Genomic DNA, 113,699 nt, shown 5'->3' on the forward strand with positions numbered 1-113,699 from the left:
TGAGCTCAAACAGCTAGGCAGGCTCGGTTGGGTGCGCGAAGAGTGCGAGCGGCTGGTAGCCGCCGCCGAAAGCCCGGAAGATTTCAGCCAGGCCTACACCAAGATCAAACTCGCCTGGAAACTCTACCCAGATCAGCTCGCAATACTGCGCGATGTGTGTATTTGGCGTGAAAAAACCGCGCGCGAATTGGATATCCCCCGTAACCGATTAATGAAAGAGGGTGCGGCCTGGGAAGTTGCGCGCAGAAAACCTGGCCACACCAAGCAGCTGGCGGGCATTGATGGCATGGGTAATCGCACCTTGCGCGACCACGCCGAAACCCTGTTGGCGATTGTGCAAAATGCCGAAGCCAACGGCCTGCCCGAGCGCTTGCCAAAGCCCTTTACGCCGCGCCAAGGCGAAGTATTAAAATCGTTGAAAGCCGTGGCAAACGGCGTTTCTGAAACCCAGGCCATAGCACCGGAGGTGCTGACGCGCAAAAAGGATTTAGAGGCGCTCACCCGCTCGGTGCTGGCCGGTAAGCCCGAATTACCTGACACATTAACCGGCTGGCGCTATGCTGTGGTTGGTCAGCAGTTGGCCGCTGAGGCCGAAACTCTGGTGCCTGAATACCAGCAAGAGAACTTCCATGTCTGATGCCATTCAAAACCTGTGCGACATTTATAAAAGCCCCAAAGACCCGGATATGTACCTGTATGTGCGAAAAACCGAAGGTTTGGCGCGCGTGCCCGAGGCCTTATTGGAAAAGTTTGGTAAGCCTTCCCATGTAATGACGTTGTTACTGCGCGATGGCCGTAAGCTTGCCCGGGTAGATGTAGACAAGGTGCGTGCCGCACTCACTGAGCGCGGTTTTTATTTACAGCTGCCGCCGCCAAAAGAAGACTACATGACCCAGATCAACCAGCAAAATTCCAAGTTGGTTTAACCTTGGCCTGGTTTCGGGATTACTGGCGCGAGGTGCCACTGGCGGAGATGACCGACAGCCAGTGGGAAGCCCTGTGCGATGGTTGTGGCAAATGTTGTTTGCAAAAACTGGAAGATGAAGACGACGGCGAAGTCTACTACACGCGCCTTGCCTGTGAGTTGTTGGATCTGGAAAGCTGCCGTTGTACAGACTACCCCAATAGGCTGCAAAAAGTGCCCGACTGCCTGCAGCTTCGGGCCGAAAAAATCACAGAGTTTCACTGGCTGCCGGTGACTTGTGCCTACCGGTTGGTGGCCGAAGGGCAAGATTTACCCGAGTGGCACCCGTTGATTTCAGGCTCACCTGCAACCGTGCACAGCGCCGGTATTTCAGTGCGCGGGCGAGCGAAATCTATGGCCGGAGTACCTGAAGATCAGTGGCAGGAAGACGTAGTGCATTGGGTAGATTTATAACAGCCCTGCTTAAAATTTTGGAGTAAACACATGCAAGACCCGAATATCCCCATTATGTGGTACGCCTACCTGGCTGGCGTGTTGGGCCTGATGATTGCCACCTGGTGGATGTTTCGCCAACGCAGCGAACTTGCACAATTTGCCACTGTTACCGTGGGCGCATGGCTACTGACGCCCGTGGCGCTCACCCCTGAAATCCCGCAATGGGCGCCGGCATTTTTCGTACTGGTGCTCGATGGCCTGTTTACCGATCATTCCATTGAACGGGTGATCTGGCCCATGGCTTTCGTGTGGGTGGCGGCGCTATTGTTGAGTTTGGCTGCGCGCATAGCCTGGCAAAAGTGGCGTGGTAAAGCCGGCGCCCCAAAGGCTGAAGAACACTAGCTGCAAGTGAGTAGCCCGTAAGTTCCAGCCCACCCAAAGGTGTGCCAGCGCAGCACGCCGTGATCTTGTGAAAACCTAGCTGCTAGCCTGCCAGTTATTTTGCGCGTGAAGCGGCAGTTGGCCTGTATGGCGGTCACTGGGCATCGTTTGGAATAATAATTTCGACGCGCCGATTGATTTGCCGCCCGCGGGCTGAATCATTACTGGCGATGGGGGTGCCTTCGCCTTTACCCTTAGCCTGCATGCGGTAGCTGGCAATACCCTGTTTTAACAGGTAAGCCCTTACTGAGTCTGCTCGGTCTTGTGAGAGGGCCAAGTTAGCGGCATCGCTGCCGGTGCTGTCGGTATAACCTTCAATGATCAGTTGACGATCTTGATTCTGGTTGAGAAACCGTGAGAGTTTATCAAGATTCTCAGTGGTGCCGAACTTCAATTCAGATTTTCCAGACTCAAACAGCATATCGCCTAACGTCAAGACCATGCCTCGTGCGCTTTTTTTCGCATTGAGATCCACCAGCTCCTGTTCAAGTTTAGCGTTGCGGGCCATCGTTTCCTGCAATTTATCACGGGCGACATTTGCCTCTGATGTGCGCGCGTTTAAACGCGAGGCTTCACGCTCATCAATCAAGGCTTTACGTTGATCTTCCAGTAATCGGCTTTCTGCAATCGCAATTGCAATTTCAACTTTATGATCGGCCATAAATCTACGGTGCTCTACCACAACCTTTTCACGTTCCGGTTGTTCGGCTATACGGGTAGCCAGTTCCGCTTCCTTGATGGCCAGCTGTGCGCGGCTGGCGAGTTGTTGGTCTGATTGAAGGTTGGTGAGTTTTTCACGTACCTCCACAGCGTTGGCAGGTTTTGTGCTGGTGCCGGAGCAGCCGATGGCGAGCACTAGCGCAGCGGCGGGTGCTGCTAATTTTAGGTGTTTAACCAGGTGTATATTCATTGCGTGTTTCCTTGGTTGCGCTGCATTTCTTGCTTTAGCATCTCTATGCTGCGGATCATGTCTTCATTAACTTGCTTGGCTTTAATTTTATTGGCGCGTGCCAAGGCGAGCCTTGCGCTTACTTCTGATTCGTTCGCTAGCCGAGTGGCCGAGGCCACGTCTTTTTCCTGAGCCGCTGCGCGTGCATCGGTAAGCTTCTTTCGAGCTTGGCTGAGTTCCGGAAGTGCATAATCCGATACCCGTTCCTGATCGGCATTTTCGATAGCGGACTCAGCGCTTTGCAGGGCGCGATAAGGGTGTGGTGCATTCGTTGTGCATGCAGTTAGCGACAACAAGATAGCTATAATCGAAACCCCAAAAAAAACAGCGTGAGAAGGCTGTGGTTTTAGCAGTGGTGATGCACGATTGAACGGCAGTTTATCTATTAGTTTCATGGGCAATGCCTCTTCTGACACCTTCGGAGTGAGTGGCGGTAGGCAATAAATATAACTTAATGGGTTGCGGAGGTCGGTTCTGTAGCGTACAGATGCCTATCGGTGAGCCTATGTAAGCTTAAGCTTTTCTTAAATAATGGAGTGTTCAATGCAAGATATTCTTGTGTTTACATTGTTGTTCATCTGGGCGCTAGGTTTGGTTTTTTCCTATACTGTGGGTGGGTATATCCACCTTCTTTTGCTTGTGGTGATTGTGGTGCTGGCAAAGAAGGCTATTGATAACAGAGGCGTTTAGCAAAGGCTTGAATGGCTGCCACCCTGTGAGATCTCCGTAAGTGTGCCTTGGCGTTTGTGCGTTTGTTGTTAATTTTTCTATTTAACGGCGATTCTTGCAACGAAAGCGTGGAATCCAGGTGTGTGGTTTCAGGAATTGGATAAAAATATAAGCTAATGTAGTTAGCTTTTACCCTAATGCTCATTGCTTGGGGTTGAACTTGGTTTCACTAGTTTTCTCAATATTTATGGCTGTTATTTTATAGCTGCGCATTGAAGTCGGTAAGTCGCCATGTTCAGGGCAGGGTGGCGCATCGATCATCGTCTGTTGGGCAAGTGTCGGTTGAATACTTATTTAAGCTGTGTGAGTGTATGATCTCTGTTATGTTCGCTAGCGTACATAGTGTGAAATAGCTGCTGGTTATAATGCTGGCAGAATTATTGTCGGTGCGGATTTGTCAGTCGATGTCGTCAATCATTCCCTAATTTGACAATCCTTAATTGGCAAAATAATTCTATGATTTCCACCGATACAGCGGCGAAATACTGCCCTACCCAAAATCACCTCGTTGCGGCGCTGCCGTTAGATGTTCGTCGGCGCTTGGAGGAAAATTTGGAGCTAATATATTTGCCGCTAGGCGAGGTACTCTATGAGTCTGGCTATACGTTGCGCTACGCCTATTTCCCTTTAGATTGCATTATTTCCATGTTGTACGTTATGGAGGATGGCGCTTCGGCAGAGATTTCAGTTGTAGGCAATGAAGGTATCTTGGGTACGGCGTTGTTTATGGGCGGCGATAGTACCTCCAGCCGTGCGCTAGTGCAGAGTGCGGGTTATGCCTACCGAATACCTGGGCGACGCTTTAAAGACGAGTTTGACAGGCATTCAGAGATGCTGATGTTGCTCTTGCGATATACCCAGGCGCTTATTACCCAAATGGCTCAAACAGCCGTCTGTAACCGTCATCATTCGGTGGATCAGCAGTTGTGCCGCTGGATGTTATTGTCGCTCGACCGATTGCCTAGCAATAACCTGATTATGACCCAAGAGCTGATAGCCAATATGTTGGGGGTTCGTCGCGAGAGTGTAACGGAGGCCGCGGGAAAATTGCAGAATCTCGGTGTGATTGCCTATCACCGCGGCCATATTAAGGTGCTGGATAGAGATATGCTTGAATCACTCTCGTGTGAGTGTTACGCAGTGGTTAAAAAGGAGACAGACCGATTGCTACCACGATGTCGTCCTAAGAAAAGCGGCGAGTGTCTAATCAGCTAGATGGAGGTGTATTAGGTTTGATACAACGGTTCGCCATCGTACAGATTTTCTTGCCTGGGTAAAACATACTGGACCTACATTTGTCGTGAGAAATCGTTGAATCTTTTTTTGGTTTACGTTTTCTATGTGAAGGTTTTGTATGGAAAAATTATCATATCCCATTGAAAATTTGCTGATTTGTGCGCTTTCTCGCAGGTTGACAGATCACCTGATAGGCCAGTGTCGTCAAGTATGGCTGGCCCGTGGTGACCTGGTCTACGAGCGTAATCGGCCTTATCGATACATCTATTTTCCTTTATCTGGCGTGTATTCTTTTAGAGCGATAGCCGACGACCATAGGTCAATGAGTATCGAAACTATCGGGCGCGAAGGCATGCTTGGCGTAGCCGCATTGCTGGGTAATGGTGATGCAAGATTTCAATGTGTTTCATTGGTGTCTGGCAAGGCATTGCGCATTTCGGTGGGGAATATTAGAAAAATACTGCGTAACAATTCAGGTTTTGATAGATCTGTAGGGCGCTATATTATGCATTTGATGGGCGAGTTGTCGCAATCTATCGTTTGTGTGCAATACCACACTGTTGAGCAAAGGTTGGCTAGGTGGCTGATAGAGGTGAGCGATCAATGCCAAGGGGAGGCGCTGGAATTTACCCATGTCAGCATTGCCAGATTAATGGGGGTAAGGCGTAGTGGCGTTAGTATTGCCGCGCATGGCTTTCTTGCCCAGTCACTTATTTCCTACACCCGTGGCTCACTGCGGATATTAAATCGCACCGGCCTCATGGAAAAATCATGTAATTGTTATATTCCGGTTAAGCATTGATGTACTGTGCTTGCAGATAAACGTTAATCCGATTTTGTGCTGGGTAAAACTTGGCCTGAATAATCAAAGGTTTGGTGCTTTAATGGCCGGGCTATTTTTCGCCGCTGAAAGGCTCCTAGATACCAGGTAGGCAGTCAGATAATTAAAAAATAGAAGAGCAGCCGGTGGGTGTGCGGCAGGCTTTACAGCGGGAGAGAAATAATTTTCTCAGCCTATTTATGGCGGCCGCTGTTGTTAGTGTAAAACCCGTTGCTCTTTGTTTTTTCGGTGTACATGTTTTCATCGGCATGGTTTATTAATTCCATTTGGTTCTTTCCGTCTGTTGGGTAAACGGCCACCCCTATGCTTGCAGGGGCTAGAATGCTGATTCTTCCAATTTTATAAGACACCGCTAGTTTTTCGAGAAGTTTCTTCTTGAGTTCGTTTGCGCCTTCTATGCCATCTACTTCAGGTAGTAGTACTACGAATTCATCGCCGCCATAGCGGTAGGTGGAGTCCTCTGCCCGTACGCAGGCAATCAATCGCCTTGCCATCTGGATGAGCACTTCGTCGCCGATGTTATGGCCGTAGGTATCATTAATAGACTTGAAGCCATTGAGATCCAGTATAAGTAGCCCAACTTGCTTGCCTTGCCGGTTGGCTTGATTGATTGATTGCAGCAATCTGTCTCTTAATAAACCTCTATTGGCGAGGCCTGTGAGTAGATCGTGATTGGCAAAGTGGCGCGCCTCAATGAGATCCTTTTCTAGTTTCATTACTTTATAGTGGAGCGTTTTAATGGTATTGCGTAGGAATGCTTCCTTTCGTCGGCTTGATTGCAGTAAATTGTTTCCCGGTCGCATCGCGCTAAGGTTTTCCATTGGTAGTACCATAGTTTAAACCCCTATTTCGGTTGCTGGGTGCTAGTTTAAGGTGTGAGAGTGATGCTCGGTGCTAAGTAAGTACTCGTGTAAGGTACTTGGATGGTTGCGAATGATTTTTTCGAACTTCCGCTCCATGGGCTTCCAGTTCGCAAGTTTCAGCCAGGCGCGTAAATATTGCAGTTTTCGGCTTGCCGTGTGGTTGGGGCCTCGCGCTAGTTGTATGTCTATCGAAAATACTGGAGTCATTCCAAGTTTGGCTGGGTTGACATGATTGGGCATGCCAATAATTTTAAGGGATTTTTCTTCGGTAAGAACCAACCATGCACAGTTTTCAAAGTTTAAATTGCTGCAGGTTTTTTCCAGGCTTAATCTGAAACAAAAGAAACTGCCAAAATCCTTGAGGATTGATTGCAGTAGCGGGCCGCTGGGTGTGTTGGTAGGAAGTTCCGCTTTGTTGTGCTCTGGCCATTGAGCTGGTGTAAGATTATTTTGGCTATGAGTGTTTTGGTTGGATGTGGCGCTTGTTTTTTTCTGGATGCAGAATTGGTTCTCTGATTTTAGTAGACCTAGTGAGAGTGCCATACTAGAGGCGCAGGTATGTAGCCTTTCGGCAAGCACATTAAGTGCACTAAAAGGCCCGATGTTTTGGAGGTTAGCATTTTTTTGAGCAGATTTCATACTGTGCATACCTGCTTTTTGCATGGTGTGAGTCGCTACAATCTGGTTCTCGCACTATGGCTCTGGGAGTACATATTCTTCATGTAAGCCCGTCAGCGGTCATAGAGAATATGTGATATAGCTGTTTAAAAGGTTAATTCTTCTGGCTTAACCTGTTTTACACCGCGAATGTTCTGAGCCATTTCAATGGCAAGTTCGCGCTCGGCGCCACTGCCCACTTTACCCGTTAGTGTAACCAATCCATCTTCAGTGGTTACCGAAATGTCCGAGCTGTCTACATTACTTGAGTAGATATAGGTGGACTTTATTTTTGTAGTAATCCAGCTATCTGATACTGTGGTGTTTTCGCTTGATTTGGCAATTTTCTTGTTTTCCGGCGCGGGCGTGCCCTCCTGCTTTTTGACGATTAGCTGGTTCTTCACAGACTTCACTCCCCGCGTGTTTTTTGCCAGCTTTCCGGCGAGCTCTTTGGCATCAGCTGTGCCTACGTTACCCGTAAGGGTTACATTGCCGAACTTGGTGATCACATTTGTTGTTAAGCCGTCCGACGTTTTGCCCCACAGGAGCTTTGATTTTACCGCTGTGGTGATGGAGGCGTCGTCTATGTATTGCCCATAGTCGTTCTCTGACTGCTCATCATTTTTGGAATTTTGCTCTGCAGAGACAGTGATTTTGTTGTCTACGGATTTAATGCCATCCACACCCAGCGCAATTTGCTTGGCAAGTTCCTTGTCGGTGTCTTCTGTGACGCCCCCATTGAGCGTGGCCTTGCCGTTGGCCACGGTCACCTGGATGTCATTGGATCTCAGGTAGGGGCTTAGGGCATAGGTTGTCCAGATTTGTGCTTCTTGACGCGCCTCAAGAATATTCTGAGACGTGCAGTCATCTGACCAGGCGCTGCCACTCAAGGCGGCTGCCGAAACCAGCATTGCCAACGGGATTGCTTTACGGTTAAAGTTTTTCATGGTGTTGCTCCGTTAATACTTACGTAGCGTTCAATTCTTGAATGCCTAATGCGTTAGTGTTGTTTGTTGATCCGCTGTGGCGTGCCCAGGTGCGTGAGTTGGCATCTGATTGCCTGGCGCTGGCCATTGCACACTGTGCATTCGGTAGGGCCGCCACGATTAGCAACCTTAGAGAAGCCGCTGATGAGGGTCGGTACGCTATCTCACATAGGGCAATATTTGTGATCGGTGGCGTTCTGGTTAGTGGCGGGGCGTGACAATAATTGGCGTCTTATTATTTTCTCGTTGTTTAATTATGACGCAGGCTTTTGGCATGTTAAATACGATCAACTCGTATGCTGCTGGTTGTTCAAGGCGATTGGGGTTGCACTTGAATCCATACACCCTGAGCTATTTTGTGAATAATAATTTCGGTCGCAGTGGCGAGCGAGCTAAAAATTTTTGGCGATTTGCTGGTAGGTTGCTACAAAGAATTTTTCGGGGTGCTGTGCCAAGTAGTTCAGCAGCGCCTGGTGTGCTTGCGCGCTGATGGCGAGGTGGTCGCCACCTATGCCGTGAAAGGTAATATTTATCAAGCGGCTGTGCGCGGACGCTGTTTTCACCTGGGCAATAAGCGCCTCGCCCGAAACCCCAGAGGGGGACAGCCAGGTGGCGTTTAGGGCCGGCGGCTCTTGGCTCAGAATGGCGGTAAACAGCGGCGCAACCAAGGGCAAGTAGGGTTGGCCGCCGGCGTGGGTATCGCCACAGGGGGGTGTATAGGTGCGCAACTGCTGGCCGTCGATGGCCGTTAAAAAGCTGTTGGCCGCTTGCAACTCTTCGAGCATTTGCCTGGGGCTGCGCTGGTCTAAATCCTGGTGAGGCTGCACCCAGTCGCGCCCGGGCAGCGAAGCCCTGCAGTGGTGAAATACGCTATGGTTGCCCAGCGCGTGCCCCTGGGCTGCCAGCGCCCGCCACTCGTCTAAGCGCTCTTGAATGACGGGGGAGGCGAGCGTCAGGTAAAAGGTCGCCCGCAAGCCCGTGCTGTTCAGTGCCGGCAGGGCGTGATCCAGCTGGCTTGGCAGGGCGTCGTCATAATTCAGGCTGACCGCCGTTCGGCCATCGTCGGGCCAGTGGGGTTGGGCATTTATTAACGGGCTTAGTAGCAATAAGCTTAAACCCCAAAATATACGCGAGCGGGGTGATCCGGGTAGGCTGAACCTGCGTAGTGGGGCCATGAATTGCGCCTGCTGTTTTCATATTTAAGGGGGAGTCTACTGAACTGCAGCCAGTGCTTAAATAAGCAGGCCAGAATTTAACCGCGGCACAGGCTATGAAAATCTACCGGGCTGGCTAAAATGCCGGCACCACTGTGACTACTGGAGATGCGATTGTGCCCGATATCGTTGTGATGTTTTTTCTACTGGGCCTGATTGCCGGCCTGCTCCGATCTGACCTTACCGTACCGAAAGCTGCGTACGAAACCCTAAGCCTGTTGTTGATGCTTACCATCGGCCTGAAGGGCGGTATGGCCTTGTATGGCAACCTTAGCTGGCAGCTGGTGCCCGAGTTGTTAACGGTTATGCTGCTGGGCGGCGCTATTCCCTTGGTGCTGTTTCCGTTACTGCGCAAGCTCGTGGGCTTGAACCTTGAAGACAGCGCCAGCATTGCCGCGCACTATGGTTCTGTGAGTGCGGGCACCTTTGCGGTGGCCTTGGCCTATGTAGAGGCCCGTGAGCTGGTGGTGGCACCGGAGGTGACGCTCTACCTGGTGGCCATGGAGCTGCCCGCCATTGTGGTGGGGCTTTTGATCTACCGGCGCCTGCAGCGCGGCGGGCCGGTGCAACCTACCCTGGGTAAGCTTTGGCACGAGGCGTTCACTAACCAGGGCGTCATCTTGCTGCTGGGCGGTGTGATTATTGGTGTGATGTATGGCCCTATTCAGGGCGCTGCGGTTACCGATTTATACACAGGTGCCTTTAAGGCTGTGCTGGCCTTGTTCCTGCTGGAGATGGGTTTAACGGCGGCCAATACGCTGCGGCCATTCCCCTGGGCGCACTGGCGTCTGTTGAGCTTCGCGCTGATTGCGCCGCCGGTGCTTGCGCTAGTGGGTATTGCTGCAGGTAAGGCGCTGGGTATGAGCGAGGGCACCCAAGTCATTTTGGCCTCGCTCACCGCCAGTGCGTCTTACATTGCCGCACCGGTGGCCATTAAAGGCGCTATTCCCAAAGCCGACATCGGCTTGGCTATGCTCGCATCGCTTGGGCTTACCTTTCCCCTCAACGTGCTGGTGGGTATCGGCTTCTACCACTATTTGATTGCCCTATAACGCGCCTGCGCAATCAGTTCATCAACGCCCGGGCCTCTGCGAGTTCCTCCCGGGTGTTGATGTTAAAAAACGCCGGTTGGCAGCTGCCAAAATCTACCTGAATGCCACCGAGTTCGCGCACCAGCTGTTGCAGCTTGTGTTGGTCTTCACGGTAGGCATGGGTAAGGCGCGGCAACAGGCTTTTATGCCACAGGCCGAACAGCGGGTGCATGCGGCCCTGCTCAGAGGCCACCGCCAAATGTGATTTGACGCCCAGCCCCTTGGCCAGGCGGCGGCCTAAGTCTGCGGGGAAAAAGGGCGTATCGGCCGCCACCGTCAGTAGCCATTGTTGCGGGTGTGATTGCAGCCAGGTGAGGCCTGCAATAATGCCGCTCAAGGGGCCTGCGCTGGGCGGGGTGTCTGGCAGCATGGGAATGGGCGGCAAATCTGCCAAGGCACGGTTGAAGCGATCGAGCGCGCCGTTTACATTCAATGCAACACTTGCCACCTGCGGCGCCAGGCGTTGATGGGTGTAGTGCAGCAAGGGTTTGGCGCCGAGCGTGAGCAGGCATTTATCGGTGCCGCCCATGCGGGTGCCGGCGCCCCCGGCAATAATGAGCCCTGCAATATTGTTGCCGTTGATTTCCATGGCCTGTCGTCTGTTGTGAAGTCTTGGCCGTATAATAGCGGCAATTACCTGCTACGCCGAGTGACGCCATGAGTTTGAATCTGGAAGATTTACGCCGCGACTACCTGATGGGTGGCCTGGATCACAGCGATCTGAATGACGACCCCATCGCCCAGTTTGAGGTGTGGTTGCAGCAAGCCATAGACCTGCAACTAAAAGACCCTACGGCCATGACAGTGGCCACGGTAGATGCCAGCGGCCAGCCGTCGCAACGCATTGTGCTGCTGAAAAAGGTGGATCACGGTTTTGTGTTTTATACCAACTACGGTTCGCGCAAAGCCCAAGAGCTGAGCGCAAACCCTAAAGTGAGTTTGCACTTTCCCTGGCACGACATAGAACGGCAGGTGAAAATCTGTGGCGTGGCTGAAAAAGTCAGCGCGGCAGAATCGGCCAAGTATTTTCTCTCGCGCCCGAAGGAAAGCCAGCTGGCAGCCTGGGCCTCTCACCAAAGTCACCCGGTCGCTACGCGGCAGTTGCTCATGCAGCAGGTGGCGCGCATGAAAGAAAAGTTCGCCGCAGGCCTTGTGCCTGCGCCCGATTTTTGGGGCGGCTACCGGGTAGTGCCCTCTGAAATCGAATTCTGGCAGGGCGGTGCCAACCGGCTGCACGACCGCTTCCAATACACCCGCACCCAGGGCGGCTGGCAACGCAAACGCTTGGCGCCCTAGGCGGCTTTCATTACGTTGGTGTTAGCGAGCATCAACCGCCTGTTGCGCGGGGGCTTGTAGGGCAGGCGCTTGGAGTGCAGGCGCTTGGGGTTTGCCAAGGCCGGTATCATCTTCGGCGTGTGCCTGCACCAGCGCCAGCAGCACCCCTTTTTCTTCCCACAGGCTGATTTGCAAGCCGCGCGCAAAACGCAGCAGTGGGCGCTCGTCTATGTTAATGGCCCCCAGTTTTTCAAAGCTTTCCGCAAACGGCACCTGAAACAGCGAGGCGCCATCGGCCAAACGCAGCACAACGCCGTTTCGACCCTGAATGCTTACATAACGCCCGCCAATTAACCGGCTGTTGAGATCTGGCAGGTGGATGCTATTTACCAGAGTGAAATCCAGCGCCGTAAAGGCTTGATCGAGCGCTGCAATATTGTTGCCTTGATATTCCAGTGGCTGTTGCTGCAGGTGCAGGCTAACCACTTCGCCCGTGATGGATTCCGTCAGCTGTGTTTGCTGATAGGCCTGCCACTGGGTGTGCGCAGCCAAGCCCACGCCCAGAAAAAACAGCAGGCAGGCGATTTTTTGCCAGTGGCTCAGTGGCCGTTTGGGTGGCGTGAAAGCAGGCAGGCTACGGGCTTTAAGCGCGCTTAATTGGGCCTCTGTTAAGGCCGCGCCCGCAATTTCCTTTTTGCACAAGGTTTTTAACGGTTGAGCTTTTTCCCCAGTGGTGGCTTGCTCTTCGATGGCGCTTGTGGCTTGTGGTGCGCTCGCAAGCTCTAAGTGCAGTTGGTGAAACTTTTCCAGCAGGGCTTGGTGCGGCAGCTGCCACTCATCGGCCATTTGCTCAATAGAAAGATCAAGCCAGGCCCAAAGGTAGAGTATGTCGCGCAGGTCGGGCTCGAGTGTGGGCCACTGGTGGCTTAATTGCCCGGGTTGCAACTGCAGTTGTTCCAATGCCTCAAGCGGCGCCTGCAGGCTTTGCTTGGGGTTTTCATGGTCGGGTTTTGCGCGCGCACTGGTTTGGCTGCGCATGCGTTCATGCAGGAGGTTGCGCATCACCTTGCGTAGATAGGCCTCAGGCTGTAGCGCGGTTGTTTGTGATAACCGCATCCAGCGCTCAATCGCTGCGCGCAGTAAATCCAACGCTTGCTGGGTGTCGGCTGTGAGCACCAGGCCAAAGCGAAACAGGTTAGCCCATTGGTCATCGGTCAAATTTAACGGCGTTACCGGCATGGGAATCTCGCTATTTTCTTTGAGAGTTTAATTGAGAGTTACATTGAGAGTTACATTGTGTGAACAGCAACCCGTGCGTTCAAGCTTGTGGGCGGCAGTGCCCGAGCCTGGTATGCAGATGGGCTGCAGCTTTAATTGAGCAAAGGTTACCATTGCCGCAGGCCTCTGGCACATAGCTTTTGGCTTAAGGCCTGTGTTGCTGGGGCAATGTTTCTGTGTACCAGTTGCTATGCCATACTGCGGCCACGTTTAACCTGTAAAACCGCGAGGTGGCTATGCGATTTATAGATTTGCCGCGCTTTGGCGATGCCAGTGTGATGTGTGTAAGCGAAACAGATGCCCCAACGCCCGTGGCAGGCGAAGTGCAAATTCGCGTGCATGCAGCGGGCGTGAACCGGCCCGATGTAGTGCAACGCATGGGCCGTTACCCGGCGCCTGCCGGCCACTCGCCCATACTCGGGCTGGAAGTGGCCGGTGTGATCAGTGCCGTGGGCGAAGGGGTGAGCCAGTGGGCCGTGGGCGATGCCGTGTGTGCCCTGTGCAATGGCGGTGGCTATGCAGAGGTAGTGTGCGTGCCGGCCGGTCTTTGTTTGCCTAAGCCTGCCTCGCTTTCATTTGTAGAAGCGGCAGCCTTGCCGGAAACCTTGTTTACTGTATGGGGCAATGTGTTTGTGCGCGGGCGGTTACAGGCCGGTGAATCCTTGCTGGTACACGGTGGTAGCAGTGGCATTGGCACCATTGCCATTCAGTTGGCCCAGGCCTTGGGCGCGCATGTATATGCCACCGCAGGCAGCGATGAAAAATGCAGGGCTTGCACCCGCTTGGGCGCCAAAGCCGCCATTAATTATCGCCAGCAGGATTTTGTAGCGGAGCTTAAGTCGCTCACCCAGGATGCGGGTATAGACGTGATTCTGGATATGGTGGGTGGCGATTATATCGCCAAAAATATTGATCTGGCGGCAATGGAGGGGCGCATTGTAAACATTGCTTTCTTGCAGGGGCCAAAGGTTGAATTGAATCTGTTGCCGGTGATGCTAAAGCGTTTAACGCTCACAGGCTCTACCTTGCGCGCCCAGGCCAATGAGGCCAAGGCGGCGCTGGCGCGCGGTTTATCAGAACAGGTGTGGCCGCTGATCGAGTCGGGTAAAATAGCGCCCGTTATTCACACTACCTTCGCCCTGGGTGAGGTAGAACAGGCGCACCGGTTAATGGAATCGAGTGCGCACATCGGCAAAATTGTGTTAACCGTTAACGATTGAGGTAACAAGTGGAACGTTTTATTGAACAATTGATGTATCGCTCGCGCTGGTTGCTGGCACCTATTTACCTGGGGCTAAGTGTGGCAGTGCTGGCACTGGGTATTATGTTTTTCAGGGAGCTGTTTCATTTGTTGGTGGAAATTCCCACCATAGCTGAAGCTAATATGATCCTACTGGTGTTGAGCCTGATCGATCTGGCCATGGTGGGCGGCTTGCTGGTAATGGTGATGATGAGCGGCTACGAAAACTTTGTGTCGCAACTGGATATTGATGAAAACGATGAAAAGCTCAACTGGCTGGGCAAGATGGATTCTTCATCACTGAAAGCGAAAATTGCCGCCAGTATTGTGGCTATTTCATCTATTCACCTGTTAAAGGTATTCATGGGCGTTAAAAATTACGATGACATGCAGCTTATGTGGTACGTGATTATTCATATGACCTTTGTAGCCTCGGCGTTTGCCATGGGGTATCTGGATAAAATCACCAAGCATTAACAAGGGGTGCCCATGCACAAGCCGCTGACAGGGATACGCGTTATTGAAATGGGGCAGCTGTTGGCGGGCCCTTTCACCGGGTGCCTGCTGGGCTACTTTGGTGCCGAGGTGATTAAAGTGGAGCCGCCGGAAGGTGGCGACCCGCTGCGCAACTGGCGCAAACTGGACGACACCGGCACCTCCTTTTGGTGGCGCTCATTGGGCCGCAACAAAAAATCCGTTACCCTCGATTTACGTAAGGCCCGTGGCCAGCAATTGGCCGGTGATTTAATTGCGAGCGCCGATGTGCTGGTGGAAAATTTTCGCCCAGGCGTGATGGAAAAGTGGGGCCTGGGGCCAGAGGTCTTCGCCGAGCGCAACCCAAAACTTGTGTATGCCCGTATTTCCGGTTTTGGCCAAACCGGCCCCTACGCCAACCGGCCTGGCTTTGCCTCTGTGTGCGAAGGCATGAGCGGCTTTCGCTATTTGAACGGCTTCCCCGGTGAGGCGCCGGTACGCCCGAACCTCTCTATTGGTGACACCATAGCAGGCATTCACGCGGCCCTCGGCATTGCGCTTGCGCTCTTGGCCCAGCGCAGCGGTGATGGCCGTGAACAGCCGCTCGGCCAAGTGGTGGATGTAAGCCTGGTGGAATCCATGTTCAATTTAATGGAAGCGGTAGTGCCCGAGTATTCTGGCGCAGGTGTGGTGCGCGAGGCCTCGGGTACCACTGTGACCGGCATTGTGCCCACCAACACCTACCGCTGCGCCGATGGCAAATTTGTGGTGATTGGCGGCAATGGCGATTCCATTTTCAAGCGTTTGATGACGGCCATTGGCCGTGCAGACATGGCAATGGACACCCGCATGGCCAATAACGCCGGGCGCGTAGAGCATCAAGTAGCCATTGATAACGCCATCGCCAAGTGGTGCCTGGAGCACCCGAGCGCGCAAGTTATTGCCGTGCTTGAAGCCGAGCGTGTGCCCGTGGGCCCCATTTACAATGTGGCCGATCAAATGGCCGACCCGCATTTTCAGGCACGTAGTTTATTCGAGCGGGTAGAAATCAATGGCAGACCGCTGGATATTCCCGCCATTTTGCCCAAGCTTACCGGCACCCCCGGTACAACCGAATGGCCCGGCGGTGAGGTGGGCAGCCACAACGATGAGGTGCTGCAATCGGTGTTGGGCTTGTCTGCTGAGGCGATACAAGCGCTTGTGGCCGAAGGTGTGATTGCGCGCCGGGGTTAGCCCGCAAAGCTTTGGCGGTTTTTACGGTGTTTCTGGGCGCGGTTGATCTGAAAAAATGCCCCCGGCTTTTACCGGGGGATTCCTGCAATGGGTTTAAAGCCCTTAGTAGTTGGTTGCGAACTTGTTGTTAGATTCGTTGCTCTCGTCTATGGCTTTGTAGTAATCCACTTCAAACATCACGCGATCGCCGCGCGCAAAGTCGCCGGGGGCGAATGTCACATCAATGTATTTTTGCTCGCCGGCACCAAAAACCGTTTTGATATTGGCGGCGCTGCCCCAGCTTTGGCCACCTTTTTTCTGATGGGTGCCCCAAAGCACCATTTCAGCATAGTGGGCGCCGCCCTTGTTTTTTACGGTCACCCGGTAGTTGCCTGGCGCACCCATGGGCTTGGCCGCAACAATGGTGAAATCCGGCTTTGGCGTGGCGGGTGCGCGTACGGCTTCACTTGTGGCGCGGGCCGGTTGCGTGCTTGCACCTGGCTCGCGACTTTTGGCCTGAATGGTCAGTGGTTTGCACTTGCCTATCCCGTTTTCAACAACCCATGTTTGACCCATAGGGCAGCGGTGCTTTTCGGGGTTGCCGGCGGCAAATGTCGCTGTGGCGGCGGCCAGCAGTGCAATGGCAGAGGTAATTTTGATGCTAGATGATTTCATTTTGTAACTCCGGTTTAGCTGTAAGCGATGATTAAATAAAGGTTCACATTTATTCCACAGGTACGTAGCGGAAGCACTTGTACGAGAGGTTTAACTTTGAGTTGTGGCTAGTGCCATCGGATGGCAGGCTCACAATGTCATTTTTAATATTGGTGACATCGGTATCCGGGTTGCAGGTGCGCACGATGGTTTCCGAACGGGCGCAGGTGTATTCGTACCAGGCTTTACCTTCGTGCTTGATCAGCTTTTTACTGACAGGCGTAAAGCCTTGGGCACAGGCTGCAGGTTTTGGAATGGCACCGGCCACTTGAACCTGAAATTTTGGCTTGGCACTGGTTGCATTGAGTGTGGGGTTCGCCAGTGATTGGGCGGTGATGAGTGCGCTGGCAATCAATCCGGCCATGGCGATGGTGTGGTGCAGTTTGCGCTGCTGTTTCATAGTAAGACCCTCCTTGGGCTTTGCGGTTAATGAGCCGTTGGGTTCTGCTGTTTTGCAGTGAACGCCTTGGCCCGTTACTTATGTGTCGCAGACCATTGGCAAACGGTTCATATTTTTTTGCTGATGTTTCGCCTTGTCTCTATGGCCGCTGCAATCTTCCTTTTTGCACTGTCCCGGTTGTGAGTTCTACTTGTGAGTTCTACAGGGGTGCGTTACACAAGTCCCCTAAATCCGGGGTGCCCGTGGGCCAGAATTGGTTTACCTCTGGCGTCTGCATGCCTTCGTAAAGCGCCGTGGCGATGGCGGCGGCCACCAGCGGTGAGGCGAAAGAGGTGCCTGTTTGGTAGCGGCCTTGGCCGCGTTCGTTATACGTCCACACATCTTGCCCGGGCGCGCGCCAGAAAACCCTGTTGCCACCATTGGAAAGTGCCAGCAATCTTAATTGGTTATCGGTGGCACCCACGGCCTGCACTGCCGGGTAGGCCGCCGGATACATAGGGCGTTCAGCGCCACTGTTGCCCGCTGCAGCCACGAAGGTAACTTGTTTGGCGAGTTGGGTAATTGCTTGTGCCAGCAAGTCGCTGTGCTTGCCGCCAAAACTCATGTTGACCACCAAGGGCTTGAAGGCCGCGATTTTATCGAGGCCAATTAATAGCCAATCGGTGCGGGTTTCCATATTGCCGGTGGCGTCTTCGGCGAAAACATTCACGGCAAGCAGTTGCGCCTTGGGCAGCAGGCCCAGATCTTTGCCCACCATCAGCGTTGCCACACCGGTACCGTGCGGGTGGGGATCGGCGTCTTGTGCGGCCACGTGAACGCTTTGCACCCGGCCTTCAAAGACCGGCAACTGCGCGTTTACGGCGCTGTCTAGCAGAGCCAGACGGGGCGATTGGGGGCAGTGTGAGGGCAGCTGTGCGCCCAGTAACCGCTGTGCGTACTGGCGCTGTTCGCTGCGCTGTAACCGGTAGCGCTGATTGTTTTCTACCGGCCACTGGTTGGCAATTTGCGCTTTAACCGCCTCCAGATCCACTGAGTCGGGCACGCGGTAGGTGCTGAGCACCCAGCCAAGAGATGCCAGCGTGCGCCGGCTTTGAATGCGCAAGCCCCACTGGCCCAGGGCCCTTCGTTGTTGCTCGGCAATAGACATGTTTGGTGCCTGCAGTAGCAATTCTCGCAAGGGGGGCAGCCTGTCGTCGGGATTATCTTGCATCGGCTGTGGCCCCTGCGGCAGTGCAGCGCCCAGGAGGCTTGTACTGCGCACAATGGGGGCCGCTTCTCGAGGGCCGCTTTGGCGCGCAGCCGGTGGGCTGGGATGGGGTGCATCTGTTGCTGTGGCCTGTGGATTTGGTTGGCCTGTGGGGGCGCTATCACCCGGCCTTGCTGTCTTAGCAGTGGCGGCTGGTTGTTGATGGGTTGGTGCTGTTCGTTGCGCGGCAGTATTGGCCGCGCTTTCGGGTGTCGTATCGGGTGTCGTATTGGGCGTTGTATGAGATGTTGTATCGGGCTTTGCAGCAGGTGCGGTAGCAGACGCTCTACCCGGTATTGTTCCTGGCGCTGTTTTGGGCGTTGTTGCGGGCGGCGTATCCGGCGCAGTGCCAGTGGCCGTTGGTGGTGAATTTTTTATTGGCGCTCGCTGTGTGTTTTGCGTTGTATTTTCCGCAGTATTTGGCGTTGTACCGGAATTAGAACCGGAAGTAGAACCTGAAGTTGTACCTGAAGCTGCCTCTCGGGTTGGATCGCCCGTTGTAGTTTGTGCAGCATCGTCATTGGCGCCGGGGGCAGTTGCGCGCGTGGCTGTCAGCTGGGTGGCGGGCTTCTGGGGCGCTGTGCCCGGCACCCTTGCCGGGCCCTGTGATGTGCTGGTTGCCTCTGGTCGCGCGCTGGTAGCTGCAGTGCTTGCCGTGGGCATGGCCGTGCCTGTGGAAAAAGTGCTGGGCCTTGTTGTTGAGGTGAGTGTTGTTGTGGGTATTGTTGCGGATGTAGTAGTGGGTGTAGTTGATGTAGGTGTAGTTGATGTAGGTGTAGTTGATGTAGGTGTAGTTGAAGATGATGCTGTGGCTTCCGGTGTGCTTGCCGGGGCACTGGTGCCCGGCTCTGGCGTTTGTGCACTGGTGAGGTTTGCCGCCAAGAGCAGCGGCAAAACAAGCCACAGAGCGGCCATACATTTCATGGCAGCTCTGCCTCAATGGCGGCGTGCACCACGCCGGGCATTTCACCCAGTGCAGATTCAACTTGGCTGCGGTCGGTGTAGCCTGGCTGCGCTTTGGCAATAAAAATCCGCAAGATGCCAATGCTGCTTGGGCCATCAACAATGCGCGCATGGTGTTGTGTGAGCGTGGCGGCCAGATCTTCCCAGCGCAGGTTCGCGTCCAGCTCCAGCTGAATAAGCCAGCCATTGCTGAGTGCACCCGCTTGGCCTGCTGCAAGCAAGGTGAAATCAGGTGCCGGTGCTGGCCGTGCGAGAATAATAAACTGCACACACAGTACCAAGGCCGCGGCACTCGCCATTGCAGGGCGCCACCATTGAGGTTGCGCTTTGGGTGTGTTGAGTTCGCGTTTTAAGCGTGCCCAGCCGAGGTCTGATGCCTGGGCCTGGCCTTGGTGTTTTATTTGCTGTTGGATAGCGCGCAGCGCCGCCAGTTCTGCACGCGCTTGTTCCGATTGTGCAAGCCAGGCATCCACGCGTTGCTTTTCTGCCTCAGTCAAACTGCCGTTCACATACCAGGGCAATAGTTCGGATAAATCTTCAGTGTTCATATTGAACGTCCTTAGGCTAAATTACGTCTCATGCCTTGGTCGGTTTCATACCGCCCGGGGTTCATTGGTTTGCCAAGCAGCGCATCAGCAGATTTTTTGCTTGCATCATTCGCGTTTTTACCGTGCCTGTTGGAATTTGCATGACCTCTGCAATTTCCGTGTAGGGCATCTCTTCAAAAAAGGCGAGCCAAACCACCTCTTTGAGTTTTGCTTTTAATGCATCAACACAGGTGCGCACACTGGCGGCATCTTGCGAAGCGCTGGCGGCAGCAAATAAATCGCAATCGCAACTGAGATCTTCGTGCAGGCTGATGTCTTCCTGATCCTCATGGCGACGCTTGGCGCGCAGCGCATCAATGGCTTTAAAGCGCGCCATGCTAAACAACCAGGTGCGCACACGGGCCTCGCCCTGAAAGCTGGCGCCTTTGTGCCACACCTCTAGCATCACGGTGTTGATCACTTCTGCAATGTCGGCGGGGTTGTGCAGCGTGCGTTGTAGAAACGCCGACAGGGCGCCAGCATGCCGGCGATAGAAACGCTCCATGGCTTGTTGGTCGCCCTTGACGATGGCGGCTAATAGCAGTTCGTCTGAATCCGACACAGCCTTACTCCGGTTGATAGACAAATGCGTAATCGGCGCTGGCTGCGAGCATTTTACCAGCACTGTTGTGGGCGGTAATGCGCCACAGGTAGCGTTGGCCCGGGTTCAGTTTGCTGCGCACCAATTCTGACAGGGGCGATTGGGTTACCGAGTTTGGCAGCACCATACCCACCACAAATTGTGGCTCGCCTGACTGGCCCACCGTTGGCGTGGCACTTGTGATGGGCGCCTGATGATGCAGCGCAAAAATTTGCAATTGATATACGGCGGCGCCAGTGACCGTGGGCCAACGAAAGGGCGTTTGCGCGCTTACCGCTTGTTGGCTGGGCGAGAGCCCGGTCAATGCCAGTAAGCCCTGTTGCGCCTGCACTTGGTAGCCTGCATCTATCACCCACTCCTGCACCGGGCATTGGGGATCTGTGGCAACCTCTTCGGTGATCAGGTTTCTGTTGGTCACGCAAAAACGCAGCAGGTATTTACCGGCCCGCTGTGTGGGCAGCGCTGGGCTTTCCAGCTGAATGCGTTGTGTGCCCGTTACCTGACGCCGCACAAGGGCCAGAGTTTTAAACAGCGGCAGCGCTTCGGTGCTGCCGGGTTCGGCCAGCTGCCAGCGGCCTTCAAGCAAGCCTGAACCGCTGTAGCTGACGGTAAGCTGTGCTGTGAGCGCCTCGTTTTCTTTCACCAGTGCCAGGTCGTTACCTGTATCAAAGGCCAGTTGTAGCCCCCGCACCTGCAACTCACCCGGGGAGCCTGTGCGCGCGGCGTCGAGCGCGCTGCGATTAACCAGCAAGGTCATGTAGGCGCGGGTATTGCCGCCGCCAATGGGGTCGGAGAACACCCGCTCAATCACCAGGCGCGAGCTGTTGCTGGCGAGCAGTGTTTGCATTAAATCGGTGCCGAGCGCGAGCGTTTCGCTAAATAAAAACGGCCCGCTGCCGGGCGCACTTAGCACGCCGCCTAAGTTTGCCACCAGCGCGCCATTGGCGGGGTTTACAATGCGCGCGCTCGTTGAAACTACGCCGTTGGTGTGGCCGCTGCCGGTACTGACTTGCCAGCTGAGTTGTACGGAATTTTCTTGGCTGGCATACACCTGCCGCTGCATGGGTGAAACCCGCGCGGCGGTGAAATTGCCCTGCACGGGAATGATCAACAGGTGCGAGGCCTGTACGTTATCGCCGGTACCACTGTCGGTAAAGGTGCGATCAATACGTACCTGGCTGATATTTTGCGATTGCCAGCTGCGTACCTGGGCGCTGCTGATCATCAAATTTTCAGACAAATTATAGGGTGCCGCACCGGTGCCGTTCAGGGTGCTGCCCAGGGTGCCAAGCACTTGGCCTGTGGCGGGGTTCACCAATTGCCCCGGCGCGCTGGAGACGCCTGCCGTGTAGGTGGGGGTGGCGGTTACCTGCCAGGTGATGGGCAATAAATTGTTATTCACGGCATTGAGTGTGGATTGGGCGGGCGTGACGCCGGCGGCACTGATGCTGCCACGGGCAGGCACGTTAAGTGTCAGCGTGCCCACCACCTGGCGGCCAATGCCGTCTGAAAAAATGCGACGCGCCTCAATTTGGGTAACGCCCGCACTTTGCCAGCTCACCACTTGTGCCGCACTAATGCTCAGGGTTTCAGTGAAATTAAACGGGCCGCTGCCGGCTTGGTTCAAAGTGCCGCCGAAACTTCCGAGCACATTGAGCGTGGTGGCATCCAGCAGTTGCCCGGGGTTGGAATTGGCGCCACTGCTGTGGGATGCATCTGCTGCTACCGTCCAGTTAACAACCAGTGCATTGTTGTTGGCGGTGTTGAGGGTTGCACTGCCGGGCGACACGCTAACGCCCGTGAGCAGGGCAGCGGCGGGCATGGCCCAGGCCACGAGGGCGAAACACAAAATGTGCGAGATACGTTTCATCATGGTTACAAGTCTCCTGCCGACCATGCCAGTTCAATACCTGCATGGGCCGACCATTGTTCCTGGGCCCAGGCAAAGGCGCGGTTGTCTTGCCGCCCGTAGCTGCCACGCAAATACACATTGACGCCGGGCGTGTTGCCCTTGGCTGCCAGTGCCATCCAGGTGAGCTGCCCGTTGCCGAAATGGCTTAAAAAGTCGTCTTCAATAAACGCCGGATTCGCAAGCTCGCTGCGGTCTGCGCCGTAGTTGTAATTCAAACTCAGTACCAGCTTTTCGGGGATCAATTGCAGCAGGGTATCAATACCCAGGTTGCGGTTGTAATAGGTATCCCCGAGGTCTGTTTGGGTTTGTCGGTTGAACTGCGTAAAAAGGTTCACATTGGCGCGGGTTGAGGGCATCCAGCTCATGTTCAGGCCGAGCATGCGGTTTTCCATGTCGGAGCCTGGTTGGTAGATGTCGTAGCCGTTAAGCGATACGGCTTCGGAGCGGTCGTCGAACCGGGTGCTGGCCCACTGCAGGCCCCAGCTCCAGGTTGATTGGCTGAAGTTCACACTGACGCTTTGCTCGTGGGTGAGGTTGTCCAGATCAAAGCCCACGGTCTGTGCGTTGCTGTCTGGTTGGCTGTGTTGGGTTTCGCTAATGTACAGCGTTGCCGAGGGCGCGCCGAGCACCGCCAATGCGCTGCCGGGCTCGAGCATGGGTACATAATTGACGGTGAGCATTTGGCGCGCGAGAGTTTGGGTGGGCAGTGCGGGATCATCGGCCTGGTTATTTTGCTCGCTCGACCACTCGAAATTGAGGTTGATACTCTGGCGCCCCAGCTGCGTGACCAACCTGTTTAACGCCACATCGCCGGGCAGGGTGAGGTTGCCCAGGCTGTAAAATTGCGCCCCCACTTTTTGGTGTTGTAGCGTTGCCGTCCAATAATCCAGCGGGCCAGTGGGCAGTGCGCCAGATTGCAGGCGGGCCAGCAATTGCAGCGCGGAATCTTGCTCGGCATCGGCGCCGAGATCGATGCCATCGCTATCAAAGCGCGACTCGGCGTACTCTGCATGCAGCCAGATAGATTGCTCCATCAAATAGGAATCGAGGCCCAGATTCCAGCTGTCGCCGCCGTAAACAACCGGGTCGCCCGGCGCATATACCCCGGCGCCGCCGAGCTGGGTTTTACCATCCACATACCCGAGCTTTAGCATCAGTGCATCGCCGGCCAAGTGGGTGTTCAGTGTGGCGCCTTGTCCACGCAGTGTTTGGCCTGGCAGCACCAGTGCCTCATCTACGCGCGTGCTCGGTTCGCTATTGACCTTAAACAAGCGCAGCTCGGTGCTCTGGCTGGCATTGCCAATGCGCACTTCGGCGCCGCGCCGCTGAAACATGGAAAACAACAAGTCTTGCTGTTCAATGCGCACATTGCCCACCATGGCACCGGCGCTGAGTGTTGCGCCTTGGTGGCGGGCCTCAATGCGGTAACTGGGTAGCGCCCATTCTGTGCCGGTGTTGTTGCCCAGGTTTTCGCTGGTGCTGTCGTAGAGGGCGTCCAACTCCACTGTGAGGCTCAGGTTGTCTTGCAGTTGTGCCGCGCGCAGTGCCCAGCCGCCTTGGCTCGCCAGATGGCGGGCGGCTTGGTAGTCGTCGGGTTCTGATGCGTCTAGCCGGTAGCTGCTGTCGAGTGACAGCTGGCTGCTCCACTGGCCACTTGGCTCACTGGGGGCGGTAATGGTGAGGACTTGATCCAGCAGGCTTTGGATATCGCCATTGGGCGCGAAGGCCAATACCTGCAGTTCGTAGTCACCGGGTGCCAGCGCCATATCCAGGCGCAGTTGCAGTTGCCCATCAGCGATAGTTGCAAACGGGGTGACGTCGTAACCGCCCAATTCCACCGCCAGGCTGGATTCGGGTGAGGGCAGTTGAGGCAAATTCAAAGCCAGCTGAGTGGTGTTTGCTGCCTGCCCGTTGACGGCTGCCAATGAAAGGCAAAGTGCCAGCAATAGCCGGCGAAAGTGTGAGTGTTTCATGCAATTCCCCTTGCGTGAACGAGTGCTTGAGCACCCGCTCGCCCCTGTAATTCCGTGTTCTAAAACCTTTGGCGTGACTGCCAAGTCAGTGGCTGGGCGTGAATATTATACTGATGTTCCAATTATGCAAGTTGGGCGCTGAGGCCGCGTCGATCCACAGGTTTCTCTTTAAGAGCGCCGGAGCCCTGCACGCCGGTTTGACGGCGGGCAGGGCTGCGTAAAACCTTCAACACTAGAAGGAGCAAACGGCTTCGTTTTGATCGCCGGTGGCTTGGCCGCCCTGGCTTTCACACAAGTACATAAACAAGTTACAGGTTGAGTTTTCGCCGTTGTACGAGCAGCAAACGCCACCGGCACAGTCGGCAATTTCATACTTGGGCATAGACTGGGGCGCCGCTACCTGATTGGCGCCACTGGGCGTAGCCGGTTTTGCACCGGGAATGGGGCGCCCGCTGCGGTGGTGCTGCATGAGCAGGCGGTCGAAGTCCCGTGCTTTCAGTACGCGCTTTGCACTTTGTGGTGCTGCCCGCATGGGCGTTGCGCGTGGTGCCGGGGTTGCCTGTGCCTTTTGAATGGCGGGCAACAGCAAGCCCTTGGCCTGGTTGCACTCGGGTGAAACAACTTTGCTATCTGCGGGTGTCGGGCAGGGTTTGGCGACTTGGCGATCGGTGTTGTCGGCCAGTGCCAAATTGGCGCCGCAGGTAAATAGGGCCGCGATAAAAAGTGAACGCATAAACATGATCTTTATCTCCTTGTGAATGATCGGGTCGCACGGTTCTGTGCGCCGTTGTGAGTAGGTCGCAGGTGCGCCTTCAATGGTTCATTTTTTCTTGTTAATTCACCGATCACGATGCAACTACGGCAACAGCCATCAATATCTATGGGCGTTATTGCTCGAAAAGCCGGTAGCAGCCATTTTAGGGCTTATGGCCTGAGTTGATATGGGCAATAGGAAATAAGCAGGGCTGCACTTATCAGGATTTAAAATTAACCCGAGGTGGTGCGGTGGGCGTACCTGACAAAACTTAAGAAAGTATGAGGGGGCCGTGGCGGCTGTGAGCAGTGCCGGTTTTAAAGGCGATAGTAGGTGGTAGTAGGCGTTAGAAGGCGCCAACACCTTGGGTGTTGGCGCCTGTTTGCGAGCTGCTGGCCGGGCTTTGCCTGATTACTTGAGCACGGTTACGTGGCCGCGGTGCTCGCACTTTTTACCCTTGTGTTCACCGGTGGTTACTTTGCCACCCACGCAGCTGGATTTCTCTATCAGCTTGGGTGTTGCTTTATCGATGGGTTTGGCGATGCTTACGGGCTTGTGTTGGCGCTTACCGGTGGCCAGGCCGCTGGCGGCGTCTCGGCTCGGGCTGCCGATCCAGCGTGCGCGCCCTTGTTTCACTTCAAGTAATTGCCCGTCTTCACGTAAAAAGTAGCCGTTGCCCAAGCGCGATTCCTGGCCGGGTGCGGCATTCAGCGTGGGCCGGGTGGCGGCCAGCCTGTCGAAGCCCTGGTTGGCTTCGGCAACAGCCTTGGCTTCGCCGTCGATGCCATCAAATTTAATATAGGCTGCCGCATCACAAAATTGTGGGAGCAGAATAAACAGCAGTGGAATGATGAATTTCATGGTACGCCTCCTGGCGATGTGTGGGTGTTATGGCTTTGTCGTGGCAAGTGCGGTGGCGGTTCAAAAATATTTTATATTGTTTGGCAAGTATCAGCGTAACGTATCAATGTATTCGGCAATAGCATCTTCATGCTTGCTGATCAGTTGCAGCAGGCCGAAGTCGTCGAGCTGTTGGTATTTCTGTGGCAGGTTTTGAAAGGCCGGCAGCGCGCGTAGGGGTGGCAGGTCGTCGGCGTGGGAAAAAATCACCAGCGAGTGATAGAGCGCAAGGTTGATGATTTCAAGCGCGCTGATGCTTGGCGCCTGCGGCATCGACCAATTGCCGGCGTTGCGAATCATGTCTATATACACCTCATCGAGCTGCCACTTCTTGATCAGAATTAACCCCAGGGACTTACTGTAACTTTTGCAGAGCGCTATGTAGTCCTCTTGGGTGGGCTCCATGGGTTTGTCGTTAAAGGCCGAAAGCACCGCCAGTGTGCCGATTTCACTTAAAAAGCAGCCGGTAACCGGCTGAAATGTGGGTTTGAATTGGGTGGCCTGGGTGAGCAGTATGCAGATGGCGGTTTTTACGGCCTGGCGCTGCCAGCTCAGTATAAACAGCCGCTTGAGGCCTGCGCTTTTCATCACAAACAGGCTTTTGACACTGTGCGACATCACGATTTGGTCGATGATTTCCCGGCCCAGCAGGCGCACGGCGTCGTTTAATGTTTTGGCTTGCGCCACGGTTTTGTAGATGGCCGAGTTGGCGGTTTTCATGATCAGCGCGGCAAGGCTTGGGTCTTGCATGAGCAGGTTTGCCAGCTGGTTGTGGCTGGTGAGCGGGTTGGCAAGGGCCTTGCGGATGCGCAGGGTAATGGCGGGCAGGCTCGGCAGTTGCTCTTCGCCTTTCATCACCTGTTGGATGACATTGCTGTAAATGGCAAATTCGGGGTTGTTAGCCGGCATGGGTGAGAAGCTGTCCCTGGTTGCGTTATGCGCCACGCGTGGGCTGCGTGCACATTGAGCTTAGCAGAAACAACACAGCCGGCAGGGTGCCGGCTGTGAGGGTGTTACGGTGGGTGCTTAGGCTTAGTTGAGGCCGCGGCGCTCCAGCAGTGGCTCGATGTTAGGCTCGGCGCCACGGAAGGTTTTGAATACGCTCATGGCATCTTCACTGCCACCGCGCGACAGCAATGTCTTGCGGAAGTGATCGCCGTTTTCACGCTTCAAACCACCGTTTTCCTTAAACCACTCTACGGTATCGGCATCCAGTACTTCGCTCCAGATGTAGGCGTAGTAGCCGGCGGAGTAGCCGCCCATGATGTGGGAGAAGTAGGTGGAGCGGTAGCGCGGTGGCACGGCATTAACCTTGGCGCCTGCTTTTTCCAGCGCTGCGGCTTCGAAGTCTGTGACTTTTTCGGCGGCAGGCACCTGATCGGCGGTGAGCTGGTGCCAGGCTTGATCAATCAATGAGGCTGCCAGGTATTCGGTAGTGGCGTGGCCCTGATTGAACTTCTCGGTGGCCAGTACTTTATCAAGCAACGCTTTTGGCATGGCTTCGCCGGTTTTGTAGTGCTTGGCATAGTTCGCCAGTACTTCAGGCCAGTTGGCCCACATTTCGTTCACCTGCGAGGGGTACTCTACGAAGTCGCGCGGAACCGAAGTGCCGGCGAAGTAGGGGTACTGCACATCAGAGAACATGCCGTGCAAAGCGTGGCCGAACTCGTGGAACATGGTGTTCACTTCATCGTAAGTGAGCAATGTGGGCTCACCCGCCGGTGGCTTGGGGATGTTCTGGTGGTTGGCAACCACAGGCTGGTGGCCCATGAGGTTGTTTTGGGCAACGTAGGCGTTCATCCAGGCGCCACCACGCTTGGAACTGCGCGCGTAGGGGTCGAACAAAAACAGTGCCAGGGTGCTGCCATCTTCTTCAAAAACTTCGAAAATGCGCACATCCGGGTGGTATACGGGCAGGTCTTTGCGCTCTTTGAAGGTGATGCCGTAGAGCTTGGTGGCGGCAAAGAACACGCCGTTTTGCAATACGTTATCCAGTTCGAAGTAGGGCTTTAGCTGGTCGCCATCGAAGTTGTAGCGTTGGGCGCGCACCTTTTCGGTGTAGAAGGCCCAGTCGCCGGCTGCTACTTTAAACTTGCCGCCTTCGGCATCTACCATCTTTTGCAGATCGGCCTGCTCGCGTTTGGCGTTGGCAACGGCTTTTGGCGTCAGGGTGGCCAGGCGCTTGTTCACGGCTTCAGTGGTTTGCGCGGTTTGGGTTTCCAGGCTGTAGGCCGCGTGGTTGGGGTAGCCCAACAATTTGGCGCGTTCGGCGCGCAGTTTTACCACTTCTGCCAACACGGCGCGGTTGTCGAATTCACCGCCCTTTGAGCCGCGGGCCAAAGAGGCGGCCATAATGCGCTGGCGCACGTCGCGGTTGGTGAGTGAAGACAACGGCGGCTGGCCCGAGGTGTTCTTCAAGGTGATCACATACTTGCCTTCCAGGCCGCGTTCTTTGGCTTCTTCGGCAGCGCCGGCAATGGCGGCCTCAGACAAGCCATCAAGCTCCGCTGCGGTATCTACCACTACGGCCGATGCGTTTACTTCCTTCAGCACGTTTTGGCTGAATTTGGTGGAGAGGCTCGCCAGTTTGCTGTTGTAATCTTTCAGCTTTTCTTTATCGGCGTCAGACAAGTTGGCACCGGCACGTACGAAATCGCGGTAGTAGATTTCTACCAGACGCAGCGACTCTGGGTCGAGGTTTAGTTGGGTGCGCTTGTCGTAGATGGCCTTCACGCGCTTAAACAGGGTGTTGTTCAGCAAGATGGCATCGTTGTGGGCCGAAAGCTTGGGCGCGATGTCTGAGCGGATGGCTTCCAGTGTGTCGTTGGTGTTGGCCGAGGTCATGGCGAAAAACACATTGGCAACGCGCGTGAGGATGGCGCCTGCGCGCTCCATGGCAACCAGGGTGTTTTCGAAAGTGGGCGCCTCTTGGTTGTTGGCAATGGCCTCAATTTCCGCCAGGTGATCTGCCATGCCGCGCTCGAAAGCGGGGGCGTAGTGGCTGTCTTTAATTTGATCGAAAGGCGGCAGCTTGAAGTAGAGCGCGCTTTCTTTAAAAAACGGGTTGCTGGCCTCGGCAGTGGCTGGGGCGGCAGTGGTGCTTTGCGCCTCTGTTGTGGCACTGGCTTGGGTGGCGTCTTCTTTGCCGCAACCGGTGGCCAATACCGCGATGGCCGTAGCCAATAGCAGGGGAGAGCGGGAAATCATCGTTGAATCCTCTTCTGTCTTATTGTGTGGCGTACCCGGTAGATGGCCGGGTACACGGGTGACTATAGGACGGCTGGCAGCCGCAAAGCCCCAATAAATGACGGGGCGTTCATCGTGCTCAAGCCTCACATTGCCTTATTTACGCGGCAACTGTGACTGTAAAAACCGCAACTGATTGCCGCCCATCACTTTTGCAATGGTGCCAGGCGGCAGGTCTTCGGCCATCAGCGCCTGGGTAATGAGCACCAACTGGCTTGTGTCTATGCGGGTGGCAACGGCGCCATCAAAGTCAGACCCAAGGGCCACCGCATCCTCACCCAAAAGTGCCACGGCTGCGGCAATGGCGCGGGCAATACCCGTTGGGGAGTCGTCGCAAATGGCACCCGCCCAATAGCCAATGCCAATCAAGCCACCTTTGTTGGCGATGGCCTGCATGAGTGTATCGGGAATATTGCGGCGGCTATTGCAGTGGCCGTGGGTGCCTGTGTGGCTCACGATCAACGGCGTGCTTGAAAGCGAGAGTGTATCGCGCACCACCGCCGGTGAGGAGTGGGATACGTCAATCATGATGCCGAGCCTGTTCATTTCAAGCACCGCCTGGCGGCCAAAATCCGTAAGGCCTGCATTGCTTGCGCCATGTAGCGAGCCACCCAAGGCGTTATCAAAAAAGTGCTGCAGGCTCATCATGCGAAAACCGGCATCGTAGAGCACCTGAATATTGCCGATTTCACCATCGAGCGCGTGCGAGCCTTCAGTGCCGAGCATGGCGCCCACCACAGGCTCACCGGCTGCACGGCGTTGAAGTAGCTGGACAAGTTCTGCCTGATTGCGCACCAGCATGGCCTGGCCGGGTGCCTGGGCCACAAAGGTGTGCAGCTTTTCTGCCTGGTAGAGTGCGCGCGCTGTAAGGCTTTGCCAGGTGTCTTGCGGCCAGCGCTGGGCCAAGGCCAGCAGGGTGACGTTATCGCGGGCATCGGCGTGATTTTGGTGGTAGTTAAGCCCGGCGGGCGTTTTGGTTACCACGGTAAACATCTGCAGTGCCACATTGCCCGCGTGCAGGCGCGGGAAGTCTACATGGCCACGCCCGGCGTGCTCCGTGAGATCGCGCTGCCAAAGCAGCGAATCTGCGTGTAAATCGGCAATAAATAGCTGCTCGTGTAAGGCCTTGGCTTCATCGCTTAGCATGCTTGCAGTAGCACTTAATGGCAGCACCTTATTCATGCTGCGCTCGGCAAGCCCGGGGCCAATGGAAAGCGCCAGGGCTACCGCGGTAATAAGGATGATGATCAGGCCTGTGAGCGAGTACTTAATGATTGCGCGCCGTGAATGAGCCATGGGGTTCCTGTATTTATTGTTGTGTTGGTGGTAATGGCCACATCTTACCTTATGAAAATAGACACGCCAGTATTGTGGCTTGCAATCTGTTTACCGGCCGGGGGCAACCCTTGCGCCTTGCCCTTCTAAAGTTTGTGGCTGAAGACTATGATTGCTGGCAGTTTCTTCTATTACTATTCCAAGGCAATAACATTGAGAATATTTTTTGGCTGGTTGGCCCTTTGCTTTCCGCTAGTTATCTGGTTTTTTAATGCATTCACAAGCATAACTGCAAGATGGCACTTCGCTGAGCACCATCGCTTTTTTGATTTGCTTGCTGACGTGGGAAGTTTGGTTGTTTTTTCACTGGGCTTGGTGCTTTTACTGAAGCGTGAAGACGTGTTAAAAGCGATTGCACTGGTGGCTGTTATTTTTACCGGAATCCAATTTTGGATATGGCAAAGCACACCAGAAAGGTCGCTGGCAACGCTAGAGCTGCCGTCCGGTGTGGTTGCTGCAATCGCTGTGAATAGAGAAGATTTTACCGTTGAAGGTGCTGTTGATCTGATTTTATATCGCCCCTATTGGGGGGTGTTTATCGAACCTGTGGCAACACTTGCCCGAGTGGACTATGTGTTTGAGTGCCGTTTGACACAGCCCAGGCCAGGAGTAGTGCTGCTGGAGCTTGAATTGCTGGATCACCAACAAAAGCAGTTGTTGGTCAGCATCCCCGATTTGTAGCACCCCCGGCCGATAGGCGGCCACCGCAAATCATTCCACGGTATTACCATTTAAAAGTTGCATACCTCTTGCGCTGCCCTTTATTACCTTCTAAACTTTCAGAAAATATTGAAAGTTTAGAAGGCGATCCTATGACCAAAGCCCAGCTTCACGATTGCGTACTGCATTTTGGCGAGATGGCCAGCCGTTGGGGGTTTAATCGGTCTGTGGGGCAGGTGCTGGCGTTGGTGGTGTTCAGCGAGGCGCCCCTATGCGCGGATGACATCAGCGAAGCGCTGGGAATTTCGCGGGGCAATGTCAGCATGGCAGCCAAAGAGCTGCAAAGTTGGCGGTTAATTCGCGTGGTACGCAGCCCAGGTGATCGCAAGGATTACTACGGCCCCAACGGCAGTTTGTGGGATATGGCGCAACAGGTGCTCAGTGAGCGTCGCAAACGTGAGGTAGACCCAACCTTAAGCCTGTTGCGTGGGCAACTCATGCTGCAAGACGATCAAGCTCCCAGCTACGCAACCCAACGCATGCAGGAAATTCACGATTTACTCGAACTCTTTACCCGCTGGTTGGATGATGTGCAGCGCTTGAAGCCTGCGCAATTGCAGGCGCTGTTAAAGCTTGGTGCAGGCGTGGGCCGGGTGCTGGAGCTAAAAGACAAGGTGTTTCGCTAGCTTGTGGTTCACAAGAGAATAATGTCGCTTCATAAAATTGGTGCAGTCATTTGTGCGCCGGCGGCCGGTTAGGCCTGCATCTCTACCTAACTGGAGGCACCGTGGAATCCGAACTGCTCAATACGCTTACCTTATCGCGCATACAGTTTGCGCTGAATATCAGCTTTCATATTCTTTTTCCCGCCATCACCATTGCCCTTGCCTGGTTGTTGTTTTATTTCAAATTACGCTACCAGCTGAGTGGCCACCCGGTGTGGATGCGCATTTACCGGTTTTGGGTAAAGTTGTTTGCACTGACCTTCGCCTTGGGCGTAGTCACGGGCATTACCATGAGCTTCCAGTTTGGTACCAACTGGCCTGGCTTTATGGAAACCGTGGGCAATATTGCCGGGCCGCTGTTGGGCTATGAAGTGCTCACGGCTTTTTTTCTGGAAGCCACCTTTCTTGGCATTATGCTCTTCGGTATTCATCGAGTGCCGACATGGCTGCATACTTTGGCCACTTTATTGGTAGCCGTGGGTACAAGCCTGTCAGCGTTTTGGATAATTGCGCTCAACTCCTGGATGCAAACGCCTGCAGGCTATGCAATGGAACAGGGAGTGGCTGTGCCCCTTGATTGGTGGGAAATTATTTTTAACCCCTCAATGCCCTATCGGCTCACGCATGTGTTGCTGGCATCAGGCTTAACCGCATGTTTCTTTGTGGCGGGAGTTTCAGCCTATCGGCTGCGCCACGGTGATGTTAAACAGGCGCCCCGCAAAGCCCTGCGCGTGGCATTGGTTGCCGCGGCGTTGCTTGCGCCGTTGCAAATGTTTGTAGGTGATTTACATGGCTTGAATACCCTCGCACATCAGCCGCAAAAAATTGCTGCCATGGAAGGTATTTGGCATACGGAAAAAGGCGCACCGCTGTTGTTATTTGCCTGGCCGGATGAAGCCACACAAACCAATCACTTAAGCTTGGGGGTGCCAAAGCTTGCGAGCCTCATTCTTACGCATAACCCGAACGGTGAATTGAAGGGGCTCAGTAGCTTTAGCGAGCGCCCGCCGGTAAAGCCTGTATTTTTTGGCTTTCGCATTATGGTTGCAGTGGGTGTGCTAATGCTGTTGGTGGCTTGGGCGGGCGTATGGTTCGGGCGGGGGGCGCGCACTTTACCTGGTTGGCTTACGGGCAGCCTGGTGGCGATGACATTCTCAGGTTGGGTGGCCACCTTGGCGGGTTGGTACGTTACCGAAATTGGCCGCCAGCCGTGGCTTGTAAGCGGTGTGTTAAAAACCGCAGATGCTGTAACAACGATTGCGCCTGCCAATGTGAGCCTTTCACTTAGCGTGTATGGGCTGGTGTATGCAGGGCTATTGGTTGCCTATGTGCACACGGTATTTTACATGGCACGTAAAGCGGTGGCCGTTGAAGAATATGAAACTGATGATACAGCAACGCCTGTGCAAATTACGCGGGCAGAAGGAGTGAGCGCATGATTATGGATATCTCAACACTGGCGCTGGTATTTTGGGGGCTCTTGGGTGTGGCGGTATTTATGTATGCACTGCTCGATGGTTACGATTTGGGCGTAGGTATGTTGCTCTCTGGCACAGAGGCTGAGCGCGATCGTATGGTGGCCTCCATTGGCCCATTTTGGGATGCCAATGAAACTTGGCTGGTGTTGGCCGTGGGTATTTTACTTATTGCGTTTCCCAGCGCGCACAGCGTGATTTTGCGCGAGCTGTATTTGCCGGCCTTGGCGTTATTGGTGGGGCTGATACTGCGCGGCGTGTCCTTTGATTTTCGGGCTAAAGCCATCTCGCCGTTACGCCCTTTGTGGGATCACTGTTTTCGCATTGGCTCGGCCCTGGCGGCCCTGGCCCAAGGCTATATGCTTGGCCGCTTTGTGGCCGGATTTGAAAGTGGCTTGTTAGCGCAAGCTTTTGCTATGTTAAGCGCATTGTGTGTGGCTGCTGCGTATCTTTACATTGGCAGTGCCTGGTTAATTATGAAAACTGAAGGCGCCATTTTACAACGGGCTTTGCGCTGGTTGCGGCTTTCGGGCGCGCTAACATTGCTGGGGCTGGTATTTATTAGCGCATTTAATTTGGTGGTGCGCCCAGAGGTGGCTGAGCGTTGGCTGGAGGGCTATGCCATGGTGCTGCTTGTTTTGCTGCCCTTGCTGGGTATGGGGTGCCTTTGGTTTGTTGAATCAGCGTTGGCAGTTCTGCAGATTACACCTGAGTGCCACAAGAGTTCACGCAAGCCGTTTATTGGTGTGGTGGGGCTTTTTTTGCTGGCGTTTATTGCCCTGGGCTACAGCTATTTTCCATATGTTATTCCAGGGAAAATGCTGGCTGTTGATGCCGCAAGCCATGGGGCATCTCTGCAATTTATCTTGTGGGGCGTGGTGATCGTGCTCCCCATGATTATCGTCTACACGGTGTTTTCCTATCGTGTGTTTTGGGGCAAGAGCGAGGACTTACGTTACTATTAACTCGGCTGCCTGTGTGGCAGAGCCAAACCTCTAGCATGGCCTACTGCCACTCTTCCCTAGTTGTTAAATGCCGCTGCACTAGGCCGAGCGAGAAAGGATCGCGCTAGATCAACCAGTTGCTGCACCGTAAAGGTTGCGGCCAAAGTGCACACCATGGCCAAAAGTGTTTGGGTGCTGTTGAGTGTTTTATAACCCACCAGCGCCATGCCCCAGCAAATAAGCGTCCATTGAATGATGTAAAGGCTCGTAACCCGGCGGCTGCAATAGCTCAACAAGCGGGTAAAGGTTGTGGGTTTATTTAGCAGCGTGTGAATGGCCCACAGCAATAGCAAATTGATGCCCAACAAGTAAAACACGCCGCCCGGCCCCAGGTGGAAGAAATCGCCAAAGTGGTAGCTAAAGTTTGTGTAGCACAGTGCGCCGCCAATAATTAGCAGTGGCACAGCAACCCATGGCAGGCGCGCAAGTATGTTGGCGTCTTGGCCTCGTTCACTTATGAGCCTGCCTAAAAACATGCCAAACAATATGAAACTCATCCAGGGGAATGCTGGAAAATACACCTGCCAGCTATCGGAAAACAGCAACCGCAACAGGTAGTCCAGGCCTGTAATACCCAGTTGCATACCTGCAAAAACTTTTGCACATGCAGCCATCATTAAACCCAGCATCACGATGTATCGCTTCTTTGTGAGCAGCGGCTGGGCCAGTGCCAATAGCAATAAGGCAACGCCCGCCAACTGCAAGATATCACCGGTAAAAAGCAGGTACTGGTATTGCGTAAAGGTGAGTGGTGCCTGCCAGCCGTAGGCCTGAATAAATGCATGTGGCATAACACCCATGGCAATGGGCAGTACAAATTTCAGGCTGTTGAGCATAAAGCCCAGTGCAAGTATGAATAGCCCGCGCAGGGCGCGGTAGCTGGCCGACTGGTTGCGCGCGAGCACAAGTGATACGCCCATGCAAATCAAAAATGCAGCGCTGCCCTTGCCGATGATGTGCACCAATGTGCCTAGCCACGATCGGGTTTGGGTGCTGTGATCTGCATACATCCAAAGTGTGTGCACCAGCACCATGAGTAAAACCGCCAGGCCCCGGCCGGAATCTATGGCGTGAATGCGCGCGGGCGTGTGCGTTTGCATTGAGGTTGGCTTGGGCGTGAATATTGATTTTGTAACAGGTGCAGTCGGTGTCATTAAAGGCATCCCTTCGGCGGTATAAACGTTAGGTGACTGGGCATCAAAAGCCTCAGCCGTGGATCAGTGCGATGTAGGCAAGGGCTTTATGCCTTTACAGCGGCATAATCATTTTGTTTAACCCTTTCACTAATGCCCTTGGCCTTTGCAGCAGTTTGATCAAGCGGGCAGCTGGCGCAGGCGTTGACGCTTACCAGAAAATCTTTGCAGCAGGCGCGACGCGTTAATGTACCGGTGAGTAATGGTTTATTTGAGGGCTGCGACCTATGCAGATTTTGTGAAAAATCTGAGCTGGAATCTGGCGCTTGCCAGTAGCTTAAGGGGTTGCCCTTGCGATCAATTAGCCCCGCGCCCAGGCACCAACGGCGGCCGGTTTGGGCTAGCCAATAGTCGCCAAGCCCCTTGGCCTCGGCGAAGGCCTTCAGGCCAAATATAATGGTGTCGGCAACAAGGCCTCGGCTATTGGGTTGGCTAATTTTTGGAAAATTTTGGATCATTATTTCAGGCTTTAAATCTGGCTTAGGGCACGAGGCGTAAGGCCTGATAGTTCTGGCCAGTACTGACTCTGGGTACCCTGCTTGATGATGTTGTGCTTGTTGGTAGTTGTTAAATGCTTGCAGTAACTGCTCAATAAATGGCGCGAAGGACGCGGCAGTAAGCGCCAGTGCGCTGCAATTTGGCCCCATTGAAACTTTGCTCTTTATCGCAGGTGTAGCGCTGCTGGGCGCGCTTGCCAGTATGCAAAGGCGACCGTCCGCCGCGCGTGTTATCGTCAAGTGGCTAATGGGCAGTGCACGGCCCAGCCCGTGCACTGCCGCAATGCAAAGGTACACGGGCTGCCAGATCATTTGCCGCCAAACAGCGGTAGGCCAGTAGTCGGGTCGCGTGTTTGGGGCGTGTGTTTTTACTTGCGCAAACATTGCATCCAGCAGGCAAGCCACTTGCGCTTGCCTACCTTCAACAACATGGCTCAGGCTCAGCTGTTGTGTTGATGGTGCCGGGTTTGCCATCAATTGCAGGCTGCTGTGCATGGCCTGTGCAACACGGTTTAGCTGGCTGTGCCAATACACCTGTGTGGGGCTTGCGTGCTTGTGCAAATGGCAGCTTTGATGCTGGTTCATGGGCGGTCAGGCCGGAACTTTCGCACTGGCTTTCTTCGCGAAATGGTTCGACGCTACGCTTCTGGCATCTCTTTCGTTACTAGGTTGCCTGCGAAATGCACTCAAAGGATTGGCCAGGCGTCCGTGCAGCGTGAGGCTTTCGGCCGGGTTTTCCAGGTTCACCATTTGCAAGTTGTTTTTCAGTTGCAGCCGGTTCAAACACGACAGTGAAAAATCCTTGGCAAACATATCATAGCGTTCAAAGCGCGGTGCCAGTGCCGGGTGATCGTCTTGGTATTGGTATGCGCAATCAGCTACCAGTTGCCAGAAGTCCCCGTGGGTGAGTTCGGTATGCTCGTCTACTGTGGCGGCCAAGAACCGGAAATAGCAATCGAACACGTCGGTAAAGATAGCCAGCAGTTCCATCTCTTCTGGCAGGTCGATGGCAATGCGCGCTACGGCCTCCGGTAAATTCATGTGGCTGTTTTGCAGGCAAATTTCTTCGCCAATATCTTTCATAAACACGCCCACAGGCCTGTGATTTTCCAATACCAGAATGAGGTTTTCGCCGTGTGGCATGAACACCAGTTTGTATTGGTAAAAGCAGTGTAAAAGCGGCGTGAGGTAGACGCGCAGGTAGTCGGCAAGCCAGGCGTGGGTGCTAAAGCCCGAGGCTTTAATGAGTGCAGGCAGCAAGGCTTGATTGTGCTCATCCACGTGCAACAGGGCCGCCATGGTCATCAGGCGCTGGTTTGGTGCAAGCCGCGTGGTGGGGTTTTCCCGCCAGAGGGCTGCCAGCATGCGGCGGTAGGGGTTGTCGCCCACCAACGCACGATCGTAATAGGGCAGCTCATAGCCCACAGAGGCCACTTCGCGCAGTATGTCGAAGCCGAGTGATTGCAGGTAGTGATCGGCATCTACCAGCTCGCGCAGCCACTGATTAATGGCCGGGGTGGCGCGCATGTAGTAGGCAGATAAGCCGCGCATAAAGCCCATGTTCAGTATCGAAAGTGCCGTTTTTACATAGCGTTTATGTGGCTGGCTGGCATTGAAAAAGGTGCGTATGGATTGCTGGGCGAAGTAGGCATCGTCACCGTAACCCAGCATGATTAAATTACCGTTGGCAAGTTCCGGCGCGTAGACGCTGGCAAGTTTGTTAAACCACTGCCAGGGGTGTACGGGCATAAGCCAATAGTCATCGGGGTTGAGGTTTTTTGCGCGCAGCTGGTTGTTGAATTGTTCACGGGTGCTGAGATCCAGTTCCTGCTCAAAAAGTGTGGTGGCATCTAAATCTGGTGTGCAGGCGAAGTGCGTGCGCGATTTGTGCGCTGCCAGCCACAGCAATGTAATGGGGGCGCCCGCTTCCGGTGCGAAGGCGCGGTAGTCTGCGGCATCGAAACCGATACGGCCATTGTTGGCAATAAAGCAGGGGTGGCCCTCGGTCATGGCAGACTCGATGGTTTGAAAATCTGCGAGCGCCAGATCATTTGCGTTCATATGGGGCCTGTGCAGTTTGTAGGCGGCGCTGCACAGGGTGCTGGTAATTTCTTCGAGATAAATGGGAAAGCGTTCTTTGGCAATGTTCAGATAGCCGCGAATCTCCAGAATAAAGGCAACTGCATCCAGCGGCTGGGGTTCATCGTCAATAAAACGGCTGATAGAGGCAGCCTCAATGTGCCAGTGATCCAGTGATAAGCGTCGCGCTTGAAAGCGGTATTGCACCCTGGGTTGTGTATTTGTTGCATCAAGTGGTGCGCTCTTTGGGTGAGCGCTTGTTGAGGTGTTACCCGCTGAACTATTAATTTGCGAGGGCGTAAGCTGGTACCAGTGTAGATGTTCAGGGTGGATTTCTTCTTCGCTGGCGGCTTTTGTGTTGTTAGCAGATATAGGTTCAGGCTTAAGTATGCGTTCGTGTGAAAGCTCCGACAGCGCCTTGCGGATAAGATTGCGGTTTACCACAGCCCAGATTTCCGGCGTCAATGATTCGGCTGCAAGCGCTGGCGTGCCCACCAAGGCCTGCGGCCCATGGGCAGGCGTTGCAGCCTTGTGCGCCAACACCTCGGGTGCTGCAATGCGCTCGGCTACCGTGAGTGAGGCTGCAAACTGTGCGCGGGTGCAGTGGGCGAGGTAGGCGGTTTTCTCGCCCAGTTGAATGCGCTGGCTGTGGAAAAACCCCACGCGTTTGTTGAGCGCGTGTATTTTTTCATTGCGAACATCCGGTTCTACCACCACGCGCTGGATGGCGGCATCGGAAAACAAAAATTCCATCACGCTTTGCATTGCCGCCAGAGAAAACCCGTGTTCAGGTGTGCTGGCCGGTGCCAGTAGCAGGTGCATGCCGATGTCGGAGGCTTCGGGTGTGTAGCAATCGGCAATCGGATCTTGTTCAACGCGGTAGCGCTCCATCAAAAATCGCGTGGTGCCATACTTGCAGTTTTCGTCGCAGCCTAAAAACACGGCGCGGCCAGGTTCTGCCAACATAGCCTGATAACTGGCCTGCACCTGAGCCTCAGAAAAGTGCTGCATGCCCCAGTAGCTGGCATAGGGTTGGCTTACCCAGCTGTGAATCAGTTTACTGTCGGATTCGGGATTAAGCGGGCGAAAACTGAAGCGACGGTGCTGATTGCTGCCGCCCTTGTTTGTGCGGGGCTGGCGGGCATTATTTTGGTTTGGCAAAGGTATAGGATTCATATCGGCCTCCTGCTTGGATTATTCGGGTTCGTTCGCGGTTATAGGGAGCTGGCGTGGGGGCCTGCTTCAGGTAATTGGGGTGATGCCCTGGTGCTCGGGCTTGTAGAGGTTGCGCCCAAGGCTTGTGGGCAGGGCTTAGTGGTTTGAAACTCGCCAGCAAACAGCCCATAAAACAGCAAAAGTGCGATTGCAAAGCCCATGAACGCCGCACCAAAGGTGTACACCAGGCCCAGTGAATCCACGATTAAGCCCACGCTCACGCTCGCGCCAATAACGCCCAGGTTTTGAAAAAAGTGCACCTTGCTGAAGTCGGCTGCGTATTGTTCAGGCTGGCTGCGTTCAAACAGAATCACCTCCAAGCGCACCATGAATTGGTAGAGCCCATAGCCGAACAAGCAGCGGCCAATCACTATCAGGTAGGCCTCGCCGCTGCCCTGTAGCACCAAGCCCACCATGGCCACCAGTGTGCCAAGAAGTATTTTTTGAAAATGTTTGTGCGCGCCTTGGAAAAAATGCCCATAGGCGAGGCAGCCGAGCGCGATCCAGGCGGGAATACTGTAAACCAACGCACTCAGCAGCTTGTGATCGATACCGCTGATGCCTTCCCAGTAGAGCGAGAAGTAGGGGCGCGCCAAAAATGCGCTGAAGTAAAATACTGTAGAAACCAGGCACACCTTGAGCACCCAAGCGTTAAAGCCTAAGCGCTGGTAGATACGGGCAGGTAGATTTTGGGCGCCCGCTGTAGCGCGAGCTTCGGGTAGTGCGCAAGCAGCAGGTTTGCGCCACGATAATTTAAGGCGCGCAATCAACCACAGGCAAATCAGTACCTGCACTGCATCGGCGGCGGCCATCACGTAGTACACCGATTGTGCGGCAAAGTATTGAATTATCCAGCCACCCAGCAAGGCGCCACCAATGGCGCCAAAGTGCACCAGCACTGAAAACAAGCCGGCCACATTCAGGTGTTGATCTTTTTCTTCCAGGCGCAGCACATAGGGGTAGATCAACAAGTAGCTGGCCTTAAACACCAACATCAATTGCGAAGCAATCCAAAAGCCCACAAGTGATTCGGTTTGCGCGCAGTAAAGGCCAAGGCCGCCGGCGGCAATTTGGGTAACTACCCACAGGTGCACTTCATCCACCCGGCGGGCCAGGCGCGCCCACAGGGGAAAGGCCGTCATCACCGTAAAACAGCAGGCAGCGATATAGGCACCCACATGAGCGGCGGATGTTTCGGAAAATGCTTCGGCAAAAAATTGCGGGTAAAAAGGCAGTAGTAGAGTGTCTGCAACAACAGAGATGAGCGTCAGTGCAATGAGTGTGTATTTTAAGGGCATCAGGCGCGCACCTCACAGCCTGGCTGTGCATAGGTAAAACTACGGACACCTTCGGAATTGGCTGCAAACGTTTGAAAGGCGATGCGCTCTTCAATGGGGTAGGGCGCGTAACCCAGGATTTCCCGCAGGATGCAGCTATTACGGTAGCAGGCCATGCCTAAATCCGGCGCGGCAAAGCCGTGGCTGTGCAGCTCGGCGTTTTGCACAAACAGGGTTTTGCGATCGTCAATACTGTAGTGGCGATCTACCGCAAAGCGCCCCGGTGCCTCCCAGTTAATCAGATTTTGAATACCGTGAATAAACTCCGGTAAGCGGTATTTGTAGCCGGTGGCCATCACCACAAACTGGGTGTCTATCTCAAAGGTTTGTTCTTGTTCTTGCTGCAAAAACCTGAGCTTTAACGCACCGGGCAGATCTTGCACCTGTTGCAGTGATGCATTGGTGGTAATGCGTGCATCCAGAGGGCCATTTAATTGTTTGATATACATCAAGTCGTAAATGGCATTGATCAGCTCGCTGTTGATGCCTTTGTAAAGCCCGTGCTGTTGCGTGAGCAGCTTGGCGCGGGTTGGCGCCGGAAGATTGTAGAAGTAATCCACATAGTCGGGCGAGGTCATCTCCAGGGTGATTTTGGTGTACTCCAGGGGGAAGATACGCGGCGAGCGGGTGATCCAATTGAGTTGGTAGCCTTTGCTGTCTATGTCTTGCAGCAGGTCGTAGAAAATTTCAGCCGCGCTTTGGCCGCTGCCCACCAGAGTAATACTGCGCTGCTTTTGCAATTCGTGTTTTTTAAACAGGTAGTCCTGGCTGTGAATAACGCGCTCTCGAGCACGGGCACAGGGGGCGGGCAGGTTGGCCACGGGGCCTGTACCGAATACTAATCTGCGAGCGAAATACACCGTGCTTTTTTGGCTGATGGGATGTTGCGCCTGCACCCGGTAACACTGGTGTTGGTCATCCCAGGTGATTTCCTCTGCCTCTTGGTTGTACACCACGTTGTTCAATTGCGTGGCGGCCCACTGGCAGTATTGATTGAACTCGCGGCGCATCAGGAAAAAGTTTTCCCGTATGTAGAACGCGTACAGGCGGCCTTGTTGCTTGATGTAATTCAGAAAACTCAGCGGGTGGGTTGGGTCTGCCATGGTCACCAAATCAGCCATAAACGGTGTTTGCAGGTGGGCGGCTTCCAGCATCAGGCCTGGGTGCCAACTGAACTCCGGCTTGCGCTCCAAAAACAGGCAGTCCAACTCGGTAAGGGTGGATGACAAACAGGCCAATCCCAAATTAAAGGGCCCGAGCCCAATTCCGATGACGTCATACACGTGTGGCTGCATGTTTTTACCTCCTGTCTGTAACGGCCGTGAGTGACGGCGTTGGCATGATGCTGGTGTGCAGGGCCTGAGATCGTTTTGGGCCTTGGCAAGTTGTTGCGCATGTTAAAGCTAACAATAACCATTCTCAATAAAATAATGTGCAATGGCCTTTAAACTGCTTGGGCCGGGCACCTGCAGGCACCTTTGCAACCAGGCCTGGCGGGCGCTAACGGGTGTTTGGCACGTAAGTGCCAAGGTTGGCGGTGCGCGGGGTGCCAGTGTGTGGCCGCGTTCATCAAAGGTGAGGTTAAGCAGCAGGTGTTCAGCAACAGGCATTAATTGCGCCACGGGAATGGGGTGAACGCTGGAAATTGGCCTTAAGCCAGCAGGCGGGCATGGCTGCTTCACAAATTGGGCGCATGCACTTTGGGGCGCTGTTTGCGGCCAGCACCAGTTTGGGTTTAGGGGCTTTTTGTAAATAGACCCGTGCAAGCAGGCTCCAAAGGGAATCGACGTTGCGCAATAAACCGCGCCCCAGGCGTTGTGCCTGCCATAGTTGCAATGCCTGCTATTAAAAGACGCTGCGTTACTGGTCTCAAATTAAGCCAATGGGGCAGCTGCAGGCCCGTGGGCCCGGCTATCTGTGCAAGTAATTCAGCGGGCGCTTCTAGAGGTTTTTAGAGGGGCAGGTTGCAGCGGCCGCTAAGCGAGGGTAATCAGAGGCGTATGCAAGGTGCCTTTGTCCAATCTCTAGCAACTAGCAACTAGCAACTAGCAACTAGCAACTAGCAACTAGGCTCTATTCCCATTGGCCCAACGCTGGCAGGCGTATTCCTTTTCTTCTTCTTCTTACTTACTGCCCTTGCTAAATCTCCCTACCCGTATTGTGGTAATTAAATTCGTATGTATAATGCGAATCGTTATCATTACCAAAAAGAAATTGGGGAGTTATATGAACCACCGCCTGTTAGTGCTTGCCATACACGCAGCCACCTTTGCCGCATTCCTGCCTGCCAAGGCGTTTGCCAGTGATGAAACACTGGAAACCGTCAGCGTTATTGCCAGCCAGTCGCGCTTTGGCGCCACCAAATCCGATACGCCCATTACCGAATCTGCGCGCTCTATCTCTGTGGAAACGGCGGCCATGCTGGCCGATAAAGGCGCGCTGAACCTTTCTCAGGCTACCACCTACATGGCCGGTGTCACCGGTGAAACTTACGGGTTCGCGACCCGGGGCGATTGGGTGCGCTCGCGCGGGTTGGATGTGCCGCGCTATCGCGATTCCATTCAGGAATTGTTTGGCAGCTATAACAGCACCCGTGCTGAAGTGTTCACTATGGAGCAGGTGGAAGTGCTGAAGGGGCCGGCCTCTGTGCTGTATGGCCAGGGCTCGCCCGGCGGCATTGTGAACTATGTGTCTAAAACGCCGAAAGCACAAAGCGCGGGCGAGTTGAGCGTGAGCTTTGGCAACCATGATCGCAAGCAGCTGCAGGCAGATTTCACAGGTGCGCTCAGTGAATCTGGCCAATGGCTGTACCGCGTGGTGGCGCTGGCCCGTGAGAGTGACTCGCAAGTGGATTATGTAGACGACAACACCCGCGTGCTCATGCCCTCGGTAACCTACGCGCCAACAGACGACAGCAGTTATACGCTGATTGGCATGATGCAAGATACCGACAGCGACACCGCCTCGCAGTTTATTCCCATTCAGGGCACCTTAGAGCCCTTGGCAGACGGCAGCTACCTTGATCAGGATGTGTACGTAGGCGAACCCGGCTTTAACCGCTACAACACCCGCGCCAACCAACTGACCTTTTTGATGAACCAAACCCTTACCGATGCGTTATCCCTTGAAGGCACGCTTTTGTGGCGTGAGGGCGAAGCCGATTACCACCAGGCCTGGGCGGTGTTTACCGGCGCGGGCAACAGCCGTTATTTAAACGATTTGGTGGGTGTGCCCGTGGCCACCAGCACTACTGTAGCGCGCAGTTTTTATCAGGCCGATAACACCTTCAACCAAGCCGCTGCCGATGTGCGTTTGCGTGGCGATTTCAGCACCGGCGAATTAAGCCACGAGCTGATGCTGGGCGTGCAATACCAAGCGGTAACCACCGATGCCAATCGCGCCTATTACTACGGCGGCGGCGCCCTGCAGGGTGACTTCTCTCTGGCGCTGGATTTGGCAAACCCCGTGTATGGCAATGTGCCAGACCAAGCCACAATGGATGCCCTGTATGTGGATCAACCGGAACAACAGGTAAAAGATGCAGGCATTTACTTGAACGATTACATCAGCTGGCACAACTGGCGCATCACTCTGGGTGTGCGTCAGGATGAAGTGAAAAATGATGTAGCTAATAGCACCCAAACCGATCGCGCCACCTCCTTCGGCACGGGCCTGTTGTACGCCTTCGATAATGGCCTCTCGCCCTACGTGAGCTACGCGGAATCCTTCAACCCGGTGATTGGTGTTGATGCAAACGGCGATCAATTAAACCCCGAAGAAAGCCGCCAGTATGAAGCCGGCGTGAAGTACGAACCCGAAGGATTGCCTGCATTAATTACACTGGCTTATTTCGACATTGAGATTTCCAACCTGCCCAACCCCAACAGCCTCCCCGCAACGGCGGGCCAACAGCAGGGCATTTCAACGTTAAAAGGCCTGGAGCTTGAGGCGCGTGCACGGCTGGGCGAGTTTTATGTACAGGCGGCGCTGTCGTCATTGGATGCCAAAGATCCCAACGGCTTTGCCCTGGCCGCCACGCCGGAAAGCCAGGCCGCACTGTGGGTTGATTATCAGCCAGAGCGAATTGCCGGTTTGAAAGTGGGGGCCGGTGTGCGTCATGTAGGGGCCAGTATTTCCGAAAACGACAGCCTGCGCTACAAAACGCCGGCCTACACCTTGTTTGATGCAATGCTCGGGTTTCAGGTGAATCACTGGGCGTTTAGCCTGAATGCGCGCAACCTTAGCGATGAGCAGTACCTCACCAGTTGCCTCACCCGTGGCGACTGCTTCCCGGGCCTGCGCCGCTCTGTGGTGGCCAAGGCCAGTTATAACTTCTGATGCCGAAACCGAGGGCGGCCCGCAGTGAATGCGGGCCGCATGTCTATGGAAAACATTTTTTTGCCAGCAGCGCTGCTACTTACAGTTGCAGGTGTCGGGCTTTTGTATTGGTGTTGGCGGAAGCCCCGAAAATTGCCAGGGGTAGTGGCGATGGCCTGGGTGTTACTGCTGCTAAGCGGTTGGCCTTGGGCGGCGGCGCTGGGTGTTGAGTTCGGCATTATTTTCGCAATCTTTTTAGTGCCCGTGTGTGTGTGGCTGTTGCTCGCGCCACAATGGCGCGCCAATAAAAATACCCATTACCGATTAAAACTTCGCACGCCCAGGCAGGCGGCGATTAATCATGGCGCGGCTAATCAAGCCACTGGCAAACCGGTAGAGCTTCTGAACACGCCAAGCGCGCGAGCCCCACAGGCAAGCAGGGGCTGGCAACTTGTGCTGCGCGCATTGGCTTTGCTGCTGTTTACCGCACTTGCCAGCACGCTGGTGGCAGTGGCGGTGGTGCAACTTTTACCGGTAAGCCACCTCGCGCGCCTGATATGGGCGCTGGCGCTACAAACCTTGTTTTGGGGTGGCCTGGCTATTTGGTTGTGCGGCGCGGCGCGGCTTCGCACGCCGGTTGTGTGGTCTGCCAGTGCGGCTGTGTGCTCGTCGGTTTTCTTGTGGCTGATTGCGCTCTAAATTTGTAGAAAGTGGCTCATTGAATATGTTCAAACAAAAATTATCAGGCTGGGTAAAACCGGCCCTGAAAGCCCACCATTGGTTGGGTATTTTTTTAGGCGCGCTGCTCTACGCCATTTGTTTATCCGGCACCTTGGCGGTATTTTACGAAGAGATCGAACGCTGGGAGCAGCCCTTGGCCGAGCCCTATGAAGCGGTAGATCCGGCGGCTGCCGAGCGCGGCTTTAATCGCTGGTTTGGCGCCATGAGTGAGCCGGAAGATCACCTCTACCTGGTGTTTCCCTCAGACGCTCTGCCCATGATGAAAGTGGCAGACAGCCAGGCCGGTTACTACCTCACCGAAAGTGGCGGGCAGGGCCCCCGCGCCTATGATGACTTCTCCCATTTAATTACCGGCCTGCACATCAATCTGCACCTGCCGCAGCGCGTTGGCATGATTATGGTCAGCGCAGCCGGCGCTTTGCTTGTGGGTTTGATTATTTCGGGCTTTTTGGCGCACCCCAGCATTTTGCGCGATGCGTTTCGGTTGCGCGTAAATAAAAGCTACCAGTTAAGGCAGGTGGATCTGCACAACCGGTTAAGTGTGTGGGGCAGCCCCTTTTATTTGATGATTGCCGTAACCGGTGCCTATTTTGGTGGTGCATTGTTGGTGATGAGTGTGTACGCCCAGGTTTTTTACGGTGGCGATCAGGAAAAGATTATTGAACAGGCCTTTGGTGCCGAACCCCAAATCACACAAACCGTTGCTGCGCCGGAAATTGCCAAGGCCTACACCCAATTGGCAGAGCTTTCGCCCGAGGGTAAACCGCTGTTTATGATTTTGCACGACGCCGGTACCGAAAGCGCCTTCATGGAGTTTTTTGTGCAGCAGCCGGGCCGGTTGATCTATTCAGAAAACTTTTCCTTTGATTTGGCGGGCAATTTTATTCAGCGCGATGGCTTTTCCGATGGGCCGGCCGCCAAGCAAGTGATCTACTCGGTTTATCGCCTGCACTTTGGTCACTTTGGCGGCCTGTGGGTAAAAGTGTTGTACGTGTTGCTGGGGCTGGGGCTCACGGTGGTGTCTGTTTCCGGTATTAACATTTGGCTTGCCAAGCGCGGGCGCGCCGACGCGATGGATCGCTTATGGGCGGGTTTCGTGTGGGGGCTGCCACTGGCCTTGGCATTGAGTGCGCCGGTGCAGGTGCTATTGCACGGGCCAGGCGTGTGGGTATTTGGGCTGAGTTTATTGGCTTTGTGTGTGGCCAGCTGGCACCAGCGCGATGCGCTGACTGTTAAGCGCCGTTATCAGGGGGCTTTGGGTTCGGTATTGGTTGCATTGCTGGGCGGGTATGTCTTGGCCTTTGGTGGTGCGGCGTTTTCCGGTGGGGTGCTGGCTGTTAACCTTGTGCTACTTTTGCTGGCACTGGCGTTACTCAAAACTTCACGCAAACCCCTGCAGGTAGATTCCGCGCCCGCGACAAAGCGCACAGCCCTAGACATTGCCACGTAAATGCGCAGCCATTGCCGGTTAGTGTTGCGCGCGCCATTGGTGCTCGGTGGTGAACGTAATTTGGTGCACGCTAATGGGTATGTTGATGGTGTTTAGTGCACTTATGATGGCTTGTTCAAAGGGTTGTTGGCCTGATTGCGCGAGTTTTGTAACAGAGAATTCGTTTTCGAAAATGCAAACCACGGCCAGGATTTGGGGGAAGTTCCCGTAGTCTACGAGGTGGGTTAGCCACTGAAACCCGTCAACCTTTTTGAGCGCCGATTCGCACACTCCGGTGAGCGCGATGCGAATGGCGTTGTCTATTTTCTTATGGGTTTTTCGCATGGGTTTGCAGCAAGCCTTGTGTTGATTTTGAAATTGGGTGGGCGTTTGAGTTTTAGTCTGCGATTAGCCCAAGCGTGTCAGTAGTGAGTGAGAGCTGGCTTGTAAATATTGCAGGCGGCAGGCGTGCCGTCTGCAATGTGTTTAGATGTTACTGCCTTGTTGTTGGGGCTGCACGGTTTTGAGATCGGCATCAGACATTAAAATGTCTTTGTAGGTGCCACCGGCGGGAATCATGGGGTAGACGTTTTCTTCACGCGCCACAATCACATCCAGCAGGTAAGGCTCATTGGGATTGGCCAGCATCCGCTCGAAGGCGGCGGGCAGGTCTTCTTTGCGCAGCACCCGTTCAGATCTCACCCGGTAGCCTTCGGCAATGGCCAGAAAGTTCGGATAAATATCCATATCGTTATCGGCTTTAACGCGCGTCAGCGGGTCAGAGAGCGAGGAGCCTGCGCGGTTTTTGTTGTAAATCATGTCTTGCCACTGGCGCACCATGCCCAACCACTGGTTGTTGATCACCACCACTTTGACGCCCAGTTTGAAACGGTGGCAGGTGGCCAATTCGTGCACTGTCATGTTGAGCGAGCCATCGCCGTCGATGTCGATTACTGTACGCTCGGGGAAGGCGGCCTTGGCGCCAATGGCCGCGGGCAGGCCGTAACCCATGGTGCCAAAGCCCGAGCTGCTTAAGAACGCGCGCGTACGCGTGCTTTGGTAGTGCTGCATGGCCCACATCTGGTGCTGGCCTACACCCAGGCTCACAATGGCCTCGCCCTTGGTTATTTCTGAAAGCAGGTTGATCGCAAACTGCGGGCTGATTGCGTCGCATTCAGGCTGCGGGTAGGGCCAGGCTGTTTTCCACTGTTGTACTTGTGTCACCCAGGGTCGGTTGGTGACTGACGGGCAATGGGCCAGCAATTGCTCCAGTGCCAGTTTGATGTCGGCGCATACGGGCAGGGTAACGTCTTTGTTTTTGTTGAGTTCGTCGCGGTCTATGTCGATGTGAATGATGCGCCCGTGCTTGATGAACTCGCTCACCTTACCGGTTACGCGGTCATCAAAACGCACGCCGGCGGCGATCACCAGATCTGCTTCATTGATGGCGGTATTGGCGTATTTCGCCCCGTGCATGCCCAGGGTATGCAGTGCCAATGGGTGCGCGGGCGGAAAGCAGCCGTGGCCCATCAACGTGGTGGTAACCGGAATCTGTGCGCGCTCTGCCAGCTGCAGTAATTCACTGTGCGCACCGGCTGCCACTATGCCGCCGCCTGCGTAGATAACCGGGCGCTCGGCTTCACTCAACAAGCGCAGCGCCTGTTCGAGCTGGTTGCCGGTCATGCCTGTGGCGGCGGGCTCCGGTGGTTCAATTACCGCCGGCACTCTGGGGGGCGTGTAGTTGCCCTCGTGATCGCGCGGGTAGTGTTGCTGGATGTCTTTGGGGATATCAATCAACACAGGCCCCGGCCTGCGCCCGCCTGCCAGGGCAAAGCCTTCGCGCACCACTTCGGGGATGTCGGTGACGCGGCTTACCAGGTAATTGCGCTTGGTGATGGGGCGGGTAACCGCCACGATATCCACCTCCTGGAAGGCATTTTTACCCAACAGGTGCGAGGGCACGTTGCCGGTAATGCACACAATGCCAATGGAATCGCTCATGGCATCGGCAATGCCGGTAACAAGATTGGTGGCGCCTGGCCCTGAGGTTGCCAGGCACACGCCCACGCGGCCTGTGGCGCGGGCGTAGCCTTGGGCTGCGTGCACCGCGCCTTGCTCGTGTTCGGTGCGAATGCAGCGGATGCCAAATTCAGCCAGCACGTCGAAGATTTCCAGGTTGGCGCCACCCGGGTAGCCAAACAGCAGGTCTACCCCCTCAGCCTGCATCGCCTTGGCCAGCAACTGTGCGCCGCGCAATGCGCCTTTGCGCTGGCTTTCAATAATGTCGGTAATCGCGCCGCCGGTAACAGTGCCTTTATTGGCGTAGGTAACATTATCAACGGGGTGATTACTCATGGTGTGGCTCCTTGTGGGTGCGATGGTGACATTTGGCCCGGGTGGGGTAGGGAATTGATCTTCTCAAAATTGCGCATAAGGCGATAGCTGCTATAACTAAAGTGACTAACTACTGCCTATGGCACTGAATCATGGGCACAAGTTGGCAATCACAATCAGGGAGAGCGTCATGGCCAACCACATCTTTATACTGGCATTTGTCATGTTGTTCGCAGGGGTATTCGGCGGACTCATCAACTTTTATCAAATGAATCAAAACGACAACGACCCAGCCAGCCTGCCGCGCTGCATTGTGATGGGCGTGGGGGCGGCCTTTTTGGTGCCGGTTATTTTGAATCTGGTGAACAGCGATCTGATCATGGAGATTCAGGGTGATCCATCGCGGCTTTTGATTTACACCGGTTACTGCCTGATTGCGGCGGTGGCCTCGCGCATTGTTATCGTGAACATGGGCGAGCGCATCTTGCGTGAAGCAGCCCAGGCGCGCGCTATTTCAGACAACGTGCATCACGACCTGCGCATGATGCAAGAAGAGCTGATGCCGCTGATTGCCACCGAAACCGAGCAAGACCCAGAGGCCGATGGCAACCAAGGCCCGCTGGAGGCGGAAATCGAGCTGGATGTCACCTCCGCCAAGGTGCTTAAAACCTTGGGGCGCGGGCGCTATATTTTCCGCTCTATGGCAGGCCTGTGTCACGAGGCCAGTGCCGATGAAACCACCATGGCCAAAACCCTGAACGTGCTGGTTGCGCGCAACCTGGCGGGCAAGGTGAGCGGCTCCAAGGGCGTGCGCTGGTATGTCACCGAAAAAGGCCGGCGCGTGATGGACATGATTGTCTGAGGGCGCGCTATGAACAGGTTGTCGGTGATATGGGTGTGGCTGCTGGTGCTGTGTGCACCGGCGGCAATTGCCCAGGTTAGTAGCCCAGCGCCCGATGGGGCGCTGGTAGCCGAACAGGCCGATGTGCGGGTTATCATCGATATCTCTGGCAGCATGAAGCAAAACGACCCGGAAAATCTCCGGCGCCCGGCGTTGGATCTGCTCATTAAAATGATCCCCGAGGGCAGCAAGGCGGGGGTGTGGACCTTCGGCCAATACGTCAACATGCTGGTGCCGCACCGGGAAGTAAACGACCAATGGCGCAAAGACGCGGCGGCCAAGGTGCAGCAGGTGAATTCCGTTGGCCTGTTCACCAACATTGGCGGTGCGCTTGAGCGGGCCAATAAAGATGGCGGCCCGCCAGAGCCCGGCTTTAATACCAATATTATTTTGCTCACCGATGGCATGGTGGATGTCTCCCGCAACCCGGAAGAAAACGCCCGCGAGTGGCGCCGCATTGTGGATGAAGTCTTGCCCTCCCTTAAGGGGCAAAAGGTAAAAATTCACACAGTGGCACTTTCTGATAACGCCGACGGCGAGCTGATGAATGCATTGTCTTTGGGTACCGACGGCGTGGCCGCGGTGGCCAATAATGCCAGCGAACTCACCAAAATTTTCATGCGCGCATTGGCGCAATCGGCACCCGCCGATGAAGTGGCGCTGGATGAAAACAAATTCCTGGTAGATTCCAGCATTGAAGAGTTTACCGCGCTGATTTTTCGCGCCAAACCCGAGCAGCAAACAGAGCTGCTCTCGCCTGATCAAAAGTTTTACAAGGCCAATACAAAAGACCCTTATATCGCCTGGCACCGGGCTTCCGACCACGACCTGATAACCATCAAACAGCCCATTGAGGGTGAGTGGCTGGTGCGTGCCGATTTAGATCCAGACAGCAAAATCACCATAGTTACCAACTTGAAGCTGTTGGTAAAACCCATGGCCAACAATTTGTTTGAAGGCCAAGCCACAGAGCTGCAATTTTTGCTGCAGGATAAAGGCAAAACCATCAGTGATGCGCGGTTTCTACGGTTGTTAAACATCAAGGCTGCGCTGCTTAAGGGCGAGCAATCGCTGTGGGCGGAAACCCTGTCTGATGCGCTACCCCCGGGCGATGGCATTTACCGCCGTACCCTTGATCAATTTGAGGACGAGGGCCGCTACCTTTTGCGCCTGAATGTGGATGGCAAAAGTTTTAGCCGTGAATTCACACACCACCTGGCAGTGCGGCCGCCATTTCAGGTTGAGCGTGAGCGCCAGGGCAACGGAGATCAACTCATTAGCGTGAGCGCCAATGGCCAAACCCTTGATAAGGCGCGCACGGTGGTGGTGGCGAAAGTGCGTGAGCCGAGCGGGCGCTCCAGTATTCAGCCGCTGGTGTTAAGCCCCACTGATCAATGGGAGCTGCGTTTAAGCCCCGCAGAGGAAGGGGAGTACGAAATCGATTTGCGCGTCAGCGCAATAGATTCCGAAGGTGCCAAGTTTGATCATCACCCTGCGCCCATCGCGTTTACCCACCCAGAAGGTGCAGACCCATTTAAAGGAGAGCCAAAGCACGCCGTTGCACCTGCGCCCACACCCGAATCCACGCCCGAACTCCAACAAGAGCCCACACCCGAGCCCACACAGGCGTCTTCCCAGGAGCCCGAAGCCGAGCCCGTAGCTAACCCCGAGCCTGCCGCCGATACCAAAAAATGGGTGCTATACGGCGCACTGGCCGTTGGCAACCTGCTGATTTTGGGCCTTGCCTACTTTGCCTGGCGCATGGTGATGGGCGGCAAAAAATCAGAAGATGATGATCTGGATGAAGCTGGCCTTGAGCAAGAAATGGCGGCCGAAGAGCAAGCGCAGGCCGCTGCATCCGATGAGCCGAAGCTCGACGATTTAACCGAGCTACCCATGGCCGATGACCTAGGCGATGGGGCTGTGGATCTGGAAAGTGAAACCGCAGCCGATGAGCTTGCCGATATTGATGTATCTGACAACGCGCCGGAATTTACCCTGGATGATTTGGCGCCCGCCAAAGATGATGACCCGGATGAAAGCAGCGATGCAGGCGATGACCTGCCAAAACCCTAAGGTTGCAAGCGTGCAGTGATTGCACAAAGCGCCACGCCAATACCGCTATTGGCGTTTGACTTTTGGCTGGGCAAGTTTGTGAGTGGCGCGGTTAGTTGCCAACCGGCACTTTTCGGGCTCGACTATTTGAAACTCGTTTCTAGTTTCTAGTTTCTAGTTTCTAGTTTCTAGTTTCTAGTTTCTAGTTTCTAGTTTCTAGTTTCTAGTTTCTAGTTTCTAGTTTCTAGTTTCTAGTTTCTAGTTTCTAGTTTCTAGTTTCTAGTTTCTACTTTCTCGTTTCTCGTTTCTCGTTTCTAGTTCTTCGCGAGCCCTGCCTTCCTGAACCTCCTCTAGAACCCAGGGGCCCTATCCCCCTATCAACGTCATGCGTAGGGCTATTGCTCTGGGTGAGGTTAAAAAACATACTATATTAGTATTGACTAAATTAAGTATTTCTAATTTAATAGGGCAATCTTATTGGCCATAGGCCGTTTGAACGCACTCAAGGAGCAGATATGAAACTCAAATACTGGATTTTAGGGGCGGGTAGCGCGCTTTTGATGGCAGCGGCAGCCTTGGCTGGCGCCCAAGAGGCTAAGGCTAGCAAAGCCCAGCTGGCCCAAGGTGTAGCGAATTTTCATAGCCATTCGCCAAGCCTGGCAACAGGCGGGCTGGTGAAGCCCGAGGCGCTGGCTGCACTCAAGGCTGCAGGTTTTACCCAAATCATCGATTTACGCACGCAAGAAGAGGGCGTGGCAGGCGAGCAGACGGCAGCAGAAGCCTTGGGCCTTGAGTGGCACCACCTGCCCACTGCGGGCGAGTTGCCCAGTGCCGAGCGTTTGGCCGAGTTTGGCGCTTTGCTGCAAAACGGCAAAACCCTGGTGCACTGCCGCTCGGGCAACCGCGTGGGCATGACCTGGGCGCTCTGGCAAATTTCACAAGGCAAAGATGTTGAAAGCGCACTTGCCGAAGCTCGGGCAATGGGCATGAAAGCGGGCTTTGAATCAGCAATTCGCGCCCAGGTAAAGGCGGCCGCCAGTGAGCACTGAGGCCGAGCTAAGTGCCCTTGCCGAACACGCGGGCGAGGCGGCCAGCCTGCTAAAGCAATTGGCCAATCCGCACAGGCTGATGATTTTGTGCACCCTGATAGAAGGCGAGCTTTCAGTGGGCGAGTTGAACGCGCGGGTGCCCCTTAGCCAATCGGCGTTGTCGCAGCACTTAGGTGGCCTGCGCGAGGCGGGCCTGGTGGCCACGCGCAAAGAGCGGCAATCGGTTTTTTACCGCCTGCAAGGCGATGAGGCCGTACGGGTAATTGAAGTACTTAAACAGCTGTATTGCAGCGAATAACCCACCCAGAGGTGACCAAATGAAACGAATCAGTGCAAAAGAGTTTTCCGAACAATATGCCGCCGCCGGCAACCTTGCCGTGGTGGATGTACGCACGCCGGCAGAATTTAACAGCGTGTTTTTGCCCGGTAGCACCAATGTGCCAGTAAGTGATATTCACCCACAGGCTGTGCACGATGTGGCTGAAACGGGCCCTGTGTATTTAATGTGCCGCACCCAAAAGCGTGCGGAAATGGCCTGTGAAAAACTGGCAGGCCAAGTGAAATGCGAGCTGGTGGTCATTGAAGGGGGCATTGAAAACGTCGATCCGAAACTGCTGCGCCAGGGCGCGCGCAAAACCATTGCGCTGGATCGGCAGATGCGCATTACCGCAGGCCTAATGGTACTTGTGGGCGTTGCGGGAGGCTTCTTCATTCACCCTGTGTGGTTTGGCCTGAGCGGGTTCGTGGGCGCGGGCCTGATGTTCTCTGGTATTACCGATGCCTGCCCCATGCTGATGGTGCTGGCGCGCATGCCCTGGAACAAAGCCTGATGCCCGAAGTGCTTGCCATCGGGGCCGCAGTGGGCCTGGTGCTGGGCTTGACCGGTGCTGGTGGCTCATTGTTTGCGGTGCCGCTACTGATGCTGGGGCTGGGTTTGGCAACGGGCCAGGCCACAGGGTTGGCCCTTGGCGCAGTGGCGGTGAGTGCGGCCTGGGGGGCGGCCGGAGGCTTTGCACGCCGTGAGGTTGTCTGGCTGCCGGCCTTGGTGCTTGCTCTAAGCGGTGCGCTGCTGGCTCCGGTCGGCCGCGCGCTGGCGCTTCAATTGCCGGATATATGGTTGATGGCAGGTTTTGCGGTGCTGGTGATCTGGGTGGCCTTGCGCATGTGGCTGCAGGCCCGGCGCGAGCCCGCTGCCGCTGGCGTCACCCGCGCGAGCCAGGCTCCCAAATTACTTACTGCCGAGCAACCCCTGTGCCGGTTCAGTGCCAGCGGCCAGCTGGAGCTGCGGCCACGGTGTCTGGCGGGGGTTGTGCTGGGCGGCGCCATGGCAGGTGTGTTGTCCGGGCTTTTTGGCGTGGGCGGTGGCTTTGTGATTGTGCCGCTTTTGGTGCTGCTCACGGGCCTTAGCATGCGCGCGGCGGTGGCCACCTCGCTGCTGGTGATTGCCGTAATCAGCACAAGCGGCTTTGCCAGCTACCTGTGGCTTGGCCATGCAGTGAACTACGCGGTGCTGGCCTGGTTATCGCTTGGGGGTGTGCTTGGCATGGTGCTCGGCTCGAAGCTTGCCCATCGCCTGGCCGGGCCGGTTTTGCAGCAAATATTTGTTGTGTTGATGATTCTATTAACTGCCAGCGCCCTTTGGCTGCAGTGGCGGGCAAGTTAGGCGCACCGCGCGCAAGAGAGGTTACCCAATGATTTTTCGTCAATTGTTTGATCACGAAAGCTCCACCTACACTTACCTTGTGGGCGATGCTCCAAGCGGCGAGGCCATACTTATCGACCCGGTGCTGGGTCAGGAAGAGGCCTACTTGCAGCTGCTGGCACAGCTTGGCCTGACACTTAAATACGCCGTGGATACCCACGTACACGCCGATCACGTAACCGCACTCGGCAAATTGCGTGAACGCACCGGCGCACGCACGCTCATGGGTAAGCAAAGCGATGTAGCCTGCGCATCGGACTGGTTTGGCGACGGTGATGTGCTGGCGGTGGGGCAGCTACGCATTCACACCCTGTTTACCCCCGGCCATACAGACGACTCCTATTGTTTTTATTTACCCGGCCAAGACATGCTGTTTACCGGTGATACGCTTTTGATCCGCGGTACCGGACGCACGGATTTCCAAAACGGCGATGCGCGCGCGCAGTATGAAAGCCTGCAACGCCTACTGGCCCTGCCCGGGCATACCCAGGTGTGGCCGGGGCACGATTACAAAGGCTGGACCTCCAGCACGCTTGCAGAAGAACAAGCTCACAATCCCCGCCTGCAGGTGGCCAATAGCGAGGCCTATGCCGCGTTGATGGCAAACCTGAAACTGCCTAACCCCAAAATGATGGATGTGGCCGTGCCCGCCAACAAAGGTTGCGGCATGGGCTGACCCGCTAGTCCCGCTGTGTCGTACACAGCGGGGCGCACCATTGATACACTGGGCGTTTTGAGACGTTAACGCTTGGAGTGAGGCATGGCCTTTAAAGGTACAGATCAATACGTAGCAACTGATGACCTGCGCATGGCGGTAGATGCCGCCGTCACCTTGCAGCGCCCACTGCTGGTTAAGGGTGAGCCGGGTACCGGTAAAACCATGTTGGCCGAACAGGTGGCCCAAAGCCTGGGCTTGAAGCTGATTCAATGGCACATAAAATCTACCACTAAAGCCCAGCAGGGCCTGTACGAGTACGATGCGGTGTCGCGCCTGCGCGATTCACAACTGGGTGACGACCGCGTACACGACATCAAAAACTACATTAAAAAGGGCAAACTCTGGGAGGCCTTTGAGTCTGATGAGCAGCTGGTGTTGTTGATTGATGAAATCGACAAAGCCGATATCGAGTTCCCCAACGACTTGTTGGTTGAAATCGATAAGATGGAATTTTTCGTGTATGAAACCGGCGAAACCATCAAGGCCAAACAGCGCCCCATCGTGATCATTACCAGTAATAATGAAAAAGAGCTGCCCGATGCCTTCTTGCGCCGGTGCTTTTTTCACTACATTACCTTCCCAGATCGCGACACCATGCAAAAAATTATTGATGTGCATTTTCCAGACATCAAACAGGCACTGGTTAAAGATGCGCTGGATATTTTCTTCGATGTGCGCAAGGTGCCGGGCCTGAAGAAAAAGCCATCTACCAGCGAGCTGGTAGATTGGTTAAAGCTCCTGATGGCAGACGATATTCCCGATGAAATTCTCACCAATCGCGATACCACCAAGGCCATCCCGCCGCTGTATGGCGCACTGCTGAAAAACGAGCAGGATGTGCACATGCTCGAGCGTTTGGCGTTTATGAGCCGACGGGAAAACCGCTAATGTTACTCAACTTCTTTAATGGTTTACGCACCCACAAGGTGCCGGTATCCATCAAGGAGCTGTTGGTGCTGCTGGAGGCGCTTGAACAGCGCCTGGCCTTTGGGTCGCTGGATGATTTTTACCTGTTGTCGCGCACCATTTTAATTAAAGATGAAAAGTACTACGACCGGTTTGATCAGGCCTTCGGCGCCTACTTTAAGGGCCTTGAAAGTATTGAAGATATTTTTGAGGCCTTAATTCCAGACGACTGGGTAAGAAGCGAGTTTCTCAAGCAATTAAGCGACGAAGAAAAGGCCAAAATTGAATCTATGGGTGGGCTTGAAAAGCTCATTGAAGAATTCAAAAAGCGCCTGGAAGAGCAGGAAAAGCGTCACCAGGGCGGCAACCGCTGGATTGGCACAGGCGGCACCTCACCCTTTGGCAACAGCGGCTACAACCCTGAGGGTATTCGTGTGGGTGGCCAATCGCGCAATAAAAGCGCGGTAAAAGTGTGGGATAAACGCGAATTTAAAAACCTTGATGACAACGTAGAGCTGGGTACGCGCAACATTAAGATGGCGCTGCGCAAGCTGCGTAAGTTTGCCCGCACGGGCGCGGCCGATGAGCTAGACCTTAACGATACCATCCGCTCCACGGCGCGCAATGCAGGCCTGCTAGACATCAAAATGGTGCCCGAGCGCCACAACGCCGTAAAGGTGCTGTTGTTTTTGGATGTGGGCGGCTCGATGGACCCTTACATCAGCTTGTGCGAGGAGCTGTTTTCGGCCTGTAAAACAGAGTTCAAGCACCTGGAGTATTTTTATTTCCACAATTTTATTTACGAGCGGGTGTGGAAAGACAATTACCGCCGGCATCAGGAAACCACGTCACTGTTTGATGTGTTGCATAAGTACTCAAGCGATTACCGGGTAGTGTTTGTGGGTGATGCCTCTATGGCGCCCTACGAAATCGCCAGCCAGTATGGCAGTGTAGAACACATGAATGACGAGCCAGGTTATAAATGGATGCAGCGCCTAACCGATACCTTTGAAAAGGTAATTTGGTTAAACCCGGTGCCTGAAAAATACTGGGATTACACCCAATCCATTGGCATGACGCGCGAACTCATTGATAACAAAATGTACCCGCTCACTCTCGAAGGGCTGGATCAAGGTATTAAATACCTCGCCAAATAGCGCCTTGTGGCCCTGCCGGTAAATGCCGGCAGGTCATGGCGGGCTACGTGCGGCGTGCCACGTGCGGCGGGCTACGCGTAGCCCGCCGCGCGCCTAGGCATAACCGATACACTTTTCAGCGCAAACCCGCCTTAATAAAAATATTTCTATCAGCCTGCAGTTTGAGGCGCATTCAATATTTAGCCATTGCGCACCCTTGGGCTAGCATTTCATTGCCGTACTCTTAAACCCTGCGCCAAACACTTATCGTGGCCTGTTTCGGTGCCCATGAGTGGCCTTTGGGGCAAAGCGTGACCCGCGGCATGGAGGCACAGACATGGATGCATATCATCAGAAAAAACTGGCCCGGCAGGGCTTCCAAAGGATTTGCCTGGTGCTTGTTAGTGCTTTTTGTTTGGGTTGGGCGGTGGCCGAACCCGAGGCAGACAACGCCGCGCCTTGTGTAAATTTTTTAAGCATTGACTCAGGTGTGCGCGAAGCGCGGCCGGTAAAGGTGCAGGTGATTTGTGTAAAAGGCGAGGACATACGCCAGCACTTAAAAGCCTTGCCACCGCCGGCTGCCGGTGCTTGCCCGCGCAGCAAACCTGCCCGTGATTCAACGGGCAAGGGTGATGCCAGCGCTTGAATTCTTGAGGTTCCGGTGTGTGTGTATGGCTTGCCTGCGCCCGAGCTTGGGTGGGCGCTATCCCCAATAACCGCTAGCACTTATAATTCGGCTTCGTTTAAAAAGTGGCCGTGTGCATGTCTGTTGTTGATTTATCCCCCATTTACGCCGAGCTTGATCAATTAATGATCGATGACGCCCAGGCGCTGCGCAAACGCTTGAAAAGTGTCAAAGGGCGCATTAACCGGCAGCAGCCGGTGGATAAAATTCTGGCGGGTATTAACCAAAGCCTTGTGGCCGCGCAGGCCCGCGTCCACGCTCGCAGGGCCTTGGTGCCCGAAATTGAATTGCCTCAGGCGCTACCCGTAAGCCAGCGCGCCGAAGAAATAGCCGCACTGGTAGCCAAGCATCAGGTGGTGATTCTGGCCGGTGAAACGGGCTCGGGTAAAACCACGCAGCTGCCAAAGATTTGCCTGCAACTTGGGCGCGGTTTGCGCGGGCTCATTGGCCATACTCAACCGCGCAGGCTTGCAGCGCGCACGGTAGCGGCGCGCATCGCCGAAGAACTCAATACAAGCCTGGGTGATCGGGTGGGTTATCAGGTGCGCTTTAATGATCAAAGCGGCGAAAATACCCTGATCAAGCTCATGACCGACGGTATTTTACTGGCGGAAATCCAGCAAGATCCGCTGCTGAGCCGTTACGATACCCTCATTATTGATGAGGCCCACGAACGCTCGTTGAACATCGATTTCCTGCTGGGCTACCTCAAGCAACTGCTGCCCAAGCGCCCGGACCTCAAATTAATTATTACCTCGGCCACCATCGATCTGGCGCGTTTTTCCGAGCACTTCGGGGGCGCGCCCATTATTGAGGTTTCAGGGCGCACCTATCCCGTTGAAGTGCGCTACCGGCCCGCCGCCGAAGCAGAGGGTGAACTTGCCACGCAAATTGCCGAGGCGGTGAACGAGCTGTTGGCTGCAGAAAAGGGCAGTAGCCGGCGCGGCGGCGACATTCTGGTTTTTTTGGCCGGCGAGCGTGAAATTCGCGAAACAGCCCAGGCCTTGCGCAAGGCCAACCTGGCGCACCTAGAGGTGCTGCCACTGTATGCGCGGCTGAGCCTGGCCGAGCAAACCCGCGTGTTTTCGCCCCACAAAGGCCGGCGTATTGTGCTGGCCACCAATGTGGCGGAAACCTCTATCACCGTGCCGGGCATTCGCTACGTGATTGACCCGGGCCTTGCGCGCATTAGCCGCTACTCATACCGCACCAAAATCCAGCGCCTGCCCATCGAGCCTATTTCACAGGCCAGTGCCAATCAGCGTGCGGGCCGCTGTGGGCGGGTGAGCGAAGGTATTTGTATCCGGCTGTACAGCGAGGAAGATTTTCAAAATCGCCCGGCGTTTACCGATGCAGAAATTCTGCGCACCAATTTGGCGGCGGTTATTTTGCAAATGCTTTCAATGCGCATGGGCGATATTGAGCAATTCCCTTTTGTGGATGCACCGGATTCCCGGCTTATTAACGACGGCATGCGATTACTTGAAGAGTTGCAGGCCATTGATGGCAAGCGCAACCTCACCCAGCTCGGGCGCCAGTTGGCCAAGTTGCCCGTAGACCCAACGCTCGGGCGCATGTTGGTGGCCGCGGCTGCGGCCAATGCACTGGACGAGGTGCTGATCATTGTTTCGGGGCTTTCGGTGCAAGACCCCCGCGAGCGGCCAGCAGAAAAGCAACAAGCCGCCGATGAAAAGCACCGGCGCTTTCGCGATGAGCATTCCGATTTTATCAGCTGGGTAAATTTGTGGCGCTATGTGGAAAGTCAGCGCCAGGCGCTGTCTAGCAGCCAATTTGCCAAACTGTGCAGCCGTGAATTTCTTTCATGGCTGCGCATAAAAGAATGGCGCGATATTCACCTGCAATTGCGCCTGGCCCTGAGGGATTTGAAATTCAGCCTCAACCCAACACCTGCAGCCTACGAGGCTGTGCATCAATCGCTGTTGCCGGGGCTGTTAAATAATGTGGCAACCAAGGCCGAAGAGCGCGAATATTTAGGCGCCCGTGCGCGCAAGTTCCAGATTTTCCCGGGCTCGGGGCTTGCCAAAAAATCCCCCAAATGGATTGTGGCTGCAGAGCTTTTGGAAACCTCAAAATTATTTGCCCACACGGTTGCGAAAATTGAACCTGAATGGGTGCTGGCCGCGGCTCGCCATTTGGTAAAACGCGAGCACTTTGAACCCCATTACCATGTAAAAAGCGGGCAGGTAATGGCCTATGAAAAAATCAGCCTGTATGGTTTGGTGCTGATTGAGCGAAAGCGTGTACCCTTCGGTAAAATAGACCCGGCAACCGCCCGTGAAGTGTTTATTCGCAGTGCGCTGGTAGAGGGCAATTACCGGGGCAAGGGCGGATTTTTTAAAGCCAATCAGCGGCTTATTGAAAGCCTGGGCGAGCTTGAGGCCAAATCGCGCCGGCGCGATATTTTGGTTGATGACGAAGCGCTATTTCGTTTTTTTGATGAGCGGGTGGCGCAGGATGTGGTCAACCTTGCAGGCTTTGAACATTGGCGCAATGAGGCAGAGTTAGGCAATGCCAAGCTGTTGTACCTCACCCGCGACTACCTCATGCAGCACGATGCCAGTGCCGTAACCGAAGCCCAGTTTCCAGATCATTTATCCATGAATGGTATGGAGCTGCCGTTGCAATACCACTTTGAGCCCAATCATGCCGATGACGGTGTGAGCATAAAGGTGCCGGTGAGCATTCTGCACCAGATTCCCGAACACCGGTTGGAATGGTTGGTGCCCGGTATCTTAAAAGAAAAGTGTGTGGCGCTGGTGAAAGCCTTGCCCAAGCAGGCGCGCAAGCAGTTTGTGCCGGTGCCCGAATATGTAGATAAGGCGCTGGCGCGCATGACGCCCGCCAACGAACCCTTGGCCCAGGCCCTGGGCGAGCAATTATTTCGCACCTCCGGCAACCGCATTGCGCCAGAGCTTTGGGCGGATGTACAGCTCGATGACTACTACCGGATGAACATCATCGTGTTAGATGAACAGGGCAAGCGGCTCGACAGTGGCCGCCAGTTGCAAGCCCTGCGCGATCGTTACCGCGATCGACTGCAAGCCAGTATCGAATCGGCAGGCCCGGATTTGGAGCGCGAAGGCTTAACGCAATGGCCCGATGCGCCTTTGCCCAAGCAAACCCAATTCAAACGTGGCGGCATTGCTATTCGGGTGTACCCGGCGCTTGTGGATGAGGGCAACAGCGTCGCCCTGCGCATGCACGATAATCTTGAAGAGGCCAGCTGGGTGCATCGCCGGGGCGTTGCGCGCCTGGCGTTGCTAAACCTCGCAGAGCAAACCCGCTACCTGCAAAAAGAGCTGTTGCGCGGTAAAGATATCGGGTTAACCATGGCCTCAATGGGCAGCCGTGAGCAGGTGGCGGGCGAGTTAATGCTATCGGCCGCGCTGCAGTTGATAGACGAGCAACTACCGCAGGCGGATATCCGTGAGGGTGAGGCCTTTGATACCCTGGTTGATACCCTGCGCCCACTGCTGGTGCCTAGAGCCACAGAGCTTGCCGAGTGCTTGTACAAGGCGCTGGTTTTGTTGGTGGAGGTGCGCAAGGTGCTTAAGAGCCATCGCAACGCCCTGATGCTGGCCTTTGCCATTAGCGATGTGAAAGCCCAGCTGGATCAATTATTCGGAAAAGGGGTGTTGGTGCACATGCCGGCCGATACCCTGCGCCAGTACCCGCGCTATTTGAAAGCGGTATTGGTGCGCCTGGAAAAAGCGCCACAAAATGTGCAACGCGATAAGCTCGCCATGGCCGAGTGGGCTGCAGTTGCGGAAAAATGGCAAGCGCTGTGTGAGCAAGCCGGCGAGTTCCGCGCCTGGCAAACACCGGGGTTAATGGCGTTGCGCTGGACCTTGGAAGAGCTGCGTATTTCGCTGTTTGCACAAACAATCAAAACACTGCAACCGGTATCGGCCAAGCGTATCAACAAACAATTGCAGGAGTTCAAAACGCAACTAGGCCTGGTTTAGGTGATTTTTTGTGCAGCCTGTCGCCCAATTGGCTCCACTTGCCGCAGCTGTGAACCCGGCCCGGTAAAAAATCGTGTCTATACTGTAACGTCGGTTGGTGACAGGCCTCTAATCAAGCAGTTGGGCCGCTATTTATCCGCACCACTTGCGGGCCGATAGTTGCCGTCAACCACCTGAAAAGTCACTGATTTAACGGGCGACACCTCGTGGCGTTGCTCACAATAATGAAAAGGGCACGTAAAGGAGAATCCTATGTCCAAGTCTATGAAAACCCCGTTTGCTACCGCCATTGGTGCTGCTGTACTCGCATCTGCTGCCATGTCTACCTCTGCTGTTGCGGCAGAAAATCCGTTCGCATCGCAGGAACTCAGCTCGGGCTACAACCTGGCGGGCAGCCACGCAGAAGGCAAGTGTGGTGAAGGCAAATGCGGCGACCACAAAAAATCCGAGAAAGACGGTAAGTGCGGCGAAGGCAAATGCGGCGACAAAGCCAAGAAAGACGGCAAGTGCGGCGAAGGTAAATGCGGCGATAAAGCCAAGAAAGATGGCAAGTGCGGTGAAGGCAAGTGCGGCGGAGAAAAGGCCAAAAAAGACGGCAAGTGTGGTGAAGGCAAGTGCGGCGGTGCCGCTTAAGCCGGAATTCACCTATGACTCTGCTTGTTAAACCAGCAGTTTCCCAACCGGCGCTTGGCGCCGGTTTGGGTTTACGGCGCAGCGAAATGCAAAGCTTTAAGGCGCTCGGCCGCAGTGATGTGGATTTCATGGAAGTGGCGCCGGAAAACTGGATAGGTGTGGGCGGGCGCTTTGGTCGCCAGCTGCGTGAATATACCGAACGCTTTCCCCTGTTGTGCCACGGGCTATCGCTATCTATTGGTGGGCCTGAACCGCTAGACACAGCCCTGATCGATAACATCAAAACCTTTCTGGATACCCATAAGGTGCGCGCCTATAGCGAGCACTTGAGCTATTGCAGTGACGATGGCCACCTGTACGACTTATTGCCCATCCCCTTTACCGAAGAGGCCGTGCACTATGTAGCCCAGAGGGTGCGCGAAGTGCAAGATCGCCTTGAGCGGCGCATTGCGCTGGAAAACGTGTCTTACTACCTGACGGCTGCGCAGCAACTTACGGAAATCGAATTTATTAATGCGGTGATTGCCGAGGCCGACTGCGACCTGTTGTTGGATGTTAACAACATTTATGTAAACAGCATTAATCATGGCTACGACCCACAGGCCTTTCTGCGGGCCTTGCCCGGTGAGCGCGCAAGCTACATTCATGTGGCCGGTCACTATGATGAAGCCCCGGATTTAAAAGTAGATACCCACGGCGCCGATGTGATTGACCCGGTATGGGCGCTACTGCGCGAGGCCTACGCACTCTATGGCGTAAGGCCCACACTGCTTGAGCGCGATTTTAATATTCCGCCGGTACCGGCGCTATTGGTTGAAGTAAATCACATCAAATCGCTACAGGCCGACGCCCTGGCAAAGGGTGCCCAAGATTTGCGGGCAATGCATTTGGAGCCGGCCCTGTGAGTGAAACCCGCGCCCGCCAGTTCGAGCTTACCCGCCACCTGCGCGACCCGGACCGCGCGCCTGCGCCAGCCGGCGTTGAACCGCGCCGGCTAAAGGTGTACCAGGAGCTTGTGTATAACAACATCGAAGGCTTTTTATCGAGCGGATTTCCGATTTTCAGAAGCCTCATCAGCGACGCCCGCTGGGGTGAGTTGGTGCGGGGCTTTGTGCGTGATTACCGCGCCCAGTCGCCCTATTTTCTGGAAATAGGCCAAGAGTTTTACCACTATGTGAGCAGCGCCCAGTGCTCCCCGCTACCGCCGTTTACCCAAGAGCTGATGCACTATGAGTGGGTTGAGCTTGCGCTGGATGTCGCACCGGATGAGCTGCCGCCGCCGGTAGATGGCCCGGTGAGTGACGCACACATACTTAACCGCTCGCCTCTCGCCTGGCCGCTGGCCTACCAGTGGCCAGTGCACATGATTGGCGAGCAACACCAGCCCGAACACCCGCCCGAAGCCCCCAGTTTTTTTGTGGTTTACAGAAATCGCCAAGACGAAGTGCGCTTTATGGCACTTAACGGCATGAGCTACGCGCTGCTGGCACAGTTTGATCAGCAACCCAACGCCGGTTTTCCCACCTTGGTAGAGGCTTTTTCCGCCCAGCTGCCCGAGCCCCCGGGTGCGCAATTTACCGAACAGCTGCGCGCTACTGTGCAGCAGTTTGTAGACCTCGATGTCCTGCTGATTTGCGAATAGGCCCCCTGCGTCTATGCTTGGCATTTAAGAGCGAATGCTACAGAAATGTGACAGTTAGCGTTGGCGGCCAGCCGCGCTGTGCGTTGCAAGTTGGCAAATTTGGAATTAGCCCACAATTTTTGATTTCAAATAATTATTGCCTCGCTTGGACTGTCATTTTTCTGCAATATTGCGCCGCCAGAATGCAGCGCATCCGGTGAAGCGTTCACCCGATGAACTACATAGCCTATAAAGCCAAGGGGACTAACCATGAATAAACCTATGATGAAGCTGCTGCCATTTGCCATTGCAGCGGTATTGCCTGTTGCCGCCCAAGCCGAAGGCCCGATTGACGGCACTATTTACGGCAAGGTAAACGTAACCGTTGAAAACCAGGATGAAGGCGACGACAGCGTAACCGCGCTGGAAAGCAATGCTTCACGTTTGGGTTTTAAGGGCAAAACTAAGCTCAACGATTCTTTGTTTGCCATTTACCAGCTGGAATACGAAGTGGCGGCCGATGACGGCAGCGATGTGTTCAAGCAGCGCAACATCTACGTTGGCCTGGCTGGCAACTTTGGCGCCGTGATTGCCGGTAAGCACGACACACCCACCAAGCTTTTGCAAAACAAAATTGACCTGTTCAACGATTTGCAAGGCGATATCAAAAACGTCATTACCGCGAGCGACCAGCGCCCTAGCAACACTGTGATGTATGCTACCCCGGAACTGGGCGGCTTCTTTGCCAAGGCGGCGTATATCATGAGTGAAGACGCCGATGTCGACAGTGCTTTCTCGGGCGCGGCTGGCTGGGAAAACGATGTGATCTACGCAGGCCTGGCTTACGATGACGGTGTGCGCGCCGAAGATTCAACCGTGCTCCGCGGTGTGTTACAGGCAACTTTGGGCGACTTCCAGCTGGGCGCGCTGTACGAAACTGATGAAACCAACGATATAGATTCCGATGGCTGGATGTTAAGCGGCCAGTACAAGGTTGGCAGCTGGGCACTGAAAGCGCAGTTCGGCCAGTCAGACATCAAAGCCGAAGGCGGTGAAACCTACTCAGTGGGTGCCGACTACAAGCTGGGCAAGAACACCAAGGTGTTCGGTTTCTACACCGACAACGCAGCAGATAACGATGCGATTGAAGGTAACTACTTAGCCGTGGGTATGGAACACAAGTTCTAAATTTGCTGTTAGATTACCGTTCACAAAAGGGTGCCTTGGCACCCTTTTGCTATTTCTGGAAAGGAGAAAACGATGCGCTGGTGGTTATTGTGGTTGTTGTGTTGGTTGTGTTTACCGGTGTATGCCACCGGGCAGGCAGCGGTTGATGCCGAGGGTAAACCCTGCGAGCCCCTGGTGGATTTATCTGAATCTGGCGATTTCCACCGGTTGCACTTTGAGTGTGACGAAGCACCCCCGGTTGTGAATACCTATGAACCAGCCGATGAACCGAAGCCCGAGCAAACCCGTAAGCAGGCAAAGCCCGGCAATGTTGCCGGCACAGAGGTTTTGCTGCGTGCCCGGGTGCAACCCAATGGCATGACGGAGGCCTTAGCGAGCCTTTATAGCCAGATGGCCGCGCAGTGCCCGAGCGGTTGGGAGAAAGACCGCGAGTGGGCCGAACAGGCACAGGGCCAGCTCTACCTGCACGCGCGCATTACCTGCAGGTGACGTTGCGCGGCTGGGCGCAAGGTGACAGTAGCTGACTTGGCCTAATGAGCGGCGTACAATGGCCGGCGATTTTCACCATAGACACTTAGGGAGATACAGGTGAAGCAGGTTGTACACTACAGGGCGCGTATTGCAGTGCTGGTGTTTTTGCTTTTGGGGTCGGCAGCACTTTGGGCCGATGACAAGGGCTTATTGCCAGAAGATCCATCGGATATTACCGAGGCCACGGCCACGATTCCGGAAGACCCTTGGGAAGGCTTTAACCGCAAGGTGTTTACCTTCAATTTAGTGGTGGATTACTACATGCTGCGCCCGCTCGCCGTTGGTTACCGTGCAGTTACGCCTGACCCTGTGGAAAAGGGCATAGACAACGCCTACCTGAACCTGCGTGACATCACCAATATCTTTAACGATATTTTGCAGTGGAAGTGGGACGCCGCAGCCAACGATACAGCGCGCTTTTTAATTAATTCCACCGTGGGCCTGGCAGGCTTTGTTGATGTTGCCGGCCACTTTGGTTTGCGCCGCAACGACGGTGAAGACTTCGCTCAAACACTCGCCGTTTGGGGGGTACCCGAAGGCCCATACATGGTACTGCCATTGTTGGGCCCCTCTACTGTGACACGCACTTTATCTATTCCCATGGATCTGGATACCCTGCCCATTGCCCAAATCAACGATACGGCAACCCGCAACGGTGTGCTGGGCTTGCGGGTTGTGGCATTGCGGGCGAAGTTTTTGCCGCTGGAAGATTCGATAACGGGCGATACCTATGTATTTTTCCGCTCGGTTTATTTGCAAAACCGTAAATTTCTCATTAACGATGGAGAAGTAGAAGACGACTTTGGCGGTGACACGGGTGAATACGGCGACTATGGTGACGATTACGACTATTGAGCCGTAATGCATCACCACTGAGATTGCGCGCCACTACCGGCGCATTAAAAAGCCCGCAATAGCGGGCTTTTTAATTAAGTAACTCGTCGATTTCGAGCCCCAGCGTGCAAGATTCGTTCGGGCCTGACAGCACTCGCGCCACCCGGGCCTTGGCGCGCAGCATCGGGTTGTGCCCGTGGCTTGAGCTGAGGCTGATGGTCATTTCAGTGCCTACCGGCAGTGCGCGGTCTACCTCAACAGACATGCCGCCACCGCTTAAATCGCAGCACAAGCCGCTCAAGGTTTGATTGTCATCAAGGGTAATGGCAACCGGGGAATCTACCCGCATGCGAATAAAGTTGCGTTTTTCACTGTAGGCGCGGTTTGCAAGACTCATAACGTACTTCCTGTGTGGTTTGTATTGCTCAAACGGTGTTTGGGCATTGTTATTATGGTGGTGGCCAGGCCATAAGGCTCGAAGGCACACCCCAATCAGGTGCGTGTAACGGTTTGTGAGTGTTGGAGGCACGCCGACATCGGCTGTGTTCGTGAGGGCTGTGCCAAGTGCACAATCTGTGCAACTTGGACATAAAAGATACGCCAATTCCCGCCATTTGAGAAGCTTGCAGCATCAACTTTATGGGAGTAGGGTAGGCGGTTTACAGGCTTTGGTTGGCCTGGGCCGAGGTCTCAGGGTGCTAAGGGTGGCAATGCCTAAGGGTAGAAATGCAGAGCGCTGAAAGCCGACGCCGGCTGCTGATCATTGATGATGACACCATCGTGCGCCAGAGTATTGTGGTGTACCTCGCCGACAGCGGGTTTGAAGTGATTGAGGCCGCCAATGGCCAACAAGGGCTAACGCTCTTCTTCCAGGAAACTCCCGATATTGTACTCACCGACCTGCGTATGCCGGGCATCGACGGCTTGCAGGTGTTGCGCCGTATTCATGAAGAATCCCCCAATACCCCGGTGATGGTGATTTCAGGCGCAGGCGTGGTGACTGATGTTGTAGAAGCGCTGCGCCTTGGGGCGAGCGATTACATGATCAAGCCCGTGGTGGATATGGAGATGCTGGTGCACTCCATTGATAAATCCCTAGAGCGCCAGGCCCTGTTGGCCGAAAACCAGCGCTACCGCCAGGAGCTGGAAGAAGCCAACCGCAATTTGCGTGAGCACCTGCGTGTGCTTGAGCGCGACCAAAAGGCTGGCCGCCAGGTACAGCGCCGCTTGCTGCCGCAATACCCTCAAAGCCGGGGTGAGTACCACATTGCCCACCACATTGAGCCTTCGTTGTTTTTAAGTGGCGATTTCATAGATTACGCCTACCTGGGGCACCGCTACCTGGCCTTTTACCTGGCCGATGTCTCAGGCCACGGCGCAAGCTCTGCCTTTGTGACGGTATGGCTAAAGCACCTGGTGACGCGGCTGGTACGTGAAGAAGGGCTGTTTGCCGATGCCAGCTCCTTTGAGCAGGGCACCAGCGAGCTGTTATCGGTCATGAACCGTGAGCTGCTGGATACCGCCTTGGGCCATCACCTCACGCTCTTTACCGGCGTGATAGATACCCAAACCCACGAGTTGCGCTATAGCGTTGCGGGTCACCTGCCGATGCCCGTCATTATAGATAGCCAGGGCGCACGCTTTCTGACCGGGGAAGGCAAGGCGGTCGGGATATTCAAAGATGCCAGCTGGGAGGTGTGGTCTTGCGCCTTGCCGGAACAGTTTAGCCTGCAGGCATTTTCAGACGGTGTGCTAGAGGTGCTGGAGGCCGACAATTTAGCCGATAAAGAGGTTGAATTGCTGTCTAGGCTCGGTAATATGCCGCGCACTGTTTCGGCGGTGTGTGAGGCGCTCAATCTGGACCAGATAGAGGAGGCTCCTGATGACATTGCCGTTTTATCGATTTCACGAGGGTTAGCGGGTGCGTGAAGGGCAGATCCTGGTGGCGGATCACCAGGGTGTTTACGTCATTAAGTTGGTGGGCGACGTCCGTTTGACCCTCTGTATCTCCTTCGATTCCTTTATCGATCGTATGTTCGCAGACGAGCACTTTATATCCGTGGTGTTCGATCTCACAGCCGCCGAAGCCATAGACTCCACCACTCTCGGGCTGATGGCAAAAATCTCACTGCTCGCCCAGGAACGCCATGGGCTGGTGCCTACGCTGGTAAGCAATAATCCGGGCATTGATCGCATCTTGCAAACCATGGGGTTTGCGGAAATTTTCTGCATTGTAAGAGATGCCGACACCGAGGCACCCGATGCCGAGGCGCTGTGTGTAGACTGCGCAGATGAAGGCGACGTGAAGGCGCGGGTGCTAGAGGCGCACCGCATATTGGTGGGGCTCAATGCCGATAACCGCGATGCTTTCAAAGACCTGATTGCCACCCTCGAAAAAGATTGCTAGCTGCCCGCCTTTTCCGCGAGCTTGGCCCGAATAAAATCACTGTGTGATACGTGAATCAGCTCCGCCAGCTTGCGGATGGTGTGCTCTTCGTATTTATCCAGATTGCCGTCGGCATAGGCTACCGCCCACATGGCCTGAACCAGTTCAAATTTCTCTGCCTGGGAAAACTCATCGTTGATGACGCGGGTAAACTCGTACACAGAGGTGGCTTTATCCTGGTGCTCTGTGGCCTGGGTAATCAGGTGTTCAATTTCGGTATTGCCCAATTTGTGGCTCTTGGCCAAGGCGTTTACCAGGGCCTGGCGCTCGGTTTCGTCGAGCTGGCCGTCGGCCATGGCTACCTCAACCAGCAGCGCAATGCCGGCCAGTTGCTGGCAGGGGCGGGTTTCCAGAGTGGGTTCGTCGAACAGGTTTTTCAGTAACTCTACAATCACATTCGGCTCCTGATTTCATCGAGCGCAAGGTCAACAAGCTCGGCGCCGGCACCGGCCTTATGGGCACCTGCGCTGATTACCCGCCTGAACTGCTTGCCGCCCGGCTGGCCGTGAAACAACCCAAGCAAATGCCGGGTGATGTGGTGCAATCGCATGCCGCTCGCCAACTGCCCATCAATATAACCCAGCATGTCATTCATAATGGCTAGCCGGTCTTGCGCAACAGACGCCTCACCGTAAATGGCTGCGTCCACCTCGGTCAGCAACCAGGGGTTGTGATAGGCCTCGCGGCCCACCATCACGCCGTCTACGTGGGCGAGCTGGGCCTGGCACTCGGCCAGGGTTTTCAGGCCACCGTTGATAATGATTTCAAGGTTTGGGTGTTCCTGTTTCAGGCGATGTACGCGCTCGTAATTGAGCGGGGGCACTTCGCGGTTTTCCTTGGGGCTTAAACCCTTTAGCCAGGCCTTGCGGGCGTGCACGATGAAGGTGGCACAGCCGGTTTCGGCAATGGGCGCTACAAATTGCGCCAGGCCTTCATCGTCGTCCATGTCGTCGATGCCAATACGGTGCTTTACTGTAACGGGAATAGATACGGCATCTTGCATGGCTTTTATGCAGTCGGCCACAAGCTTTGGGTGCGCCATCAGGCAGGCGCCAATCATTCCGTTCTGTACGCGATCAGAAGGGCAGCCGCAATTGAGGTTGATCTCGTCGTAACCCCAGCTCTCGGCCATTTTTGCACAGGCGGCAAGCTCCTGTGGGTTGCTGCCGCCCACCTGCAGCGCCACCGGGTGCTCTTCGGGGTTGTAGTTTAAAAACCGCTCCCGGTCGCCGTGAATCAAGGCGCCAGTGGTGACCATTTCGGTATAGAGAAACGCGCGCTTGCTCAGCAGGCGCCAAAAATACCGGCAGTGGCGATCAGACCACTCCATCATGGGCGCCAGGCTAAACCGGCGGGGGCTATAACTGGGTGACAATCTTATTCCTCCTCAAAAGTTCGCCATTTTAGCCGAGCTGGCCACAAAAATCTGAAATAGTCCTTTTGGCGGTTTTTAACTTCATTAGAGACTCGTTAAACTGGTGCATTACCCATGCGTTGTACAAAGCCATGAATCGCACAGCACTTGCCATGCCCAATGTTAACTTGAAGCCCAAGGTCATCAACCACCGTGCCAGTCGTACGGCGGAGCAGTTGTACTTTTTGTTTCAAAACGCCTATCGCCAAGAGGCGCGCTGGCTGGGTGAAGCAGCCAAACGTTATTTTTTGCCAATGCAGCGCGATGCGGCCGCCATTCGCCTGGCCCCCAGCCGCATGCTTGGCTTGGAGAGCCAGGCGGGCGAAGTACAAGCCGTTATCGAGCTTGTTGAGCCCGTGCCCGAACAGCCCTGGTGTGAAATCGTGGGCCTGTGTGTGGCGCCTGCGGCCCAGCGCAAGGGCTTTGCCGCCCGCCTGTTGCAGGTTGCACTCGATACCTATGGCGCCAAAGGCACGGCCTTGCGCGTGAGTGTGGCAGAGGGCAATGCACCCGCCCAAGCCTTGTACGAGCGTTTTCAATTCAAGCCCGTCGGGCGCGAGAAAAAGCACGGTGTTACCTTGCTGTTGCTTGAGCGCAGCGCCTGACTCGCCAGTCGTCACTTGCCTTTTCCCCCTTGATCACATTTGCAAGCAAATGTGGTTTGTTTTGCTATTGAGCCTGCAGCCGCTTTACAGGAGTCTATAGTAAGTCTGGGCAACGCTGCCCGGCGCTGCATCGCCCAAGGCCAGTAAAGATGGTGGGCGTTTGTAGACTAAAAGCGCAAATAACGAATTACCCGCCATTGGTTGGCGTCCAACGAGGAACCCCCATGATTTATTCAGGCAAGGCGATAACTGTTCGCGCGTTGGATCAGGGCATAGCAGAGCTGTGTTTTGACCTGACTGACGATTCTGTTAACAAATTCAACCAGCTGACAATCAACGAGCTGAAAGAGGCAACCCAGGCCATCGTGGCGAACGGCCAGGTGAAAGGCCTGCTGGTTACCAGTGGTAAAGACGGTTTTATCGTGGGTGCAGACATCACCGAATTCGGTGCTAACTTCGGCCGCTCCGAAGAAGAAATTGCCGCCAGTGTTTTTGAAACCAATAAAATTTTTAACGCCGTAGAAGATTTACCCATGCCCACCGTGACTGCCATCAACGGCGTGGCCTTAGGCGGCGGATTGGAAATGGCACTGGCCACCGACTACCGCGTAATGAGCGACGTTGCCAAAATCGGTTTGCCGGAAGTGAAGCTCGGCATCATGCCAGGCTTTGGCGGTACGGTACGTTTGCCGCGCGTGGCCGGTGCCGACAACGCTATTGAGTGGATTGCCTCTGGTAAAGAGCAGCGTGCCGATAAAGCCCTGGCCGATGGCGTAGTGGATGCCGTGGTTAGCCCAGACAAGCTGCGTGAGGCGGGCCTTGATTTGTTGGGCCGCTGCATCAGTGGTGAGCTGGATTACAAAGCCAAGCGCCAGGAAAAGCTTGAGAAGCTAAAAATTAACGATATCGAATCGTTAATGGTATTTGAAACAGCCAAGGGTTTTGTGGCAGGCCAGGCGGGTAAACACTACCCGGCGCCTGTGACAGCGGTTAAATCCATGCAGAAAAACAGCACGCTCGGGCGCGATGAGGCATTGAAGGTTGAAGCTGCGGGTATCGCAAAACTTGCCAAAACGCCGGTAGCTGCCAACCTGGTGAACCTGTTTTTGGGCGATCAAATGCTCATGAAAAAAGGTAAAACCCAAGCTAAAGCTGCAAAAAAAGTTGAGAAGGGCGCCGTGCTGGGTGCCGGTATTATGGGTGGCGGTATCGCCTATCAGTCGGCCTACAAAGGCACGCCCATTTTAATGAAAGATATCGCGCAGGCAGGTCTTGATCTCGGCATGGGTGAGGCAGCCAAGCTGTTGTCCAAGCTTGTGGATCGCAACCGTATGAGCGCTGGTGAAATGGCCAAAACCCTCACCAATATCACGCCTACCTTGTCTTACGATGGTATAGACAGTGCCGATGTCATTGTTGAAGCGGTAGTGGAAAACCCCAAGGTGAAGCACGCGGTATTGAGCGAAGTGGAAGGCAAGATGCGCGCAGACGCCATTCTTACCTCTAATACTTCTACCATTTCAATCGACTACCTGGCAGAACCCCTGAAGCGCCCGGAAAATTTCTGTGGCATGCACTTCTTTAACCCGGTGCACAAAATGCCTTTGGTTGAAGTTATTCGCGGTGCCAAAACCTCCGATACGGCGGTTGCCGCAACTGTGGGCTACGCCCTGGCCATGGGCAAAAAGCCGGTGGTGGTGCGCGATTGCCCGGGCTTTTTGGTAAACCGTATCTTGTCGCCCTACATGGGTTGCTTCATGCAGATGGTGCACGAAGGTGCAGACTTTGCCGCTATCGACAAAGTGATGGAAAAATTCGGTTGGCCTATGGGCCCTGCCTACTTGTGTGATGTTGTGGGTATTGATACCGGGGTGCACGCCGGTGGCGTAATGGCCGAGGGCTTCCCTGACCGCATGGCCTACGATTACAAAACTGCCAGCGAACTGCTCTACGAGGCCAAGCGTCTCGGCCAGAAAAACGGCAAGGGTTACTACGCCTACGAAACCGATCGCAAGGGGCGCTTGCAAAAAGTGGCAGACGATTCCGTTTGGGAATTGTTGAAAGGTCACGTGGGTGAACGCAAAGAATTTTCAGAAGAGGAAATTACCGAGCGTCTAATGGTGGCCTTGTGCCTGGAATCGGTACGCTGCCTGGAAGACAACATAGTAGACAGCGCAACCGAGCTCGACATGGCGCTGATTTATGGCATCGGTTTCCCACCCTTCCACGGTGGTGCTATTCGCTATATGGAAAGCCTGGGCCTGGCCAATTTTGTGGCCATCGCCGATAAATACGCCCACCTTGGCGGCTTGTACAAGGTAACCGATCAACTGCGCGCCAAGGCGGAAGCCGGCCAATCATATTTCGCCTAAGGAGTACTGAACATGAAACTTAATCCAAGAGATGCGGTTATTGTCGATTGCGGCCGAACGGCCATGGGGCGCTCCAAGGGTGGTGTATTTCGCAATACCCGCGCCGAAGATTTGTCAGCCGATTTGGTCAATAGCCTGTTTGCGCGCAACCCGAAGCTCGATGCCGCAGAAGTTGAAGATGTGATTTGGGGCTGTGTAAACCAAACCAAAGAACAGGGCTGGAACATTGCCCGCATGATGAGCCTGATGACTGTTGTGCCCCATTCAGCGGGCGGCCAAACAGTATCGCGTTTGTGTGGTTCATCCATGAGTGCGCTGCACACAGCGGCGCAAGCGATCATGACCAATAACGGCGACATGTTTGTTGTAGGTGGCGTTGAGCACATGGGCCACCTGCCCATGGATCACGGGGTAGACCCAAACCCACGCTTGTCTAAACACGCTGCCAAGGCTGCGGGCATGATGGGCCTGACGGCGGAATTTCTGGCGCTGATGCATGGCATTTCACGCGAGCAGCAAGATGCCTTCGGCGAGCGCTCACACCGCCTGGCACACAAGGCAACAGTAGATGGCAAGTTCGCCCGTGAAATTCTGGCGCGCGAAGGCCACGATGCCAACGGTTTTAAAATTATGGTGAGCCAGGATGAAACCATCCGCCCTGAAACCACCGTTGAAGGTTTATCGCAATTAAAGCCCGCCTTTAACCCCAAGGGCGGTACTGTGACTGCCGGTACGTCTTCACAAATTTCAGACGGCGCCAGTGCCATGATTGTGATGAGCGCCGAGCGTGCTCAAGCGCTTGGCGTTACGCCAATTGCCAAGATTCGCGCCATGGCCGTGGCCGGTGTAGACCCATCTATCATGGGTTATGGCCCGGTACCTTCAACGCAAAAGGCGTTGCAGCGTGCAGGCCTTACCATGAACGACGTTAACTACCTAGAGCTCAATGAAGCCTTCGCCGCGCAGGCATTGCCGGTGCTGAAAGATTTGGGCCTGCTCGACAAAATGGATGAAATGGTAAACCTATACGGCGGCGCCATCGCCTTGGGCCACCCCTTCGGATGTTCGGGCACCCGTATTACCACCACCATGTTGAACGTGATGCAAGATCGCGATTTCAGCATTGGCGTATCCACCATGTGTGTGGGGCTGGGCCAGGGTATTTCTACGGTTATCGAGCGTATTTAGTACACCCGAATATCGCGTTCTAAAAGCAATAGCTAAAAATAAACAAGGCGCCGAAAGGCGCCTTGTGTGTTTCTACGGCACCGGCTGGTGCCAAAAGCCCGCGTCGCTATTTGCGGCGGCGTGCTTGAGCGAGCCCTAACAGGCCAAGGCCCAAGAGCAGCAGTGAACCTGGCTCTGGCACCTTGGTAAAGCTGATGGCTTCAATGTAGCCGCCCGGTGCATCGTTCCAGCCGGTAGCTGCGATGGCGTAGTAGGTGTAACCCATGCTGTTCATTGGCAGGCCGGTGTTGAGGTACTCATTGGCCGTAGGAACCTTTTGTACCAAACCGTTATTGCCCAGTAGTGAGAAATAATTGTCACCATCGGTACTGGCAAACACGTTAAACATCGACTTATTGCCAGATGTGGCGTTCATGCCGGTATTTTCAGTGTGGTTGCCGTTAAACCATACGGTATCCAGAATCACAGACAGGTCGAAATCAAAAAAGATGATCTCATCGCCAACCGCCGCGGTAATCAGGTTGGGTTGCAGGTTGTCGTTATCGGAATTAACGCCACCTGAGGCACCCGTGTAGGCACCCAGGCCACCATGCGATGGGGTAATGTCTTGATAGACAGTGCCACCAGTGGTGATATCGCCTGAGATCGAGAAACTGGCGCCAGCCAGGTTCATGCTGTGAGATACGCCGGCCGCCGTTGAAAACAGGCCATAATCCAGGCTTGTGCCTTTTACATCAGTGCCGTTTGCCGTGCCGCCTGTGCCGAGTACCACGTCGCCAAGTTTGGCTGTGCCACCGTTGTTGCCATCAAAAATAATGGTGGTTGCCTGAGCTGTGCTCGCGGCAAAACCCAGAGCCAGCGCACAGGCCGTGCGTTTAAAAATAGAGGTGTGTTTCATAAGTGCTTCCTTGTCGTTGGTTATTAAGGCCTGGTAATCGGTCCTGCGTTGATTGCCTTTTGTGGCCGCAATCAGTAAAGCAACATATGTACCATTATTAATAGTCTATATATTTCAATAACTTAGGCTTATTCTCTGCGTGAAGTGGTACGGATGTGTAAGTTTGTTCGACAGTTAACTACACCGTGCGCAGGCCTTTGCAAGCGTGTTAACCTTTGCCTCCCAACACGCGTTTGAAACACTATGGCTGAGCGATCCAAAAAAGCAGGCACCCGCCAACACCTGATGCAAACCGCTATTAACCTCTACGCCAGGCATGGGTTAGACGGGGTTTCCCTTCGGCAAATCGGTGCTGCCGCCGGCGCTAAAAACTCGGCTGCCATGCACTATCACTTTACCGATAAGCTCGGGCTGCTGGATGCCTCTGTGGCCTACATTCGCGATCAGCTGGCCCAGGTGGAAGTGGCGCTTGCTCAGCCCCAGCCGAGCAACCTTGAGTTGCTGGTTGAGGCGGAGGTGATGGTTTGGGCTCATATGACCGTGGTGCCTGATTGGGGGCAGTCGGCGGTGAAACTGGTGTCGCGGTTGTTGCTGGAATTTGATACCGATATTCGCCAAATATTGAATCACCACCTGGGGAGCCGGGCAGTTCGCTTCCGCGGCCATCTACAGGAACTTTTCCCGTCGGCGAGTGCCAAGCAGGTGGCCGTGCGCAGCCTGTTGGCGCTAGACAGTATTGTTCATGGTACTGCTGAGGTAGATGTGATCACTGCCGCGCCCTTTCCAGACATTGGCCCTTTAAGCCTGGAAGATACCCGCCCAGAGCTCATTCGCTATGTTGTGCAAGGCCTGCGTTTCTAGCGGCTTTCGCGCTTTTCATCTTTTTCGCCCAGCTCACACTGCACCCCCTGGCGCCTGGGTAGCGGCTGATTCTGTCTATTTCCTATAAAGCGTTGTTCAACGTGGTTGATTGGCGTGGCTTTTGTCGCACTTAGTAAAAAATAAAGCAGTTGCTTTACTTTTGGGGTGGGTTTGTATTACCTTGCTGCTAATGGCGGCGTGAGATCGGTAAGTCGCCTAGGAGGAGAGCGCTGTGAATGTCCAGTTTTTTTGCCCCCTGTGGGGGTTAACAGATACCCCGATAACCGATGCACTGGCCAAAATTAAATCGGCCGGGTTCGTGGGGGTTGAAACCGCCATACCCGACGCACGCAACAGCGGTGAGGTGGTGAGGCATCTGGTGCGGGAGTTTGATCTGCGCTTGATTGCTCAGGCGGTAATGGCTCCGGCCCGTACCTTTGAGGCCTATCGCAAAGAATACCTTGAGGAGTTAACCGCACTGGTTGCACTCAGGCCCGCCCTGATTAACTGCCACACCGGGCGCGACTTTTTTAGCTTTGAGCAAAATGTGCAGTTGCTTAACGAGGCGCAAGCCTTGGCCGACAGCAGCGGCGTCGAAATTGTTCATGAAACCCATCGCGGGCGCTTTAGTTTCAACCCTTGGGAGATACATCGTTACCTGGAGGCCGTGCCCGGCCTTAAGCTCAATGCCGATTTCTCACATTGGTGTGTGGTTACCGAATCGCTCATGGAAGACCAGCAGTCTTTGTTCGAGGCAGTAATTCCCCGTTGTCGCCACATTCACGCGCGCGTGGGTTACGCCCAAGGCCCGCAGGTAAATGATCCCCGCGCCCCGCAATGGCAGGCTGAGTTGGATGCGCACTTACATTGGTGGGACAGCATAATAGCCAGCCAGCGTGATGCCGGAGCAACGCAGCTGACCATTACCCCCGAATTTGGCCCGGCGCCTTATATGCCTACCGATGTTGAAAAAAGTCGGCCACTGGCTGATCAGTGGGAGTTGAACCAGTTTATTCATCAATTGCTAGCCGAGCGTTACGCGCAATAGCGCAAATACGTTGTGGCTTAACATCCAATAAAAACAGTCGAGGAAATTGCGATGAACTCACCAGAGGCCGTGATACGTTGGTATAAATCACCAATAGATAAAGACGCCTACCGGAAACTTCTGGAGAAGAAAGATGCCCCCGGGCTGGTATATTTTCTGGGCGGAATGAGCATGCTCGTGGCCCTTGGCGTCTGGGCGTATTTAGCGCTGGGCAGCCTGTGGAGTTATGTGGCGTTTTTTCTCTACGGTAATATTCTTGTGGTATTTGCCAGTTCTGCTTTGCATGAAACCCATCACCGCACGGCGTTTAAAAGCCGCTGGTTAAATGAAGTGGTACATTGGATCTCGGGTTTCATGATAACCAAAGAGGCCGAGTATGATCGCTGGCGCCATCTACAGCACCACTCTTTCACACTTTATGAAAATAAAGATCCGGAAATCTATGCAGGCCGCCCGCCAGTGCATCCACTGTTAATTGCATTTTTGGGTGTGCTGGTTTACCCCCGTGAAATCATTATTCCGTTTATCCATGCAATCGGCATTCAGCCAGGTTATCTCAAGGGTAAGGTTGCTGAAAACACTTGGAGGAAAATTGTTTGGTCGTCACGCCTGTATGTTGTAGTGGCGCTGGGCATTGTGGCTTGGGCGGTATTGATTGAAAGCTGGCTGCCTATTGTGTACACCTTCTTCGCAGCCTACTACGGCGGTGTGTTGATGATTTTTGTCCAGTCTACGCAGCATGCTGGTCTTGCGATTAATGAACCCGATCATCGGCTGACCACCCGCACTACCTACATGAATCCGTTTATGCGGTTTATTTACTGGGATATGAACTATCACATCGAGCATCACATGTTTGCAGGTGTACCTTTCCACTCGTTGGCCAGGCTACACGAGTTGGTGAAGAGCGATATGCCAGAGCCTGCACCAAGCTTTAGCGCTGCCGTGCGTGAGGCGATGCCTGCCTGGATTAAGGTGCTCAAATCGCCCGACGATTTCATTCGCCCCGAGCTGCCAGCTAGGCAGGCGTGATATAAGCGTTTGAAGTTGCAGGTGTCTGATGGTGTGGAGCCTCACCCGAAACGGTGGGGCTTTCAGTTTTTTGGTGGCAGGCCTCCCGGCCTGGGCGCATCAGGCCTATTGATAACACGCCAGGATTTTGCGGCTTGATTAAAAAAGCCCGAGGCAGTGTAGGCCTCGTTCACCTCCCCACTACTGATGAGCTGCTTGATGCCTGCGTTCAGCGCCTGGCCAATGAGCTGCGCTTGCGGGTGTTGCCGGGTAATTAAAAATACCCGCTCAACGGGAAAGCTTACTTGTATTCCGGGAATGGGTAACAATTGTTGATCATCAAGCACGTGAATGGCCAAGTCTTTACGATGGGAGAAGGGCGCGAGCAGGGCGTCTGCGCGTTTTGCCAGCACCATCTTAACCATGGAGTCCCAGTTGCTGACCTTGGTGATTTTATTGATGCCCATGCTTTTTAAAAGCTCAATGTCAAACAGCCAATTATTGGCCACCACAAAGTGCAAGGTGCGCAAGCCTTGAAGGTGAGTTTGATTGATTGCATGCTGATTGTGGGCACTGGTGTATACGCCCACATTAAATTCGCCACGTTGAATGATGGGCAGGCTGATATCCAGCGACAGCGGCGTTCGCTCGGCATCGTTGGCAAACATAGTGGTGCCAGAAAGTGATATCAGCCCATCATGGATTTGTTGGGTGATACGTAGGTAGCCATCGATGGGTGCCAGCACCAAGGGTGCGTTAATGCCGCCCAAACGCAGTGCGCGTTGCACCAACGCCACCTCAACTACGTCGCGCCGGCTTTTGGGGTGTGTGTAATCTGGCTTATGGTAAAAGGAGTGGTTTTGGCCGAACATGGCGTAGTAATCGGTTAATACGTCTGAGGGCACGCCGATGCTCACAGGAGCCTCAATGGCAGTATTGCCAGCATGGCTTTGCGCCTGCACGCCACCGGGCCACACAAGTAGTGTGCCCACGATGGATGCGGCGGTGAGCAGCCGTTGGGCGAGGTTCGGCATAGGGGCGGTGTTTCGCTATTAAAGGTCTTTTTAGATTGTAGCTTATGGCCGCTTTACTCTGGCACCTTTATTGGGCCAGCAGCGTTGGATAATGAATGGGTAGGGTTGCAATTTAAGGGTAGAGCTTGTGACTGAAATTACATGGCAAGATTTTCAGAAGGTTGCACTGTGTGTGGGTACCATTGTAGGCGCCGAGGTTTTTAAGGAGGCGCGCAAACCCGCCTATAAGCTGCAGGTGGATTTTGGCGGCGACATAGGCATTCGTAAGTCCAGTGCGCAGATTACCGATTTGTATGATTTACAATCTTTGGTAGGAAAGCAGGTGGTGGCCGTGGTGAATTTCCCGCCCAAACAAATAGGGCCTATGATGTCTGAGTGCCTGGTTACCGGCTTTCACCGCGAGGATGGTGCGGTAGTGCTGGCTGTACCTGATGGCAAGGTGCCCAACGGTAGCCGTCTTGCTTAAACTTACGAATCCGGAACAGTTATTGCTTTACCTATATTGAAAGCTACGTGTATCGCAAGATACATGCAGGCCTATGGGCTAAAGTAAGTAGACGGCTCGTAATTGTAAGTGATTAAGGAGGTTAGGATGCAATTGCAACATTCTCATACAATAGATGAGTTATTTCAGCAGCTCGGCTTAGAGCATACTGATGAAGCCATTGAAGCATTTATTGAATCCCACAAGCTCAAACGTGACGATGGCGAGCTTTACGATGCGCCTTTTTGGTCGTCCTCTCAGGCGAAATTTTTGGAAGAGGCAAAAGCGTACGATGCCGACTGGGCTGAACCCGTCGATGAATTGGATGCCCGTTTGCGCAGCTAACTCAGGTAAAAATACCTGCATCTCATCTGTTAGCTGCCAGCACAATAATGCCGGCAAGTTAATGTAAAAGGGCAGCCACCAAGTGGCTGCCCTTTTTATTTGGCGTTTTATTTCCGTTTTAGAACCCGGCCTGACTCAAGGCTATTGCGCGTGTTTTAAAGGGCTTGGGGTGGCTGGCTGCGTGCGCAGTCTTTCTCAGCTCAAGCCCAAGCTCAAGCCCAAGCCCAAGCCCGGGCTTTCTATGAACGCCGATCAGCTATGCCTTAGAAGGTGTAAGCGGCGCCCACTGAAATAAAGTCTACATCGGCATCGTCCAGCTTCAGGCGTTCGTATTCAGCGCGCAATTGAAATGAGGCCAGCTGAAACTTGGCACCCAGGCCGTAGGCCGGATCTGAACCTGAGCTATCGTCGGTAACGCTCGGGCCTTTGATTTTGCTATCCCAGTTCATCACGCCGGCTTTGGCAAAAACGCCAAAGGGGCCGAAGTTCAGGCCTGCCAGTGCGTGACCCTGCAAAGCGGTGCTGGTGAGGGTGTGGTCTTCATCTAAAATGTCGCCCACCTGGCTGCCGAAATCCACATAAGTGCCTTCCACGGCGAGGTTAATCAAAGGGATCAAGCCGAAGTTGTAGCCCACAAAGACTTTGTAGCCGGTGTCGTCATCATCAATGCTGGTGCCGTCGCCTTTGTAGCTCAGTTGCGAGCTGCCTACAGAGCCGCCCAGGTAGAAGCCAGTGTCATCGCCGGCAAGGGCAGTTTGGCTGAGCATCAGTGGGCTGGCCAGGGCCATAGCTGTGAGTAGTTTCTTCATGATCATTCCTCTGTGGTATTGGTGTAGCTTGTGTGCACAAGTAGCGCTACAAATGTGTGGTTAGTATAAACCTGCGAGTGCAGCTTGCATGACGGGCTTTCCCTGTGATGTGACGCGGGTCTTACTGCCGCCACCAGTGTAGCCAAATATGCAGGCATTTGCGGGTTTCAGGCTGGCCTGTATTTGAAGGCGCAAAAAAAGCCCCACTGTGTGGGGCTTTGGTGTTGGGCGTTTAGAGTGTCGCCATTTTGGCTTTTTGCTCTTGCAGCTTGTCGGCCTGGGCCTGCAGGCCCGCCAGGTGCTCACGCTCTTTGGCAACCACCTCAGCGGGTGCTTTGTCTACAAACTTCGGGTTGTTTAATTTACCTTCGGTTTTCTGGATGTCTTTGGTGAGCTTATCCAGAGCCTTATCCAGGCGTGCGATTTCAGCGTCTTTATCAATCAGGCCCGCCATGGGCACGCGCAGTTCCATCTTGCCCACCAGTGCTGTGGCAGACAGTGGCGCTTCCTCGTTTTCGGTCAGCAGCGTGATGGATTCCAGATTGGCGAGTTTGGTAATGAAGCTGCGGTTGTCGTTGATGCGGCGCTGCTCCTCGGCGTTGGCCAGCTGCACCAGTAATGGAATGGCTTTGCCTGGGCTGATGTTCATCTCGCCGCGAATATTGCGCACCGATTCCACCACCTTTTGAATCCACTCCAAATCGGCAATGGCTTGTGGGTCTATCTTGGATTCATCGGCCAAGGGGAAGGCCGCGTGCATGATGGTTTCGCCCGTTTGCCCGGCCAGGCCTTTCACCTTTTGCCAGATTTCCTCGGTGATAAACGGCATCATCGGGTGGGCTAATCTGAGGGTGGTTTCCAGCACGCGAATCAGGGTGCGGCGGGTGCCTTTCTTCTGCGCCGGGCTTGCGTTTTCATCCCACAGTACCGGCTTTGAAAGCTCCAAATACCAGGCACAGTATTCATTCCAGATGAAGTCGTACAATGCCTGAGAGGCGAGATCCAGCCGATAGTTGTCGATACCGTCTTTCACCGCTTGCTCTGCCAGTTGCAATTTGGAGATGATCCACTTGTCGGCCAGTGACAACTCGTAGTCGGTGCTGCCGGTCGCTGCTGGCGCATCGTTTTGCCCGCAATCATGGCCCTCACAATTCATCAGCACATAGTTGGTGGCGTTCCAGATTTTGTTGCAGAAATTGCGAAAGCCCTCAATGCGGCCTACATCAAATTTAATGTCGCGGCCGGTAGAGGCGAGCGAGTAATAGGTGTAGCGCAGTGCATCGGTGCCGTAGGCGTTAATGCCCTCCGGGAATTCCTTGCGGGTTTGCTTTTCAATTTTTTCTTTCAGGTGCGGCTGCATCAGGCCACCGGTGCGCTTGGCCACCAGTGTTTCAAGATCAATGCCGTCAATCAGGTCAATTGGGTCTAGCACATTGCCCTTGGACTTCGACATCTTCTGGCCTTGGGAATCGCGCACCAGGCCGTGTACATACACGGTATGGAAGGGTATTTCCTTTCTAAAATGCAGCGTCAGCATGATCATGCGCGCCACCCAGAAGAAGATGATATCGAAGCCTGTTACCAGCACATCGGTGGGGTGGAAGGTTTTTAATTCTTCCGTGTTTTCAGGCCAGCCTAGCGTGCCGAAAGTCCACAGGCCCGAGCTGAACCAGGTGTCTAGCACGTCGTCGTCTTGCTTGAGGGCAATGTCGTCGCCCAGATTGTTTTCTGCGCGCACTTCGGCTTCCGAGCGGCCCACGTAAATGTTGCCCTCGGCGTCGTACCAGGCGGGAATGCGGTGGCCCCACCAGAGCTGGCGGGAAATGCACCAATCCTGAATGTCGCGCATCCAGGAGAAGTACATGTTCTCGTATTGCTGGGGCACAAATTTAATTTCGCCATCTTCAACGGCTTTGATGGCCTGCTCGGCCAATGGCGCGGTTTTTACATACCATTGGTCGGTGAGGTAGGGTTCGATCACCACACCCGTGCGGTCGCCACGGGGCACTTTTAAAACGTGATCGTCAATTTTTTCCAGCAGCCCCAAGGCCTCAAAATCTGCCACAATTTGTTTGCGCGCGGCAAAGCGCTCCATGCCGCGGTATTTTTCCGGCACGTCGTCGTTGAGGTCGGCATCATCGGTGAGGATGTTGATGATGGGCAGATTGTGGCGGCGGCCCATTTCGTAGTCGTTAAAGTCGTGCGCCGGGGTGATTTTTACACAGCCGGTGCCGAAATCCTTATCCACGTAGTCATCGGCGATGATGGGGATTTCGCGATCGGTGAGCGGCAGCTTGATCATTTTACCCACGAGCTTTTGGTAGCGCTCGTCTTCGGGGTGCACGGCCACGGCGGTATCGCCCAGCATGGTTTCCGGGCGGGTGGTGGCCACAACCACATGGCCGGAGCCGTCTGCTAACGGGTAGCGGAAGTGCCACAGAAAGCCTTTTTCTTCTTCGCTGATGACTTCCAGGTCAGACACGGCGGTGTGCAGCTTGGGATCCCAGTTCACCAGGCGCTTGCCGCGGTAAATCAGGCCATCTTTGTAGAGCTGGATGAACACTTCCTGCACGGCTTTGTAGAAGCCGTCATCCATGGTGAAGCGCTCGCGCGACCAGTCTGGGCTGGCACCCAGGCGACGCAACTGGCGGGTGATGGTGCCGCCGGATTCTTCTTTCCACTCCCACACCTTTTCCAGGAATTTCTCGCGCCCCAGGTCGTGGCGGGAGATGCCCTGGGCATCCAGTAACCGCTCTACCACCATTTGGGTGGCAATGCCGGCGTGGTCTGTGCCCACTTGCCAGAGGGTGTTTTTACCCATCATGCGGTTGTAGCGGATCAAGGCATCCATGATGGATTCCTGGAAGCCGTGGCCCATGTGCAGGCTGCCCGTGACATTGGGCGGCGGGATCATGATGCAGAAGGGGTCACCTTCGCCGGACGGTTTGAAGTAACCCTCGGATTCCCATTTCTGGTACCACTGAGTTTCGATGTTGGCAGGTTGGTAAGTCTTGTCCATCTGGCTCTCAACGCGTTGGGCCCCGGCTGGGGCTGGCAAAAGCGGCGATTATACCCGATGCACCGTGGGCGGTCAGTGGTCTGTTGGGTCTTGTTGCTTGAGTTTGGCCAGCAATTGCTCACGCAGCTGTTGTTCGAGCTTGGGCAGGTGTTCTGCCACCAGGGCATCTACCAGTGCCAGCACGGCTGCATCGTCAATTGGCGGTGCCTCCGGGCGCGGCGCTGAGGCAAGCGGTGCCTCTGGCACTGAAACCGTGGCCGGGCTCAGGGTGGCTTCGTGGGGAATTTGGGCGGACTCGGCGCCAGGCAGTGGCTCCAGGTGCGCAGGCGGTGTATTGGGGCGCTTGAACTCACCCTTGGGCAGCGGTTGATTGCCGCGCAGGCGCGCGCGTATGTGTTGAGGCAGGAAGGGGTTTTCGCCCGAGGCCTTTGTAACCTGTGCCGGGCGCGGCGAGCCCTCGGCAGGTCTGTCGAACAGGCTTTGTTGGCCCGGCAGTGGCGCCGGGGCCGCCGGATCTGTGTGTTGGCCTAGGTGTCCGTCTCGTCGGTGATTGGCGCTCGCACTAAAATCGTGGCTATCTTCGGGCTCATCTGAATCCGGTTCAGCATCAATTGGCGCAACCTCACCCGTTGCGCCTGTTTCTTCAGGGTGCGATGGCGCATCTGTGCGTGCAGCTGTTTGTTGCGGCGCGTGCGGTTTAGGGGCCGGCTCTGGGGCCTGCTGGGTGTCCTTTTCATGATCGTATTCCTGTGCGGACGCCCCGCCTGTGTCTATGTCGCCGGTAAGTGCGGCGTAGGCGGCGTTAAGTGCGTCTAGGGTTTCGTCATCGGCGGCCAGTGGTTCGCTGGCGTCATCGTCGGCGGGCCCATCGTCTTCAATGAATTCATCCAGAATGGGGATGTCTTCATCGTCTTCGAAGGCGTCGAATGCATCTTGGCCTTGTTCATCCAGCAGGCTCTGTATCGATTGCAATTCGCGCAGCAGTTCGGCTTTTGTTTTAGGCTGATCTGGGCCTGCCATGGGTGCTTCCGTCAATGGCGTTTAGAGGGTTTTGAAGTCTAACGGATAGCCCCGGCTTTTGTAATAGCTCCAGTTCGCACGGGTGCATTCCAGTATTTCGGGCACTTGTACCACCAGCTCAAATAATCGCTCAAAGCGCGAGAAATACGGCGGCACCTGGGCGCAGAGGTTAATCAGCACACCGTGATGATCGCCGCAATTTTCCGCAGTGCCAAGCGTAATCGGGGCGTCTTGTTCGGCACCCTCTGCAAGGTTTGTGTGGGCTAAAAAGCTTTCTGGCTCAAAGTTCCACAGCAGCGCATCAAGTTCGGCCAGTTGGCTTTGTGATTGGCAGGCGATGAACACCGGGCTCTCACTGCGGATGGCCTTTTGTGCCACCCGACACGCGAGGCGCAGCCGCGCCTCAAGGTCGGTTTCCTGGCTGGCAAGAAAGTCGACTTTCGTCATTAGCCTGCCTGATCCATCAAAAATTGTGCGAGCAAGGGTACCGGGCGGCCGGTAGCGCCTTTGGCGGCACCCGACTTCCAGGCAGTGCCGGCGATATCCAGGTGCGCCCAGGGGTAGCTCTTGGTAAAGCGCGACAAAAAGCAGGCGGCGGTAACGCTGCCACCTGGGCGGCCACCAATGTTGGCCATGTCGGCAAAGTTGGAATCCAGCTGGCTTTGGTATTCATCCCACAGGGGCATTTGCCAGGCTTTGTCGGCCGCGGCTTGCCCGGCCTCAAGCAGTTTATCGGCCAGTTCCTGCTTGTTGGCGTACACGGCGGTGGCGTGGTGGCCAAGTGCAATCACACAGGCGCCCGTGAGGGTGGCTACATCAACCACGGCCTTGGGCTTGAAGCGCTCGGCGTAGGTGAGGGCGTCGCACAGAATCAGCCGGCCTTCTGCATCGGTGTTTAAAATTTCGATGGTTTGGCCCGACATGGAGGTCACCACATCGCCGGGTTTGGTGGCGTGGCCGTTGGGCATATTTTCCGTGGCCGGTACTATGCACACCAGATTGATTTTAAGGTTCAGTTCCAGTGCGGTGTGCATGGCACCAAAGACGCTGGCAGCGCCGCACATGTCGTATTTCATTTCATCCATGCCTTCGCCGGGCTTGAGGCTGATGCCGCCGGTATCGAAGGTTACGCCTTTACCCACCAGTACCACGGGCTTGGCGCCTGCCTTGCCGTTGCTGTATTCCATCACAATCAGCTTGGGTGGCTGATCGGAGCCTGCGGCAACCGAGAGCAATGAGCCCATGCCGAGCTTTTCCATGTCTTTGCGCTCGAGTACGGTGGTTTTCAGCTGGCTGTTGCCCTTGGCCCAGGCCTTGGCTTGTTCTGCCAGGTAGGTGGGGGTGCACACATTGGCCGGCAGGTTGCCCAGCTCGCGGGTGACATTGCTGCCTGCTGCGATGGCCGCGCCTATGGCCAGGCCGCGGTCTTTGGCGGTTTTATCTTTTTTGTCGGCGGCCAAGAGCTCTACGCCCGCAAGGGTGGGGGCCTCTGGCTTTTTGCCCTTGGTGGTGTGGTAGAGGTAGGTGGCCCAGCCAATGCTTTCAGCCACAATGCGCGCCTGGTTGGCAGGTGCCGGTGCATCCAAGCCGTCAAAGGCCACGGCTGCCGATTTGATGTTCAGCGCTTTCAGTGCCTCGGCCATTTTTGCCGCCGCTTTGCGCAGGGTTGCATCGTTGACCTCTTGCGCTTTGCCCAGGCCCACCAGCAGTAAGCGCTCGGCGGCAATGCCATTGACGGTGGGCAGCAGCAGGGTTTGGCCACATTTGCCGGTGATGTCTTTGCGCTTTAACAAGGCTGAAAGCGCCTTGTCGCAGGCGGCATCCACAGCCGCGGCTGCCGGTGTTAATTTGCCTTCAAACAGGCCAACAACCAGGCAAGGTGACTTGTGGGTGAGCAGATCAAACTGTTTGGCAGTGAATTTCATGGTCAAATTAGTGTCCTTAGCGTCAAGACAAGTATGCCGTAATTGGCGATAATGCCGCGAATCTTTAAATGGGTGTTAATGAGTGTCATCGGGTGATGGCGTTGGCCAATGGGTGCCAACACAATTGCCGACTAGTTTAGCAGGCCCGCGTCAAACAATCTGCGCGCGGCTTAGACTAGTCTGACGGTGAACCAAGCCACTGCCTCAGGATTGAACGCAGACTGTGATCATTTTTCGTTATCTGGCCAAAGAAATTCTATTTACCCTGCTGGCGGTCAGCGGTGTGTTGCTGCTGATTTTTATGAGCGGCACCTTTGTGCGCTACCTCTCGGCCGCCGCGGCCGGCGATTTATCGCCCCAGGCGTTGCTGGTGATTATGGCCTACCGCTTGCCGGGCTTTTTAGAGCTAATTTTGCCCTTGGGCACCTTTATTGGCGTGCTGTTGGCCTATGGGCGCTTGTATGTTGAAAGCGAAATGGTGGTGTTGTCTGCCTGTGGCTTAAGCCAGCGCAGGCTTTTGGGTTACACGCTGCTGGCGGCTTTGCCGGTGGTGATTGCGGTGGCGTTTTTAAGCCTGTATTTAAGCCCGCGCGGGGTGGGTGCTGTGGAAACGCTGTTGGCCGAGCAGCGCTCGCGGGGTGAGTTCGAGCTGATAATGCCCGAGCAGTTTCAACCGCTCAGTAAAGGCCAGGCCACCTTTTACACAGAGCAAATCAGTGAAGATAAACAAGATTTAACCGAGGTGTTCATCGCCAACATGGGCGCTGAAAGCCTGGTGATTGGCGGCAAGTCGGCGGTGGTGCGCTCGCGCGGTGCGCACCAATGGTTTGATGAGCAATACCAGCGCCGCTATTTTGTGCTTGATGACGGCCGCCGCTACGCGGGCGCCGCCGGCAGCCTGAATTACCATGAAGTGAGCTTTGCAACCTTCGGCCAATTGCTGCAAACCAACCTCAATCAAGCGCGGGTGAAATACAAGGTGGATGCCGAGCCTACCTTGTCTTTGCTCTCGGCAACTGAACCGCAACGCATTGCCGGTTTACAGTGGCGCTTGAGCTTGCCCATTCTGGTGGTGGTAGTGTGTATGTTGGCGGTGCCGCTCTCGCGTACCAATCCGCGTCAGGGCCGTTACCTGGGTATGATCCCCGCCATTTTGTTGTACATCATTTACCTTGTGGCGCTCAACGCAGCCCGCGATCAGGTGAAAATGGCCAAGCTGGATCCAGCCTTGGGTTTGTGGGTAGTGCATGGCGTATTTTTTGCGCTGGCGGTGTTGTTGTTTAACTGGGGCAATCTGCGGCGCTGGCTAAAACAGCGCGCAAAGCCACAGGGGGCCGCCCATGCGTAAGTTAAACGGCTATATAGGCCGCACGGTTATCAGCGCTATTTTTGTGGTGTTTCTGGTTATACTTGCGCTTGATGTCATTGCTGCGGTGGTGGATGAAATTGATAACCTCGATGAGGATTACAACTTCCGTGAAGCCATGCTGTACGTGGGGCTCACACTGCCAACGCGCATTTACAACAGTATTCCGCTGGCGGCACTTACCGGTTGCTTGATTGGGCTTGGCCAATTGGCGGCCACCAGTGAGCTTGTGATCATGCGCGCCGCCGGCGTAAGTGTTACCCGCATTGCCTGGGCTGTGATGAAACCTGTGTGGGTGCTCATATTGCTTGCGGCACTGCTGGGTGAGTATGTCACCCCCTGGACCGACCACATGGCTGAGAGTGGCAAGGCCATTGCCAAAGGCGACCGCCAAGAGCAAGAGGGCCAGCAGGGGTTGTGGTCGCGCGAAGGTGACGAGTTTTTGCATTTCAATGTGGTAATGCCCAACGGCAAAATCTTGGGCGTGTCGCGCTACAGTTACGATGAGCAGCGTAATCTGCGCTCGGCGAGCTTTGCTGAATCCGCCACTTACCAAGGTGGTTATTGGCTGGAAGAATCGGGTGTGATTACGCATTTCCCGGCCACCAGTGATGAGCCGTTAACCCACAGTGAGTTTTTAACCCGCCGCTGGGATACCAGCCTTTCGCCCGACCTTGTTAACGTGCTGGTGATGCCGCCGCGCACCCTGGCCATTCAAACCCTGTATGAATACGCCAATTATCTGGATGAGCACGAACAAAAAAGCGAGCCCTACTGGCTGGCGTTCTGGCAAAAAAGTTTGCAACCCTTGGCAACTGCCGGGCTTGTGCTCATTGCCATTTCATTTATTTTTGGCCCGCTGCGTGAAGTCACCATGGGCTACCGGGTGTTCACCGGTGTGATTGTGGCCATAGTATTTCGCATGGCGCAGGAGCTGCTTGGGCCTTCGAGCCTGGTGTTCGGATTTTCGCCCTTGATTGCGGTGTTGATCCCCATCGGCATGTGTATCGCCATTGGCTTTTGGTTGTTATCGCGCACCCGCTAGGGGTCTTACGCCAGCCAATTTTTAACAAGCACCCACAAAAAAGGCCAGTAATACTGGCCTTTTTTGTGGGTACGGTGCGGGCAGTTTAGTGGCCGCAACCACCCTCTGCGTGCACGTGGCCGTGCGCCAGTTCTTCTTCGGTGGCCGCACGTACGCCAACCACTTCAACGGCAAAGTGCAGGCGCTGGCCAGCCAGCTTGTGGTTGCCATCGATGGTGACAGTTTCTTCGTCCACTTCAATCACTTCAACCACTTGCATGCCAGCAGGTGTCTGGGCCTGGAAGGCCATGCCCACTTCAATGGTGTCTACGCCCTGGAACATGGTGCGTGGCAGTTCCTGTACCAGTTCGGCGTTGTACTCGCCGTAGCCGTCTGTGGCTTCAACCACTACGTCTACTTTGTCGCCTTCGGCCTTGCCGGCCAGCGCGTTTTCAAGGCCGGGGATAATGTTGCCAATGCCCTGGATGTAATCAAGCGGCGCCTGACCTTCAGAGGAGTCGAGCACTTCGCCCTCATCGTTTTTAAGGGTGTAGTGAATACTGGCCACGGATTTGTCGGCGATGTTCATGTGCAGTCCTGTTTAGCAGGTGAATGTTGGGGCCGCGCACGGCGCCCATGAGATTAGCGACCGGTAATGGCCTCGCCGTTTATCCAGCCTTCCTGGATATCCACCGAGGCGCTGTCGCCATTGGGTTCTTTTTGGGAAATGCGTACCAGTACGTAATCCCAGTCTTTTGCAAAGTAGGTGTAGGTCTCGCGCTCTTTGTTTTTGCGCAGGGTTTTGATCACTACGGTATCCAGTTCACCTACGGGCGTCTGGATGGTCTCTTCGCGGTCGATGGCAAAGCGAAAGGTTTTTAACTTGCCGCCATCGGCCACCTTGTACTTCAGATTGCGGCGGCCGTTTATGAGGTCTGCGCGAATCTGCATGGTGGCGTTGAGCTTGTCCAAGGTACCATCTGGAATGCTCATGCTCCAGTCGTCTTCCTTGTTGAGCTTGTTGGTGACCTTGTGGGTGTCCCAGTTGAACACCACCTGCATGTGCCGGTCGGGCGCAAGGCCGGTGCGGTGATATTCGTAGTGGTGGGTGATGGCATGGCCTTCTGGGTTCCACTCGAACAGGCTGCGCTCTTTGAGCCCGGCCACCCAGGAGTCGATATCAAACCGCAAAAACCAGCGGCCGTCGTCTTGTTGTTTCAGCTCGCGTGTGGCGGTGAGTTTGATGCCGTACAGGCGCGTTTTATAAATGGCCTTAAAGGGCTTGGGCAGCAGGTTCGGGCGTGCGGGTTGTGTGTCTGTATTCGCGCTGTCACTGGCGGCAGGGGTTTCCTGCGCGCTTGTGGCCTGTGGCGTTGCGGGTGAGGGCGTATCTGCCAGCGCCGATAAGCCTCCCAGAGCGAGTGGCAACGAAAGTGGCAGTGAGAGAAGCAGCGCGCCAAGGCCACGCTTTGCAGACCAATCCATGAGCAAACCTGTCAGTGCCGGCTGTCGATCCGGTAGCCCTCTGCACCCAGGGGGGCATTGTCGAGCCAGGCCTTGCCATCGCGATAGCAAAGCTTGCCCTGTGCAAACCAGTTGACCGCCATTGGGTAAATAACATGTTCCTGCACCTGCACCCGCTTGGCCAATGTTTCGGCGGTATCGTCGGGCTCGATGGGCACTACCGCCTGTATGGCTGCGGGCCCGCCGTCTAACTCTGCCGTGACAAAATGCACGGTGACCCCGTGGCAGTCGTCGCCGGCATCCAGCGCGCGCTGATGCGTGTGCAGACCTTGGTATTTGGGCAGCAAAGACGGGTGAATGTTCAACATTTTTCCGAGGTAGTGCTCGGTAAACGCCGGCGTAAGAATGCGCATGAAGCCCGCCAATACAACGAGGTCTGGCTGGTAGCGATCAATCAGCTGCATGAGGGCTGCATCGAAGGCTTCACGGCTGTCGAAGCCTTTGTGATCGAGCGTGTGCGCGTTAATGCCCGCCGCTTGCGCCCGTTCAAGGCCCTTGACCTCGGGGCGATTGCTGATAACCGCCACGATGTTAGCGCCCAGTGCTTGACGGGCCTCGGCATCAATCAGGGCTTGCAGGTTGGTGCCGCTGCCAGACAGCAGCACCACAACGCGGGGCAGAGAATCAGACATTACAGGCCTTTGAGTTCTACCTGGGCTTCATCTGCGCCTGCCTCGGCAATGCTGCCGATCACAAAAGGTGCTTCGCCGGCGTTGCGCAACAGGGTTAAGGCTTCATCTTTGCACGCAGGTGGCACCGCGATCACCATGCCCACGCCGCAGTTAAAGGTGCGGAACATTTCGCGGGCTTCAACGTTGCCCTTGGCTTGCAGCCACTTGAAGACCGCGGGCATTTCATAGCTGTCGAGATCAATCACAGCCTTGGTGTTGGCCGGCAGAACACGGGGGATGTTTTCGGTAATGCCGCCACCGGTGATGTGCGCCATGGCGTTCACTTGTGAGCCCTTAATCAGGCTCAAGAGCGCTTTTACGTAAATGCGCGTGGGGGCCATGAGCAGCTCGCCAATGGTTGTGCCGTCAAGCTCTTCGCTGAGGTCTGCCTGGCTCACTTCGATAATTTTGCGAATTAACGAGTAGCCGTTCGAGTGGGGGCCGGAGGAGGGCAGTGCCAATAGCAGGTCGCCAGCGGCCACTTTGCTGCCATCGATAATTTCGGATTTTTCCACCACGCCCACGCAAAAACCGGCCAGGTCGTAATCTTCGCCTTCGTACATGCCGGGCATCTCGGCGGTTTCACCACCCACCAGTGAGCAGCCGGCCAGATCACAGCCTTCGCCAATGCCAATGACCACTTTCTCGGCAATATCCACATTCAGCTTGCCGGTGGCGTAGTAATCCAGGAAGAACAGCGGCTCGGCACCGGCCACAACGAGATCATTCACGCACATGGCTACCAGGTCTACGCCGATGGTGTCGTGGTTGCCCAGATCCATGGCCAGGCGTAGCTTGGTGCCCACGCCATCAGTGCCGCTCACCAGCACCGGCTGCTTGTAGCCCTCGGGGATTTCACACAGGGCGCCAAAGCCACCAAGGCCTGCCAAAACTTCCGGGCGGCGGGTGCGCACGGCAACGCTTTTAATGCGTTCAACCAGGGCATCGCCCGCGTCAATATCGACACCGGCATCTTTGTAGCTAAGGGATTGGGGTTTATCGCTGCTCATGGGGGACTATCCGCAAATCGGGGGTTGGAAAAAAGGCGTGCATTCTAGCAGCTGTGGGCGCGCGAGGCACTAGGGAGTGGCGCTTGTGGCACCGATTGGCGGCAAATGCCCTGTGACATGGCTCGCGCTGTATTAATTTAGCCCCCAAGCACCCTGTGCAGGGGCCTGTGGGCTGCTACAATGGCGCGCTTTCACCCCCGCTCGGAGATATAGATGAGATCACTGTTGAACGCCGTAATCCTGCTGATCAGCGCATGTTGGCTGGCATCCCCGGCAGTGGCAGAACAACTGGTTGATTTATACAAGGTGCAGACGCTGGTAACCAGCCAAGCCGCCGCCGAGCGCGAGCGCGCCGCCACCGAGGCGCTGGCTCGCTTGCTGGTGCGGGTAACCGGTGATCCCAAGATTGCAGAAAATGCAGAGCTGCAACCCTACATGAAGCGCGCGCAAAACTACGTGTTGCAGTTTGGCTACGCCCGCACAGAGGCCACCCTTACCCAGGAAGATGGCACCCAGGTGCCGGCCACCGCGCTCAATTTCAGTTTTTCGGAAGTGGCCATCAACAAGTTGTTGCGTAAACTCAAGCTACCTATTTGGCCCTACAACCGCCCGGGCCTGCTGGTGTGGCTGGTGGAAGATCAATGGCAGGGCGGGCGCACCCTGTTGCGCGATGCCGATACCCAGCAGGCGCTGCGCGAGCAGGCGTTAACGCGCGGTTTGCCCTTGATGTTCCCTATTTGGGATCTGGAAGATCAGATGGCCATTAGCGCCGAGCAGTTGTGGTCTTTTGATCAAGACGCGCTACGCACGGCCTCGGCGCGTTATCAGCCCGATGTGATAGTGGTGGGCAGGTATAGCCGCACCAGTAGCGGTGAACTGCGCGGTGTATGGGAGTGGATAGATGGCGATGATTCAGATTTGCTCGATGCCAAAGGCGATAGCCTGCAGGCACTGGCAGCACCTATGGTAGATAAAATTGCCAATACCCTGGCGGCCCGCTATGCCATCCAGCCCGGTCAGGACGACGGCTTGCAGCTGGTTATGCAGGTGCAGGGTGTAAAGGCGTTTGATCGCTACCGCAAAATCCTAAGCTATCTTGAGCAGCACGAAGCCCTGCGCGATGTGCAATTGGTACAGGTAGAAGGCGATAGCCTGTGGCTGAACCTCTACCCCGAGGCCGACCTTGCACATCTGCAGCGCGCCTTCCAGCTGGATCGCAAGCTCTCGCCACTGCCCACACTGGTGCCCGCCGATGGCTCGCCCACCAATCCCTTGATGTTCGAATGGGCGGGTGAGTAACCCGGTACACCATGGCCTTATTGCAGCAACTGCCGCTGGGCATCAGCCTTAATGATGATGCCCGGTTTGATAACTTCTATTTAGCCGAGGCCTCGCCCAACGCCTTTGCCGTGCGCGCTGTGCGCGATATGTTGCGCCCCGACGGCGAGCAGTTTGTGACCCTTTGGGGCGGGCCAGGGCGCAGCCACTTGGCACAGGCGCTGTGTGTTGAGGCCACCAATCAGGGCTGGCAGGTACAGTATTTACCCCTGCGCTCGGTGCGCGACTACGCCTTTGAGCCAGAGGCCGTGCATGGGGTATTGGCAGGCCTTGAGCAAATGGACCTGGTGTGCCTGGACGATGTAGACACAGTTGCCGGCATCGATGCCTGGGAGCTTGGCCTGTTTCACTTGTTTAACCGCCTGCGTGATGCCGGCGTTGCGCTGTTGATTACCAGCGAAGAAAACCCGGCGCACCTGCGCATTGCCCTGCCCGATTTGCAATCGCGTTTGCAGTGGGGCTTGAGTTGCCAGCTGCACCCGCTTACCGATGCCGAAAAGGCGTTGGCACTCACCCGCCGGGCCGAGGCCCGGGGCCTGCAATTGCCCGATGAGGTGGCCAACTTTATTATTCAGCGAATGCCGCGCGACATGAACCGGCTGTTTGGGCTGCTTGAACAGCTAGACCGCGCAAGCCTGCAGGAAAAGCGCAAGCTCACCATTCCGTTTGTGAAGCAGGTGCTCGGCCAATAGCCCAATTACGCACCACAACAATAACGAGCCCAAGGCCATGACCGAATTTATTCAAACCTACCCCAATAGCCTGAGCGAGGCAGACTGCCGGCAGATGATTGCCAAGTTTGAAGCGGGCGGCTTGGCAACCCCTGGCCAAACCGGCCAGGGTGTGGATGTGCAAAAAAAAGACAGCCTAGATTTAGTGTTAAACAACGCCCCCGATTGGCAGCCGGAACTGGCCCAGATTGCCGGTGCCACCGCGCGCGGTTTACTGCGTTATGTGCGCCAGTTTCCAAGCCTTGTGTGCGGCGCAATATCGCCCTCTCTGCCGCACCCGAAAACTGGCGAGCCCACGGCCTTGCAGGTGGATAACCTGCACGAATTTGACGACGACACATTGCTGCATGTGATACGCGCGGTGTTTCGGCTGGGCAATGTGAATTTGCAAAAATACACCGCCGGGCGCGGCGGTTATCACCACTGGCATTCGGAGTTTTACCCACACCCCACAGACCCGCGCCAGGAAAGCCTGCATCGGGTGCTGGTGTTTATGTATTACCTCAATACAGTGGCCGAAGGCGGCGAGACGGAGTTTTTATATCAGCGCACAAAGCTTGCGCCACAGGCGGGCAGTTTGGTGTTGTTCCCTACAGATTTCACCCACACCCACCGGGGTTGCGTGCCACAATCGGGCGATAAATACATTCTTACCAGTTGGGTGCTCTACCAGAACGCCGCGCAATTGTATGGGCGCGCGCCCGGTTAAAGCGGCAGTGAGGTGGTGTACTTCACTTGCTTCAAGGCAAACGTGGAGTTTACCGAGGCCACATTGGGCAGGTGCACAATGGTTTTTTTCAGCAGTTGCTCGTAGTGTTCTACGCTGTCTACCACCACGCGCAATACGTAATCTTTTTCACCACTGGTGGAGTAGCATTCCACAATTTCCGGCACATCCTGCACGCCTTGTTCAAAGGCATTGAGCGAATCTTCATCGTGGCTTTTGATGGTGATGTAGGCATACACGGTGACCCCCAGGCCCAGTTGTTTCGGGTCTAGCAGGGTGACCTTTTGCTTGATAATGCCATCGGCCTCCAGCTTTTTAATGCGGCGCCAGCAAGGTGTGTGCGACAAACCCACTCGATCACCCAGCTCGGCCATGGAGTAATCGGCGTTTTCTTGAAGGGTCCGGAGTATTTTACGATCAAACTCGTCGAGCATGGGGGTTGTCCTAATCCGCGGTTTTTTAGGTGATGGCTATCCTAACCACAGATGTTAACACGCCCCCGTAAACGGGCAAGAGGTTATTCGGGCGGCGGAGCCATGGCCAAGGCAGATTGCAGCCCGCGCACGGCAGCCTCGGGATTTTCGGCCCGGGTTACCGCGTTGATCACCGCCACGCTCTGCACGCCCATGGGCAAAAGCCGCGGCAAGGTGTGGGCATTGATGCCGCCAATCACCACCACTGGCAAGCGCGGGCGCAATAGGCGGTGCCAGTGCTGTAAATCCCGGGGTTCAAGCACAGGCACGGCCTTGGTGTGGCTGGTAAAGGCCGCGCCAAGCGCCAGGTAGCTGGGCTGGCAGGCCAGTGCCCGGCACCATTCGTACTCGCTGTGGCAGCTGATGCCCAGCCTGAGGCCCGCGCGGGCAAGTGCCGGCAGGTCGGTATCGGCCAGATCTTCCTGCCCTAGGTGCACACCGTAGGCGCCCAATGCCAGCGCGTCCTCCCAGTAGTCGTTGATATACACCTGGGCCTTGTGCGCACGCCCCAGCGCGATGGCCTGTTTGATAACCTGCAGCCGCTCTGAGGCCTGCAGGTTTTTGATGCGCAGCTGCAGGGTGCGCACACCGGATTTTAGTAGTCGCCGAAGCCATGGGAGGCTGTCAACCAACACATACAGGCCGGGCTCCGGGCAGGGTGCAAAGGGCGGGGTGCCGACGCCGGCGTGCAGTGTTTCATATTGGGCCTGGGTGAGGCACAGGGGGAAATCCTCAAGTGCTTGCGGCTCGCCGGTTTGGGCCACGGGCCCGGGTGCAGTGCCCACCGGTTGCCCCAGCCGCAGGCCCCTGTACACGTAGGCATGTGCCAACACCACCGCATCGGCCAGGGCTTTGCCGTGGGCCAAAAATGCCGCCAGGCTGCTGGCCAGCACGCAACCGGTGCCGCGGCTATGGGGGGCATTCAGGCGCGGGCTTCTAAGCCAGAATTGCTGGTTGCTACTGCAAAAATAACTATCTACCCAGTTTGCCTGTGCCCCGTGCCCGCCCTTAACCCACACTGCCTGCGCGCCGGCCGCCAGTGCTTTGTTGGCGCTAGCGGTAAGCGTTTTGGGGCAGGCCAGTGCCTGTTCATCCAGCCCCGCCCAGGCCGCAAGCTCCGGCAGGTTGGGGGTAAACACCGCACCGGGCAACAAGCGTGTGCGGGCAAGTACGCGCAGGTTTTGGCTCGCGCTGCTGACCGGGTCTTGCACCCAGGGCAGGTGCGCATTGGCGCGCTGGCAGGCACTTATGGCTTCAAATTGTGCGCTGTTGCAGATCAGCCCCACCTTCACTGCCCGCGCGGGGGTGTCTGCCGCGAGGGTGCGCCACAGCTCGGAAATGCCCGGCTGGGCCAGTGGCTCGGCGCTGTGGCAGCTGTGGCCATTTTGTAGGGTGATGCTCGTGGGAATGGCGCTGCCATGGCAGCCGAGATCGGCCAGCGTGCGCAGGTCGGCCAAGAGCCCCGCATGGCCACTTGGGTCTATGCCGCCAATGGCGCATACCACGGGCCTGGGCCCGGTGCGGGTTTGCCTGTGATGATTCATGGTGCCGCCTGTTCCAGAAACGGCTGGCCGAGGGTGGGTGTGGAGGGGCTGGCCGTTTGCGCGGGCGCCATAACGCCCGCCAGAAACGCAGTGCGCCCGGCGCTGACTGCCTGCGCGAAGGCGCGGGCCATGGCTACCGGGTCGCAGGCGCGGGCCACGGCGGAATTCAGCAATACGGCGTCAAACCCCATTTCCATGGCTTGGGCTGCGTGGGAGGGCGCACCCAGGCCCGCATCGATAATAAGCGGGGTGTCGGGCAGGCGATCGCGCAGGGTGCGCAGGTTGTAGGGGTTCATCAGGCCCAGGCCCGTGCCAATGGGGGCGCCCCAGGGCATGAGCACTTCACAGCCCACATCCAGCAGGCGCTTTGCCAGCACCAGATCATCGGTGGTGTAGGGCAGTACTTTGAAGCCGCGTTCAATGAGTGTGGCGGCGGCCTCTACCAGGCCAAAGGGGCAGGGCTGGAGGTTGTAGTCGTCACCAATGACCTCGAGTTTGATCCAGGGGGTTTGAAACAGCTCGCGCGACATTTCTGCCAAATTCACGGCCTCGGTGGCTGAGGTGCAACCGGCGGTGTTGGGCAAGAGTTTACACCCGCTGGTGCGCAGCAGGTTCCAGAAGTCGTTAGGTGTATTGGCTTGCGGGTTTTGCCGGCGCAAGCTCAGGGTTACCCATTCGGTGCCGGCTGCTTGCAGGCTGTCGAGCATGATTTGCGGTGAGGGGTAAAGGGCGCTGCCAAGCAACAGGCGCGCGTTAAATGGCTCGCCATAAAGTGTGAATGAATCCATTTCAGCCTCCACTTACCGGTACTACCACATCCAGCCGATCGCCAGTTTTTAAGCGGTGTTCAGCGTACAGATGGCGCGGCACAAACTGGCCGTTTACCGCCACCGCGTATTGCTCTGGCAGCGCAGGCCAAAGGGCCAGGGCCTCGGCCAGTACCGAGGCATCAGCAAGCTCTAATGGCTCATTGTTAATGGTGACAGTCAGCATGGTGGCTGATCTCCTGTTGCGCGGGGGTTAGCGCGTGGGGGTGAATGTCTAGGTGAAACAGCAGCGCCTCAACCATGGCCGGTGCCAGTAAAAACCCGTGCCGGTAGAGCCCGTTCAAGCGCACCAAACCCGGGTGAATGTCGAGCCGGGGCCGGTGATCCATAAACGCCGGGCGCAGGTTGACGCGGCTGGCGAGAATGCGCGCCTCGGCAAAGGCGGGGTTTAGAGCGTAGAGCGCGCTGCTAAGCTCCCAATGCGAGCGCAGGCTGATGGGCGAGCGATCTTCCGATTCGATTTCAGTGGCGCCCAGCACATACCGCTGGCCGGGTTTGGGCACCAGATAGAGCTTGTAGCGCGGGTGCAGGCAGCGAACCGGGCGGGTAATTTGTACCTCCGGGCAGGCGATTTCGAGCAGTTCGCCGCGCTGACCGCGCAGGCCATGCAGCGCACCTTTGGCGCCTACGCCCCGGCAGTCGAGCACCCAGTCTGCCCGGTTATCCCCAAGCTTATAGGGCTCGGGTTCTACCGCCTGGCCGCTCAACACCGGCACCTGCAAATACTTGAGTTCAATAAGCAGCTGATCCATCAACGCCTGGTTATCAATGTGCGCCTCACCGGGCAGTAGCAGGCCCTTGTTGAAATGCCCAAGTGCCGGTTCCAGTGCGTGCAAGGCTTCTGCGTTTAGGTTCTCGGGCACTGCGATCGGGCGAGAGTGCTCGGCGGCCTGTTGCAGCCGGTGCTTGAGTTTTCGGTGAAACTCCGCCAACAGTGTTTGATCTTGCCGGTGTGCCACCACCAGTGAACCCTGTTGGGCAAAGCTTACGGGTTGGCTGAGCGCTGCAAGCCACCCGGGCCAGAGCCCAAGGCTGTGGGTGCCGAGCGCATGGATGAGCGGCTCGCTATCGGCCAGCTCCGCCAGTGGCGAGATCATACCGGCGGCGGTAGTGGCGGCGGCCGGGCTTGGGCTGAGGCTGCCTGCTTCAAACAATTGCACCCGGTGCCCGGCCAGAGCCAGGCGCCACGCACACAGGCGCCCCAAGAGGCCGGCGCCGGCAACGGCAACGCGCAAGGCCATGCCTACGCCTCCTGGTAGAGGGCGCTGCCGGTGTCTCGAAACTCGGCCGATTTTTCCGCCATGCCCGATTGCGCCGCTTGGGCTTCGGCGTAGTCGCGCACATCCTGGGTAATTTTCATGGAGCAGAACTTGGGCCCGCACATAGAGCAAAAGTGGGCGAGCTTGTGGCCTTCTTTGGGCAGGGTTTCATCGTGATAGGCGCGCGCTGTGTCTGGGTCTAGGCTCAGGTTGAACTGATCTTCCCAGCGAAATTCAAAGCGCGCCTTCGACAGGGCGTTGTCGCGCACCTGGGCGCCGGGCATGCCCTTGGCCAAGTCGCCTGCGTGGGCGGCAATCTTGTAGGCAATAATGCCTTGCTTTACATCGTCGCGGTTGGGCAGGCCCAGGTGCTCTTTGGGGGTGACGTAACACAACATGGCGCAACCCATCCAGCCAATCATGGCCGCACCTATGCCCGATGAAAAATGATCGTAGCCCGGGCTTATGTCGGTAATGAGCGGGCCGAGTGTGTAAAAGGGTGCGCCTTTGCAGTGCTTGAGTTGCTCGGTCATGTTTGCCTGCACCATGTGCATGGGCACATGGCCCGGGCCTTCAATCATGGTTTGCACATCGTGGCGCCAGGCGATTTCTGTGAGCTCGCCCAGTGTGCGCAGTTCTGAAAATTGCGCTTCGTCATTGGCGTCTTGCAGGCAGCCCGGGCGTAGGCCGTCGCCCAAAGAAAACGACACATCGTAGCGCTTCATGATTTCGCAGATGTCTTCAAAGTGGGTGTATAAAAAATTTTCCTTGTGGTGGGCCAGGCACCACTTGGCCATGATCGAGCCGCCACGCGAGACTATGCCCGTCAGGCGATTGGCAGTCATGGGGATGTAGCGCAACAACACGCCTGCGTGAATGGTGAAGTAGCTCACCCCTTGTTCGGCCTGCTCAATGAGGGTTTCTTTAAAAATATCCCAGGTGAGATCTTCTGCAATACCGCCAACCTTTTCCAACGCCTGATAGATGGGCACTGTGCCAATGGGTACGGGCGAGTTGCGAATAATCCACTCGCGGGTTTCGTGAATGTGCTGGCCGGTGGATAAATCCATCACCGTGTCGGCGCCCCAGCGGGTGGCCCATACGAGTTTTTCCACTTCTTCTTCAATGGATGAAGTCACCGCCGAATTGCCGATATTGGCGTTGATTTTTATGTGGAAATTGCGCCCGATAATCATCGGTTCAAGTTCGGGGTGGTTGATGTTCGCCGGAATAATGGCGCGCCCTTCGGCCACTTCCTGGCGCACAAATTCGGGGGTTATTTCAGGCCCGATGTTGGCGCCTAAACTTTCGCCCGGGTGTTGCTCTGCATACACAGGGGTATTGCTTTGCTGCGCGCGCGCCATATTTTCGCGCAGTGCAATGTATTCCATTTCAGGGGTGATGATACCGGCGCGGGCATAGTGCATTTGGGTAACGTTGCGGCCGGCTTTGGCTATGCGGGGTTCGTGGTTGCCATTAAAGCGAAACTGTTCAAAGGCGATGTTCTGTGCCCGTTGGCGGCTGTAGGGCGCGCTGGGTTCGCTGAGCGGTTGGGTGTCTGCGCGCTCGCTAATCCAATGGCTACGCAGCTTTGCCAGGCCCGCATTGACATTAATAGTTGCGCTTTCATCGGTATAGGGGCCGGAAGTGTCGTACACGCGTACCGGAGGGTTTTTTTCAACGCCGTCGTCTTTTAAGCGGGTATCGGCCAGCGAAATTTCGCGCACAGGCACGTTTAAATCGGGGCGGCTACCCTGCAGGTAGTGTTTTTTTGAACCGGGCAATGGGCCCGTGGAAATGGTGTGGCGATTTGATTGGGCGTGTGTATCGTTCGGCATTGCAGTATCCCTCAGTGAAGTTTCTGCGCACGGCAGGGGCTCACTTTCGGGGCTGCAATCAACCACAACAAACAACCGGGAGAGGGTTGTTCATCACTTGATTCCTACGCAGGTATTAGCCTGATCAGGTGCAGCGGGTTCCTATTGCTATGGTCTCAGCCCTTGATGTTGCAGGGCACCCCGACAAGTGTGGCGCCAAGAGTAATAGCTAAGTAGCGCGCGCGCAAGGGGCTTTGCGTATGCCGTTAGGGTATGCCAAGCCAGGCTTGGTCAATTAATTTGTAGCCTTGTGGATCATAGGCCAGCAAGCCATTGCGCTCGAAGGGTTCGTAATAATGGCGGGAAAAGTACATGGCGCTCAGCTCGGCAAAGTATTCGCGGTGATTTTCCAGTGCGTAAGCTTTCTCGATGACTTTGTTCCAGGCCGTTTTGCGATTGGTGTAAAGGCCCGATTTTTTTGCATTTTCATAGACCTTGAGCGCCAAGGGGTAGAGGCGTTTTTTGTGGTAGTGATAAAAGCCGTGCGCCAGTTCGTGAATGCTGATGGCAAGGGCCAGTTCATCACTCATGCGCATAAAATTACGGGCGGAATTGATAATAATGCTGTCGTCAAAGCGCGGTGAAATGCGATTGCCCTTGGCGAAATACCAAAGGCCGGAATCTTTACCGCCGTAGGAGGAATCTGAGCCGGAAAAAATATAATAGCGAATGCCGGAAAATTTCGCCTTTTGTGCGTTGGGGAATCGCGCAAGGGCTGCCAGCACAGCGGTTTCAAGTTTGCGCGCGCTGTTGCGGGCAAGTTCCGGGTCGGTTTCAGCCAGTTCGCGCTCAACAATAATATTTATGGCGTAACCTGTTAAAGGCAGGTGCGCGCGATTGGCGTAGTTGTGGTATTCCCTGGATTGCTGCCGGCCAAATTGCGAGTGGCTATTTAGGATGCGCACTTCACGGGTTTCAATTTTAGCCTCGCCGCACCGGCGCGGATCGTCGGTAAATATTGGCCTGCCCTTGGCATCTTTACAGGATAAAATTTGTTCGGCACTAGCAAGCTGTGCCGTGGCAGCGCTGAGCAGTAGGATTACGAAAAATAGCGGTTGTACAAAGAAAGTGCGGTAGCGGGGTTTGTAAGAGTGAGTGCAGGGCGGCATCCGTAAATCCTTTGTGCGGCGCGCTGATCAGTTGCGGTGCGCCCAGTGCGCACCTGCAACCGATAAGTGTAAAGCTTAGCGGGGCATAAACTCCAGCGGCAGCTCGGTTTTGTAGCGAACCTGTTTTATGGAGAAGCTCGATTTGATGTGGTCTATGCCGGGCATTTGAGTGAGCTTGTCGTCAAGAAAACGTTGGTAGGTTTGCAGGTCAGGTACCACCACGCGAATCAGGTAGTCGAAGTCGCCTGTCATCAAATAGCACTCCATTACTTCCTGCCATTCGTTAACGGTGTTTTCGAAGGTTTCCAGCTCGCTTTTTACCTGATGATTCAAGGTGACCTGAATAAATACGCTTACCGGCAGGCCTACTTTGGAGGGCTCAAGCAGCGTAACCGCCTGGCGAATAAAACCTTCATCGCGCAGGTTTTTTACCCGACGTGAACAGGGCGAGGGCGACAGGCACACCTTGTCTGCTAGTTCGATGTTCGGAATGGTGGCGTTGCCCTGAAGAATGTCCAGGATTTTGCGGTCTGTTGCATCGGGAATGTAGTTGGCCATAGTGCGACTTTTGATCGTTAATGTTATGGGAAAGCCCCTGGTTGTTGATCGTGCTTACGTATGTTCACGTGCCGTGTGGCGGGGTGTTCGCCTGCACGGGGTAGACATGGCCTTGGTGGGCCCGCTTGCATCGATCCTCGGGTGCCAAATTTGGGGCAACTTTAGGGCTTTTTGAGAACTAAATAAAGCGTTCTGCCAAAGAATTTAGTACAAAATGTTGAAAAGCGCCTCAGTGGTGCAATAAATGAATTATTGGTCAGCTTCCGGTGCGGGCCTGGTTTGCGCTGAGATGAGCGATTTTGTCGACCAGTTCAGGGGTATATCGCGCAATATCATAAGGTTTTATCAGGTTTTTTACTCAATGATGCTAAGTAAAAGCGTGGTATCGGGTGGGCCTGTTTTGGTGCACTTTCGCGCTGAAAATGAAGGAGACGACAGCAGCCGGCCCTATGTTCGGAGATTTAGTGCCCGGGCTCCGCTGCCAATGGCCATTGAAATCCGCCCGATGGCTGTGCAAAAGCGTGGCGCAAACGCAGGCTGCAGGGGCAGGTTTTTCTCTATACAACCGCAGCTCACAAAGTGTTTGGCCGCCTTGCGCTGCTGCTGAATGTTCATCGAATTTGGTACGCCGGTATCAAGTAGCTGATGGGTGTGGCCAGGGCCACAAGCCGTGCCGGTAATTTGGGTGGCTTTTAGTGGGGGGCTAGTCACTAGAAACTAGTCACTAGAAACTTCCCCATGAGCAACTATCACCCACTACTCGCAGACAACAGAGGCTTTTGCTCTGGTTGGGTTGGCGGCTTGCGCCCGGGGTTTCTGCCGCCAGCGCCACAGGCCCAGGCAGGCGGCGCTAAAGATGCCTAGCACAGTGAGCGCCAGTAGCAAATCGCGAAGATTGCGGCCCAGGAAATCCAGGTGGTGCCATTTGTGCAAATAGCCAAAGCTTGCGCCTTCCAGCGCGCTTGTGGTGTTTGATACGGCGGCCAAGGTGCCGGTGTGGGGTTGAATAAAATAGGTAGGCCCTTGCGCGCCCCGGTCATCTTGGGTACGCACGGCCACCACGGGCAAACGTTTGTTAATGAAGCCGTAGTGGCGATTAAAGTGTGCCATGTACTCTGTACTTTTTACCGCTAATTCACCGCGCCAATGGCGGCTCTGGGCCCGGGCGAGCGCCTGTGCTGTGTCTGTAAAGTTTGAATCTGGCGCTGAGGCCATACGCTCGGCGCCAACATATTGAATAACCGGCATTACCGGCCGGGCTTTCGGGTTGTGGTGTTGGTGGCCGCTTTTTTGAGGGCTCTCCAGCGTTTGCTTGTGTGCCGATGTGTGGGGATCTAGGCCCTGCTCGGGCGCACTCACCACTCGCCAATGCTGTTGCTGCCCGCTCGCAATCCATTGGGCTTCCAGCCAGCCGCCCGGTAGGGTGATGCCGAAAGGGGGTGCATCATTTTCAAGCGCCTGGCCCAGCGCTGGATGGGGGTTACTTGCCCACAGGTGAAACAGCCCGCTTGTGCAAAAGCAGGTAAGCGCGAGAGCAAGCACACCGCTCAGGTGGGCGTGCCAGCGCCTGCTGCGCGCCCAGCGGTGTTGATGGTTAAAAACGCCCTGGCGCCACCAGCGTAAGTACAACCAAAATCCCATCAAGCCAAGCGCAGTGATCAGCAAGAGCGCTGCACTCATTAGCCAAACCCTGCTGGGTTCATGTGGCCAAAAGTGCCAGCTATGAAGGGTGCGAAACCAGTGGCCGGTTGCGGCTTTGGTGTCATCTACCAGTGTTGCCAGTTGGCCTTGCTGGGTATCTACATACACGCGCAGGTTATCGTCGCGGGCAAATTCTACCCGCCACACAGGCAACAACCGGTTGATGGTCAGATAGTCGTCATCAAAGGCCGAAATTTTTGTAATGGCGGCCACTGTTGCCTCGGGCTCACCGGCGAAATGCCGCGCTAAATCAACGGCGTAGTTTTGTTCGAAATTGGCAAGTGGGGCGAGCGTTGCGGCATCGGCAAAACGGGTGTGATCCAGCTGCAAAAGGAGCCGCTGTTGATGATTAAATACCCGCAAGTGCGTAAATGGGCCCAGTGCAGATGCTATGGCCTGAGGTTCAATGTGATGTTCGGCTTGGGGCTGTAGGAGTGTGCCGGTAGCCTGTGCCGTTGGATTAATCCGGCTCAAAATAGGGTGGGCAAGGCCGCTGAGTGCCCAACAGGCAATGAACAGCCAGGCCCAAAGCCCTAGGCGTTGATGATGGCGCAGGCACCATTGGGTAAATGCTTTCATGGGTTGTATATCGCCGTGCTCGGTGGTGTTGTACAAACTAAGTCAAAAAAGCCGCCGGGAGGCGGCGTAAATACAGCTGGCTGAGGCCGTATCAAAAGCGGTAATTAAGCCCTGCAATCAGTGTGCGTGGGCGCCCGGGTGAATAGCTTGGCCCCCATTTGCTGGTGGTTTCCGCATAGCGCTCATCGGTTGCATTGAGCAGATTTGCATAAACGGTAAGTGGCTGGCTGATGTTGTAACTTGCCCGCAAATTCACAAGGTCGTGGCCGGGGTAGGTTTGGGTGTTGGCCTCGTCTATGAACGATTCGCTTTGGTGGCGCCATTCGGCTTCTAAGCGCCCGCCTTTTAGCCAACCCGGACGATAGCTCAGCCACAGTGTGGTAAACACTTCCGGGGCCATGACCTGTTGCTTGCCGCTGTAGTTGTTGTTGGCCTCTTGCCAGTCAACATACTCGTGGCGCGCCCAAGTGCCGGCAAAACCGGCCTGCAGCTGCTCGGTGAGGTCTGCGGCCAAGGCCAACTCCAGGCCCCGGTGGCGGGTAGTTCCGGCATTGGTATTTCGGCGTGCGCCGGTGGCATCGGTAGTGCTGATAATCTCATCATGCAGTGTCATGTGGTAAATGCTGAGCTCGGTGTTGAGCCAATCGCCCATGAGCCCCCGGATACCAATCTCCACGCTGTCGGCTTTTACTGGCTCAAGCTCCGTTGAATTAACGGTGCGGCCTGCGCGAAATAATTGCGACTCTGTGGCAATGCGAAACGCGTGGCGGTAGGCGGCGTAGGCGTTGAGGTTAGGTGAAATATCCCAGGTGGCGCCAAGCTTGGGGCTTAAATGCGACTGGGTGATCTCGGTATCGGCCGGGCGTTTGTGAATAGATTCAAGGGCGCTTTCAGGGGCAAGCCGGGTGTGATAGTTGTAGCTTACCCAGTCGTAGCGCAGGCCTGCTGAAAGCCGCAGGCCTTCCCACAGTTCGGCCTCTGTGTGCAGGTAGGGTGAGAGCGATAAAAAATCTACGCGGTAATCATATAGCGCCTGTTGCTCTTGATAGCTTAACCAGTAGTCGCCCGGGTCTGTATCTGTGCGCACTATGTAGGTTTGCAGGGTGTCGCCGCGCGAGCGGTCTGTGTCTATACCGGCAATCCAAAAAGCTGCCTCTGTGTCTTGTTTGTATTTTGCATTAACGCCCAATGAGTCGTGGCCGTTGGCATTAATGTGGGCGTCTTGGGAGTCTAATTGGCAGGCCGGGTTGAGCCAGGGTTTACAGGTTTCTCGCCCGGTGTTGAGTGCCCATGTGGCCAAGTATTCCAGCCGGTTGTGGCGCGCGAACGGCGTCAGGGTAAGCTCACCCGCGCCAAGGCTTGTGCGCCACTCACTGGTTAAGCGCACGGCGCTCACGTCGCGATAGCCGATAAGGTTGCCCGCTTTCTCAGGCTCGTTAAGGTAGTCTGATTCGCGCAGGCCGCTGCCGCCGCTTTCGTTATCAATGTGGCTCGCGCTCAGCACCGAGTTCACCTCGAACTCACCCACCTCTGTGGCCCAGCTCAAAACCCCGGTGACTTTTTCATAGGCTGTGTGGTCGCGCCAGCCGTCGCTTGAAAGCCATTCCACAGTGCCGCCAACGGCATCATTTTCATCCACTTGTGCGGCCTTGATTTGTAGGCGCTTAAAACCGAATTCGCCCGCTTCAAGGTTGGCGCGGGTGAAGGACGCATCCGCAGGCTGGCCATTCAACAAATTAACCACACCGCCAATGGCTTCACTGCCGTAGAGTGCAGAGCCCGGGCCTTTGATAATTTCCACGCCATCGGCTTGGGCGGTATTCACTTCGTAGAGCGCGTTATGATTAAAAAATGCCGCCGAGCGGGTGGGTACATTGTTCTCCAGATACAAATACACAGGACCATAAGACATAGGTTGGCGAATGGCTGCGGCCACACCACTGCCGGTGCTGCCAAGCTGGGCCAGGTTTACGCCGGCAATGCGGTTTAAGCTGTCTGCGGCGTGTACTCCGTTGAGCTCCGCTAGCGTTTCAGCGGAAAGCACGCCCACTGAGGCTGCGGTATCTGCCAGCCGCGCAGCCTCTTGGGTGGCGGTAACGGTTATGGTTTCCAGCACCGATGGGCTGGCGGCGAGTGTGAGCGGCAGGCTTGCGCCAAGGGTACTGCAAAGGCTTACAGCGAGCAGTGGCCGGATGTGCATGTTCAATCCTTGGTGTGTGACTCTGGCGCGAGTATAAAATTTAAGGTGTGCGCGCAACATATGACAAAATGTCGCACCCCTTGCTGTTTCGTGAGATTGCCATGCCGCAATGTGAGCCTAAAACCCAGCCGCTAAGTTGCGCTTCAGGCGCGCCCAAGTGCCTGATTGCAGCCCCTGATGCCGGCGACATATTGGCAGCACTTGTGCATCAAGGGTTGCTCACCCCTGCACAGGTGCATGTGGCGGTAACTTCCGCTGAGGTTGCCCAATATATTGGCGAAGTTGACATTGTGTGTGGCAAGCCAGCCTGGCTTGCGCCTCATCTGCACCTTGCGCAAAAGCTTCGCTGGCTGCAATCCACCTTTGCCGGTGTAGAGCCGTTAATGGTGGCGGGCTTGCCGCGCAATTACCAACTCACGGGCGTGAAAGGTATTTTTGGCCCATTAATGCGCGAGTATGTATTTGGCAAATTGCTGGAAATATTTCGCCACTTTGGCTGCTATCACCGTCAACAACAGCAAACGCTTTGGCGCCCGCACGCCTACCAGGGCTTGGCCGGGCGTACATTGATGGTGGTGGGGTTAGGGTCTATTGGCGCAGAACTTGTACACACTGGCCAACACTTTGGCATGCGCACGCTCGGGGTTAACAGCACCGGCCAAAGCGGGTTGCCCCTTGATGGGTGCTATGCGCTGGATGATTTGCAACAAGGCGTGGGGTCAGATGCGCTGGCCTCTGCCGATGCCATTGTTTTTGCATTGCCCGGTACACCCGCACTTACAGGTGTTGTAGACGCACAGTTTTTAAAGGCGTTAAAACCCGGCGCCGTGCTGGTGAATGTGGGGCGCGGGCAATTGATAGATGAGCGTGCGCTGTTGGCCGCGCTAAAAGCAGGCCAATTACAAGCGGCGGTATTGGATGTGTTTACACAAGAGCCGCTACCCGAAGACCACCCCTTTTGGCGCGCGCCAAACCTGCACCTGACGCCGCACATTTCAGCGCTCACGTTTACAGCGGATATCGCACGAATATTTGCCGACAATTATCAGCGGTTCCAGGCGGGTAAGCCGTTGCTGCACGCGATTGATTTTGCCCGTGGTTATTGATTGCGCGCAGACCTTTGGTTTTACATTTGGCGTTTAGGGTTTACTCAGGCTTGGGTGTGTAGCGCATGTCTATGTGGTCTATGCCGTCTTCATCGTACACAGGCGAAACAGGTTTAAAGCCAAGCGATTGGTAAAAATTCAGTAAATAATGTTGTGCGCCTATGGTGATGGCCTGGCCCGGGTAGTGTTTGGCCACGGTATCCATTGCCCGCTGCATCAGTTCGCGCCCAAGTTTCTGGCGGCGTCCGGCGCGCGTTGTCATTACCCGGCCGATGGAGGCATCGTCAAAACTCACGCCCGGTGCCAGTATGCGCGCGTAGGCAAGTAGCTGCGGCACCTCTGCAGTTTCAATATTATCTGCGGTGTCAGCTGCTGTTGGCTGGCCGCTACCCACCCAGGCGCACAGGTGCAGTGCGGCTGCATCTTTGCCGTCTATGTCTTGGTAGACGCACTGTTGCTCCACCACAAACACTTCGGTACGCGCCTGTAAAATTTGATACAGCAGGTGCGGGCTAAGCTCGTTAAATGCCAGGCATTGCCAGTGGCTCATGAGGTGCTCCGGTTAATTTTTTAGTGCGGCATTATGGGTGTGCAAGAGCCTAGCATTTGCCTGGGCTGTGTGAAATATGCCGGGTGAAAAAATACAGGGTTGGCAGTATTCGGTGTTTTTTTTGCTGCGTGTTGTGGCGATTACTTTGCAGGTTTCGCTGGCGGTTTTCTGCCGATTTTTATAACGCTGCTTGAAGGTGCGAGGTGATTAAGGTGAGAGCAGCACAGGCCCTGATAGGGCCTGTGCGTTGGTTGGTTTACAGTTGGCGCACCGGCAGTGGGGGTTCATCGCTGCCGGCAACGCTAAACAGTGCAATGTTGCCACCGGTTGCAGACACATTGTTGGTATAGGTGCGCTCAGTGGCAAAGCGGCGCACATACAAGGGGCCGCCCGCTTTGGGGCCGGTACCTGAAAGGCCCTGGCCGCCAAAGGGGTTTACGCCCACAACGGCGCCCACCATGTTGCGGTTGATGTAGGTGTTGCCCACCCGCGCCTGGCTAAAGACTTTTTTCGCCGTGGCTTCAACGCGCGAGTGCAAGCCCAGGGTCAGGCCGTAACCGCTGTTGTTAATTTGCGCCAGTACCTTGTCGAGCTCGCCGGTTTTGTAGCGGATTACGTGCAGTACCGGGCCGAACACTTCACGCTCTAACTGCGCGAGTTCTTTTAGCTCAACAATGTGTGGGCCAAAGAAGGAGCCCTCCGCAGGCACTTTGTCTGCCGGGTAGCGGTAGAGAACCTTGGCTTCTTTTTCCATGCGCGCCATGTGATCGGTGAGCAGCTTTAATGCGTCTTCATCGATTACCGGGCCCATGTCGGTGCTGAGTTCCCAGGGGTTGCCCAGGCGCAGTTCGTCGCAGGCACCGGTGAGAAGTTCCAGGGTGCGATCGGCAATGTCTTGCTGTAAAAACAGCACGCGCAAGGCAGAACATCGCTGACCTGCGCTCAAAAATGCCGAAGTTATCACGTCGTCTACCAACTGTTCCGGCAGCGCAGAAGAGCAGGCAATCATGGCGTTCAGGCCGCCGGTTTCTGCAATAAAGGGCACAATGGGGCCGGGTTTTTGGGCCAGCTGTAAATTGATGATGCGCGCCGTTTCGGTAGAGCCTGTAAAGGCAACGCCGCCAATGCGGCTATCGCTTAACAAATGTTTGCCGATGGCTGCGCCATCGCCAATGAGCAGGTGCAATACATCTTTCGGCACGCCCGCCTGGTGCATGAGTGCCACAGTAAATGCAGCCACCAGTGGCGTTTGCTCAGCGGGCTTGGCAATTACCGCATTGCCAGCTACCAGCGCTGCGGCCACCTGGCCCACAAAAATGGCGAGCGGGAAATTCCACGGGCTGATGCACACAAACACGCCGCGCCCGTGCAGGGAAAGTTCGTTCACTTCACCGGTGGGGCCAGTGAGCGAGCTGGGTGTTGAAAAGTGCTGGCGGGCACTGGCGGCATAGTAATGGCAGAAGTCGATGGCTTCGCGCACTTCGCTGATGCCGTCGTTCAAGGTGCGGCCCGCCTCGCGGCTGATTAGGCTGATGAGTTCTGCGTAGTTCGCCTCAATCAGCTCGCCCACCATATTGAGAATAAGTGCGCGGTGCTCGCCCCCCAGGCTGTTCCATTTGGGCTGGGCGCTGCAGGCCGCGCTTAGGGCGGCGTCTACAACCTTGGCGTCTGCATCTATCACTTCGCCCACCACAATATTCGGGTTGGCGGGGCTGCGCAGTTTGCGGGCTTCGCCCTCTAGCTGCTCGCCGTTAACAATGGGCGCGGCTTCGTATTGCTTTTCAACCAGCAGGTTGGTTTTTTCCAGCAGCCAATTGCTGTGCTCTATGTGTTCAAGGTTAAAGCCTGGCGCGTTCGGGCGCGGCATTTCACTTTGGGCGAACAGATCTGCCGGCACCGCAATGGCGGGGTGGCGGTAGGGGTTGAAGCTTGCCACTTTCAAGGCGATGTCGGGCACCAGCCATTCGGCCGGTGTGTCGTCGTCCATGAAGCGGTTTACAAACGACGAGTTGGCGCCGTTTTCCAGCAGCCTGCGCACCAGGTAAGGCAGCAGATCTTTGTGGGCGCCAATGGGTGCATACACGCGCACGGCCGTGCCCGGGTGTGCAGCTTGTACCTGTTCAAACATCAGTTGGCCCATGCCGTGCAAGCGCTGGAATTCGTAGGGCTGGCCAGGCTTCACCAAATGCACAATGGTGGCCACAGTGTGGGCGTTATGGGTGGCAAATTGCGGGAAGATGGCATCTGGTGCATCCAGCAAAATACGCGCACAAATCTGGTAGCTTAAATCCGAGTTGGCTTTGCGGGTGTACACCGGGTAGTCGCGCAGGCCAAGCTCTTGGGCGTGTTTGATTTCGGTATCCCAGTAGGCGCCTTTCACCAGCCGCACCATGAAGTTGCGCTGGGTTTCCCGTGCCAGCTCAATTAACCAGCGGGCAATGTGGGGCGCACGCTTTTGGTAGGCCTGCAAAACAAAGCCCAGGCCATCCCAGTTGGCAAGGTCTGGGTCGCGCGCGAGTGCTGCAAAAATATCGAGCGATAAATCCAGCCGCTCGGCTTCTTCGGCATCAATGTTAAAGCCCATGTTGGCGTCTTTGGCTTGGGCTGCCAATTGTTTGATGCGCGGCAGCAGCTCTTCAAACACGCGCTCGCTTTGCGAGTATTGGTAGCGCGCATGCAGGGCAGAAATTTTAATGGATATGCCGTCTGCATCAATCACGTTGTTGGCTTTGTTGTGCTTGGCAATGGCGGCAATGGCTTTTTGGTAGTCGGCAAAGTAGCGATCGGCATCTTGCTGGTTGCGCGCGCCTTCACCGAGCATATCGAAAGAAAAGCGCGTGGCCGCAGGCTGGCCTGCGCCGCGGTTCATGCCTTCTTTAATGGTGCGGCCCAGCACGTATTGGCTGCCCATAATTTTCATGGCCTGCAGCATGGCGGTGCGAATCATCGGCTCGCCCATGCGGCCGGCCAAATCTTTAAACCAGTTGGTGGTTTGGCCGGTGATTTCATTGCCCAGGCGAATCACTTTGCCGGTGAGCATCAGGCCCCAGGTGGAGGCATTCACAAACAGTGAATCCGATTGGCCCATGTGATCTTTCCAATTGCCGCTGGCCACTTTTTCGGCAATGAGTTTATCGGCGGTTTCACCGTCGGGGATGCGCAGCAGCGCTTCGGCCAGGCACATCAGCGCGATGCCTTCGCGGTTAGACAGGCCAAATTCTTCCAGAAAGGCATCCAGCGTGCCGCGCTTGTTGCGGTGGTTGCGCGACTCCAGCACCAGCTCACGGCCAAACCGCAAAATGCCCTCGCGGGTTTGGGCGGGCAGATTGGCCTGACTCAGCAATTCCCGCACGCACTGATCTTCGTCGGCGTAGGTGTACAGGCGCGCTTTATCGCGCAGCGCTTCAAGAGTGTGATTCATGGTTGTCATTCCAAAAAAGTTGGCCAATTAAGCCTATGATTGAGATAGCATATGGCTCGAATTATCGTGACGAATTAAGAGTATTTGTCTCCAATTTTTACTTATTTGCGATATATTGTGCTTTAAAAGGTAATATTAGCAGAGAGTTTGACTATGCCAAGTAAGCCCGAAAAGGCCCAGATAGACCGCACAGACAG

At 55.3% G+C, this 113,699-nt stretch carries 107 protein-coding genes and 1 riboswitch (2 of these 108 cut by a window edge); of the genes, 53 read left to right on the forward strand and 54 right to left on the reverse strand.

The annotated features are described in order from the left end of the window. The 4 genes in view from rnd to L1F30_RS05120 are tightly spaced (at most 30 nt apart) and all read left to right on the forward strand, a layout consistent with a single transcriptional unit that may run on beyond the window. Positions 1-637: the 3' portion of a ribonuclease D gene (gene rnd, locus L1F30_RS05105; RefSeq protein WP_253360224.1), read on the forward strand. The gene continues 515 nt to the left of window position 1, outside the view; the window shows 637 of its 1,152 coding nt (coding positions 516-1,152); its start codon lies off the left edge, out of view; the stop codon is at positions 635-637. Further along, positions 630-926: a YcgL domain-containing protein gene (locus L1F30_RS05110; RefSeq protein WP_253360226.1), complete on the forward strand. Its 297-nt coding sequence runs from the start codon at positions 630-632 to the stop codon at positions 924-926. The genes rnd and L1F30_RS05110 overlap by 8 nt, the downstream gene beginning before the upstream one ends. 2 nt (positions 927-928) lie before the next feature. Further along, positions 929-1,378: a YcgN family cysteine cluster protein gene (locus L1F30_RS05115; protein ID WP_253360228.1), complete on the forward strand. Its 450-nt coding sequence runs from the start codon at positions 929-931 to the stop codon at positions 1,376-1,378. Between the two features lie 30 nt (positions 1,379-1,408). Then, entirely contained in the window at positions 1,409-1,762 is a 354-nt protein-coding gene (locus L1F30_RS05120; RefSeq protein WP_253360230.1) for a hypothetical protein, read from the forward strand. A 133-nt stretch (positions 1,763-1,895) separates the two neighbouring features. Here the strand turns inward: L1F30_RS05120 and L1F30_RS05125 are convergent, their stop codons facing one another. Next, positions 1,896-2,657: an OmpA family protein gene (locus L1F30_RS05125; protein ID WP_253360232.1), complete on the reverse strand. Its 762-nt coding sequence runs from the start codon at positions 2,655-2,657 to the stop codon at positions 1,896-1,898. 50 nt (positions 2,658-2,707) lie between these two features. After that, on the reverse strand, positions 2,708-3,145 hold the full coding sequence (locus L1F30_RS05130; RefSeq protein ID WP_253360234.1) for a DUF4398 domain-containing protein: 438 nt from the start codon (positions 3,143-3,145) through the stop codon (positions 2,708-2,710). 148 nt (positions 3,146-3,293) lie between these two features. On the opposite strand from L1F30_RS05130, the gene L1F30_RS05135 reads away from it, so the two are divergent. The 3 genes from L1F30_RS05135 (at position 3,294) to L1F30_RS05145 (ending at position 5,517) form a co-directional block, all read left to right on the forward strand. Continuing rightward, on the forward strand, positions 3,294-3,440 hold the full coding sequence (locus L1F30_RS05135) for a lmo0937 family membrane protein (protein WP_253360236.1): 147 nt from the start codon (positions 3,294-3,296) through the stop codon (positions 3,438-3,440). A gap of 495 nt (positions 3,441-3,935) precedes the next feature. Further along, complete coding sequence (locus L1F30_RS05140; RefSeq protein WP_253360264.1) at positions 3,936-4,694, forward strand: Crp/Fnr family transcriptional regulator; 759 nt, start codon at positions 3,936-3,938, stop codon at positions 4,692-4,694. 139 nt (positions 4,695-4,833) lie between these two features. Then, on the forward strand, positions 4,834-5,517 hold the full coding sequence (locus L1F30_RS05145; RefSeq protein WP_253360266.1) for a Crp/Fnr family transcriptional regulator: 684 nt from the start codon (positions 4,834-4,836) through the stop codon (positions 5,515-5,517). 212 nt (positions 5,518-5,729) lie between these two features. Here the strand turns inward: L1F30_RS05145 and L1F30_RS05150 are convergent, their stop codons facing one another. From L1F30_RS05150 to L1F30_RS05165, 4 genes are all read right to left on the reverse strand, one after another. Continuing rightward, positions 5,730-6,377 (reverse strand): GGDEF domain-containing protein, encoded by a 648-nt coding sequence (locus tag L1F30_RS05150; RefSeq protein WP_253360268.1) that lies wholly within the window; start codon positions 6,375-6,377, stop codon positions 5,730-5,732. 42 nt (positions 6,378-6,419) lie between these two features. After that, on the reverse strand, positions 6,420-7,058 hold the full coding sequence (locus L1F30_RS05155; RefSeq protein ID WP_253360270.1) for a Fe-Mn family superoxide dismutase: 639 nt from the start codon (positions 7,056-7,058) through the stop codon (positions 6,420-6,422). A 125-nt stretch (positions 7,059-7,183) separates the two neighbouring features. Beyond that, positions 7,184-8,023, reverse strand: coding sequence for a BON domain-containing protein (locus L1F30_RS05160; RefSeq protein WP_253360272.1), 840 nt, complete (start codon positions 8,021-8,023; stop codon positions 7,184-7,186). Positions 8,024-8,454: 431 nt separating this feature from the next. Beyond that, positions 8,455-9,237: a polysaccharide deacetylase family protein gene (locus tag L1F30_RS05165; protein WP_253360274.1), complete on the reverse strand. Its 783-nt coding sequence runs from the start codon at positions 9,235-9,237 to the stop codon at positions 8,455-8,457. 155 nt (positions 9,238-9,392) lie between these two features. Between L1F30_RS05165 and L1F30_RS05170 the strand changes: the two genes are divergently transcribed. Next, positions 9,393-10,328 (forward strand): sodium-dependent bicarbonate transport family permease, encoded by a 936-nt coding sequence (locus L1F30_RS05170; RefSeq protein ID WP_253360275.1) that lies wholly within the window; start codon positions 9,393-9,395, stop codon positions 10,326-10,328. A gap of 13 nt (positions 10,329-10,341) precedes the next feature. Here L1F30_RS05170 and mobA read toward each other — a convergent pair whose 3' ends face one another. Further along, positions 10,342-10,956 carry a molybdenum cofactor guanylyltransferase MobA gene (mobA, locus tag L1F30_RS05175; RefSeq protein WP_253360277.1) on the reverse strand — a complete coding sequence of 205 codons (615 nt, stop codon included), beginning with the start codon at positions 10,954-10,956 and terminating at the stop codon, positions 10,342-10,344. Between the two features lie 74 nt (positions 10,957-11,030). On the opposite strand from mobA, the gene pdxH reads away from it, so the two are divergent. Continuing rightward, the gene (pdxH, locus tag L1F30_RS05180) at positions 11,031-11,663 is read left to right on the forward strand and encodes a pyridoxamine 5'-phosphate oxidase (RefSeq protein WP_253361748.1); all 633 of its coding nucleotides are present in this window, start codon (positions 11,031-11,033) and stop codon (positions 11,661-11,663) included. Between the two features lie 21 nt (positions 11,664-11,684). On the opposite strand, the gene L1F30_RS05185 is transcribed toward pdxH, so the two are convergent. Next, the gene (locus L1F30_RS05185) at positions 11,685-12,881 is read right to left on the reverse strand and encodes an RNA polymerase sigma factor (protein ID WP_253360279.1); all 1,197 of its coding nucleotides are present in this window, start codon (positions 12,879-12,881) and stop codon (positions 11,685-11,687) included. 275 nt (positions 12,882-13,156) lie between these two features. On the opposite strand from L1F30_RS05185, the gene L1F30_RS05190 reads away from it, so the two are divergent. From L1F30_RS05190 to L1F30_RS05200, 3 genes are read left to right on the forward strand one after another with little or no spacing between them, the layout of a single operon-like run. Continuing rightward, complete coding sequence (locus L1F30_RS05190; protein WP_253360281.1) at positions 13,157-14,140, forward strand: NAD(P)H-quinone oxidoreductase; 984 nt, start codon at positions 13,157-13,159, stop codon at positions 14,138-14,140. Between the two features lie 8 nt (positions 14,141-14,148). Beyond that, positions 14,149-14,637, forward strand: a complete 489-nt coding sequence (locus tag L1F30_RS05195) for a TIGR00645 family protein (protein ID WP_253360283.1) — start codon at positions 14,149-14,151, stop codon at positions 14,635-14,637. 12 nt (positions 14,638-14,649) lie between these two features. Next, positions 14,650-15,867, forward strand: a complete 1,218-nt coding sequence (locus L1F30_RS05200) for a CaiB/BaiF CoA-transferase family protein (RefSeq protein ID WP_253360285.1) — start codon at positions 14,650-14,652, stop codon at positions 15,865-15,867. 102 nt (positions 15,868-15,969) lie between these two features. Here L1F30_RS05200 and L1F30_RS05205 read toward each other — a convergent pair whose 3' ends face one another. From L1F30_RS05205 to L1F30_RS05265, 13 genes are all read right to left on the reverse strand, one after another. Continuing rightward, on the reverse strand, positions 15,970-16,521 hold the full coding sequence (locus tag L1F30_RS05205; protein ID WP_253360287.1) for a hypothetical protein: 552 nt from the start codon (positions 16,519-16,521) through the stop codon (positions 15,970-15,972). 49 nt (positions 16,522-16,570) lie between these two features. Then, positions 16,571-16,960: a hypothetical protein gene (locus L1F30_RS05210; RefSeq protein WP_253360289.1), complete on the reverse strand. Its 390-nt coding sequence runs from the start codon at positions 16,958-16,960 to the stop codon at positions 16,571-16,573. A 199-nt stretch (positions 16,961-17,159) separates the two neighbouring features. Then, entirely contained in the window at positions 17,160-18,170 is a 1,011-nt protein-coding gene (locus L1F30_RS05215; protein WP_253360290.1) for a S8 family serine peptidase, read from the reverse strand. A 553-nt stretch (positions 18,171-18,723) separates the two neighbouring features. Then, entirely contained in the window at positions 18,724-19,110 is a 387-nt protein-coding gene (locus L1F30_RS05220; protein ID WP_253360292.1) for a hypothetical protein, read from the reverse strand. A gap of 16 nt (positions 19,111-19,126) precedes the next feature. Then, positions 19,127-19,717 (reverse strand): hypothetical protein, encoded by a 591-nt coding sequence (locus tag L1F30_RS05225; protein ID WP_253360294.1) that lies wholly within the window; start codon positions 19,715-19,717, stop codon positions 19,127-19,129. A gap of 61 nt (positions 19,718-19,778) precedes the next feature. Further along, complete coding sequence (locus L1F30_RS05230) at positions 19,779-20,318, reverse strand: RNA polymerase sigma factor (RefSeq protein WP_253360296.1); 540 nt, start codon at positions 20,316-20,318, stop codon at positions 19,779-19,781. Positions 20,319-20,322: 4 nt separating this feature from the next. After that, entirely contained in the window at positions 20,323-22,230 is a 1,908-nt protein-coding gene (locus L1F30_RS05235) for a hypothetical protein (protein ID WP_253360298.1), read from the reverse strand. Between the two features lie 2 nt (positions 22,231-22,232). After that, positions 22,233-24,242, reverse strand: coding sequence for a hypothetical protein (locus L1F30_RS05240; protein WP_253360299.1), 2,010 nt, complete (start codon positions 24,240-24,242; stop codon positions 22,233-22,235). Positions 24,243-24,474: 232 nt separating this feature from the next. Then, positions 24,475-24,981 carry a hypothetical protein gene (locus tag L1F30_RS05245; RefSeq protein WP_253360301.1) on the reverse strand — a complete coding sequence of 169 codons (507 nt, stop codon included), beginning with the start codon at positions 24,979-24,981 and terminating at the stop codon, positions 24,475-24,477. A gap of 426 nt (positions 24,982-25,407) precedes the next feature. Beyond that, on the reverse strand, positions 25,408-25,857 hold the full coding sequence (locus tag L1F30_RS05250; protein ID WP_253360302.1) for a type VI secretion system tube protein Hcp: 450 nt from the start codon (positions 25,855-25,857) through the stop codon (positions 25,408-25,410). Positions 25,858-25,947: 90 nt separating this feature from the next. Further along, positions 25,948-26,805: an HDOD domain-containing protein gene (locus L1F30_RS05255; protein ID WP_253360304.1), complete on the reverse strand. Its 858-nt coding sequence runs from the start codon at positions 26,803-26,805 to the stop codon at positions 25,948-25,950. Positions 26,806-26,928: 123 nt separating this feature from the next. After that, the gene (locus L1F30_RS05260) at positions 26,929-29,103 is read right to left on the reverse strand and encodes a M3 family metallopeptidase (RefSeq protein ID WP_253360306.1); all 2,175 of its coding nucleotides are present in this window, start codon (positions 29,101-29,103) and stop codon (positions 26,929-26,931) included. 135 nt (positions 29,104-29,238) lie between these two features. Beyond that, positions 29,239-30,438 carry a dipeptidase gene (locus L1F30_RS05265; RefSeq protein WP_253360308.1) on the reverse strand — a complete coding sequence of 400 codons (1,200 nt, stop codon included), beginning with the start codon at positions 30,436-30,438 and terminating at the stop codon, positions 29,239-29,241. A 147-nt stretch (positions 30,439-30,585) separates the two neighbouring features. Between L1F30_RS05265 and L1F30_RS05270 the strand changes: the two genes are divergently transcribed. The 4 genes from L1F30_RS05270 to L1F30_RS05285 all read left to right on the forward strand — a co-directional run bounded on the left by L1F30_RS05270 (position 30,586) and on the right by L1F30_RS05285 (position 34,302). After that, positions 30,586-31,158: a hypothetical protein gene (locus L1F30_RS05270; protein WP_253360310.1), complete on the forward strand. Its 573-nt coding sequence runs from the start codon at positions 30,586-30,588 to the stop codon at positions 31,156-31,158. 131 nt (positions 31,159-31,289) lie between these two features. After that, the gene (locus L1F30_RS05275) at positions 31,290-31,823 is read left to right on the forward strand and encodes a GbsR/MarR family transcriptional regulator (protein ID WP_253360312.1); all 534 of its coding nucleotides are present in this window, start codon (positions 31,290-31,292) and stop codon (positions 31,821-31,823) included. A gap of 113 nt (positions 31,824-31,936) precedes the next feature. After that, complete coding sequence (locus L1F30_RS05280) at positions 31,937-33,301, forward strand: cytochrome ubiquinol oxidase subunit I (protein ID WP_253361750.1); 1,365 nt, start codon at positions 31,937-31,939, stop codon at positions 33,299-33,301. Continuing rightward, positions 33,298-34,302, forward strand: coding sequence for a cytochrome d ubiquinol oxidase subunit II (locus L1F30_RS05285; protein WP_253360315.1), 1,005 nt, complete (start codon positions 33,298-33,300; stop codon positions 34,300-34,302). The genes L1F30_RS05280 and L1F30_RS05285 overlap by 4 nt, the downstream gene beginning before the upstream one ends. Before the next feature lie 56 nt (positions 34,303-34,358). On the opposite strand, the gene L1F30_RS05290 is transcribed toward L1F30_RS05285, so the two are convergent. The 5 genes from L1F30_RS05290 to L1F30_RS05310 all read right to left on the reverse strand — a co-directional run bounded on the left by L1F30_RS05290 (position 34,359) and on the right by L1F30_RS05310 (position 41,957). Next, entirely contained in the window at positions 34,359-35,441 is a 1,083-nt protein-coding gene (locus L1F30_RS05290; protein ID WP_253360316.1) for a heparan-alpha-glucosaminide N-acetyltransferase domain-containing protein, read from the reverse strand. A gap of 140 nt (positions 35,442-35,581) precedes the next feature. Further along, positions 35,582-35,992, reverse strand: coding sequence for a hypothetical protein (locus L1F30_RS05295; RefSeq protein WP_253360318.1), 411 nt, complete (start codon positions 35,990-35,992; stop codon positions 35,582-35,584). 630 nt (positions 35,993-36,622) lie between these two features. Then, positions 36,623-39,286, reverse strand: a complete 2,664-nt coding sequence (locus L1F30_RS05300; protein ID WP_253360319.1) for a GNAT family N-acetyltransferase — start codon at positions 39,284-39,286, stop codon at positions 36,623-36,625. A 38-nt stretch (positions 39,287-39,324) separates the two neighbouring features. Next, entirely contained in the window at positions 39,325-40,623 is a 1,299-nt protein-coding gene (locus L1F30_RS05305) for an MFS transporter (protein ID WP_253360321.1), read from the reverse strand. Beyond that, positions 40,623-41,957, reverse strand: a complete 1,335-nt coding sequence (locus tag L1F30_RS05310) for a lysine N(6)-hydroxylase/L-ornithine N(5)-oxygenase family protein (protein WP_253360323.1) — start codon at positions 41,955-41,957, stop codon at positions 40,623-40,625. Before L1F30_RS05310 ends, L1F30_RS05305 begins: the two co-directional genes overlap by 1 nt. Before the next feature lie 931 nt (positions 41,958-42,888). On the opposite strand from L1F30_RS05310, the gene L1F30_RS05315 reads away from it, so the two are divergent. The 3 genes from L1F30_RS05315 to L1F30_RS05325 all read left to right on the forward strand — a co-directional run bounded on the left by L1F30_RS05315 (position 42,889) and on the right by L1F30_RS05325 (position 47,170). Next, entirely contained in the window at positions 42,889-45,000 is a 2,112-nt protein-coding gene (locus L1F30_RS05315) for a TonB-dependent siderophore receptor (protein ID WP_253360325.1), read from the forward strand. A 150-nt stretch (positions 45,001-45,150) separates the two neighbouring features. Beyond that, positions 45,151-45,678, forward strand: a complete 528-nt coding sequence (locus tag L1F30_RS05320) for a hypothetical protein (RefSeq protein WP_253360327.1) — start codon at positions 45,151-45,153, stop codon at positions 45,676-45,678. A gap of 25 nt (positions 45,679-45,703) precedes the next feature. Then, positions 45,704-47,170 carry a PepSY domain-containing protein gene (locus L1F30_RS05325; RefSeq protein ID WP_253360328.1) on the forward strand — a complete coding sequence of 489 codons (1,467 nt, stop codon included), beginning with the start codon at positions 45,704-45,706 and terminating at the stop codon, positions 47,168-47,170. 18 nt (positions 47,171-47,188) lie between these two features. On the opposite strand, the gene L1F30_RS05330 is transcribed toward L1F30_RS05325, so the two are convergent. Together L1F30_RS05330 and ilvB are read right to left on the reverse strand one after the other, a co-directional pair. Next, on the reverse strand, positions 47,189-47,494 hold the full coding sequence (locus L1F30_RS05330) for a Fis family transcriptional regulator (RefSeq protein ID WP_253360330.1): 306 nt from the start codon (positions 47,492-47,494) through the stop codon (positions 47,189-47,191). A 141-nt stretch (positions 47,495-47,635) separates the two neighbouring features. Continuing rightward, entirely contained in the window at positions 47,636-49,504 is a 1,869-nt protein-coding gene (gene ilvB, locus L1F30_RS05335; protein WP_253360332.1) for a biosynthetic-type acetolactate synthase large subunit, read from the reverse strand. A 169-nt stretch (positions 49,505-49,673) separates the two neighbouring features. On the opposite strand from ilvB, the gene L1F30_RS05340 reads away from it, so the two are divergent. From L1F30_RS05340 to L1F30_RS05420, 17 genes are all read left to right on the forward strand, one after another. After that, entirely contained in the window at positions 49,674-50,345 is a 672-nt protein-coding gene (locus L1F30_RS05340; RefSeq protein WP_253360334.1) for a YEATS-associated helix-containing protein, read from the forward strand. A 9-nt stretch (positions 50,346-50,354) separates the two neighbouring features. After that, positions 50,355-52,460: a VWA domain-containing protein gene (locus L1F30_RS05345; protein WP_253360336.1), complete on the forward strand. Its 2,106-nt coding sequence runs from the start codon at positions 50,355-50,357 to the stop codon at positions 52,458-52,460. Positions 52,461-52,954: 494 nt separating this feature from the next. Continuing rightward, positions 52,955-53,488: a beta-lactamase hydrolase domain-containing protein gene (locus tag L1F30_RS05350; protein WP_253360338.1), complete on the forward strand. Its 534-nt coding sequence runs from the start codon at positions 52,955-52,957 to the stop codon at positions 53,486-53,488. Further along, a complete protein-coding gene (locus L1F30_RS05355; protein WP_253360340.1) occupies positions 53,478-53,786 on the forward strand; it encodes a metalloregulator ArsR/SmtB family transcription factor in 309 nt (102 codons plus the stop codon). Before L1F30_RS05350 ends, L1F30_RS05355 begins: the two co-directional genes overlap by 11 nt. Before the next feature lie 19 nt (positions 53,787-53,805). Beyond that, positions 53,806-54,318 carry a rhodanese-like domain-containing protein gene (locus L1F30_RS05360; RefSeq protein ID WP_253360342.1) on the forward strand — a complete coding sequence of 171 codons (513 nt, stop codon included), beginning with the start codon at positions 53,806-53,808 and terminating at the stop codon, positions 54,316-54,318. Continuing rightward, the gene (locus L1F30_RS05365) at positions 54,318-55,151 is read left to right on the forward strand and encodes a sulfite exporter TauE/SafE family protein (protein ID WP_253360344.1); all 834 of its coding nucleotides are present in this window, start codon (positions 54,318-54,320) and stop codon (positions 55,149-55,151) included. Before L1F30_RS05360 ends, L1F30_RS05365 begins: the two co-directional genes overlap by 1 nt. A gap of 28 nt (positions 55,152-55,179) precedes the next feature. Beyond that, on the forward strand, positions 55,180-55,866 hold the full coding sequence (locus tag L1F30_RS05370) for an MBL fold metallo-hydrolase (protein ID WP_253360346.1): 687 nt from the start codon (positions 55,180-55,182) through the stop codon (positions 55,864-55,866). An 84-nt stretch (positions 55,867-55,950) separates the two neighbouring features. Beyond that, positions 55,951-56,796: a MoxR family ATPase gene (locus L1F30_RS05375; protein ID WP_253360348.1), complete on the forward strand. Its 846-nt coding sequence runs from the start codon at positions 55,951-55,953 to the stop codon at positions 56,794-56,796. Then, positions 56,796-57,971, forward strand: a complete 1,176-nt coding sequence (locus tag L1F30_RS05380; protein ID WP_253360350.1) for a VWA domain-containing protein — start codon at positions 56,796-56,798, stop codon at positions 57,969-57,971. Before L1F30_RS05375 ends, L1F30_RS05380 begins: the two co-directional genes overlap by 1 nt. A gap of 316 nt (positions 57,972-58,287) precedes the next feature. After that, positions 58,288-58,596: a hypothetical protein gene (locus tag L1F30_RS05385; protein ID WP_253360352.1), complete on the forward strand. Its 309-nt coding sequence runs from the start codon at positions 58,288-58,290 to the stop codon at positions 58,594-58,596. Between the two features lie 116 nt (positions 58,597-58,712). Further along, positions 58,713-62,621, forward strand: coding sequence for an ATP-dependent RNA helicase HrpA (gene hrpA, locus L1F30_RS05390; RefSeq protein ID WP_253360354.1), 3,909 nt, complete (start codon positions 58,713-58,715; stop codon positions 62,619-62,621). Between the two features lie 252 nt (positions 62,622-62,873). After that, on the forward strand, positions 62,874-63,254 hold the full coding sequence (locus L1F30_RS05395; RefSeq protein ID WP_253360356.1) for a hypothetical protein: 381 nt from the start codon (positions 62,874-62,876) through the stop codon (positions 63,252-63,254). A 14-nt stretch (positions 63,255-63,268) separates the two neighbouring features. Next, a complete protein-coding gene (locus L1F30_RS05400; RefSeq protein ID WP_253360358.1) occupies positions 63,269-64,159 on the forward strand; it encodes a DUF692 domain-containing protein in 891 nt (296 codons plus the stop codon). After that, entirely contained in the window at positions 64,156-64,896 is a 741-nt protein-coding gene (locus tag L1F30_RS05405; RefSeq protein ID WP_253360360.1) for a DUF2063 domain-containing protein, read from the forward strand. Before L1F30_RS05400 ends, L1F30_RS05405 begins: the two co-directional genes overlap by 4 nt. A gap of 249 nt (positions 64,897-65,145) precedes the next feature. Next, on the forward strand, positions 65,146-66,063 hold the full coding sequence (locus tag L1F30_RS05410) for a porin (protein WP_253360362.1): 918 nt from the start codon (positions 65,146-65,148) through the stop codon (positions 66,061-66,063). Between the two features lie 72 nt (positions 66,064-66,135). After that, the gene (locus L1F30_RS05415) at positions 66,136-66,552 is read left to right on the forward strand and encodes a hypothetical protein (RefSeq protein WP_253360364.1); all 417 of its coding nucleotides are present in this window, start codon (positions 66,136-66,138) and stop codon (positions 66,550-66,552) included. A 99-nt stretch (positions 66,553-66,651) separates the two neighbouring features. Beyond that, entirely contained in the window at positions 66,652-67,449 is a 798-nt protein-coding gene (locus tag L1F30_RS05420) for a VacJ family lipoprotein (protein WP_253360366.1), read from the forward strand. 70 nt (positions 67,450-67,519) lie between these two features. On the opposite strand, the gene L1F30_RS05425 is transcribed toward L1F30_RS05420, so the two are convergent. Further along, positions 67,520-67,825, reverse strand: coding sequence for a PilZ domain-containing protein (locus L1F30_RS05425; RefSeq protein WP_253360367.1), 306 nt, complete (start codon positions 67,823-67,825; stop codon positions 67,520-67,522). A gap of 329 nt (positions 67,826-68,154) precedes the next feature. Between L1F30_RS05425 and L1F30_RS05430 the strand changes: the two genes are divergently transcribed. Beyond that, a complete protein-coding gene (locus L1F30_RS05430) occupies positions 68,155-69,357 on the forward strand; it encodes a response regulator (RefSeq protein ID WP_253360369.1) in 1,203 nt (400 codons plus the stop codon). After that, positions 69,350-69,835, forward strand: a complete 486-nt coding sequence (locus tag L1F30_RS05435; protein ID WP_253360371.1) for an STAS domain-containing protein — start codon at positions 69,350-69,352, stop codon at positions 69,833-69,835. Before L1F30_RS05430 ends, L1F30_RS05435 begins: the two co-directional genes overlap by 8 nt. On the opposite strand, the gene L1F30_RS05440 is transcribed toward L1F30_RS05435, so the two are convergent. Together L1F30_RS05440 and dusA are read right to left on the reverse strand one after the other, a co-directional pair. Then, positions 69,832-70,269, reverse strand: coding sequence for a TerB family tellurite resistance protein (locus L1F30_RS05440; RefSeq protein ID WP_253360373.1), 438 nt, complete (start codon positions 70,267-70,269; stop codon positions 69,832-69,834). The genes L1F30_RS05435 and L1F30_RS05440 overlap by 4 nt on opposite strands. Continuing rightward, a complete protein-coding gene (gene dusA, locus L1F30_RS05445; protein ID WP_371922659.1) occupies positions 70,266-71,207 on the reverse strand; it encodes a tRNA dihydrouridine(20/20a) synthase DusA in 942 nt (313 codons plus the stop codon). Before dusA ends, L1F30_RS05440 begins: the two co-directional genes overlap by 4 nt. A 173-nt stretch (positions 71,208-71,380) precedes the next feature. On the opposite strand from dusA, the gene L1F30_RS05450 reads away from it, so the two are divergent. The 3 genes from L1F30_RS05450 (at position 71,381) to fadA (ending at position 75,453) form a co-directional block, all read left to right on the forward strand. Further along, positions 71,381-71,893: an N-acetyltransferase gene (locus L1F30_RS05450; protein WP_253360375.1), complete on the forward strand. Its 513-nt coding sequence runs from the start codon at positions 71,381-71,383 to the stop codon at positions 71,891-71,893. Between the two features lie 224 nt (positions 71,894-72,117). Continuing rightward, positions 72,118-74,265 carry a fatty acid oxidation complex subunit alpha FadB gene (gene fadB, locus L1F30_RS05455; RefSeq protein ID WP_253360377.1) on the forward strand — a complete coding sequence of 716 codons (2,148 nt, stop codon included), beginning with the start codon at positions 72,118-72,120 and terminating at the stop codon, positions 74,263-74,265. A gap of 12 nt (positions 74,266-74,277) precedes the next feature. Then, positions 74,278-75,453: an acetyl-CoA C-acyltransferase FadA gene (fadA, locus tag L1F30_RS05460; protein ID WP_253360379.1), complete on the forward strand. Its 1,176-nt coding sequence runs from the start codon at positions 74,278-74,280 to the stop codon at positions 75,451-75,453. 106 nt (positions 75,454-75,559) lie between these two features. On the opposite strand, the gene L1F30_RS05465 is transcribed toward fadA, so the two are convergent. Further along, a complete protein-coding gene (locus L1F30_RS05465) occupies positions 75,560-76,351 on the reverse strand; it encodes a PEP-CTERM sorting domain-containing protein (protein ID WP_253360386.1) in 792 nt (263 codons plus the stop codon). A gap of 243 nt (positions 76,352-76,594) precedes the next feature. Between L1F30_RS05465 and L1F30_RS05470 the strand changes: the two genes are divergently transcribed. The 3 genes from L1F30_RS05470 (at position 76,595) to L1F30_RS05480 (ending at position 79,292) form a co-directional block, all read left to right on the forward strand. Further along, the gene (locus tag L1F30_RS05470) at positions 76,595-77,212 is read left to right on the forward strand and encodes a TetR/AcrR family transcriptional regulator (RefSeq protein WP_253360387.1); all 618 of its coding nucleotides are present in this window, start codon (positions 76,595-76,597) and stop codon (positions 77,210-77,212) included. Positions 77,213-77,444: 232 nt separating this feature from the next. Beyond that, positions 77,445-78,260: a sugar phosphate isomerase/epimerase gene (locus L1F30_RS05475; protein WP_253360389.1), complete on the forward strand. Its 816-nt coding sequence runs from the start codon at positions 77,445-77,447 to the stop codon at positions 78,258-78,260. A gap of 51 nt (positions 78,261-78,311) precedes the next feature. Beyond that, positions 78,312-79,292 (forward strand): fatty acid desaturase, encoded by a 981-nt coding sequence (locus tag L1F30_RS05480; RefSeq protein ID WP_253360390.1) that lies wholly within the window; start codon positions 78,312-78,314, stop codon positions 79,290-79,292. A gap of 62 nt (positions 79,293-79,354) precedes the next feature. Here L1F30_RS05480 and L1F30_RS05485 read toward each other — a convergent pair whose 3' ends face one another. Continuing rightward, positions 79,355-80,305, reverse strand: coding sequence for a hypothetical protein (locus L1F30_RS05485; protein WP_253360392.1), 951 nt, complete (start codon positions 80,303-80,305; stop codon positions 79,355-79,357). A gap of 127 nt (positions 80,306-80,432) precedes the next feature. Between L1F30_RS05485 and L1F30_RS05490 the strand changes: the two genes are divergently transcribed. Together L1F30_RS05490 and L1F30_RS05495 are read left to right on the forward strand one after the other, a co-directional pair. Continuing rightward, positions 80,433-80,771: a tRNA-binding protein gene (locus L1F30_RS05490; protein WP_253360394.1), complete on the forward strand. Its 339-nt coding sequence runs from the start codon at positions 80,433-80,435 to the stop codon at positions 80,769-80,771. A 126-nt stretch (positions 80,772-80,897) separates the two neighbouring features. Continuing rightward, positions 80,898-81,134 carry a DUF2789 family protein gene (locus tag L1F30_RS05495; protein ID WP_253360396.1) on the forward strand — a complete coding sequence of 79 codons (237 nt, stop codon included), beginning with the start codon at positions 80,898-80,900 and terminating at the stop codon, positions 81,132-81,134. A gap of 263 nt (positions 81,135-81,397) precedes the next feature. Here the strand turns inward: L1F30_RS05495 and L1F30_RS05500 are convergent, their stop codons facing one another. From L1F30_RS05500 to L1F30_RS05520, 5 genes are all read right to left on the reverse strand, one after another. After that, the gene (locus L1F30_RS05500; RefSeq protein WP_253360398.1) at positions 81,398-81,943 is read right to left on the reverse strand and encodes a porin family protein; all 546 of its coding nucleotides are present in this window, start codon (positions 81,941-81,943) and stop codon (positions 81,398-81,400) included. Positions 81,944-82,175: 232 nt separating this feature from the next. Beyond that, positions 82,176-84,962, reverse strand: coding sequence for a valine--tRNA ligase (locus L1F30_RS05505; protein WP_253360415.1), 2,787 nt, complete (start codon positions 84,960-84,962; stop codon positions 82,176-82,178). A gap of 72 nt (positions 84,963-85,034) precedes the next feature. Next, entirely contained in the window at positions 85,035-85,982 is a 948-nt protein-coding gene (locus L1F30_RS05510; RefSeq protein ID WP_253360417.1) for a hypothetical protein, read from the reverse strand. A 21-nt stretch (positions 85,983-86,003) separates the two neighbouring features. Further along, positions 86,004-86,429 (reverse strand): DNA polymerase III subunit chi, encoded by a 426-nt coding sequence (locus L1F30_RS05515; protein ID WP_253360419.1) that lies wholly within the window; start codon positions 86,427-86,429, stop codon positions 86,004-86,006. Further along, positions 86,429-87,907, reverse strand: coding sequence for a leucyl aminopeptidase (locus L1F30_RS05520; protein WP_253360421.1), 1,479 nt, complete (start codon positions 87,905-87,907; stop codon positions 86,429-86,431). The genes L1F30_RS05515 and L1F30_RS05520 overlap by 1 nt, the downstream gene beginning before the upstream one ends. 223 nt (positions 87,908-88,130) lie before the next feature. Here L1F30_RS05520 and lptF point away from each other — a divergent pair, with 223 nt between their 5' ends. Together lptF and lptG are read left to right on the forward strand one after the other, a co-directional pair. Further along, a complete protein-coding gene (gene lptF / locus L1F30_RS05525) occupies positions 88,131-89,255 on the forward strand; it encodes an LPS export ABC transporter permease LptF (RefSeq protein ID WP_253360423.1) in 1,125 nt (374 codons plus the stop codon). Continuing rightward, a complete protein-coding gene (lptG, locus tag L1F30_RS05530) occupies positions 89,248-90,318 on the forward strand; it encodes an LPS export ABC transporter permease LptG (protein WP_253360425.1) in 1,071 nt (356 codons plus the stop codon). The genes lptF and lptG overlap by 8 nt, the downstream gene beginning before the upstream one ends. A gap of 85 nt (positions 90,319-90,403) precedes the next feature. Here lptG and L1F30_RS05535 read toward each other — a convergent pair whose 3' ends face one another. The 4 genes from L1F30_RS05535 to purM are packed head-to-tail and all read right to left on the reverse strand — an operon-like array spanning position 90,404 to position 93,502. Beyond that, a complete protein-coding gene (locus tag L1F30_RS05535) occupies positions 90,404-90,886 on the reverse strand; it encodes a peptidylprolyl isomerase (RefSeq protein WP_253360427.1) in 483 nt (160 codons plus the stop codon). A 53-nt stretch (positions 90,887-90,939) separates the two neighbouring features. Beyond that, complete coding sequence (locus L1F30_RS05540; protein WP_253360429.1) at positions 90,940-91,782, reverse strand: DUF3108 domain-containing protein; 843 nt, start codon at positions 91,780-91,782, stop codon at positions 90,940-90,942. 11 nt (positions 91,783-91,793) lie between these two features. Then, positions 91,794-92,453: a phosphoribosylglycinamide formyltransferase gene (purN, locus tag L1F30_RS05545; RefSeq protein WP_253360431.1), complete on the reverse strand. Its 660-nt coding sequence runs from the start codon at positions 92,451-92,453 to the stop codon at positions 91,794-91,796. Next, positions 92,453-93,502 (reverse strand): phosphoribosylformylglycinamidine cyclo-ligase, encoded by a 1,050-nt coding sequence (gene purM / locus L1F30_RS05550; RefSeq protein WP_253360433.1) that lies wholly within the window; start codon positions 93,500-93,502, stop codon positions 92,453-92,455. The genes purN and purM overlap by 1 nt, the downstream gene beginning before the upstream one ends. 213 nt (positions 93,503-93,715) lie before the next feature. On the opposite strand from purM, the gene L1F30_RS05555 reads away from it, so the two are divergent. The 3 genes from L1F30_RS05555 to L1F30_RS05565 are packed head-to-tail and all read left to right on the forward strand — an operon-like array spanning position 93,716 to position 96,280. Then, positions 93,716-94,801, forward strand: a complete 1,086-nt coding sequence (locus L1F30_RS05555) for a DUF2066 domain-containing protein (protein ID WP_253360435.1) — start codon at positions 93,716-93,718, stop codon at positions 94,799-94,801. Positions 94,802-94,812: 11 nt separating this feature from the next. Beyond that, a complete protein-coding gene (gene hda / locus L1F30_RS05560; protein WP_253360437.1) occupies positions 94,813-95,532 on the forward strand; it encodes a DnaA regulatory inactivator Hda in 720 nt (239 codons plus the stop codon). A gap of 37 nt (positions 95,533-95,569) precedes the next feature. Further along, on the forward strand, positions 95,570-96,280 hold the full coding sequence (locus L1F30_RS05565) for a 2OG-Fe(II) oxygenase (RefSeq protein WP_253360439.1): 711 nt from the start codon (positions 95,570-95,572) through the stop codon (positions 96,278-96,280). Here the strand turns inward: L1F30_RS05565 and L1F30_RS05570 are convergent. The 10 genes from L1F30_RS05570 to L1F30_RS05615 all read right to left on the reverse strand — a co-directional run bounded on the left by L1F30_RS05570 (position 96,277) and on the right by L1F30_RS05615 (position 108,425). Further along, a complete protein-coding gene (locus L1F30_RS05570; protein ID WP_253360440.1) occupies positions 96,277-96,732 on the reverse strand; it encodes an Lrp/AsnC family transcriptional regulator in 456 nt (151 codons plus the stop codon). The two genes, L1F30_RS05565 and L1F30_RS05570, sit on opposite strands and share 4 nt — an antisense overlap. A gap of 83 nt (positions 96,733-96,815) precedes the next feature. Further along, a complete protein-coding gene (locus tag L1F30_RS05575; protein WP_253360442.1) occupies positions 96,816-98,315 on the reverse strand; it encodes a bifunctional hydroxymethylpyrimidine kinase/phosphomethylpyrimidine kinase in 1,500 nt (499 codons plus the stop codon). After that, on the reverse strand, positions 98,312-99,103 hold the full coding sequence (locus L1F30_RS05580; RefSeq protein WP_253360445.1) for a thiazole synthase: 792 nt from the start codon (positions 99,101-99,103) through the stop codon (positions 98,312-98,314). The genes L1F30_RS05575 and L1F30_RS05580 overlap by 4 nt, the downstream gene beginning before the upstream one ends. Before the next feature lies 1 nt (position 99,104). After that, entirely contained in the window at positions 99,105-99,308 is a 204-nt protein-coding gene (gene thiS / locus L1F30_RS05585) for a sulfur carrier protein ThiS (RefSeq protein WP_253360447.1), read from the reverse strand. Continuing rightward, on the reverse strand, positions 99,289-100,383 hold the full coding sequence (locus L1F30_RS05590; protein ID WP_253360449.1) for an FAD-dependent oxidoreductase: 1,095 nt from the start codon (positions 100,381-100,383) through the stop codon (positions 99,289-99,291). Before L1F30_RS05590 ends, thiS begins: the two co-directional genes overlap by 20 nt. Before the next feature lie 2 nt (positions 100,384-100,385). Then, a complete protein-coding gene (gene thiC, locus L1F30_RS05595; protein ID WP_253360451.1) occupies positions 100,386-102,239 on the reverse strand; it encodes a phosphomethylpyrimidine synthase ThiC in 1,854 nt (617 codons plus the stop codon). Between the two features lie 84 nt (positions 102,240-102,323). Then, positions 102,324-102,432, reverse strand: a riboswitch (TPP riboswitch). Positions 102,433-102,484: 52 nt separating this feature from the next. Continuing rightward, entirely contained in the window at positions 102,485-103,387 is a 903-nt protein-coding gene (locus tag L1F30_RS05600; RefSeq protein ID WP_253360453.1) for a hypothetical protein, read from the reverse strand. Between the two features lie 75 nt (positions 103,388-103,462). Further along, entirely contained in the window at positions 103,463-103,945 is a 483-nt protein-coding gene (locus L1F30_RS05605; RefSeq protein WP_253360455.1) for an Lrp/AsnC family transcriptional regulator, read from the reverse strand. Between the two features lie 756 nt (positions 103,946-104,701). Then, on the reverse strand, positions 104,702-106,225 hold the full coding sequence (locus tag L1F30_RS05610; RefSeq protein WP_253360456.1) for a PepSY-associated TM helix domain-containing protein: 1,524 nt from the start codon (positions 106,223-106,225) through the stop codon (positions 104,702-104,704). A 91-nt stretch (positions 106,226-106,316) separates the two neighbouring features. Beyond that, a complete protein-coding gene (locus L1F30_RS05615; RefSeq protein WP_253360458.1) occupies positions 106,317-108,425 on the reverse strand; it encodes a TonB-dependent receptor in 2,109 nt (702 codons plus the stop codon). A 68-nt stretch (positions 108,426-108,493) separates the two neighbouring features. Between L1F30_RS05615 and L1F30_RS05620 the strand changes: the two genes are divergently transcribed. Next, entirely contained in the window at positions 108,494-109,531 is a 1,038-nt protein-coding gene (locus L1F30_RS05620; RefSeq protein WP_253360460.1) for a D-2-hydroxyacid dehydrogenase, read from the forward strand. Between the two features lie 40 nt (positions 109,532-109,571). On the opposite strand, the gene L1F30_RS05625 is transcribed toward L1F30_RS05620, so the two are convergent. Then, positions 109,572-110,081, reverse strand: coding sequence for a GNAT family N-acetyltransferase (locus L1F30_RS05625; protein WP_253360462.1), 510 nt, complete (start codon positions 110,079-110,081; stop codon positions 109,572-109,574). Between the two features lie 256 nt (positions 110,082-110,337). Beyond that, on the reverse strand, positions 110,338-113,502 hold the full coding sequence (gene putA / locus L1F30_RS05630; RefSeq protein ID WP_253360464.1) for a bifunctional proline dehydrogenase/L-glutamate gamma-semialdehyde dehydrogenase PutA: 3,165 nt from the start codon (positions 113,500-113,502) through the stop codon (positions 110,338-110,340). 153 nt (positions 113,503-113,655) lie between these two features. Here putA and L1F30_RS05635 point away from each other — a divergent pair, with 153 nt between their 5' ends. Next, positions 113,656-113,699 carry the start of an Lrp/AsnC ligand binding domain-containing protein gene (locus L1F30_RS05635; protein WP_253360471.1) on the forward strand. It continues 445 nt past the right edge of the window, so the window shows 44 of its 489 coding nt (coding positions 1-44); its start codon is at positions 113,656-113,658; its stop codon lies beyond the right edge, outside the window.

Origin of the sequence: Simiduia sp. 21SJ11W-1, from assembly GCF_024138675.1 — a bacterium.
Lineage (GTDB): Bacteria > Pseudomonadota > Gammaproteobacteria > Pseudomonadales > Cellvibrionaceae > Simiduia.

Bases quoted from the DNA above. Each gene is read 5' to 3' on its own strand.
- L1F30_RS05250 (WP_253360302.1), bottom strand. From the start codon at position 25,857: ATGAAATTCATCATTCCACTGCTGTTTATTCTGCTCCCACAATTTTGT.
- L1F30_RS05240 (WP_253360299.1), bottom strand. From the start codon at position 24,242: ATGAAACACTCACACTTTCGCCGGCTATTGCTGGCACTTTGCCTTTCA.
- L1F30_RS05625 (WP_253360462.1), bottom strand. From the start codon at position 110,081: ATGAGCCACTGGCAATGCCTGGCATTTAACGAGCTTAGCCCGCACCTG.
- L1F30_RS05510 (WP_253360417.1), bottom strand. From the start codon at position 85,982: ATGGCAGGCCCAGATCAGCCTAAAACAAAAGCCGAACTGCTGCGCGAA.
- L1F30_RS05290 (WP_253360316.1), bottom strand. From the start codon at position 35,441: ATGCAAACGCACACGCCCGCGCGCATTCACGCCATAGATTCCGGCCGG.
- thiS (WP_253360447.1), bottom strand. From the start codon at position 99,308: ATGCTGACTGTCACCATTAACAATGAGCCATTAGAGCTTGCTGATGCC.
- L1F30_RS05135 (WP_253360236.1), top strand. From the start codon at position 3,294: ATGCAAGATATTCTTGTGTTTACATTGTTGTTCATCTGGGCGCTAGGT.
- L1F30_RS05235 (WP_253360298.1), bottom strand. From the start codon at position 22,230: ATGATGAAACGTATCTCGCACATTTTGTGTTTCGCCCTCGTGGCCTGG.
- L1F30_RS05615 (WP_253360458.1), bottom strand. From the start codon at position 108,425: ATGCACATCCGGCCACTGCTCGCTGTAAGCCTTTGCAGTACCCTTGGC.
- putA (WP_253360464.1), bottom strand. From the start codon at position 113,502: ATGAATCACACTCTTGAAGCGCTGCGCGATAAAGCGCGCCTGTACACC.
- L1F30_RS05260 (WP_253360306.1), bottom strand. From the start codon at position 29,103: ATGATTTCCCGCTCTCCCCTGCTATTGGCTACGGCCATCGCGGTATTG.
- ilvB (WP_253360332.1), bottom strand. From the start codon at position 49,504: ATGAGTAATCACCCCGTTGATAATGTTACCTACGCCAATAAAGGCACT.
- L1F30_RS05140 (WP_253360264.1), top strand. From the start codon at position 3,936: ATGATTTCCACCGATACAGCGGCGAAATACTGCCCTACCCAAAATCAC.
- dusA (WP_371922659.1), bottom strand. From the start codon at position 71,207: ATGATGGAGTGGTCTGATCGCCACTGCCGGTATTTTTGGCGCCTGCTG.
- L1F30_RS05215 (WP_253360290.1), bottom strand. From the start codon at position 18,170: ATGCAAGATAATCCCGACGACAGGCTGCCCCCCTTGCGAGAATTGCTA.
- L1F30_RS05320 (WP_253360327.1), top strand. From the start codon at position 45,151: ATGGCCTGGGTGTTACTGCTGCTAAGCGGTTGGCCTTGGGCGGCGGCG.
- L1F30_RS05600 (WP_253360453.1), bottom strand. From the start codon at position 103,387: ATGCCGCCCTGCACTCACTCTTACAAACCCCGCTACCGCACTTTCTTT.
- L1F30_RS05295 (WP_253360318.1), bottom strand. From the start codon at position 35,992: ATGATCCAAAATTTTCCAAAAATTAGCCAACCCAATAGCCGAGGCCTT.
- L1F30_RS05555 (WP_253360435.1), top strand. From the start codon at position 93,716: ATGAGATCACTGTTGAACGCCGTAATCCTGCTGATCAGCGCATGTTGG.
- L1F30_RS05225 (WP_253360294.1), bottom strand. From the start codon at position 19,717: ATGAACACTGAAGATTTATCCGAACTATTGCCCTGGTATGTGAACGGC.
- hrpA (WP_253360354.1), top strand. From the start codon at position 58,713: ATGTCTGTTGTTGATTTATCCCCCATTTACGCCGAGCTTGATCAATTA.
- L1F30_RS05580 (WP_253360445.1), bottom strand. From the start codon at position 99,103: ATGGATTCATTCACACTTTATGGCGAGCCATTTAACGCGCGCCTGTTG.
- L1F30_RS05310 (WP_253360323.1), bottom strand. From the start codon at position 41,957: ATGCAGCCACACGTGTATGACGTCATCGGAATTGGGCTCGGGCCCTTT.
- L1F30_RS05360 (WP_253360342.1), top strand. From the start codon at position 53,806: ATGAAACGAATCAGTGCAAAAGAGTTTTCCGAACAATATGCCGCCGCC.
- L1F30_RS05365 (WP_253360344.1), top strand. From the start codon at position 54,318: ATGCCCGAAGTGCTTGCCATCGGGGCCGCAGTGGGCCTGGTGCTGGGC.
- L1F30_RS05575 (WP_253360442.1), bottom strand. From the start codon at position 98,315: ATGAATCATCACAGGCAAACCCGCACCGGGCCCAGGCCCGTGGTATGC.
- L1F30_RS05515 (WP_253360419.1), bottom strand. From the start codon at position 86,429: ATGACGAAAGTCGACTTTCTTGCCAGCCAGGAAACCGACCTTGAGGCG.
- L1F30_RS05145 (WP_253360266.1), top strand. From the start codon at position 4,834: ATGGAAAAATTATCATATCCCATTGAAAATTTGCTGATTTGTGCGCTT.
- purM (WP_253360433.1), bottom strand. From the start codon at position 93,502: ATGAGCAGCGATAAACCCCAATCCCTTAGCTACAAAGATGCCGGTGTC.
- hda (WP_253360437.1), top strand. From the start codon at position 94,813: ATGGCCTTATTGCAGCAACTGCCGCTGGGCATCAGCCTTAATGATGAT.
- L1F30_RS05590 (WP_253360449.1), bottom strand. From the start codon at position 100,383: ATGGCCTTGCGCGTTGCCGTTGCCGGCGCCGGCCTCTTGGGGCGCCTG.
- L1F30_RS05325 (WP_253360328.1), top strand. From the start codon at position 45,704: ATGTTCAAACAAAAATTATCAGGCTGGGTAAAACCGGCCCTGAAAGCC.
- L1F30_RS05330 (WP_253360330.1), bottom strand. From the start codon at position 47,494: ATGCGAAAAACCCATAAGAAAATAGACAACGCCATTCGCATCGCGCTC.
- L1F30_RS05385 (WP_253360352.1), top strand. From the start codon at position 58,288: ATGGATGCATATCATCAGAAAAAACTGGCCCGGCAGGGCTTCCAAAGG.
- L1F30_RS05380 (WP_253360350.1), top strand. From the start codon at position 56,796: ATGTTACTCAACTTCTTTAATGGTTTACGCACCCACAAGGTGCCGGTA.
- fadA (WP_253360379.1), top strand. From the start codon at position 74,278: ATGAAACTTAATCCAAGAGATGCGGTTATTGTCGATTGCGGCCGAACG.
- L1F30_RS05155 (WP_253360270.1), bottom strand. From the start codon at position 7,058: ATGAAATCTGCTCAAAAAAATGCTAACCTCCAAAACATCGGGCCTTTT.
- L1F30_RS05315 (WP_253360325.1), top strand. From the start codon at position 42,889: ATGAACCACCGCCTGTTAGTGCTTGCCATACACGCAGCCACCTTTGCC.
- L1F30_RS05400 (WP_253360358.1), top strand. From the start codon at position 63,269: ATGACTCTGCTTGTTAAACCAGCAGTTTCCCAACCGGCGCTTGGCGCC.
- L1F30_RS05300 (WP_253360319.1), bottom strand. From the start codon at position 39,286: ATGAATCCTATACCTTTGCCAAACCAAAATAATGCCCGCCAGCCCCGC.
- L1F30_RS05305 (WP_253360321.1), bottom strand. From the start codon at position 40,623: ATGCCCTTAAAATACACACTCATTGCACTGACGCTCATCTCTGTTGTT.
- L1F30_RS05270 (WP_253360310.1), top strand. From the start codon at position 30,586: ATGATTGCTGGCAGTTTCTTCTATTACTATTCCAAGGCAATAACATTG.
- L1F30_RS05210 (WP_253360289.1), bottom strand. From the start codon at position 16,960: ATGAAACAGCAGCGCAAACTGCACCACACCATCGCCATGGCCGGATTG.
- L1F30_RS05205 (WP_253360287.1), bottom strand. From the start codon at position 16,521: ATGAAATCATCTAGCATCAAAATTACCTCTGCCATTGCACTGCTGGCC.
- L1F30_RS05395 (WP_253360356.1), top strand. From the start codon at position 62,874: ATGTCCAAGTCTATGAAAACCCCGTTTGCTACCGCCATTGGTGCTGCT.
- L1F30_RS05275 (WP_253360312.1), top strand. From the start codon at position 31,290: ATGACCAAAGCCCAGCTTCACGATTGCGTACTGCATTTTGGCGAGATG.
- L1F30_RS05535 (WP_253360427.1), bottom strand. From the start codon at position 90,886: ATGAACATCGCCGACAAATCCGTGGCCAGTATTCACTACACCCTTAAA.
- L1F30_RS05245 (WP_253360301.1), bottom strand. From the start codon at position 24,981: ATGTTTATGCGTTCACTTTTTATCGCGGCCCTATTTACCTGCGGCGCC.
- L1F30_RS05370 (WP_253360346.1), top strand. From the start codon at position 55,180: ATGATTTTTCGTCAATTGTTTGATCACGAAAGCTCCACCTACACTTAC.
- L1F30_RS05255 (WP_253360304.1), bottom strand. From the start codon at position 26,805: ATGCCGGCTAACAACCCCGAATTTGCCATTTACAGCAATGTCATCCAA.
- L1F30_RS05565 (WP_253360439.1), top strand. From the start codon at position 95,570: ATGACCGAATTTATTCAAACCTACCCCAATAGCCTGAGCGAGGCAGAC.
- mobA (WP_253360277.1), bottom strand. From the start codon at position 10,956: ATGGAAATCAACGGCAACAATATTGCAGGGCTCATTATTGCCGGGGGC.
- L1F30_RS05430 (WP_253360369.1), top strand. From the start codon at position 68,155: ATGCAGAGCGCTGAAAGCCGACGCCGGCTGCTGATCATTGATGATGAC.
- L1F30_RS05485 (WP_253360392.1), bottom strand. From the start codon at position 80,305: ATGCCGAACCTCGCCCAACGGCTGCTCACCGCCGCATCCATCGTGGGC.
- L1F30_RS05350 (WP_253360338.1), top strand. From the start codon at position 52,955: ATGAAACTCAAATACTGGATTTTAGGGGCGGGTAGCGCGCTTTTGATG.
- L1F30_RS05285 (WP_253360315.1), top strand. From the start codon at position 33,298: ATGATTATGGATATCTCAACACTGGCGCTGGTATTTTGGGGGCTCTTG.
- L1F30_RS05345 (WP_253360336.1), top strand. From the start codon at position 50,355: ATGAACAGGTTGTCGGTGATATGGGTGTGGCTGCTGGTGCTGTGTGCA.
- L1F30_RS05480 (WP_253360390.1), top strand. From the start codon at position 78,312: ATGAACTCACCAGAGGCCGTGATACGTTGGTATAAATCACCAATAGAT.
- L1F30_RS05340 (WP_253360334.1), top strand. From the start codon at position 49,674: ATGGCCAACCACATCTTTATACTGGCATTTGTCATGTTGTTCGCAGGG.
- L1F30_RS05130 (WP_253360234.1), bottom strand. From the start codon at position 3,145: ATGAAACTAATAGATAAACTGCCGTTCAATCGTGCATCACCACTGCTA.
- L1F30_RS05465 (WP_253360386.1), bottom strand. From the start codon at position 76,351: ATGAAACACACCTCTATTTTTAAACGCACGGCCTGTGCGCTGGCTCTG.
- L1F30_RS05500 (WP_253360398.1), bottom strand. From the start codon at position 81,943: ATGAAGAAACTACTCACAGCTATGGCCCTGGCCAGCCCACTGATGCTC.
- L1F30_RS05610 (WP_253360456.1), bottom strand. From the start codon at position 106,225: ATGAAAGCATTTACCCAATGGTGCCTGCGCCATCATCAACGCCTAGGG.
- fadB (WP_253360377.1), top strand. From the start codon at position 72,118: ATGATTTATTCAGGCAAGGCGATAACTGTTCGCGCGTTGGATCAGGGC.
- L1F30_RS05425 (WP_253360367.1), bottom strand. From the start codon at position 67,825: ATGAGTCTTGCAAACCGCGCCTACAGTGAAAAACGCAACTTTATTCGC.
- L1F30_RS05265 (WP_253360308.1), bottom strand. From the start codon at position 30,438: ATGGCTCATTCACGGCGCGCAATCATTAAGTACTCGCTCACAGGCCTG.
- L1F30_RS05200 (WP_253360285.1), top strand. From the start codon at position 14,650: ATGCACAAGCCGCTGACAGGGATACGCGTTATTGAAATGGGGCAGCTG.
- L1F30_RS05495 (WP_253360396.1), top strand. From the start codon at position 80,898: ATGCAATTGCAACATTCTCATACAATAGATGAGTTATTTCAGCAGCTC.
- L1F30_RS05520 (WP_253360421.1), bottom strand. From the start codon at position 87,907: ATGAAATTCACTGCCAAACAGTTTGATCTGCTCACCCACAAGTCACCT.
- L1F30_RS05165 (WP_253360274.1), bottom strand. From the start codon at position 9,237: ATGGCCCCACTACGCAGGTTCAGCCTACCCGGATCACCCCGCTCGCGT.
- L1F30_RS05190 (WP_253360281.1), top strand. From the start codon at position 13,157: ATGCGATTTATAGATTTGCCGCGCTTTGGCGATGCCAGTGTGATGTGT.
- L1F30_RS05375 (WP_253360348.1), top strand. From the start codon at position 55,951: ATGGCCTTTAAAGGTACAGATCAATACGTAGCAACTGATGACCTGCGC.
- L1F30_RS05570 (WP_253360440.1), bottom strand. From the start codon at position 96,732: ATGCTCGACGAGTTTGATCGTAAAATACTCCGGACCCTTCAAGAAAAC.
- L1F30_RS05620 (WP_253360460.1), top strand. From the start codon at position 108,494: ATGTCGCACCCCTTGCTGTTTCGTGAGATTGCCATGCCGCAATGTGAG.
- L1F30_RS05540 (WP_253360429.1), bottom strand. From the start codon at position 91,782: ATGGATTGGTCTGCAAAGCGTGGCCTTGGCGCGCTGCTTCTCTCACTG.
- L1F30_RS05415 (WP_253360364.1), top strand. From the start codon at position 66,136: ATGCGCTGGTGGTTATTGTGGTTGTTGTGTTGGTTGTGTTTACCGGTG.
- L1F30_RS05110 (WP_253360226.1), top strand. From the start codon at position 630: ATGTCTGATGCCATTCAAAACCTGTGCGACATTTATAAAAGCCCCAAA.
- L1F30_RS05120 (WP_253360230.1), top strand. From the start codon at position 1,409: ATGCAAGACCCGAATATCCCCATTATGTGGTACGCCTACCTGGCTGGC.
- L1F30_RS05160 (WP_253360272.1), bottom strand. From the start codon at position 8,023: ATGAAAAACTTTAACCGTAAAGCAATCCCGTTGGCAATGCTGGTTTCG.
- L1F30_RS05410 (WP_253360362.1), top strand. From the start codon at position 65,146: ATGAATAAACCTATGATGAAGCTGCTGCCATTTGCCATTGCAGCGGTA.
- L1F30_RS05185 (WP_253360279.1), bottom strand. From the start codon at position 12,881: ATGCCGGTAACGCCGTTAAATTTGACCGATGACCAATGGGCTAACCTG.
- thiC (WP_253360451.1), bottom strand. From the start codon at position 102,239: ATGCCGAACGATACACACGCCCAATCAAATCGCCACACCATTTCCACG.
- L1F30_RS05470 (WP_253360387.1), top strand. From the start codon at position 76,595: ATGGCTGAGCGATCCAAAAAAGCAGGCACCCGCCAACACCTGATGCAA.
- lptG (WP_253360425.1), top strand. From the start codon at position 89,248: ATGCGTAAGTTAAACGGCTATATAGGCCGCACGGTTATCAGCGCTATT.
- L1F30_RS05605 (WP_253360455.1), bottom strand. From the start codon at position 103,945: ATGGCCAACTACATTCCCGATGCAACAGACCGCAAAATCCTGGACATT.
- purN (WP_253360431.1), bottom strand. From the start codon at position 92,453: ATGTCTGATTCTCTGCCCCGCGTTGTGGTGCTGCTGTCTGGCAGCGGC.
- L1F30_RS05450 (WP_253360375.1), top strand. From the start codon at position 71,381: ATGAATCGCACAGCACTTGCCATGCCCAATGTTAACTTGAAGCCCAAG.
- L1F30_RS05505 (WP_253360415.1), bottom strand. From the start codon at position 84,962: ATGGACAAGACTTACCAACCTGCCAACATCGAAACTCAGTGGTACCAG.
- L1F30_RS05150 (WP_253360268.1), bottom strand. From the start codon at position 6,377: ATGGAAAACCTTAGCGCGATGCGACCGGGAAACAATTTACTGCAATCA.